This window comes from Acinetobacter sp. YH01020 (assembly GCF_013420275.1).
GTDB classification, from domain to species: Bacteria; Pseudomonadota; Gammaproteobacteria; order Pseudomonadales; family Moraxellaceae; genus Acinetobacter; species Acinetobacter amyesii.
This window is the reverse complement of sequence record NZ_VOYN01000007.1, coordinates 1-105377: the sequence shown is the minus strand read 5'-3', so window position 1 is coordinate 105377 and position 105377 is coordinate 1. Positions and strand designations below refer to the sequence as shown.

Below are 105377 nucleotides of genomic sequence, written 5' to 3'. Positions count from 1 at the left end.
GAATTGCCACAAGATACGATAAGCTAAAACGTAACTATCAAAGCGCTGTTGCTTTAGCTTGTATATTTATATGGTTGCCTCTTTAGCTCAATTTATCGGCTGTAAATGTCAACACACCCTAATCAAAGACTAGGTATTTTTATTTAGATTTGATTGTGCTTAAACATGGCCTTGGAAGCTTTAACTCAACTTCCGTGCGCGGGCGAGCAACATGCGCTGACCAATTTTTGGAATGCCTTCAGCATCAAAATACTGCGTTTCAAAACATTCAAACTGGGCATCTTCAAGCAACTTTTGCATATGACGATCCAAATGACAGCCATCCGCGACTTTCTTTTGAATGGGCGTGAGTAAATGCTGTAACTGCTTAATTTTCCGATTTTCATTGTGTTGTACATGCTCTATTAAATGAAATGTCCCTGTTGGTTTAAGGACACGGTAGATTTCTTCAAGCGCAGTTTCAATATCGGCAATGCTGCATAAGGTCCATGTACTCACGACATGATCTAGACTTTCATCTGCAAAGGGTAATTTTTCAGCACCAGCTAAAATATGCTGTACCTCAAAAGGTGCTGCATGTACACGTTCAGCAGCTAAATGAAAAATATCAGGATTGGGCTCAAGCGCAAAAACCGTATCGACATTTTGATAAAATGCTAAATTCAAACCTGTACCAAAGCCAATTTCGAGCACCTCACCAGACACGGCTAAAAGGAGTTCGCGTCGTTTATCCATCAGGCTTGGCACCTGCATGACTTGATTTAAAAGATGCAGAAAAATGTGTTGTTGATAAAATTTATAAATCATAGCGAGGATTTTTGTTGGCTTTTTTTAAAGTGTAATTCATGTCTTTTTAATTTTAAATCATGTGGTAGGGCGTGGATATGGGCCAATTGACTGAATAACAGCATTTTGTTACCAAGTTCATAAGGTTTATGCAGACTGTGTGCGTAATATAGAGTTACAACTAGTGAAAACGACATTCATCAGGCTCAACCTACGCGATTTTAAGCTCATGTTCAGGTTGGGGCATTATGAATAGATGAAGTCGGCTCAATTGCAGAATTAAAATTGAGTAATGTGAAGTATTACAGGGTAAAGAGGATAACGCGATGATCAAGCGAATTGCATTAAGTACTGTGCTTGCAGGCTTTTTATTGAATGTCGGTGTCCAAGCGTCTTCAGATTATAATATTGCCAAAGGCTTAGCACCTGTTGCCAAAGGCCAGTCAATTTCTACCTTGAAAGAATTTAAAGGTGATTTCCGAATTCTAGGTTCAAAAACCTATCAAACAGATGAACAAGCAAAATTTTCTCCGATCGATTATGCGGTCAGTTGGGGTTTATTTGCAGAGCCAGAAATAGCTCGTACGATTTCAGTCAATCAATATGACCGTTTCTTAAATTGGAAAATGGATCGCGTTCCTGTACCGCAAAAGCAAGCCATGATGATGGTGTCGAATATGCACATCATTCCTGCAAACCCGCAAATTGCGAAACAAATTACTCAAGTGAAACGTGGCGATCTTGTGCGTTTAAAAGGGGATTTGGTTGAGGTGAAAGACAAAGATTTGGTTTGGACTTCATCTTTGACCCCAACAGATACGGGTGATGGGGCTTGTGAGGTTTTTCGTGTAAGTTCGATTCAGTGGATTGAAAAAGTCAAAGGCTAAACTTCGATTGCATCGAGATCGTATTGAAATCGGTGTGCATTAGATTCAAGGTAAAATAATTTGATGATGAAAATGACGATAAAGAAACAGCTTATTTTGAGTCTAATGTTGGCGAGTGGTTTGGCGCTTGGTGGATGTACCAGTATGAGTTCAACTGTAGATGGGAAAACCCATGTATTTACTGAACAGCAAAGTTGTCCGACTTTGCTTGAGATGGATCGTGGACAGACTTTGGAAGTACTGTTAAACGAAAATCCAAGTACCGGATATGTATGGTCTTTGGCTGAGCAACCGAAACTTTTTAAAGTTGAAGAAGTGTTTCAATCAGCTCAACAACAACAACAAGCTGCTGCTGCAGATGCGACACCAGTGCTTGGTGCCGGTGGTCAAAAAACTTATCGTTTTACCGCAACGACTGCGGGTGAAGAATTACTACATTTGAAGCATGCACGAGCTTGGGAAAAAACCGCGATGGCTGAATGGACTTGCAGAGTTCGAGTATCTTGATTTGAACCAATGATGAAAAGATAAAAAAAGCCAGTATTTATACTGGCTTTTTTATTGCAGACGAACTGATTTAGAACGTCTATCTAGGCATTATTTCACGCTGAGCGCTTGACCGTCAAATTGAATACCTTCCCAACCATTTTGCATAAATTGGCGAATGTTTTGGTGGTCAGTTGCGTCTGGTGTCGCCAAAACAGCAGCATAATGTTCAGCAAAAAGACTTAATGTTTCAGCTTGGTTTAGACCATTCAATTGGGCAAAAGAAAATACTTTGGCACTGCCTTGGTTTTCAGTCGCTGCATTGGCTTGTTTGCCATTGGTAAAAGCAGTTGGTGTGTGGTTATAACGCGCTTCAATAAATGCAATCACATCTGAAAATTTCGCAGTCCCTGCTTGAAGTTGATCTAATAATTCCTGAGCCATAATGTCCTCTTTCAATAAAAAATACCGCAAAGTGTTGCAGACTATAGCAAGCTTTGGCCCAAACATTTAACACTATTTGCGTAAATTAAATGCGTGTATATTGAAGGGCGACCTTAGGCAGACTGTTGCCTAAATTGTAGATACCAATGATGTTGAAGTAGGACAACTATGAACTGGCTTTTGGTCGCATGTGGCGGCGCAATTGGGGCAACACTTCGCTATGCAGCAGGACTGTTATTGGCCAAGCCAACAGTACTTTTTCCTTGGGCAACATGGTGGGTGAATATTTTAGGTTGCTTTTGTGCAGGTGTGTTCTTTGCATTTAGCCAAAAATATCCCGTTCTACAAAATGAAGCACGCTTATTGCTTATGGTCGGGATCTTAGGTGGCTTTACCACCTTTTCCAGTTTCGGTTTAGAAACCTTTCAACTGCTTAGACAAGGGCAAAGTGGGCTAGCATTCAGTTATGCCATTTCTAGTGTGGTGATTGGTGTCATTGTATTGGGGCTGGGATTTTACCTATTTCAGTCGATTTTAAAAATAGATGTTTAAAACAACGTTTGAAAACCTCAAAATTTCAGACATAAAAAAGAAGCTCAGGCTGGAGGAGGGGAACCCTGAACTTCTTCAATGCTTTAATTTTAAAAGCAAAAACTTAATCGAAACTGAACTTATTGTGAGCGTTTGAAACGCGCAAAGCGTTTATTAAAGTTCGCAATACGTCCTTCGTTATTCACTTGACGTTGTTCACCTGTATAAAAAGGATGTGATGCACTTGAGATATCGAGCGTCACATATGGATAGGTCTTGCCTTCAAACTCTTTGGTTTGATTGGTGCTTAAGGTACTGCCAATGACAAAAAAGGCATTGGCATTGGTGTCATGAAAGAGCACTTCACGGTATTCGGGATGGATGTTGGCACGCATTCTTCTGTTCCTTAAATTTATTGATTAAAGAAATGTTATAACATAACAATTAAAAATGCAAATATTGCCCGAAATTCATCGGGCAATCATCAGCGCTTTACGCTCCCTTAAGCGCTAGGTGGGAGCAACTCATCAAAAAGATCATTGAGATTGTCATTCACTTTCAAATGAATCAAATTCCAATAATGCCCTGAAACAGTCCGGTTCACCATCAGGGTGTCTGGCGACGGTTTAAACACATCCCAGTATTTAAGAGATGGCTTAATTAATTCTACCCCGTCATGGTGCGCTGAATTTTCAGCAAAGTCGTATTGTGTGGTCAGCGGACGCATCAGTACTTCAAGCCATTGCTCATACAAGTCCACAGGGAATTTACCGAGTTCATTGAGGGAATGTAGGGCATCGAGTTGCTGTTCCATCAGTGGAATATCGTGCTTGCGTGCAGCATTAATCAATTGCTTAAAGTGCGACACGATTTCAGGAGACAGGGTTTTCACACCGCCGTAGTCATATACGATGACTGAACCATCTTCACGAAAGGCGAAGTTGCCCGGATGCGGGTCACAGTGGAAACGTTTAAGGAAGAAAATTTCACGGCCTATGGCACGGAATAAGCGCCTTCCCAAGGTATTTCGTGTTTCTTGTGACCATGTGCTGGCAGTTTCTATACTGTCGCCAAGCTCTAGACTTAGAGTCAAAATATGACGTGAAGAATAATCTTTATAGACCTGTGGAATGATGATTTTGTCATCCAGCGCACTATGAAAAGCACGGGCCACATCTAAGTTTTGTGCTTCAATTTCATAGTTTAGTTCATTATCCAAACTGTCCTGAATTTCACGAAACAGCTTGTCTTGTAACTTCCGATCAATTTTCAATACGCCCATCAGACGAAGTGCAAGCCGAACTTGTTTTAAGTCACTGTCACAGGCTTCTTCGACACCCGGATATTGGACTTTCACTACAACCTGCTGACCATTAGGTAACACGGCTTTATGCACCTGCCCAATGGATGCAGCGGCAAAAGGTTGTTCTTCAAAACTTTTAAAAATTTGCGCGAGGGGTTTGCCGAGTTCTTGTTCTACTTGAGCCTTAATTTCAGCAAAAGGCATGGCTGGCGCTTGGCGTTGTAATTTACTGATCGCTTTTGCGACTTCAGGTGGAAAAATGTCTTTGTACTGCGAGGCAATTTGTCCGACTTTCATCACCGCACCCTTCATTTCACCCAAAGTGTCTGCAATTTGCAGACCGATGTCCTGAAAAAGTTTACTGCGAGATGCATTTTTCTGTTCTTCATCGGCAGTGATATTGCGGATGGAATTGGAAACGGTTTTAGTAGCAATGCTTGCCGTCATACTGGCAAGTTTCATAAAGCGACGACCCGGTGTGCTAGCCGTTTTTGCCATGTGATGTTCCTCAAGATCATCATTTATTATCTAATACCGATCATAGGCGACAAAACACAAACTGCCTACTTTAAATTGTTAAGACTTTATTTCCATTGATAAAATGATGGGCAAAAATGTAAATACTGAAAATAATTCAGGCAAATTTAAGCCACGCGCTGAATGGTTTAAAATATCGCGTCGCTAGAAGAGAACTGAACGATGAAAGTGTATCGCTATTTAACCGGTAAAGATGATGTCAATTTCTGTGCCCGTGTGACCAAAGCTTTAAATGAAGGCTATGAATTGTATGGCTCACCGACTATGAGTTTTAATGGGACAGATGTGATCGTCGGGCAGGCGATCGTGAAAGACGTAGAAGTCGACAGCCAAGTGCCACAAGGTTTAAAAAAGGCCATCGATGCGCTTAATTAGTTGGCTTTGCTGCTTCGCTCGTTTCAGTTTTTTCCAGTTCTAAATGTGGAATGAGATATTTGCTGCATTGGTTATGGTGTAAATTTTCATTCAAGGTGATGAGGTTTTGCGTCACGATAAAATCCTGATCATCCGCAGAGGCAAACTTTTGATTGGCCTTGATGAAGTCCTGATAGGTATACGTCATACCAGATTGCTGACAACTTAATTTTAAACGTGCGGTATATGAGTCTGCTTGTTGTTCATGATAAAAGCGAAAGGCTGTCCAAAGTGCTTGATTGATGTAATCAAATTCGGGTTGTGATTGGACTTTGATGGGTGCGTGATATAAAGGAAATTCATGTCGGTTGATTGACTGTTCAGCCAGTAGTGACATGGAAAAGCCTAAGCTCAGACAGAGACTGATCGAGCGAAATACATAGGACATGTTTATTTTCCTCTTCTTCGTGCTTTTTTATTTATGGCATTGCTATGCAGGGTGCTAATTTGCATTAATCTTCTGCATAGCCTAGCCGCCTTTTTAAAGTAACTTTTTAGATGATTTTTTAGGGCTTATCCCGCATGTGCTAAACGTTTATTCATCATAAATAAACGTGTAAGTAGCAGTATACATGCGACAGTCAGGCCCACAATCAGGCCAATCCAAACGCCTGCAGCACCAGTCGTGGTAAAGCGTGCAAGATAGATCCCGACAGGGAAGGCAATGATCCAATACGCGATCATGGTGATCCACATCGGCCCTTTAGTGTCTTGCATGCCGCGTAAACACCCTGCGGCACTGACTTGCCATGCGTCCATCAACTGATAGGCAATCGCGAACAAGACCAAATACACGGCAAGCTGAGTCACATCATAGTCATTGGTATAGAGTGACACAATTTCATTACGTAAAAGCCAAAGCAGTAGCATGGTAATCAGGGCAAATACCGTCCCTGTCAACATACCGATTTTCTGGACTTTTCGCATAGCCAGCCAGTTCTTTTCCCCATAATAGGTACCAACCCGAATGGTCAGCGCAATCGCCAGTGACATGGGAATCATAAACAATTGCGAGGTAATCGAAATGGCGACTTGATGCGCTGCAATGGTAACTTCGCCTAAGGGACTCAACACAATAGCGGCTGTACTAAAAATACTGACTTCAAAGAAAATGGCTAAGCCAATCGGAAAGCCGAGTTTTAAAATACGTTTGATCCATTCACTGTTCATTTTTTCAAAAGCAGCGAAAGGTTGGGTTTTTTGATAGGCCGATCCTTTGAAAACGTACATCGCCAAAGCAAAGAACATTAACCATTGCAAAATCGCGGTGGCAAAACCACATCCTGCTGAACCCAGTTCAGGGACTGGGCCTAAACCATACATAAAAATAAAGTTCAGTGGAATTAACACCAATAAGGCCAGCAGACTCAGCACAGTGACTGGACGTGGATGCCCCAATGCTTCTGAGTAACCACGTAAAGCTGCGTACATGGTGACAGCAGGCATACCTAAACTAATGGCGTGTAAGAATAAGCTCGCCTTCGGAAGTAATACTTCAGGGACACCCAATAACGGTAAAAGCAGCGGCATAGCTTGTAAGACTAATGCGGCAATGATCCCTAAAAATAATGCGACCCACAAAGACTGACGGGCGATGGTGGCAATTTTTTCAGGCGTGCGAGCACCATTGGCTTCTGCCACTAATGGGGTGGTTGCAATCATAATGCCGCTGAACAGCAGCATGACCGGTATCCATAAACCGACCCCGACCGCAATGGCTGCAAGGTCATTGGCGGACATGTGTCCAGCCATGATGGTATCAATGAGACCAAATCCCGCTTGCGCAAACTGCGTGATCAATATCGGGATCATTAAATGAAACAGTTGTTTTAATTCATACTTGCTGCTTGTTACAGCCGTGACAGTAGACACAGAATGTACTCATTTCTTGTGAGGTGCTTAGGAATGAGGTCTTAGCGTTGGAAAGTGAGAAGCACACCAATAAAAATCACCACGCCACCCAATAAGCGTTGCCAGTTAATCGGGGTTTTTTCAGTGCCGAGCAAGCCAAAATGGTCAAATACCATCGACATTAAGATCTGTCCAAAAATAATCAGACCCGAAAGGGATAAAAAACCCAGTTTCGGCGCGGTATAAATACTGATACTGATGGCATAAACGCCCAGACATCCTCCCAGCCATAAATACCAAGGAATTTGAGCAAAGCTTGCAAAGTCCGGTTTTTCGGCCGATTGAAAAAACACCATAAAGGCGAGGACTATTGTACCAACCAAAAAAGAAAAAAGGGCAGCTTGCAGCGGTGAATATAAATATTCACGCAATTGGCTATTGATCGCTGTTTGAATGGTCATGGCGATGCCAATACCCATCGCGAGCGGCAGTAAGTACAATAAATGGCTGCTTATTTTCATCTTGTTATCAGCAAATTCTTTTTTAATATGATTAGTCTACTGTATTCAATCAGAGTTTTCACAAGCACTCTGATGCAGTCATGTTAAAATACGCAGCATTCTTCAACGCATTTTGAGCAATCTCCTTGGCTGAATTAAATCCTGCACTCGTTCCTTTGTCTTTATACATTCACATGCCGTGGTGTGTGCGTAAATGTCCATACTGTGACTTTAATTCGCATGCGGTGCCGAATGGTGAATTGTCTTTGGACTTAGAACAAGAATATTTACAGGCGTTGGTTGAAGACTTTAAAACCCAAGTCGATTTTGCTCAGGGTCGCCTGATTCATAGTGTATTTATTGGTGGCGGTACACCATCATTGATTTCTGCCCAAGGCTATCAATGGTTATTTACTCAGCTCAAAGCGTTGGTGCCGTTTGAAGAAGGTTGTGAAATTACCTTGGAAGCCAATCCGGGCACCGTTGAGCACGATCCATTTGCCGGTTATTTAGATGCAGGGATCAATCGTTTATCCATCGGTGTGCAGAGTTTTAATACCGAGCAACTGAAAAAACTGGGTCGGATTCACTCGAATGACGATGCCATTTCTGCCATTCAGCATGCACGGGAAGCAGGTTTTGAACGGGTGAATGTCGATTTGATGCATGGCCTGCCTGAACAAACCATTGAGCAAGCGCTTTTGGATTTGAAATTGGCTGTGGAAAATGGCGCAACGCATGTGTCGTGGTATCAGTTGACGATTGAGCCGAATACGGTCTTTTTCCGCACCCAGCCGATTCTGCCTGTCGATGATGTGCTTGAAGAGATTCAAGCACAGGGCGAAGCCTATTTAACAGCACAAGGCTTTATCAATTATGAAGTGTCGGCATGGCGTAAAGAAAAGCCGTCTGCACATAATTTAAATTATTGGCAGTTTGGCGATTATTTGGCGATTGGTGCAGGCGCACATGGCAAAGTGACCCAGCCTGATGGGGTGTATCGTTTCCAAAAAACCCGCCTGCCAAAAGACTATTTAGCCAAAGTCCCAGCGGAGAATCTTCAGTTTAAACGCATTGAGTCAGAAGATATGCCTTTTGAATTTATGATGAATGCTTTACGGCTAAATCATGGTGTAGATGCAAGTTTGTATACGCAGAGAACGGGTGAGAGTTTAGCGCCAATCTCTGAATTATTGGCTTCATTACGTCAGCGTCAATTGATGGTGAATGATCCTGAGCGTTTGTCTTGTACTGAACAGGGGCATATCTTTTTAAACTCAGTGTTGGAAGAGTTTTTGTAATGAATGCTATTGAAAAATTGTTTTTTTAATTTAAAAAGCACGTAAATTTTTATATTTCTAATGTAGTTTGCGTCCAATTTGTAAAATTAGACCTGTAATAATCCAATACATATTACAAGAAGGACTATCCTAAAAATGAAATATATTTTAAGTGCTGCAGTATTCAGTTTAGCTTTGATTGGTTGTGCAGATAAAAAGGCTACAGTAGAAAACACGGTATCAACTGAACCAACGTCAGCAACTACTCCGTCGAATGACATTGCTATTGCTCAGGACGAGCAAGTTATTCATTTTACTGGGCCGCAAGATCTGACGATTGAGCTAAAAACCAAAGATAATTTTGAAACTGCACAATTGACGGATAATTCTGATCGGGTTTATGAGTTGAAACGAGCGGTTTCTGGAAGTGGTGTACGACTTGCCAATGAACAAGGCGTTTCTATTCATTTTAAAAACTTTAATGGTGTGAATGAAGGGACAGTTGAGTTGGTGAAAGATAAACCCATAGAGATCAAAGAATTTATTGCTGATAAAGCAAAGTAAAGATTAAAAAAGACCGCATTCGCGGTCTTTTTTTGAGTTTAACTTAACGATGTTTCGGTGGCATAGGGGGTAATTTATGCTGCGGTACAGGTTTGTGTTGATTGGCTTTAAATGCTGTGGCCTTATGGTTTTGTTTGGCAAATTTCGCATGAGCTTGTTGATGTTCTTTGTTCACCATGTGGGGCCCAGCAGATTTGTGATGTGTTGCTTTAGGTGGCACAGGTTTTTTATCAAAGTGTGCAGCAGGTGGTGGATTTTTATGATCGAATGCAGGCGCTGCCATTGCAGACATTGTCGCAGTTGTTGCAATCAGACCAATCATCAATGAAGACATCAATTTTTTCATGGTTACGCTCTCTATGAATCAATGAAGTCATCATAGGGGGAGGCAGTGGAGAAGATATGAAGTTGTATGAGATACAAATGTAAAGCTAAAATTATGGAGTAAAATTTACTTTAAGTATTTAATATTTATTAAATAAAATTATATTTTGGCGATAAAGTATTCTATTTTGGTTGAAAAATACAACAATATTTCTCCATATAAAGTCCATCGTTATACATTGTTGTTACCTCATGAAGAAATTAAGAATGCTATTCGTTATCCCGATGGATCAAACTTAAAAGAGTAGATATAAAAAAAGACCACCGAAGCGGTCTTTTTATCTTTCAGCGATTGAAAAACTTAGTAATCGAAACTGAAATGTTCAGGAGCCAAAGAAGTCATGGTCTTCGATGGGTTAACCATTGCTTCAGCGTGACCTTGTGAGCGTGGTAATAGACGTTCAAAGTAGAAGTCAGCCACTTTGATTTTTGCTTTATAGAACTCAGGAACTTCTGCACCATTGCCTTCTGCTAATTTTTCAGAAGCTACGGCAGCTTGTTTTGCCCAGAAATAAGCCATCATCACGTAGCCAGAGAACATTAAGAAATCGACAGAAGCAGAAGATACGATGTCACGGTCTTTACGTGCTGCAAGCATGATACGAACCGTTAATGCATTCCACTGTGCGCAAAGCTTCGTTAAGTCCCACGCAAAACGACGCATGTATTTGTTACGTGCATGTTGACCACAGAACTTCAAGATTTCAGCTGTGTAGTCACGAATCACTTTACCTTTAGAAGTCAACAGAACTTTACGACCAATCAAGTCTAGTGCTTGAACGCCTGTTGTGCCTTCGTAGAGAGTAGAGATACGTGAGTCACGAACAATTTGTTCCATGCCCCATTCTTTAATATAACCATGACCGCCGTATACTTGCATACCATGGTTTGCAGCTTCATAACCCATTTCGGTTAGGAAACCTTTGAGAATCGGTGTGTAGAAGCCTAAGTGGTCATCATGTGCTTCAAACGCTGCTGTATCACCGCGGGTTAAAGCATCAGTCATTTTGTCCGCAATTTGAGCTGCATAGTAAATCATTGAACGGCCGCCTTCAGCGATCGCTTTTTGAGTTAAAAGCATACGACGTACGTCTGCATGGTGAATAATCGCATCGGCTACCTTTTCAGGATCTTTTTTACCTGAAAGTGCGCGCATAGACATACGTTCTTTGGCATATGGAAGAGCGCCTTGGAATGCCAATTCAGCATGTGCAATGCCTTGGATCGCTGTACCAATACGTGCAGTGTTCATAAAGGTGAACATTGCGTGTAGGCCTTTGTGTTTTTCACCGATTAAGTAACCAATCGCATTGTCAAAGTTCAACACAGCTGTTGCTGAAGCACGGATCCCCATTTTGTGTTCAATCGAACCACAAGTTACAGGGTTGCGTTCGCCCACTGAACCGTCTGCATTCACAAGGAATTTTGGAACGATGAACAATGAAATCCCTTTGGTGCCCGCAGGTGCATCTGGAAGACGAGCAAGTACGATATGCACGATGTTGTCGGTTAAATCATGCTCACCCGCAGAGATAAAGATTTTTGTACCTGAAATCGCATAGCTACCGTCAGCTTGAGGTTCTGCTTTTGATTTTACCTGACCTAAGTCGGTACCACATTGTGGTTCAGTTAAGCACATGGTGCCTGACCAAGTTCCAGCAACAAGGTTCGGTAAATATTGGTTTTTCTGTTCTTCTGAACCAAATTGAAGAATAGTGTTGATACAACCCACGCTGAGGCCTGGATACATTTGGAATGACCAGTTCGCTGTACCCATCATTTCAGATTTGATTAGGTTCAACGACTGTGGCAAGTTTTGACCGCCAAATTCTTCAGGGAAAGACAGACCTTGCCAGCCACCTTGTACAAATTGGTCATAGGCTTCTTTAAAACCTTTTGGTGTTTTCACATCGCCATTTTCAAAATGACAGCCTTCTTCATCACCCTTTTGGTTCAAAGGCGAAAGGATATTTTCACAAAAATCCGCTGCACCTTCTAAAATCATGTCGACAGTGTCTGCATCAGCAGCTTCACCATTAGACAAAGTTTTGTAATGTGCTGGGTAATCGAGTACTTCATTCATTAAGAAACGAATATCGTGTAAAGGCGCTTTATATGCAGGCATAGTCTTAATCCTAATATCTAAATTTTTTTGGATTATCTGTATTGATGATTTGATTATTCATAATTTCATCTAAAAAACATTGATGAATACGCCCTTAAAAAATGTCAGAAAGGCGAATTGTAATATTTAACCAACATGTGAAAAATAAACTTCTGATAGACTAGGTGTTGATCTTTTGATCATTTTTTTCTTTTAATAAATCATAAAGAACTTAGGTCTTTCGTACAATTATGCGATTAAAATATATAACACTTTGTTTACTGGGTTTGAGTATTACTGGGTGTGCTCAACATGTCATTAAAACCAATCAGTCAGATCAGACCTTAGGGCAACAAGCCACTCAAGGCTTAAACGCAATGTTTGAAAATGCCAGTTATGACATGAAAGGGCAATTTTCAATTCAGACTGATATTCAGTTCGATGAAAAAAAGCCTGAGACCAAGTCAAAACCTGCAGTAAGCACACAGCCAGAGCTGGATCCTAAACTTAAAAAACAACTGGATCAGTTGATTAAAACCCAAAATATTCCGTTTAGCCAAAAAGAAAAGAAACAGCTCTATCAAGCCATTGCCAATGAATCGATCCCACCATCAGCGCGCTATAGCGATGAAGAGGATGGTGTTTCTCCGCAATCTAAAATTGCTCAATCACTGCTGAATGTGTTGAATGATTTACAGTTTAGCTATAGCGGTTCAGTACATTTTAGAGAAAAACTTGCTGCCTTAACCTTGCAATTGAGTTATCAAAAACCGACCTTGCAGGTGAATGCGCAGTTGCCGATGATCATTGATTTTAATCAACATAAATTTTATACCAACTACTTTGCGTTCATGCCGTTTATGGTGAATCGCGAAAGCCAAAGCAGCTTGGCTTATGTGGATTTTTCAAAACATAAAGAGACGATTGCTCAGTACGATTTGAAAAAATTTGCTGACTATTTAAAACAAATGAATGCTTTGCCCTATGTCTTAGCAGAGCCGAATCAAGTGCAAAATATTGCTTTAACACGTGATGAAAAAAATGCAGGGCTGACTAAAAAAATCCGCTATGTGGGTGATCTCGATGCGCTTTACACCCAGCTTGAACTTTTTGATTTTGTGAACGCCAACTATTACACCACGCAAATCAAAGGTCAGCGCAATAGTGACGCTGAGCAAGATGAATCTGTGGACGCTGCTGCGCATCTCAGTGCTTCCGAAGAGGCGATGGCTGCGGCTGAAGCGGCGGGATGGACTGAAGTAGCGGCAGCAGCTGAGGATGAAGACTATGATGCGGCTTATGCATCTGTAGAACGTGTGAATGAGCTGCTCAATGCGAAAATGCATGGCCTGATGTATCACCAACATGAAACGGAAGAAGAACAAACGTCTTCTGCAGCTGAATCTGCTGAATACGCGATCGATACTGCAAGTGCATATGCGGAGGCGACCGCGGGTGATGATGAAGAAGCCTATAGTTCAGATACTGAAGTAACCGAAGCTTATGCGGCTTCCGAAGAAGATGACGAAACCGCGAACTTATCTGAGGAAGTCTGTCAGGCCTTGATGAACACCAAACAGGTGCCGATTGGTAAAGTCACGCTTTGTCATGATTATCAAGATGTTCGGGTGATACCGCTGCAAGCAGATTCTGTACCATCGGCTTCTGCTGCGGACGCATCCAATACAGATTCAGAGATTTCGGATGCTGTTGAGCAATTAAAACCAGTATTCCAGCAATATCAAAGTGAACAACTTATCGATGTAAAACAATTCCAGCAATTATGGCAAAAGCATCAAGCTGAAATTGCACAGGTGCTGAATACACAGGATAAATCATCTTCGAATGTCGTGATGGATGTAGGCTTAGATCATAAAGGCCGAGTCAAAGTAATGGACTATCAATTGGCCTTTAATGAGCCACGTTTAGGTCAATTAAAGCTGAAAAGTAGCAACCAAATTTTGAATTATGGCAATGCGACTAAAATTGATCGTCAAGCCATGAAACAGGCAAAATCCATTGAGGAAGTCAGTAAAGATTCACTCTTTGAAAATATGTTGAAAGGCCTGCTTGCGCCGATCACGGGAAATGATCCTCTGCTTGCTGAAGCAGAAACTGCATCGGTCGATGATGTCCGTGCTGCAAATGAAGAAATCGAACTACCTGAATATCTAAGTAATGTGGCTTTGCAAAGTTATAAGCGCCATCAATCTGAAGTGAAAGCCTATCAAGCGGCATTTGTCGTGGCATTTGCTAACTATCGCGCTCAGTATGTGCGTTATTACTCAGCCAATGATTTGAATGAAATTGCAGAAGTTTATGCATATCGATTTGTTGATGGCTTAAAAGAGCCAACAGGCAATGCGCTGAAACGTTTAAATCAATTGCGTGATAAGCATGCTTTACATCGCTATCAAGACTTTGATGACTTAGGTTCTTCGGTCAATCATTATGTGCAGTCGGGGATTGGTGAGTACAAAGCTCAGGTTGAGTGGAAACAATTGCAAAAAACTTATAAGACTGATCAGGCGATTTTTGCACATTTATATCAACAAAACTTTTTAGCTAGCTATGAACTGGAAGGAACTGAAAAAGCGCATTTGGTGAAAGCATCAAAAATCTATGCGCAAGCCTTTGCTGATGATATCAAAGGAAAATTATCAGAAGCGTCATTGCAAGGCCTAGCAGCAGAACACGAAGAGTTGTTCAGCCAATCGGCTTATTATGAGACCTATAAGGCGATACAAAAACACAAGAACTAAGTTGGATCAAAAAAAGAACCTCAATTGAGGTTCTTTTTTTAGGTGTTTAGACTGCTCAGAAAGTGAATTGAGCAAATCATTTTGAATTATAGAAAGTCTTTTAGATCAGGTTTGACGCCATTCCAAATGGAAAAAGATTCAATCGCTTGACCAACCAACATGCCAAAACCTTCTGAGGTTGGAACATGGCGTGCTTTGGCTTGATCCAAAAATGTCGATGGTTTGCCATAGGCCATTTCATAGGCGTGGGTGAATTGTAAAGCTTCAGGCAAAATTAGCGGATCACCCGTTAAGCTTGCCGATGTGGCATTAATCACCAGATCAAATTGACCTGCTAAGTCGGCGAGGGCAATGGCTACAAGTTCGGCATTGGGGACAGCAGTTTTTAAGTCAGCGACCAATTGTTCAGCACGCGCTAAAGTCCGGTTGGCAATCACGATTTTTTTGGCCCCAGCTTGTACCAGCGGGTAAATCACGCCACGTGTTGCACCACCTGCACCAATAATTAAAATATCCGTCTGTTCTAAACTCCAATCTAAGGCACGTATGGCATCGACCAGACCTTGTCCATCGGTATTATCGCCATGAAGTACGCCATCTTGCATCCAAAGTGTATTGACCGCACCTGCAATTTTGGCACGTTCAGTAAGCACGGTACATTGTGCATACGCTTGTTCTTTAAACGGAACAGTGACATTCATACCGATACCACCTTCGGCAAAGAAGGATTCGACACTGTGCTGAAAACCATCGAGTGGCGCAAGTCGTTTGCTGTACTGAATGTCGAGGCCTGTTTTTTCAGCGAAGGCATGATGAAGTTCAGGTGAGCGTGATTGTTCAATCGGGTTGCCAATCACGGCAAATTGTTTGCTCATTGCACAGCGTCCATGTAGATGTGAAAGAGCAGACAATATACGCCAAAACCGAAGATGGCTAAAGTTCGGGCAGTCTTAAAATCGTGAAATAAAGGCGGAAAATTAAGGATTACAAATATCTAAGACGCTTTGAATCAAGATGCTCGCAGCACTGATGACTAGACCAATGAGGGCAACGACCATGAAGCCAATGGCCAAATTGTCATTCAAAGACGTTTCGGAAAAAATATTAGTACTGATAGCGCTGATCAGCACAACAGCAAAGCTCCAAAACACCAAGGCAGTAAGACTGACTGCTTTTTTATTGAGTGTTTGATGTGTCATGTGCGTTGTACTCCGTACAAGAAAGTTACAGCCATGAGTTTATTGACACATTGTGCAATGACATAGCGTAAAGCTGTTTAAAAGATGTGTCATTGTTGAGCAATATGATTACAAAGTAAATGCTTAAAAAATTTATTTATGCATCAAGATATTACATACAAATGAATACTCTATTCATCAGGCAATAAAAAGCCCCTGACGGACAGGGGCAAATACACGTTTATCCGTTTTATTTCAGCGTATTCAGCCAATCATGCGGTTTTAAATAAAAGTCGGTGAGCCTTTTCTCGGCAGAATGTTCTTCCCATTCAGGACGATACGACCAGCCTGCCAAGGGTGGCATACTCACTAAAATCGACTCAATACGCCCACCAGTTTGTAAACCAAATAAGGTGCCACGGTCATACACTAGGTTATATTCAACGTAACGACCACGACGGTAAAGTTGGAAGTCTCGTTGTGCTTCGGTATAGGCTTTGTCTTGGTTTCTTTGGAAGATCGGTAAAATCGCCTCTAAATAACCATTACCGACGGCCTGCATATATTTGAAACAGGTTTTAAAGTCCCATTGGTTGAGATCATCAAAGAATAAACCGCCCACCCCACGTTGTTCATCACGGTGTTTTAGATAAAAATAGTCATCACACCATTTTTTATGTTCATCATAGAGCGTATCGCTAAATGGGGCACAAAGATCATGGGCAGTTTGATGCCAAGACAAGACATCTTCATCATTTGGATAAAAGGGAGTGAGGTCAAAACCACCGCCAAACCACCAAATCGGATCTTGTCCTTCTTTTTCCGCGACAAATAAACGCACATTGGCATGTGAGGTTGGGACGTTGGGGTTTTTCGGGTGAATTACCAACGACACGCCCATGGCTTGCGCTTTTGCACCTGCAATAGCGGGATGGCGTTCAGTCGCAGAGGCGGGTAATTTTGAAATATTGATGTGCGAGAACATCACACCGCCTTTTTCAATCACCGTTCCATTTTGAAGAACACGTGAGCGACCACCACCACCTTCAGGGCGTTCCCAGTCATCGATCGCAAATTCGGCACTTCCGCCACCAGCACGTTCTTGCTGTTCCAATGCGGCACAAATCCGTGCCTGTAAATCGCGAAGGAATTCATCTACACGTTGAATATCGGCTGAAGTTGGATTCTGCATGGTGACCTTTATTAAAATAATTTAAAGATAAGTGTCATCAAAGCATAAATTACGTGAAAACTTAAGGCATTTTTCCCGATACTCAGCATCGGATCTTTGCTTTAAATCTAGATATCTAGTGATTAAACCAAAAGATCATGCAAAGTTAGCAGCAATTGCTCAGACTGAAATTAGGGCTATTCCGACAAATTTGCTAGGTTGAATTCACATCTGAAGCTCAGCACAATAATCATCAGGTAAATTTAAATTGAATCTCATTGATTGAAATGGTGCATCGATGTCTCAGCAGGCGAGTTCTTTAATTCAAAAATATAATGTACCAGGTCCACGCTATACCAGTTATCCAACCGTGCCGTATTGGGAGGAAGCTGAGTTTTCATTGCAACAGTGGAAACAGGGATTGAAGCGATCTTTTGACGAGACCAATCACAGCGAAGGCATCAGTCTGTACATTCATCTGCCATTTTGTGAAAGCTTATGTACGTTTTGTGGTTGCCATAAAAAAGTCACGAAAAAACATGAGATGGAGCTGCCTTATATTCAGGCGGTGCTGAAAGAATGGGACTTATATTGTCAGCTCTTGGTCGACCGGCCAATAATTAAAGAAATTCATTTGGGTGGGGGAACGCCTACTTTCTTTTCTCCTGAGCATCTCACCCAGTTGATTCAAGGTATTCTAGTGCATGCTGATATTGCCGATACACATGAATTTAGCTTTGAAGGGCATCCGAACAATACCACACGTGAGCATTTACAAGCTTTGTATGATGTTGGTTTTCGACGCGTAAGTTATGGAGTGCAGGATTATAATGAGAAGGTGCAAAAAGCCATCCACCGTATTCAGCCCTTTGCACATGTTGAACAAGTGACACAGTGGGCACGTGATATTGGCTATACCTCTATTTCGCATGACTTGGTTTTTGGTTTGCCATTTCAGGATTTAAACGACGTGTTGCATACCATTGAACAGACCAATCGTTTGATGCCAGATCGTTTAGCCTTTTATAGCTATGCGCATGTGCCGTGGATTAAGGGCAATGGGCAACGTGGTTTTAAAGATGCCGATGTGCCGAAAGATGATTTAAAACGTCAATGCTATGAAGAGGGTAAAAAAAAGTTACTAGCGCAGGGCTATCATGAAATTGGAATGGATCATTTTGCATTAATCCAAGATCCAATGTATCAAGCTTTTCAGCAGGGCAGTTTGCACCGAAATTTTATGGGCTATACCGCATCGAAAACCCAAGTAATGATTGGACTCGGCTTATCCTCGATCAGTGATAGTTGGTACAGCTTTGCACAAAATGAAAAGAAAATTGAAGACTATTATGCACGTTTAGAAGCGAATGAAATTCCAGTCTATCGGGGGCATGTGCTGACAGATGAGGACTTAATCATTCGTAAACATATTCTCAATTTGATGTGTAGTTTCCAAACCTCTTGGGCAGGTCCAGAAATGCAATTTCCTGAGCTTGATGACGTATTAGCGCAATTGGCTGAAATGCAAGAAGATGGCTTGCTCGAGATTTTTGATCAGCACATTCAGGTGAGTGATGCAGGCAAGCCTTTTGTCCGTAATATCTGCATGGCTTTTGATTTACGATTAAAACGTCGTGTTCCTGAAAATCGTATTTTTTCGATGACGATTTGAATCTCCCCTAACCCCTCTTTAATAAAGAGGGGGAAGCCTCCCTTTTGTAAAGGGAGGTTTGGAGGGATTTATAGATGGAGAATTTAAAGGACTTTTAAAAATCGTCCTTTTGATACATATGCGACATACGATCATGTTTGGTTTTTAAATATTGTTCGTTAAAGGGATTTAAACCCACAGTCAGCGGAACACGATCAACGACATTCACGCCTTGCTCTTGGAGCGCTTCAATTTTTAAAGGGTTGTTGGTAATGAGACGCACCGCAGTAATGTTGAGATGATTCAACATGATAGGACACATATCATAACGACGTGCATCAGCAGGAAGATCCAATAATAAATTGGCATCCACGGTGTCATGGCCTTGGTCTTGTAGGGCGTAAGCACGGATTTTATTGGTTAAACCAATACCGCGACCTTCTTGGCGTAAATATAAAATCACCCCTTGACCCGCTTCATTAATTAATTTTTGGGTGGCTTGAAGTTGTGGGCCGCAGTCACATTTGAGTGAAGCAAAGGCATCACCAGTCAGGCATTCGGAGTGGATACGTACTAAAACAGGTTCAGTGGGAGCTTGTTCTAGTCCTTTAGAGAGTGCGACATGTTCTTCACCGGTTTCAGGATCCTGAAAAACCGTAATATTGAATTCACCAAAAGCGGTCGGTAATCTTGACGTTGCGACAAATTCTATAGGCACTGCTTAACCCGTTTATTCGATTATAAATTGGCTAAAGTATAGCGTAATGCTTGGACATTGGTAGAATTGCAACGACGAATTTATGCAGAACATTTTCTTTTTTGTATAAAGCGAACGATAATAGTTGATAAATAGGAAGATTATTCAGGATAATCTGACTCATTCAAAATCTCCCCAACGAGATCATTGCTAAAAATTACATCGCTACAAGTTTGGCTGATTGTAAGGTGATACAATTCGACGATATGATCGAGTTACCCATTTAGACCGAGCTTAGGAATTTGCCAGGCTTTAGAAGGCTTTGCCACATTATGCTGTATAAAGAAATACCATCTCAACGCCCTGTAACACCGTTGCTGGATACGATTAACCATCCTCAACAACTTCGTTTACTCGAGCGCAGCCAATTAGAGCAAGTGGCGGATGAGTTACGTCAATTTATTTTGTATGCGGCCGGACAAAGTGGTGGGCATTTTGGTGCCAATCTTGGGGTGATCGAATTAACCGTGGCATTACATTACTGTTTTGAAACGCCACGTGATCGTCTGATTTGGGATGTGGGTCATCAAGCCTATCCGCATAAAGCCTTAACTGGTCGTCGTGAACAATTAGTGACGATTCGTGCCAAAGATGGTTTGGCTGCGTTTCCTGCCCGTGAAGAATCTGAATTTGACACCTTTGGTGTAGGCCATTCATCAACAGCGATTTCTGCTGGTCTTGGGATGTCATTGGCACGTCGCTTCAAGCAAGATCCCTGTCATGTGGTTGCAATCGTGGGTGATGGCGCGATGACAGCGGGCATGGCTTTTGAAGCCATGAACGATGCGGTGGCACACAATGCTGACCTCATGGTGGTATTGAACGACAACGATATGTCGATCTCATGCAGTACTGGTGGTTTTGCTAAGCATTTGGCTGCGATTTGGGAAAGTGGTCAATCGGTGAATATTTCTGAAAATGGCGAAGCCTATATTCAACCTCATCCTGAATGGGCGTATAACTCACGCCTACATTGTGCTGCGACCGATGCTGCAGACAACCTATTTAAAGCCATTGGCTTTGACTACTTTGGTCCTTTTGATGGGCACGATGTTGAACAATTGACACATGTGTTTGAAGCCTTAAAAAAACGCAGAGGCCCACGTTTAGTGCATGTCTATACCAAAAAAGGTAAAGGCTTTGCACCTGCCGAAGCAGATCAAATCAAATACCATGCCATCAGTAAAGTGAATGCACCTGCTGCAGTGGCAACTGCACCGAAATATTCAGATGTTTTTGGTCAGTGGTTATGTGATGAAGCTGCACAGGATGATCGTTTATTGGCGATTACTCCTGCGATGTGTGAAGGCTCAGGCATGGTGCAATTTGCCAAGCAGTTCCCCGAGCGTTTCTTTGATGTTGCCATTGCAGAACAACATGCGGTGACTTTGGCTGCGGGGATGGCCTGTGAAGGGGTAAAACCGGTTGTTGCAATCTATTCAACCTTCTTACAACGTGGTTATGACCAGCTGATTCATGACGTCGCTTTGCAAAATCTTGATGTGACATTTGGTATCGACCGTGCAGGTTTGGTTGGTGAAGATGGCCCAACGCATGCCGGTGCATATGATTATGCCTTTATGCGTACCGTGCCAAACATGGTGATCATGGCGCCGAAAGACGAAAATGAATGTCGTCAAATGTTGCATACGGCTTATTTGTATAAAGGCCCAGCGGCGGTACGTTACCCACGTGGTAATGGACTGGGTGTTGAGATTCAGCAAGAGATGATTGAGCTTGAAATTGGCCGTGGTGAAATTGTTGCAAACTTCAATGATCAGCAAGATGACACCATTTCTATACTGGCTTTTGGTAGTCGTGTTCAAGCGGCACTAGAGGCAGGGCAGGCTTTAGCGACAAAGCTAGATGTGGCTGTACGTCTGATTAATATGCGCTTCGTGAAGCCATTAGATACACAGTTGATCGATCAAATCGCAGCAAGTACGCAACTATTTGTGACAGTTGAAGAGCATGCAGTCATGGCGGGTGCGGGCAGTGCAGTAAATGAATATTTAGCCCAAGCAGGCGTGGTTAAGCCTGTGCTGAATTTAGGTTTGGCTGACGAGTTCATGCATCAAGCAACACATGCTCAAATGTTGCATCAGGCTGGACTGGATGCTGAAGGCATTGGCGCTTCAGTGACACAGAGCTGGCTAAAACATAAGCAAACAGTGGTTTGTTGAATTTCTAATTTTTAGAAACATTTTTTCCCTAAAAGCCCTTATATTTGATAAGATATAAGGGCTTTTATGCATTATTCTTTATCAGTATCTTCAAATTTGTAGTGGGTGTTCAATGGAACCTATGGTGGTTATGGCTGCGCGTGCGGCTCAATTAGTTGGTCAAGAGCTTTTAAAAGCGCATCAAAATCGTCATAAACTCGATCTACAAGTCGAAGAAAAAGGAATTGATGGTCCAGTAACGCGTGTAGACCGTTATTTGGAACAATTGACTATCGATACCCTACGTAAAAGCTATAAAAATCACAGTTTCCTAGGCGAAGAGTTTGGTCTTCAAGAAGGCAAAGGTCACGACGCTGATTGGTGTTGGATCATCGACCCACTTGATGGCACATTAAACTTCGTTAATGGTGTTCCACATTTCTGTATCTCTATTGCAGTTCAACATAAAGGTGTAACTCAACACGGTGTTATTTATGACCCTGTGAAAGATGAGTTGTTCTCTGCAAGCCGTGGTCGCGGTGCGATGATGAATCAACGCCGTATTCGTGTAAATGTAAAAGACAGCTTAGAAAACACTTTCCTTTCAGTGGGTCATGCGTATCGTAAAATTCGTAATGGCGAAGTGGTTTCTTATGCGAAAAACCATTTCAACTCATTGTTAAATGTGACTGAAGCCGGTGCTCAATACCGTCGTTCAGGTTCTGCTGCTCTTGATCTAGCATATGTTGCTGCCGGTCGTTTCGATGGTTATTTCGAACTTGGTTTGAAACCTTGGGACATCGCTGCGGGTGAACTTATTGTGAAAGAAGCGGGTGGTACTGTGGTTGATGCTCGTGGTGGTAACGACTCAATGGACAATGGTCAAGTACTTGCATGTTCTATGAAAATGCTTAAACCGCTTATGCAAGCTGTTGTTCCAGCTTGGGGTGAAGCTGCTAAATAATAGAACGCTTAGTTCGAGTTTATTGACAGAATAATGAAATAAAGCCCTCTTTATGAGGGCTTTATTTTTGTCTAATCGGTCAAAAATAATGGCTTAAACACCTATAATTTAAAGCTTCTTACAAAAAATATTCTGAAGTTGACTAAAACAGGTGACATTTAAAAACTTTCTGCTATAATCCCCGCACGCACTAAATTTCGTTCATTACCTGAACATTCTCTTCTATCATTGTGTATGCGCGTTCCGGTCCAAAGAGAGGACGATATTTCGCGCCCCACCCAATCGCTAAGCGATTCCTTCAGGTTGCGGCTGTAATCATGTGTGCGTTATACGCATCGTCGTTCTCGGATCGCCGCTGATTCTATATTTTCAGCGTCTTTTGCTGTGCCGCTTTTTGCCGATGTCCATCTGAATTTATATTTTTAATGGAGCACCCATTTTTGGGGTGAAATACTCTATGAGCAAAACTTTTGCTGATTTTCCTTTACATGAGTCGTTACAACTAGCATTACAAGGTCTAGGTTTTACTACTCCGACTCCAGTGCAAGAACAATCAATTCCAGCTGCATTAGAAGGTCAAGACCTTCTTGTATCAAGCCAAACTGGTTCTGGTAAAACTGCTGCATTCTTACTCCCAACTGTGAATGCTTTGGCTGGTCAAGACACATTGATGTCTTTTAAAGAGCGCATGAAAGCGGTAACTGCACCGTCTATTCTTGTACTTTGCCCTACACGTGAATTGGCTCAACAGGTTAGCCAAGACGCAATTGCTTTAGTACGTCACATGAAAGGTGTTCGTATTGCTGCAATTATGGGTGGTATGCCTTTCGGTAAACAAATCCAACAGCTTAAAGGTGCACAAGTTGTCGTAGCGACTCCAGGTCGTTTACTTGACTTGGTGAACCGTCGTCAAATTAAATTAGACAACGTTGATGCGTTAATCGTTGACGAAGCTGACCGTATGCTTGATTTAGGTTTCTCTGAAGACCTAGAAGCGATCAGCGACTTGGCTGCTAACCGTAAACAAACATTAATGTTCTCTGCAACATTTGCGCCGCGTATCATTACACTTGCAGAACGCATGATGAATGATCCACAGCGTATTGCGATTGAAACTGGTCACTCTACAAATACTGACATTACTCAGACTCTTCACTGGACTGACGGTTTCGAACACAAGAAAAAACTTTTGACTCACTGGTTATCTGATGAGTCTGTAGATCAAGCAGTTGTATTCGCATCTACTCAAGAAGATACAGATATGTTGGCTGAAGAACTTGCAGAAGCAGGTCACTCAGTTGTCGCTCTTCACGGTGCAATGCCACAAACTGTACGTAACCGTCGTTTACGTAGCATTCGTGAAGGTCGTGCAAAAATCTTAGTTGCGACTGACGTTGCTGCACGTGGTCTAGACGTACCAACTATTTCTCACGTAATTAACTTCGGTCTTCCAATGAAGAACGAAGACTATGTACACCGTATCGGTCGTACAGGTCGTGCGGGCCGTACTGGTAACGCGATTACTTTGGCGACTTACCGTGAACGCGGTAAAATCCGTGCTTTAGAAGACTTCTTAGATGCACGTTTAAATGTATCTGAAATTGAAGGTCTTGAGCCATCTCCACCTCCTGCACGCGGTAGCCGTGATGGCGGTCGTGGTCGTCGTGATGGCGGTCGAGGTGGTCGTGGTGGTTTCGGTGGCGGTCGTCGTTTTGAAGGTGAATCAAACTTCAAACGTCGCGAATACAACAACGATCGTCCACGTCGTGAAGGCGGTTTCGAAGATCGTCCACGTCGCGAATACAACAACGATCGTCCACGTCGTGAAGGCGGTTTCGAAGATCGTCCACGTCGCGAATTTAACAACGATCGTCCACGTCGTGAAGGCGGTTTCGAAGATCGTCCACGTCGCGAATTTAACAACGATCGTCCACGTCGTGAAGGCGGTTTTGAAGATCGTCCACGTCGCGAATTTAACAGCGATCGTCCACGTCGTGAAGGTGGTTTTGACCGTCGTTCTAACGATGACAACCGTGGTAACCGTGTAGATTATAAACCAGCTCGTGAAGGTTATGGCGATCGTCCAAAACGTTCATTTGGTGAAGATCGTCCACGTCGTGAATTCAACGGTGACCGTCCTCAACGTTCATTTGGTGAAGATCGTCCAAAACGTTTCGGCGATGACCGTCCAAAACGTTTCGGTGATGATAAACCACGTGGCGAACGCACTTTCGGTGAAGATCGTCCACGTCGTAAATTCAATGACTAATTGAATTTCGAAAGAAATATCGAAAAAACCGGTGGAAACACCGGTTTTTTTTATGGATTTAAATTAGCTTTTTAATCAGAAAAATGTATACTTGATCAAACTTTATGTGTTTAATGATAATTAATATGAACGGAAACGCGTTGGCAAATATGCGTACAGTGATGATCGAGGTACTTATGCCTTATATCGGTTTGACACTCTTATTGTGTAATATCGTTTACTATATATACAATTATTTTAACTAAATTCTTCTATTGGGTTGAAAACACCCTTTATAAAATCGCATTAATAATAAAAAACAATTTACCTGATGGAATGCAGGGATATGCGCTCATGCAATGGTAACATTTTAAACTTCAATCCTTTATAGTATGCATGCTGAAAAAAATGCAGGAAAATCCTCAGCTATGAATAATCAAACGTCTTCTCAGACTCAGGCACTGATCGAAGTGAAAAACCTGAGTTTTAAGCGAGGAGAGCGCGTCATTTATGACAATGTCAGTTTAAAAATTCGTCGTGGTCAGATCACTGCAATTATGGGTCCATCTGGTACAGGTAAAACGACTTTACTCCGTTTAATTGGTGGTCAATTGACTCCCGATAATGGAGAAGTGTTGCTTGATGGGCAGGACATTGCACAGATGTCACGTCAGGAGCTCTTCGCTGCGCGTGCGCGTATGGGGATGTTGTTTCAGAGCGGCGCATTATTTACCGATATGTCGGTATACGAAAACGTAGCCTTTCCAATTCGTGCGCATACCAAGTTGCCAGAGCATTTGATCGCTGAAATTGTTGCGTTGAAATTAGAGTCTGTTGGTTTACGTGGTGCAGAACAAATGATGCCCTCTGAACTTTCAGGTGGTATGAATCGTCGTGTGGCTTTGGCCCGTGCAATTGCACTCGATCCTGAGCTGATCATGTATGACGAACCCTTTGCAGGGCAAGACCCGATTGTGATGGGGGTTTTAACCCGCTTGATTCGTTCGCTACGTGAAGCTTTAGATTTAACCACCATTATTGTTTCGCATGATGTGGCTGAAACTTTATCAATTGCAGATTACATCTATGTGGTGGCTGAAGGGAAAGTGCAGGGCGAGGGAACACCTGAGCAATTAAAAGCACATGCTTCGCCTTTTGTGAAGCAGTTCTTGACGGGTTCGGTAGAAGGTCCGGTCGATTATCAATTCAGTCATCAGCCCTATTTAAATCATGAGGTTCGTTCATGAATGCTATTGCCGCATTAGGTAGACGCGTCATTGAACGTGTTCGAGGAATCGGCGTAGCAACCATTATGTTGCTGCAGATTCTTTTTTCCATGCCGACTTTACTTGGCGTGAAATTGTTTATTTATCAGATGTACCGTGTTGGTGTGCTTTCATTACTAATTATTGTGGTATCTGGGTTATTTATTGGCTCGGTACTGGGTTTGCAGATGTATAGCATTCTGTCAACCTTTGGTAGTGAAGCGATGCTCGGCACAGCCGTTGCACTGACTTTACTGCGTGAACTTGCACCTGTGGTTGCGGCTTTACTCTTTGCAGGTCGTGCAGGTTCTGCTTTAACGGCTGAAATTGGTTTGATGAAAGCCACTGAGCAGTTGTCGAGTATGGAAATGATCGGGGTGGATCCATTAAAACGTGTGATCTCGCCTCGACTTTGGGCTGGTATTTTTAGCTTGCCAATGTTGTCGGTGATTTTCGCTGCGGTCGGTATCATGGGCGGTAAATTGGTGGGTGTTGATTTTCTGGGTGCAGATGAAGGCTCTTATTGGAGTGGCATCGAGAACAGTGTGCAATTCTTTAAAGACGTCTTTAATGGCACCATCATCAAAAGTTTTGTTTTTGCATTAATTTGTACATGGATTGCGGTCTATCAGGGTTATGCCTGTATCCCAACTTCAGAAGGTATTGCAACGTCGACCACACGTACTGTCGTGTATTCTTCGTTGTGTGTTTTAGGATCAGATTTCGTGTTGACTGCGGTCATGTTCGGAGGTATTTAATGAAATCACGTACGAGTGAACTGGCCGTCGGTTTTTTTGTCATTCTTTTTGCTATCGCTATTTTCTTCTTGGCGATGCGTGTGAGTGGTTTGGTCGGCAATAACATCGAAGACAGTTATGAATTAACCGCGACATTTGAAAATGTAAACGGGATTAAACCCCGTGCCAAAGTCACCTTAAGCGGTGTCAAAGTAGGTCAAGTGGAATCGTTGAAACTCGATCCTGTGACGCGCTTAGTGACAGCACATCTGATTATGGATGGCTCATTAACCTCTTATAACGCAGAACAATTAAAAGAAGTACAAAAGAATGCACTCGAAGAACTGCGTTACACATCAGACTATGAAGCAGCAACACCTGCGAAACAAAAAGAAATGGAACAGCAACTGATTGCTAACATGAAATCCATCACCAATATCGATGAAGATGCTTACATTATGGTGGCAACCAATGGTTTATTGGGCGAGAAATATTTGAAAATTGTACCGGGTGGTGGTGTCAACTTCTTAAAACGTGGTGACCAAATTGGTAATACCCAAGGTACGATGGAAATCGAAGATTTGGTGTCTAAATTTGTGACCGGTGGTGCAGGGAACAAATCTGACAGCACAGCAGAAGCTGAACAAAAAACAGAAGCTGCTGACACAACAACGGCAGAAGAACCTGCATTTGTTGAATAATTTTTAGGAGAAATTAAGTGAACACATTGTTAAAACATACGCTTACAGCAAGTATCTTATCAACTATGATGGCAGGTACAGCTTTTGCTGCTCCAAGCGAAGCACCACCTGCATTTGTAAAAAAAGTCGCTGATGGCCTCATTACACGTTTAAAAGCAGACCACGCAAAACTACAAAATAACCCTGCGGCTGTGAAAACGATTGTTCGTCAAAACTTAGACCCGTATATCGATTCACAAGCGTTCACACGTATCGTGATGGGTACGTATGCAACGAATCAATACAGCTCAGCGGCTCAACGTGCGCAGTTTGAACGTAACTTCCGTGCAACACTGATCGAAAACTATGGTTCAGCTTTTGCCAAGTTTAGTAACCAAACGTATAGCATGCGTCCATATAAAGTATCGAACAGTAAGAACCCTGTTGTAACGATTGATTTCCATAACAACGGTGAAAAAATTCCAGTCTCTTTCCAGTTGGCGGATAAAGGTTCTCAATGGAAAATCCGTAATATTAACGTTTCGGGTATCGACCTAGGCTTACAATTCCGTAATCAGTTTGCGGCAACTGTAAAACGTAATGGCGGTAACATTGATAAAGCAATTGCGAACTTCAAACCTGATGCTGACGCAGCATTGGACAAGAAAAAATAAGATAGGTGATGTGTGATTAAACTTCATCAACAAGAATTGATGGTTTCAGGCAAAATCGATTACAACAATGCCGAATTGTACTTTCAAGACGGCTTGAAATTGATTCAACAACAGCAAGCTTTTCCCTTAGTGGTCAATCTTGCTGAGCTTGAGCATGGCAGTACTTTGGCTTTAGCTGTTTTGGTCCGTTGGTTACGTCAAACGCCAAAAGCGCAAGGTTTGCAGTTTAAAGCAGTCCCTGAAAAAATGATGAAGATTATTCAAGCCTGTCATCTTGAGCATGACTTGCAATTGATCTAAATAAAAAAAGCACCATAAGGTGCTTTTTTTATTTCAGCGGGATAAGAAGCTCTCGCAAGTCTACGCAATAGGAACGGATTAAATCCATTTCTTCCAGCGGAAGTACATCAATGGGCCAATAAAGAATGCCACGATGATTAAGCTGACCACGATAAAACTGGTTGTACCATGCGCGAAGGGCAGTACATCGGTGTTCATCCCATAGACGCTAGCCACTAACATCGGTGGCGCAAGCATACTTGGTAAAATCGAGAAGCGACGAATCGTATCATTCTGTTCGGTGTTAATGAATCCAGAGGTGGTATCCAGTAAGAATCGAACCTTTTGGAACAAGAAGGCATCATGCTCAACAAGTGAGCGTACGTCTTCACTGAGTTCTCGGATGTCGGCATCATAAATATGACTACCCAAGGCCCGAGGACGTGACAGGAAGGTGAGAACACGACGTAAGTCGATCAGACACAGCTGAGCTTTCCCGAGCATATCTTCTAAATGCGCAAGTCGGGTAATCATGTCATCCAAGTCTAAAATCATCTCACGATGACGGTTATTCAGCACTTCTGTGGAATACTTTTCTAAGTCCTTGTGGATATCTTCCAAGATATCCGCAAGCTCATCGAGTTTGGCTTCTAAAAGACCCAATAAAATCCAAGTTGGATCTTTATAGTCAATTTCATAATCATTGCGACGCGCGCGGGCACGAAAGGCACGGAAAGCCACCAGCTTTTCACCCCGTAAAGTGAATAAGCGCTCTTTATGCAAAATAAAGGCAACCGTTTGTACGGTAGCTAAGGTGCTGGCATTTTCTTCGGGTTCGCCATCGACCTGAAAATTTTTATTTTTCGTTAAAAAATAGGTGCTGATGTGCAAAATACCGTCGTCATCACGGTAGAATCGTGCACTCGACGAAATATCTTCTAATGATTTTAATGTGGGTAAATTTTGATCATAGGCATCCATAATCCATTGCTGTTCTTCCTGGGATGGGGCAATGAGATCGAGCCAGACTAAATCCTGATGTAAATCGAAGTCACCATTGATGGTGACATCTTCTAAGCTACCGCGCTCTGTCGCGTAAAAGGCTTCAAGCATGTTGTCTTTTCCCCTTACGCAGTAAGTTAAAAATGAATGGGTGTATTTTAGACAAGGATTTGCTGAAAAACACTGTTCTAATGCTTAATTTATGAAAAAATCTGTTTAAAGTTGATTTTTCCAGCATAGCGTTCCTGATCTGATGGTGATTATAAATGAAATCTATCGCAATTTTCTGTGGTTCCGCCCTTGGTAACAATCCTGCCTATTTACAGGTGGCTGAAAAAGTCGGTCGTCATTTAGCGGCCCAAGGTATTACACTAGTCTATGGTGGTGGCCGTTCAGGTTTGATGGGTGTCGTGGCAGATAGTGCTTTGCGTGCAGGTGGGCAAGTCATTGGGGTGATTCCAAAAGTCTTGGTCGATAAAGAATTGGCACATCCAGATTTAACCGAATTGCATGTGGTAGAAAATATGCAACAACGGAAAACCAAAATGTCTGAACTCTCGGATGGATTTGTAGCGATTCCAGGTGGAGCAGGGACTTTAGAGGAAATTTTTGAGCAGTGGACGTGGGCTCAATTGGGCATTCATTTAAAGCCATGTGCCTTTCTCAATGTAGATGGTTTTTATGACGATTTATTGAATTTTCTAAAAACAACTGCAGAAAAAGGCTTTACCCATCCGCGTTTTATCGAAGGCTTAATTGCAGAAGATAATATTGAAACGATTGTTGAGCAGTTTCAACATTTCACTGCGCCAGAGCCGAAATGGGGCATGGTTGAACGTACAGCCTTTATCGCCGATTTGGAACAAGATAGATGAAAATTATCACTGTTGCCGCAGCCATTATTTTAAATGAACAGCATGAACTTTTAGTGGTTCGTAAAAAACACACGGCATTCTTTATGCAAGTAGGTGGCAAGTTAGAACCCCATGAAGCTCCTGAAATCACCATGCTGCGTGAAATTCAGGAAGAAATTGGCTGCGCTGCGCAGATTGAACAATTCATTGGCCGTTTTGAAACGGCCGCTGCGAACGAAGCAGATCATCTACTGGTGAGTTATGTCTATCTGGTCCAGTTGCAAGGTGAACCGAAAATTGATGCGGAAATTGCAGCGATGCAATGGGTCAGCTTGGATGATACACAAACAAAACTTGCACCTTTAACACGTGAGGTGGTGATTCCTTGGGTGAAGCAGCAGACTCGATCTCTTGCTGAAAGCTAAACCGCTTCGCTTGTTCATTTTCTTTAGAGGTTGATGTTTGAAACTAAGGCTGTGCCGCAGCAATGCATGCGGCATATACCTGCGTGCAATGTAGCTGATGTAACAGCTTGCTTAATGCATGGATTGAACTTCCCGTGGTCACCACATCATCAATGATGAGGACTTTACGGAAACGGTGTTTTTCAGTTGGGTTGATAATAAATTGTTGTTCGATATTTTCTAGGCGTTCTAGCCGACTCAAGCCTTTTTGAGCGTGCTGTGCTTGACGAATCACGGGTTGCCAAACAGGGATGCGCAATTGCTTTGCCATCATGTGTGCAACGAGTAGCATTTGGTTGTACCCACGGTCTTTGAGGCGTTCTACTGAAATAGGCATGGGGACGATGGCTTGAGCCCTAGCTAAGCGCAAGCTTAAAAGGCTTTGTGCCAGTAAATTTTGATAGTGCAATTGTTGCTCATACTTATAGCTTTGGATGATGCGATCTATTGGAAAATCATAGTGAAAGGCACAATATATGCTGTGTTCATGGCGATTAACCATTTGTTTAAACCAAGGCAGTTGTGCCCAGCAGTCGGTACAAAGCGAATGATGTTGTTGTCGATCGATACCGCAGAGCAGGCAAGGGGAAACGCTCTGTATTCCTTTTTGGATGAAGTGTTGGATAGATTGGAGCATGTTTTTATTCTAATCATTCTTTTTTGAGTATTTTGCACAGTTTGTGGTGAAGTGCAATCACAACACCACAGCAACCTGTTCGACAAGCTTATTGGTTCAAGCCAATCTGTATTTTAGGATGATCGATCTGTCATCCTAATAATTATTATACATAGGCGTATCGAGGAGCTTCCGGCAGCCAGCGTTTTAAAAGCGCTTGAGCCTGTGCTGGATAATCATTTAGGACTTGTTGAGCCACATAGTGTGCCTGATTGAGTAAATGGTCATCTCGCTCTAATTTGGCTACACGAAAGCCCATATCGCCAGTTTGTTTGGTGCCGAGGAGTTCACCGGGACCACGAATTTCCAAATCTTTTTCAGCAATAATAAAGCCGTCATTGGTCTCACGCATAATGCGTAAACGCTCTTGCCCATTTTGCGATAAGGGATTTTTATACAGCAAGGCACAGAAACTGGCTTTTGCACCACGTCCTACACGACCACGTAGCTGATGTAGTTGTGAAAGCCCTAAGCGTTCTGCATTTTCAATCACCATGATCGAGGCATTCGGGACGTCAACACCGACTTCAATGACGGTGGTTGCAATTAGTAATTGCAATTCATTATTTTTAAATTGCTGCATCACTGCTTGCTTTTCATCGGCCTTCATTTTGCCGTGAACCAGACCAATATTGAGGTCTGGGAAGCGTTCTTTAATTTCATTAAAAGTTGCTTCAGCGGCTTGAGCATCTAAGGTTTCGGATTGTTCCACTAGGGTACAGACCCAATAGGCTTGTTTGCCTTCAGCACAATTGCTGGCAATCCGCTGTAGCACTTCTTCACGACGATCCAGTGGAATAGTGACTGTTTGAATCGGTGTACGACCGGGTGGCAGTTCATCAATGACGGAGGTATCTAAATCGCCATAAGCCGACATAGCCAAGGTACGAGGAATAGGGGTTGCTGTCATCACCAGTTGATGCGGTGTCATGCCATTGAGACCTTTGTTTCGTAGCGCCAAACGCTGATCGACGCCAAAACGGTGTTGTTCATCAATAATCACTAAACCCAATTTGGCAAATTGTACATTGTCTTGAAATAAAGCATGTGTGCCGACCACTAAGTTAGCGGAACCATCTTGAATACTTTGTTCTGCTGCAGCTCGAGCTTTACCTTTTTGCTTGCCTGAAAGCCAGGACACGGTTAGACCCATAGGCTCAAACCATTTTTTGAAATTTAGATAATGCTGTTCGGCCAAAATTTCTGTCGGCGCCATCATGGCCACTTGCCAACCTTCCTCGAGCGCATGACAGGCTGCAACGCCTGCGACTAGGGTTTTACCTGCACCTACATCACCTTGTACGAGTCGCAGCATAGGTTTGTTCTTTTTCAGATCGACCGCAATTTCTTTGGACACGCGTTTTTGTGCGCCGGTCATTTCAAATGGCAGCGTACTTAAAAGTTGTTTGGTGAAGTTCTTACTTGTAGAGAATGACGGTGCTTCGATTTGTTGAATATAAGCACGGCGGCTGAGCAAACTGACCTGATGGGCAACCAATTCTTCGAAAATTAAACGTTGCTGTGCAGGATGAGAACCTTGGCTCAGTTGCAACATATTGGCATCGACAGGGGGATGATGAATATAGTCCAAAGCCTGTTTTAGTGCATAGCCATTGGTGAATTTTTCTGGCAGTAATTCAGGTAAGTCATCACTATATAACTGTAGTGCTTGTTTGACGTATTCACGTAGTTTGGGCTGTGTTAAGCCTTCGGTTGCAGGGTAAATCGCAGTGAGTTGGGTTTGTGGTAAAGGCGTGTGTTCAGTAATCACCTGTAGTTCAGGATGATACATTTCTAAGCCACGAGCACCAACACGGACTTCACCAAAAATCCGTAAACGATTGCCCGGTTTTACCCGATCAGTAATGCCTTTGTAGATATGGTAAAAACGTAAAGTAACTTTGCCACAGTCGTCATCCAGTAGGGCGGCCATCGATTTACGCTTTCCGGGTGGAAAGTCGATACTTTTGACTGTACCTTCCAGTAAATAACTTCGACCCACGGTCAATTGGTTCATGGGGATGATCGTGCTACGATCTTCATAGTCGCGTGGCAGATGAAACAAAAGATCATCTGTCGTGAAAATATTTAGTTTTTCAAGTAAAGCAGCGGCGGCATTGCCAACCCCTTGCAATTGATGGACGGCAGCCATGTCCCCTCAACTTCGGTTTATATGATCTAAATGGATCAGTTCTGAGAATAGGTCGTTTGATGCATATTCTATTTATCGGTTATGGTAAAACATCGCAACGTGTTGCTAAACAATTATTTCAGCAAGGTCACCAAATTACCACAGTGAGTCGTAGTGCGAAAGAGGATGATTTTGCAGAACATTTAATCCAAGATATTCACCAACTGGATTTGTCGCAGGTTCAACCGATTGATGCTGTCTATGTTCTTTTGGCTCCTGCACGCCATGCTCAATTCAATGCTGTGGATGTTTACCGACACACTTATGTCGATTCTGTACAGCCAATTGTTCAAGCATTAGCACATCATCCAATACAACGTTTAATCGTGGTGTCGTCCACTCGTGTCTATGGTGAGCATGCGGGGGAGCGCATTGATGATGACACTGTGCCACAACCGATCGATGAGCAGGGGATGTTGTTACGCGAAATGGAGCATCGCTACTCACAAGCATTTCCTACCGAATGCGTGATTGTACGTCCATCTGGGATTTATGGCACATCGACAAAACGAATGCAGAAACTGGCCGAAACGACTCATCGCTATCCCAATATCCATTGGTCAAATCGAATACATATCGATGATTTGGCAAAATTTCTGTGTCATCTACTTCACGTGGAACATCATGAAAAATCATATATTTGTACTAATAATCAACCTCAACCCTTGCATGAGCGAATCTTGGAATTGCAAAGAGCTATGCATTTACCCGAATTGGTTTTAGAGAGCGAAGCAGAAACAGGGAAAAAGCTTTATGCAACGCGGATGATGGAGAGTGGTTTTAAGTTGGCGCACGATTGATTGTGATGTGTAGTGTAAAATTGGTGTGACGTATAAATTTCAGTGCAGCTTTGTGAGTATTAAAAAAAATTCTATAAATGAATAAGATAGGTATTTTACAACATGGATTGTTCAAATTTTCGAATGGATCTCAAAGGCTAAAAATTAAATAATGACAAAATCATTTGCTGAACTTACTCAGAATCTACCCCATAGACCGATTTTGGAAAAAGCTTTGAGTTATTTTGAGAATTTACCAAAGATCGCGATTGATTGTGGTTGTGGTGCAGGAAATGAATCATCATTTCTACTCCGTCATAATTTTAAAGTATATGCATTTGATCCATCTGTTGACGCTAAAAATATCTGTCTAAGTAAATTTAAAGACAATAAGAATTTTTTATTTTCTAATCAGGCCTTTGAAGACTATAGCTTTCCTAAAGCTAGTTTAATTATTGCTTTATTCAGTTTATTTTTTTGTTCTACGGATTCGCTTGAAAGTGTTTTAAAGAAAATGCAGGAATCCTTAAGTGAGCAAGGCATCTTACTCATACAACTGTTAGGGAAAGATGATGATTGGGTAAATAATTTTTCTGAAAAATTTATAGGTTTTGAACAGGAAGAACTTAAACAATTGTTTGATGCGGACTTTGATATTATTTATATCGATGAATTTAAAGGCAATAAACCACTAGCCAATGGAACTCCAAAATTTTGGAATATACATACTTTAATTTTAAAAAAGAAAATATTAAATACTTTTGTATAGTCCAAAAAAAAGAGACAAGCTTTTTACAACTTGTCCCTGATTTTGCTCATCTTCTTCCGCTTTTATGGCGAAAAAATCAGAACGGTTTATTTCTTCTTACGTTTCAAGCGTTTTTTGGCTTGTTCAGCAGCCACTTTATCAAGTGCTTCTTTTAACTCTTCATCACTAAAGGTCGTAATGTGTTGCAACATTTGCAGTGTCACATCATCCAAAACGAGGTTGGCATATTGCGCAACATTTTGGAAATTTTCATCAAACACAATGGCGTTGTTTTCATTGGTACTGATATAACCTTGTTGGGTTAAGACTTTAATAAAGCTTTGGAACAATGCCTTATCAAAGAACTCTGGCGAGTTAAATTCATACAACACAGACAGACGTTGACCAACCAAGTGGCTGAGTTCTTCAACCTGACGGGTTGAGATGTTGCCTGAACCACGTTGTGTGATTAAAGCCAAAGTCATGTAGTAACGCTCTAGACTTTGCATCACAGGTGCAGCCAAGACCACTAACTGATTGTGCTGCTCTGAGTTAGGCGCAGGGGAGATCAGGTTGCCTTCTGCATCTTCAGAAATTAGCTTGGCTTTGATCAGTACTTCAGCATACGCACAGATTTGATCTTTAAGTTCTTCATCATTCCATTTAAGGAATAACTCAGCTTTTAAGAACGGATACAGTGTACGAATGACATTAATTAAATCACCACGGCGAATAGAACCATTATGTTCAACCAAAGCGGCAATGAGTGATGGCAAAATAAATGCGTGCAGGATGTTGTTACGGAAGTAGGTTAACAGCACCGCTTGATTATCAGCAATGGCAATAATATCGCCAAGGACATGATTAACACGTTTAATCAGCTTGAGTTTTAAACCATAAGCAATGATTTCTTTACCTGACAGCGGTGTTACTTGCATGCGCTCATCGTAAGGTAAGGCAGTTAAAAGATCGCGATAGGTATCTAACTGCTTAATGCAAATCTCTTCATCTAAAGTATGTTTAGATGTAGCCAATAAAATCAGTGAAAGCAATGAAACTGGGTTCACCACTGCTGCACGGTTAATATTTTCTAAAATCATGTGTGCAGAGCTGTTAATGGCATCCGAAACCTCTGGTGGAATTGGATCGTCATTTTTCTCGATTTTGATGTTGCTTGCATTATGCTGTTTCAATATATCATCAAGGAAAACCGGCTCACCAAAGTTCAAATGAACTTTACCGAAAATACGTTCGATTTTACGCAGAGTTTTCATAATCCCAATGATCGATTCGCCTTCTTTTGGCTTACCATTCATTTCACCAACGTAGGTCGCACCTTCCATTAAACGCTCATAGCCAATATAGGTTGGTAAGAACACGATCGGTTTGGCTGGATTACGTAAATGACCATGGACAGTCATGGCGAGCATGCCGGTCTTCGGTGGTAATAAACGACCAGTACGTGAACGGCCACCTTCGATGAAGTATTCAAGCGGTGTATTACGCGCCAAAATATTGTAGAGGTATTCTTTAAATACGGTGGTGTAGAGACCATTGCCACGGAATGAACGACGAATAAAGAACGCACCGCCGCCACGTAAAATTTGCCCGACAAATGGCATGTTTAAGTTATCGCCCGCAGCAATGTACGGCACCATTAAGCCACGTTTATAGATCACATATGACAATAATAAATAGTCGATATGGCTACGATGACATGGGGTGTAAATGATCTCGTAGTCTTTGGCTAGTTCACGAACGGTACTGAAGTTATGCACTTCGACGCCATCATAAAGCTGTGTCCACAGACGAGTCAGGGCTAAGTCAGCAAAACGTACTGTTGATGCAGAATAGTCAGAAACGATTTCATTTAAATAACCAATCGCACGACGTTCAGCTTCAACCATACTGATTTTACTGCGAATGCTTTCACGACGAATCGCATCTTGCACATCCGTAGATTTGATCAGTCCGTGCATCACATTACGACGGTCGGATAAATCCGGACCCAAAACCACTTCACGCTGCGCATCTAAATAATCATTCAGTGTGCTGACAATATAAGTCGCAGGTGACAAGTTTGGATGTGTAGTTTTGGCATATTCAACCAAACGACGCAAAGACTGTGGCTCATGGAATTCGAGGTACGATTGACGACCGTGCAAACCAATATTGACCAACTGCTTCACTTTGCTTGGTGTAGACCATGTATCGGTAAATAATAATTTAAACCAAGAATCTTCTTTATCGGGTTCACGACCCCACAGCACGGTTACAGGAACGAGCTCAACATCCGCATCAGGATTTTTTTCCAAAACCTCAATTAAACGCAATAAACGAGGTGGAAAGGCATGTGGCGGTGGATTGAGTAAGTTGTCTTCATCATGATGTTGTAAAAACACCACAGAGGCTTTTTCTGTTTGTGTACCCACAGTCATTGGGTCGAGTGCAGGGTGTAGCTTTAAACGACGGGTTTCACCATCGACAATTAAAGCATTACTCCGTGAATGATTTTGCAGAACGTAGCAGGTAGTTTTCGTTGTCTGTACGCCGGTATCTGTATCGGTTTCAGTCACTACAGGTTCTACAGGGACTTCACCTAAAACATGCGGTGTTACCACAAGGTCAAGCAGTTTACTCGAAAGCTTTCGATACATCTGACCAAAGCCGCTCTTGGACATACAAACTCCTACTTTTCATGACCAAACCACAGAGATTCTGAGGGGAATCTATTCTGCGTAATTGTACTTAAAAACTGTATGTCATTTTCTGACAAATTGCATAGATATTGTAAGATTTTATCGTTAAAAAACGTATTTTTAGCAGTTATATTGCATCAGCAAGGTGACAGATCAGTCAGCGAATCTTTAGGGTTTTAGTCTGGATTTATGGCAAAATGGAAAATATATTTAAACATCTGTTGATGTTGCCTGCGTTAGCTTAATCCCGAATGATAGATAGGTTTGTTATGAATGCCTTAACACAAGAGTTGGTTGATTTACTCAGCCTTGAAAAATTAGAAGAAAATATTTTTCGTGGGCAAAGCCGAAATTTGGTCGGGAAACGTGTCTTTGGTGGACAGGTTTTAGGTCAGGCGCTCCGTGCGGCATCTTATACGACAGATCGACCAGCTCATTCCTTACATGCCTATTTCTTATTCGGCGGTGATATCAATGCACCGATCATTTATGAAGTGGATCGTATTCGCGATGGACGCAGTTTTGTGAGTCGTCAGGTGCGTGCGATTCAACATGGTAAAACGATTTTTATGTGTATGGTGTCATTTGCAGAGCAAGAAGACGGGTTGAACTATCAAGTTGCAGAGCCAGAATATCCAGCCGTGGAAGATTTAAAATCTGAAGCTGAGCTGAAACGAATGATGGTGGAATTTGTCCCTGAAAACGTCCGTGCATCTTTTATGCGCGACCGTCATGTGGAAATTCGCCCGATTGATCCGCAAAACCCGTACCAACCGCAGCCTGCTGCGCCATCGTATGCACACTATATTCGTACCCATGACACGATTGCTGCCGATGTTGATGACATCTCTTTACATCAGGCCATTGCAGCATTCTATTCAGACTTTACATTGATGACGACTGCACTACGTCCACATGGTTTAAGTTATTTATCACCAAGTTTACAGTGTGCGAGTATTGATCATGCCATGTATTTCCATAAGCCATTCCGTGTAGATGAATGGATGCTTTATGACATGGATGCCACCGTCAGTGCCAGTTCACGTGGTCTAAATTTTGGTCGCATGTGGCAAAACGGTGAGTTGGTCTGTAGTACGACACAAGAAGGCTTGATCCGTTTACGCGAAATTGAAACCCAATAAGTTTTGAGCACTATGTGTTAAGTCGTAAAAGCTGAATACTGGAAAAAACCGAATCTTCTGATTCGGTTTTTTATTAGCTTTATTTATCTGTATGAGCCTACTCGTAGATTTGATCTATCTCGTTAGTGTCTTTCGGCATAGGTTAAATTAAGCTGAATTCGGGCTTTGCAGAAATGCAGCAGTACATGTGACAAAAAATTCCTCGATTCCCAATGGGTCGCATGGCATAGTGCCTGAATAAAGGATGATAAATGCAAGGCACAATGAGCTTAAATACGCAGATTTTAATTGCCGCAATATTGGGTGTGGCATTTGGGTTTTTATTAATTCAGTTTCCAGAGACGCAGTTTTTATCCGCCAGCCTGTATGGCTTGGGGATTGCCAGTAGTATTTTTATTGGCTTGCTGAAAATGATCTTGGTTCCGCTGATCTTTAGTTCGATTGTGGTGGGGGTATCGAATTTACAAGCGGGTGGTCAGCTGAGTCGAACGTGGAAAATTACCTTAGCGTGCTGTGTCACCACCACGACTTTGGCACTGATCTTAGGTCTAGCATGTGCGCATATTTTTAAAGTTGGGCAGGGCGTGGACATCATCATGTTCCAAGATGCAATGCAACAGCATCAGAGTCCTGACACCCTCACAGCAGGTTCATTCTTTACCAATTTTATTCAAAATACACTGATCAATCCGTTTAAAGCCTTTAGTGATGGCAATGTACTCGCTGTCGTGGTGTTTTCACTATTTCTCGGTGTGGCCTTGGTCAAAGGCGGTGAAAAGTTCCGAAGTGTGAGAAAGCTCAGTCAGCAATTTTTCGACATCATGATGATGATCATTGGTTGGGTGATGAAGCTTGCACCGATTGGTATTTTTGCATTATTGGCTAAATTGATTGCTACAGAAGATATTTCGGTGTTGAGTCGCCTCGCGGAGTTTGCTGCCGTAGTCACAGGGACCACGATTTTCCATGGGGCAGTGGTGTTACCTCTGTTGCTTTGGATTTTTGGGAAAATGAGTCCACTGACATTTTTTAGAGGAACACGAGCTGCCTTAATCACTGCTTTTGCAACCAGTTCAAGTTCAGCAACGATGCCACTGTCGATGAAATGTGCGCAGGAAAATTTAGGCGTACGTCCTCAAACAGCAGGTTTTGTGATTCCATTGGGCACACAGTTAAATATGGATGGTACAGCGTTGTATGAAGCTGCTGCTGCGTTATTTATTGCTAACTTGATGGGCTTAGATTTAACCTTGGGTCAGCAGTTAATTGTCTGTGCAACCGCCATGATTGCGTCACTCGGCGCACCGGGCATTCCAAGTGCTGGAATGGTGACAATGATTATGGTTTTACAATCGGTTGGGCTTCCTGCAGAAGCCATTGCGATATTGCTGCCGATCGATCGTCTATTGGATACGGTACGGACTGTGGTGAACGTACAGGGTGATATGATGATTAGTGTGGTGGTGGATCGTCATACGCGAGATGTAGATGAACCAGCGTTGTCGAATTAAGCAGATAAAGAGCTAAAATGTGGGTTGTAGACGATCTCCCACAGATGCCCATCTAAGTCTTGAAAATAGCCTGCATAACCACCGTAAAACGTGGGCTGTGCGGGCTTAATTGTTTTTGCACCAGCGCGTTGGGCTTGTTGCATGATTTGATCGACGGCTGCGGGACTGTTGACGTTATGTCCAAGAGACATTTGCGTTGGACAAAACGCTGATGCACTAATTCTGGTGTCATGACTCAGGCTATCTTGTGGCCAGAGTGCGAGCTTTAAACCGTGTTGTAAATCAAAAAATGCCACAGCGCCATGTTCAAATTCAGTCCCAATAATCCCTGCGCTATTAAGGCCTAAACCGTCCTGATAAAACGCGAATGCAGCGTGTAAATCTTTCACGGCCAGTGTAATGACGGAGATGTGAGCGTGCATGGAGATGCTCCTGAACGATGTATTTTTATTTTAGGATGAGACTGAGTATAAATACATTTTAAAGAGAATAGGGAACTTGGAATAAATGTACTTTAAACCTCGAACTTATGACCTTTTCCATCTTGAGTGTGTTGATTGCGCAATAAAAAACGGAGCGTAATGGATGTGAGCACAAAAAAAGCAGGGCGAACCCTGCTTAATACAGATTTTAAATGGTGTTTATGCAACTTTCAGTGCGGCACGTTTTGCAGCAGGAGAGTTGTCGAGGTATGCAATCGCATCTTCCGTTTTTGCTTCATGCACAGGATCGTACCAAGGCATTAAATACCCCAATTGCTGCGACACTAACCAAAGTGGATGTGGCAATAAGCGATTGTCTTTTTGCGCGATACGCGCCCATTCACGCCAAATCCACGGTTTATATACGGCAGGTTTAATCGATGCATAGCGCGAGTCTTGCTGCATGATATGTGCTGCACCATCGACCCATAGACCAAGTACGGCAGCAATCACGATCACACTTTGATAATAGCGAGAAATATAGCCCCCACCGAGATGACGATACAAATCAAAAGCCACGGTACGATGTTCTATCTCTTCTGCACCATGCCATTTTACTAGATCGAGCATATTCGGATCGGCACCGAGGCGTTCCCACTCTTTGTTATATAAAGCATATTTGCCTAGTACGCAGGTCATGTGCTCAACTGTTGCAATCACCCCTAAACGAAAGAGATCCCATTGATGATCCAAAGCTTTAGGTACGTTGAGCCCTAAAGGTTGGTCCGCAAGCAGTTTGCCAAAGAGGAAGTCCATGATTTCAAGGTTGCGTTGAATACTGATATTGCGCTGAGACAGATATTCTTTATTGGCAGAGTTATGCGCCTGAGCATGCATGGCTTCTTGGCGGATAAATGCTTTAACGTCCTCTGCTAGTTTTTCATCTCTAATTTGTGGCAATACTTTGTTATACAGACGGCAAAACCAAAACTCACCAGCCGGTAAGATCATATTAATTTCATTAATAAAATAGCTGACAAATGGTTGGTTGGGCACCCAGTCAACTTGAGTATCTTGCCACTCAAATTTCACTTTGCGTGGCTTAATTTTATATTCGATTGATGATCCAAGTTTTGTGTTTCTCAAGCGGGAGAGTAATTTCATGACCTATCCTTGTTTTTATGTGATCGAGTACACATCTGATGTATTCAGTATCCAAAAAAATCCTGCATTGTGATTAGCAATACAGGACATTTCATTATCTTCAGATGATACTTTTTGTCAGACAATCATCCTTGCGCTGACTTTAAAATTACTGGATTAGTGGTCTGAATTTTTGCCTTCAGCTTGGGGTAAATCTTCAGATGTAGTGTCGACGTCATCGAATGCTTCCGCATCTGCATCGATTTCAATATCATCTTCCGATGCTTCAGGAATGCTATCAAGATCAAACTCTGTCGATTGTTCTAGAGTGAAGTTAAGACGACCCGCCATGACACTCGCTAACTCTTCTAAACCTTGTTTATTCAATGATGAGAACAATTGGATAGAGAAGTTCAGCTTCATTTTTTTCAATGCTGCTTTCACTTCTTGTAGTGCTTTAGAGGCTGGGCCACGGTTTAATTTATCTGATTTGGTGAGCAGTACGTGCACGAACAATTTACGAGAATGTGCCCATTCCAACATCATGACGTCAAAGTGTTGTAGTGGATGACGGATATCCATCAACAGCACAAGACCTTGTAAACTTTCACGGTGTATCAGATAGTTTTCTAACTCTTTTTGCCAAACGATTTTCATCGCTTCAGGTACAGCGGCATAGCCATAACCCGGTAAGTCGACCAAACGTTGATCAGGATTTCCTAGACTGAAAAAGTTGATCATTTGGGTACGACCCGGTTTTTTCGACGCACGTGCCAATTGTTTTTGGTTGGTGAGCGCATTAATGGCACTCGACTTACCCGCATTAGAGCGGCCAGCAAAGGCAATTTCATAGCCGGTATCTTCAACGCAGAGGTTGAGTTTAGGCGCACTCATTAAGAACTCAGCTTTGCGTAGCCAGTTGAGTGAGCGCACAGCATATTCAGTAATTGCAGAGTCTACTTTTTTCTCATAAGTAATCTTTTGCTTCGGCGCATTGGCCGCTTTACTGTTTCGTGATTTTCCTCTGTGCTGATGCATAACCCAACTTCAATAACTGATTTAACAACACGCATTATAAAGGAAGTCGGGCAGGCAAGCGAATTTTGTCGCAGGCAAAGTGAAATTAGAGATTGATCATTTGAATTGGAGATTGTGTTGTAAATTTAGATGCGCTGCTTGGTTGCAAGACATCGGCAAGTTTGTACTGATCGAGACTTTGATAAAACTGTTCTAAAGCTTGGTCTAAGATGTTTTTTAAACCACACTGACTGCGCAGTACGCAGGGTGGGTCGTTGCATTCAACAATCTGGTGATTACCTTGCAAAATCCGTACGATTTGACCGAGCTGAGCCTCAAGTGCTTCAGGGTTTAGACGAATACCGCCACCTTTGCCGCGGCTGGTGATTAACCAGTTTTGCTTTGCCATAAAATGCACAATTTTCACCAAGTGATTACGCGAAACGTGCAGGTCTTCTGCAATTTCAGCAATGTTATAAGGCACATCACGAGGGCGTGCTATATAGAGCAAAATGCGTAATGCATAATCGGTGAATTTATTGAGTTGCATGATAATACTGTGAGTCTGAGAGAAATAAATAAGGGCTAGTCTAGCATAACTAAACTAACCCTTTGTATTTCAGGTGAATAGCTTAGTTAGTGTTTTACACCACCAGTGCCGAAAGCTTCGCTGTGAATATTGCTAGCAGGAATACCACGAGCAATTAAAGCTTTCTGTTGTTCAGCCATAAATGGCATTGGACCGCAAAGGTAATAATCCGCATTGATCGGTAACAGTGCAGTATCCATGCTGCCTAAGTCTAGACGACCAGCAGCATCATAATCTTCACCTAACTTATCATTAGCATGAGGGAACTCATACGCTGTAAAGGTGCTAAGACGTGGGTATTTTGCTTCTAAATCCTGAATGTGTTTATGCATTGCATGCACTTGTTTGCTACGGCAGGCATGGATAAATGTTACAGGTTGTGGCATGTCTAAAGTCACCAACTGATTTAGCATCGCAATCATTGGTGTTAGACCTACACCACCACTGATAAAGACATTGCGTTTTTGGGAATCAATCAGGAAGAAATTACCTGTTGGTGCAGACACTTCGATTTCTGAACCGATCTCCAAGCCATGCAGTGTATTTGATACCCAACCTGGAACCAAGTCACCTTTCTGATCTTCACGTTTTACAGAGATACGTAAGTAGTTGTCTTGTGGGCTGGTAGACAGTGTATATTGACGTGGTTGTTTTAGACCCAGCTCATCGACCAATACACGTACAGAGATGTACTGACCTGCTTCATATTTTGGTAAATCACCACCATCAGAAGGCTCAAGGTAGAATGAGGTGATTTCATCACTTTCAGCCACTTTTTTCGCGATTTTGAAATTACGCCAACCTAACCAACTGCCTTTAGTTTGCTGATGTTGCTCATAAATCGCTTTTTCAGTGCTGATAAACAAGTCTGCCAATTGTCCATATGCTGCTGCCCAAGCTGCAATCAGTGGATCTTCCATTGAAATGCTTAATACTTCACTGATCGAGTGCAGCAAATTTTCGCCGACAATATTATAGTCTGGCGCTTGAATGTTAAGACTCACATGTTTATGCGCAATTAATTCTACAACTGGTAAAAGTACAGATGGGTCCTCAATATTTTCAGCATAAGCCAATACAGCACCCGCCAAGGCTTGTGCCTGAGCACCGCTGCGCTGATGTCCCATGTTAAAGGTTTCTTTGAGGTCAGGGTTATTGCCCAACATACGATTATAGAAGTAACCAGTCAGCGCGACACCATTTTCACGTAGAACAGGAACAGTAGCTTTTACTAGGTCAATTTGCTGCGGAGTCATAGCTGATCTCTCATGGCTGTTATTTATAAGATGTATTTAAAATACATTTTTAAATACATCCGCGCAATACATGTTTTAGTAAAAACCATAAAAAAATTATGGAATATAAAAAGATTCCATAAATTTGTACTTTTTAATTGGGCTTTTAGATTATTTCTTGCCGAAGATAGAACCTAAGAGGCCACGGATAATTTTCTGACCTGTCGACCCGCCCAAGCTGCGTGCAGCACTTTTTGCAAAAGTTCCTACCGTGTCTTGAATCAGTTTTTCACGTTGTTTGGCTGAACGCTCTGCTTCTTTTTGTTGTTCGCGCGCAAGGCGTTCTTGTTCACGTGCTTGCTGTTTGGCGAGTGCATCTGCTTCTTTGGCTTGTTGTTTGGCCAACGCTTCTTGTTCTTTGGCTTCTATTTTATCTTGTTCCGCTTGGACGGCTTGTTGTTGGCGCTCCGCCACTTTATTTTGCAAAAGTTCATAGGCACTTTCACGGTCTGCTTCGGTGTCATACACACCTGCAACAACGCTATTTGCCATGAGTGCTTTGCGTTCTTCTACAGCAATTGGACTAAATGAAGAATAGGGTGGCATCACCCAAGCACGCTCAACGATTTGGGGTGTGCCTTGTTCATCTAGACAACTAATCAGTGCTTCACCGACAGCCAGTTCCGTAATCACTTGATCGACTTTAAACGCAGGATTGGCTCGAAAAGTATCTGCTGCCGTCTTAACAGCTTTCTGATCTTTCGGGGTAAATGCACGTAGCGCATGCTGAACGCGGTTACCCAGTTGTCCTAAAACACTCTCAGGTAGGTCAAGTGGATTTTGCGTTACAAAGTAAATCCCGACGCCTTTAGAGCGAATTAGACGAACCACTTGTTCAATCTTTTCTTGTAAAGCAGGGCTGGCATTATCAAACAATAAATGCGCTTCATCAAAGAAGAACACCAGTTTGGGTTTATCCATATCTCCAACTTCGGGTAATTGTTCAAACAGTTCTGACAGCATCCAAAGTAAGAAAGTCGCATAGAGCTTAGGGGTATTCATTAACTTGTCGGCGGCGAGCAGGTTGATGTTGCCACGACCTTGTGCATCCGTTTGAATGAAATCCATGATATTGAGCGCAGGCTCACCAAAAAACTTGTCACCACCTTGATCGGCCAATGCGAGCAAATTACGTTGAATTGCACCTAAGCTTGCAGGTGATAAATTGCCATATTCATTTTTAAATTCTGCTGCATGTTCACTGACGTAGCTGATCATGGCTTTTAAGTCTTTAAAGTCGATGAGCAATAAGCCCTGATCATCAGCAATACGAAAGACCGCAGATAACACGCCTTCTTGCGTGTCGTTTAAATTCAGAATTCGGGCAAGGAGAAGTGGACCAATTTCAGAAATGGTGGTGCGAATGGGATGTCCTTGTTCACCAAACAAATCCCAAAACACCACAGGGGAGGCAGCAAAAGGAATGCTCTCGATATTTAAACTTTTAATTCGTTCGTCAAACTTAGGATTGCTTTCACCTGCTTTGGCAAGGCTAGAAACATCCCCTTTGGCATCGGCTAAAAATACAGGTACACCCAGCCGAGAAAAACTTTCTGCCAACACCTTCAACGTCACTGTCTTACCAGTACCTGTGGCGCCAGCAATCAAACCATGGCGGTTTGCAAATTGTGAATGAAGCACCACATCTTGTGTGGTGTCTTGTGTTTTTTTGCCAATAATAATTGGTGTACCCATAGATGCTCCTGTATTTATTCGAGTTGCTGTTTATTTAAATGTTGTAGTGCGTTTTCTATATCTTGTATTAAATCTGCAGGATGTTCTAGTCCTATACAGAAGCGAACCAGTAAGCCGGCTTGAATATGTGAATGTTCGAGTACACGCATATCTTTTAAGTTATATAGCATGACTAAACTGACTGGGCCACCCCAGCTAAAACCGAGCTTAAATAGTTTAAGTGCATCACAAAAGCGGCGTACATCTTGCAGGCTATATTTTTCATTAAATACCACGCTGACCAAGCCGGCACTGTGTTGTTCTGTACAAATTTCTTTCCAATACTGATGTCCTGCGGAAGCTTCATCAGCAGGATGTAAAACCTGTACAAAGGCTGGTTGCTGTTTTAGCCAATTTAATAAAGTTAAAGCACTTTGTGACTGGTGTTCATAGCGAAGGCGCATAGAAGCCAGACTGCGTTGTACTTGCGCGGCGTCATCACCAGAGATACTAATGCCTTGAATGGCGTGCGCACGAAACAGTTTGTGATGAAGCTTTTTATCTCGTGTAATTACCGAACCCATCAAAATATCCCCGCCGCCACTTGGGTATTTGGTCAAGGCATGTACACTGATATCGACACTCAGATGCTCAGCACTGAAATCAAAAGCATTAAAGGCAAGTCCTGCTCCCCAAGTATTGTCCAGTGCAGTGAGAATGTTGTGGGCTTGGGCTTTTTTGACCAAGCCGACTAAATCTGGAAACTCTAAAGTGACAGATCCAGCAGCTTCTAACCAAATAAGCTTGGCTTGCGCTGAAGGTGTGAATGAGTTGACATCAATCGGGTTATAAACCTTGACCACGATACTGTAGCGGGTTTCTAGGTTGCGTAGATGTTCCATATTTGGGCCATAGATATTATCTGCGACCCACACTTCATCCCCTTGACTTAAAAAACATGAATTGACCAAATTAATTGCAGATAAACCGCTTGGTGTGAGTAAGTGATACAAGCCACCTTCAATCTGAGCAATCTGATCGCCTAGGGTAAATGTCGTGGGGGTACCATGCGTGCCATAGCTATAGTCATAATCATCGGTCCAATGGCGATTAAATAGCGCATCTGTATTTTCGAAAATTATAGTGGATGCACGAAACAGGGGAGGTTGAACACTATTGATGTATTGCGGTGCCTTTCTTGGTGCATGAATGAGTTCGGTTTGAGGATTCTTTTTCACGTGGCGCTCTGAAATGATCAAAATAATAATGAATGTTCAAAAGAATACGACTAAAACGCATGGATTTACGATGCTTTTGTATAGAAAATTAAGTGAAAAGCAAAGTTGGCTTCATTCTTGCAAAACCGATATCAGAGCAACAACAATAGGTTTAGCGCATGAAGTCGCATTTAAAAGTACATTATTTTCAGCATATTGCTGGCGAAGGGTTCGGCAGTTGTTATGAATTTTTAAAACAGCATCAGGCCAAAATTACGGCCACAGAATTCTTTGCATTACCGGTCGATCAAGCCTTGGATCTCGAGGCTTTGCCGCATGTTGAAGATGTCGATTTACTTATCATTATGGGTGGGACCATGAGTGTAAATGATGAGGCAAATTTCCCATGGTTAAAAATAGAAAAACGGTGGCTGCGACGCTATTTAGCACTCGGTAAACCCGCAATTGGGCTTTGTTTAGGTGGGCAATTGATTGCCAATGCCTTGGGTGGTGCGGTGAGTCGAAATGCACAACAAGAATTGGGTTGGACGACCATCCGTAAGGTCGCTAACGTACCGCATGACTGTTTCAAACTACCTGAAGAGTTTAAAGTCATGCAGTGGCACAGTGAAACATTTGAAATTCCGAAAGGAGCGGTATTACTGGCAGAAAATGATGCATGTCGTAATCAAATGTATCAAATCGGGCAAAATGTTTTGGGCTTCCAATTTCATCCTGAAATTACCCCGGAAGTACTCGATTTATTTTTGGAAAATGATGAAGAAGTGGCATTTTTTTCAGGAACACATGTACAGCCAGTACATGATCTACGGAAAAGCGCAAAAAACAAATTTATTGAGGGAAATCAAATACTAAACCAAGCAATAGAGTATGTATTAAGAAAAAATGCCTATTGATTAAAAGTTAAGCAATTGATCTTGCATAAAAAATGAAAAATATAAGAAAAACAGCAAAAGACATTTGCTTATGCATTAAACAATAGCTATAATGGGCGACCCTTTGATGAAGGGGGTTAGCTACGAATAAAGTAGTTAACATCGTGACAGTCGCGGCATCGATCGTGACCTTAGTGATATTTCACTGCTCTTGACACTTGCCTCTTTTAAAGTGGGGTGAGATGCGTCAAGGGTGATTCTTTATATATTTGGCTTGGAGTTAACTGGTATGTCTAACCAGAGAATTCGTATCCGTCTTAAGTCTTTTGATCACCGTCTAATTGATCAATCAGCTCAAGAAATCGTAGAAACAGCAAAACGTACTGGCGCACAAGTTTGTGGTCCAATCCCGATGCCTACACGTATCGAACGTTTTAACGTTTTAACATCACCACACGTTAACAAAGATGCGCGTGACCAATACGAGATCCGCACTTACAAACGTTTGATCGACATCGTTCAACCTACAGATAAAACTGTTGATGCATTGATGAAGTTGGATCTTGCAGCTGGTGTTGATGTTCAGATCGCTTTGGGTTAAGGCTTTCGGTTAATTAACGCTCTAAGTTAATTAGGCCGCTTTTTTAGAGGTTTATGCACATGGCTATTGGTTTAGTCGGTCGCAAGTGCGGTATGACACGTATCTTTACAGATGCTGGTGTTTCTGTACCTGTAACAGTGATTGAGGTTGATCCTAACCGCATCACACAAATCAAAACGCTTGAAACTGATGGTTATCAAGCGATTCAAATCACTACTGGTGAACGTCGCGAATCTCGCGTAACTAATGCTCAGAAAGGTCACTTTGCGAAAGCTGGTGTTGCTGCTGGTCGTCTAGTTCAAGAATTCCGCGCTACAGAAGCTGATCTTGAAGGTCGTGAAGTTGGCGGAACTATCGGTGTAGATGTGTTCACAGTGGGTCAAATCGTTGACGTTACTGGTACATCTAAAGGTAAAGGTTTTCAAGGTGGTGTTAAGCGTTGGAACTTCCGTACTCAAGACGCTACACATGGTAACTCTGTATCTCACCGTGTTATCGGTTCTACAGGTCAAAACCAGACTCCTGGTCGCGTGTTCAAAGGCAAAAAAATGCCTGGTCACTTAGGTGCTGAACGTGTAACTACACAGGGTCTTGAAATCGTTGCTATCGACGCAGAACGTTCAGTTCTAGTTGTTAAAGGCGCGGTTCCTGGTGCTACTGGTGGCGACGTTACTGTTCGTCCTACTATCAAGGCCTGAGGGGAAATAACGTGAATTTAAATACTGTTTCCGGCTCTGCTGTTGAGTTATCTGAAGTTGCGTTTGGTCGTGATTTTAACGAAGCTCTTGTACACCAAGTTGTTACAGCTTACTTAGCTGGTGGTCGTCAAGGTTCTAAAGCGCAAAAATCACGTGCTGACGTTTCTGGCGGTGGTAAAAAACCTTTCCGTCAAAAAGGTACTGGCCGCGCTCGTGCTGGTTCTATTCGTAGCCCAATCTGGGTTGGTGGTGGTAAAACTTTTGCTGCTCGTCCACAAGACTGGTCTCAAAAAGTAAACCGTAAAATGTATCGCGGTGCTATGCAATGCATCCTGGCTGAGCTTGTTCGTCAAGATCGCCTTGTTTTAGTTGAAGAGATTGCTGTTGCAGCTCCAAAAACTAAAGAATTGCTTGCAAAACTTAACGACTTGAATGCACCTCGTGCATTAATCGTTACAGATGCTGTTGATGAGAACTTGTATCTTGCTGCTCGCAACATTCCATACGTTGATGTGGTTGATGCTGCTGCAATCGATCCTGTTAGCTTGATCGCGTTCGATAAAGTTGTTATGTCTGTTGCTGCTGCTAAGAAAATTGAGGTAGAACTCGGATGAACAACGAACGTATCTATCAAGTCCTACAAGGACCTGTATTCTCAGAAAAAGCACAAGTTTTAGGCGAAACTGCTGGTGTTCAAGTGTTCAAAGTTGCACTAGATGCAAACAAACTTGAAATCAAAAAAGCCGTTGAGCAACTATTTGGTGTTCAAGTTGTTAAAGTTAACACAACGATCACTAAAGGTAAGACTAAACGCTTTGGTAAAACATTAGGACGTCGTTCTGATGTTAAAAAAGCATACGTCACCCTGAAAGCTGGCCAAGATGTTGAAATGGCTGACTTGGGCGATACCGCTGAAAACGCAGCGGAATAAGGACGAAAATTATGCCGATTCAAAAATGTAAGCCAACGTCTCCAGGACGTCGCTTTGTAGAGAAAGTGGTTCATAACCACCTTCACAAAGGCGCGCCATATGCTCCGTTGGTTGAAGCTAAAAAACGTACTGGCGGTCGTAATAACAACGGTCACATTACAACTCGTCACGTTGGTGGTGGTCATAAACAGCACTACCGTATCGTAGACTTCAAACGTAACAAAGACAGCATCCCAGCTGTAGTTGAGCGTATTGAATACGATCCAAACCGTACAGCTCATATTGCTTTATTGAAATATGCTGACGGTGAACGTCGCTATATTATTGCACCTAAAGGCCTTCGCGCTGGTGATCAAGTTCAGTCTGGTAACGATGCTCCAATCCGTCCAGGTAACTGCTTGCCACTTCGCAACATGCCTATCGGTTCTACTCTTCACAACATCGAGCTTAAAATCGGTAAAGGCGCACAATTAGTACGTTCTGCTGGTACATCTGCTCAATTGTTGGGTCGTGACGGTTCTTACGCTATCATTCGTCTTCGTTCAGGCGAAATGCGTAAAGTACACGTTGAATGCCGTGCTGTGTTAGGTGAAGTTTCTAACTCAGAAAGCAACCTTCGTTCACTTGGTAAAGCAGGTGCATCACGCTGGCGTGGCGTTCGTCCTACCGTACGTGGTATGGCGATGAACCCAGTAGACCATCCACATGGTGGTGGTGAAGGACGTAACAAAGGTATTCAACCTGTAAGTCCATGGGGTCAAAAAGCTAAAGGGTACAAAACACGTACCAACAAGCGTACGACTAAGATGATCATTCGCGACCGTCGCGTTAAGTAACAAGTAAAGGAATCTGACAATGCCTCGTTCTCTGAAAAAAGGCCCATTCGTCGATGCGCACTTGTTCGCTAAGGTTGAAGCGGCTATCGCGGCTAATAACCGTAAGCCGATCAAAACTTGGTCGCGTCGTTCGATGATCTTACCGGATTTTGTTGGTCTAACAATTTCTGTACACAATGGCCGTAACCATGTTCCAGTGATTGTATCTGAGCATATGGTTGGTCATAAATTAGGTGAATTCGCGCCAACTCGTACCTATCGTGGTCACGGTGTTGACAAGAAGTCTAAACGTTAATAGGTGCTATGATGGAAGTAACTGCTAAATTACGCGGTGCCGCTATCTCGGCACAAAAAGCACGTTTGGTTGCAGACCTAATTCGCGGCAAATCTGTTGCGCATGCTTTGAATATCTTAAACTTCAGCAACAAAAAAGCTGCAGTTTTAGTTAAAAAAGCATTGGAATCTGCGATTGCAAACGCTGAACACAATAACAGTTTAGATGTAGACGACCTTAAAGTTTCTACGATCTACGTTGATGAAGGCATGAGCCTGAAACGTATTTTGCCACGTGCTAAAGGCCGTGCAGATCGTATTACTAAGCGTACTTGTCACATTACCGTTAAGGTAGGGGTTTGATATGGGTCAGAAGGTTCATCCAATCGGTATCCGCCTAGGTGTTGTGAAACGTCATAACGCTAACTGGTATGCGAATCCGAAACAATATGCTGAATATTTGCTAAAAGATCTTCAAGTTCGTGAGTTTTTAACTAAAAAACTTAAGAATGCGATGGTAAGCAATATTCTTATCGAACGCCCTACAGGCGCAGCTAAAGTAACTATTAGCACTGCACGTCCTGGTATCGTGATCGGTAAAAAAGGCGAAGACATTGAGAAATTACAACGCGAATTAACAGCCATTATGGGTGTTCCTGCGCAAGTAAGTATCAACGAAATCGATCGCCCAGATTTAGACGCTCGTTTAGTTGCTGAAGCAATCGCTTCTCAATTAGAAAAACGTGTAATGTTCCGTCGTGCTATGAAGCGTGCGGTTCAAAACTCTATGCGTGCTGGTGCTAAAGGTATCAAAGTAGAAGTTTCAGGCCGTCTAGGTGGTGCTGAGATTGCTCGTACTGAATGGTATCGTGAAGGTCGTGTACCTCTTCATACTCTTCGTGCTGACATCGACTATGCTACTATGCGTGCTGAGACTACTTACGGTACGATCGGCGTTAAAGTATGGATCTTCCGTGGTGAGATCTTGGGCGGCATGAAACAAGTCATGAACCCAGCTCCAGCTGAAGAACGTCCAGCTAAACGTGGCCGTGGTCGTGGTGAAGGTCAAGAGCGTCGTGGTCGTCGCAATGATCGTTCTGCTGAAAAAGGAGAATAATCCATGTTACAACCTAAACGTACTAAATTCCGTAAAGTGCAAAAAGGCCGTAACACTGGTCTAGCACATCGCGGTAGCTCAGTATCTTTTGGTACTATTGCACTTAAATCAGTTGAACGTGGTCAAATGACAGCACGTCAAATTGAAGCAGCGCGTCGTACAATCAGCCGTCGTATTAAACGTGGTGGTAAGATCTTTATCCGTGTTTTCCCAGACAAACCAATTACTGAAAAACCATTAGAAGTTCGTATGGGTAAAGGTAAAGGTTCTGTGGAATACTGGGTTTGCCAAATCAAACCAGGTAAAGTCTTGTACGAAATTGATGGTGTTAACGAAGAACTTGCTCGCGAAGCGTTTACGCTTGCTGCTGCAAAACTTCCGTTTAAAACCACTATCGTGACTCGGACGGTAATGTAATGAAAACTAATGATCTACGTGAAAAGTCGGTAGAAGAGTTGACAGCTTTGCTTGATGAGCAACAGCTTAACCAATTCCGTCTTCGTATGGCGAAAGCAACTGGTCAATTGGGTAAATCGCACGAAGTTGCGCTTACTCGTAAGACAATTGCTCGTATTAAGACCCTCCTTACCGAAAAACAGGGGAACGGACAATGAGTGAACAAACAGTTCGCACGTTAACCGGTAAAGTAGTTAGCGACAAGATGGACAAGTCTATCGTTGTTCTTATCGAACGCCGCGTTCAACACCCGTTGTATGGCAAATCAATCCGCCGTTCAACTAAATTACACGCTCATGATGAAAACAATGTTGCTAAAGTTGGTGACGTAGTAAGCATCAAAGAAAGCCGCCCAATTTCTAAAACTAAGTCTTGGACTTTAGTTGAAGTTGTTGAAGCTGCTGCTGAGTAATTAAACGTTCTTGCATCATCGGTCAATTTCGAGTACTCTTTGAGCCTTTCGAAATTGCGACCGGTGATGCTCGGTTTTGGAGTAGGGCAATGATTCAAACCGAAAGTATGCTAGACGTAGCAGACAACAGTGGTGCTCGCCGCGTACAATGTATTAAAGTACTTGGTGGTTCACATCGTCGTTATGCTTCTGTTGGCGACATTATTAAAGTTACTGTAAAAGAAGCTATTCCACGCGCACGTGTTAAAAAAGGTGACGTGATGAATGCTGTAGTTGTACGTACAAAATTCGGCATCCGTCGTGCAGATGGTTCAGTTATTCGTTTCGACGATAACGCAGCTGTTATTTTGAACAACAACAAAGCGCCGATTGCAACTCGTATTTTCGGACCAGTGACTCGTGAACTTCGTACTGAACAGTTCATGAAAATTATTTCATTGGCTCCTGAAGTTCTATAAGAGGCACTCATGGCTAAGATTAAAAAGGGCGATCAAGTAATTGTGATCGCAGGTAAAGAAAAAGGCAAACAAGGTACTGTTTTGTCTGTTTCAAATGACCGTGTTAAGGTTGAAGGCCTTAACTTGGTAACGAAGCATCAAAAGCCTAACCGAGCTACTGGCGCTGAAGGCGGCATCGTAACTCAAGAAGCTGAGCTTCATATCTCTAACGTGGCAATTTTTAATGCTACAACCCAAAAGGCTGACCGTGTTGGTTACCAAGTGATTGAAGGCGTGAAAACTCGCGTATTCAAATCTAATGGTGAATCAGTGGCGGTAGCGAAGTAATAGGTTGACTAGGCAATGGCCAGACTTAAAACGCGTTACAACGACGAACTTAAGGCTCAATTAAAAGAAACATTGGGCGTTAAGAATGTGATGGATATTCCTCGCATTACAAAAATCACCATCAACATGGGTGTTGGTGCTGCATCAGCTGACAAGAAATTGTTAGATGGCGCTCTTTCTGATATGCAAGCAATTGCTGGTCAAAAACCAGTACTTACTTTAGCTCGTAAATCTATCGCTGGTTTCAAAATCCGTGATGGTTGGCCGATCGGCTGTAAAGTTACTTTACGCGGCGAACGTATGTACGAATTCTTAGACCGTTTGATCTCTATCGCGATCCCTCGTATCCGTGACTTCCGTGGTTTCTCTGCGAAATCATTCGATGGTCGTGGTAACTACTCAATGGGTCTTAAGGAACAAATCATGTTCCCTGAAATCGATTTTGATAAGATTGATCGTATTCGTGGTATGGACATTACCATCACTACGACTGCTCGCACCGATGACGAAGGCCGTGCGCTTATGCGTGCATTCGGCTTCCCGTTCAAATAAGAGGTCGATATGGCTAAGAAAGGTATGATTAATCGCGAATTGAAACGCGAAGCTACTGTTGCTAAATACGCTGCGAAACGTGCTGAATTAAAAGCAATTATCGCAAACGTTAATGCATCAGACGAAGAACGTTTCGAAGCGATGATGAAATTTCAAGCATTACCACGTAATGCGTCTCCAGTACGTCTACGTAACCGTTGTGGTTTAACTGGTCGTCCTCATGGTTACTTCCGTAAGTTCGGCTTAAGCCGTAACAAATTACGTGAAACAGTAATGCAAGGTGATGTACCGGGCGTTGTTAAGGCAAGCTGGTAAGGAGCACTATAAATGAGTATGCAAGATACCGTTGCCGACATGCTAACACGTGTTCGTAACGCACAAATGGCAAAGAAACAAACTGTTTCTATGCCAAACTCAAAGTTGAAAGTTGCGATTGCTAACGTACTTCAACAAGAAGGTTATATCGCTGATGTAGCTGTTGCTGACAATGAAGGCAAAGCGACTTTAACGATTACTTTAAAATATTTCGAAGGCAAACCAGTTATTGATACTGTGAAACGCGTAAGCCGTCCTGGTCTACGTCAATATCGCGGTAAAGATGCACTTCCTAGCGTTAAGCAAGGTTTAGGTATTGCAATTGTTTCTACAAGCAAAGGCATCATGACTGATCGCGCTGCACGTGCTGCAGGTATCGGTGGTGAAGTTATTGCTTTTGTTTCTTAATAGGTGATTCCTCATGTCTCGTGTGGCTAAAGCCCCAGTAACTGTACCTAACGGTGTTACAGTTACTCAGAACGGCCGGCAGGTCGAAGTGAAAGGCAGCAAAGGTACATTGTCTTTCAACCTGCATGCGCTGGTCGAGCTAAAACAGGAAGACGGTACTCTAGTTATTGCTCCTAAAGCTGAATCTAAAGATGCTTGGATGCAAGCTGGTACTGCTCGCGCTGTGCTTAACAACCTTGTAAAAGGTGTTAACGAAGGTTTCGAACGTAAGTTACAGCTTATCGGTGTTGGTTATAAAGCTGCGGTTAAAGGTAACATTGTTAACCTTAACCTTGGTTTCTCTCACCCGATCGACTACAACCTTCCTGAAGGTGTAACTGCAGAAACTCCTACTGCAACTGAAATTGTACTTAAATCAGCTGATAAAGCTAAATTAGGTCAAGTTGCTGCAGAAATCCGTGGTTACCGTCCGCCAGAGCCTTATAAAGGTAAAGGTGTTCGTTATTCTGACGAAGTTGTACTTCGTAAAGAAGCTAAGAAGAAATAAGGCGCGAGGTTCTTATGAACGAAAAGAAACAATCCCGTTTGCGTCGTGCGAAAAGCACACGCTTGCACATCCGTGCATTGGGTGCGACTCGTTTGTGTGTAAACCGCACTCCGCGTCACATCTATGCTCAAGTTATCTCTGCAGATGGTGGCAAAGTATTAGCGCAAGCTTCTACTTTAGACGCTACTCTACGTGCTGGTACTACTGGTAACGTTGAATCGGCTCAGAAAGTTGGTGCTTTAATTGCAGAACGTGCTAAAGCGGCTGGTGTAACTAAAGTTGCATTTGACCGTTCTGGTTTCAAATATCATGGTCGTATCAAAGCCTTGGCTGATGCTGCTCGTGAAAACGGCTTGGAGTTCTAATCATGGCTAAAGTTGAACAAAACGAAGGTCTTGTTGAAAAGCTGGTTGCCGTTGATCGTGTAGCCAAAGTTGTTAAGGGTGGTCGTATCTTCTCTTTCACAGCATTAACTGTTGTGGGTGATGGTAATGGTCGCGTAGGTTTTGGTCGTGGTAAAGCACGTGAAGTTCCAGCTGCTATTTCTAAAGCACTTGAAGCTGCTCGTCGCAACATGATTACTGTTGACCTTGTTGACGGTACTGTTCAGCACCCTATCAATGCTCGTCACGGTGCAAGCCGCGTTTACATGCAACCTGCTTCTGAAGGTACTGGTGTAATTGCTGGTGGCGCTATGCGTGCAGTTTTAGAAGCTGTAGGTGTACGTAACGTATTAACTAAGTGTTATGGTTCTACTAACGCTGCTAACGTAGTAAACGCAACTTTTAACGGTTTGCGTGATATGACTTCTCCTGAGAAAGTTGCTGCGAAACGTGGTTTATCAGTAGCACAAATTCAAGGGTAATCAATCATGAAAACGATTAAAGTTACCCAGACTAAATCTTCATCGCATCGCTTGAAAAATCACAAGCTTAGCCTTAAAGGTTTAGGTCTGCGTCGTATTGGTCATACAGTTGAAGTGCAAGATACGCCTTCTAACCGTGGTATGATCAACCAAGTTTACTATATGGTTAGTGTAGAGGAATAAGCCATGACTCTGCGTTTAAATACAATTGCACCTGCAGAAGGTGCTAAGCGTGACAACCTTCGTTTAGGCCGTGGTATCGGTTCTGGCGTTGGTAAGACTGGTGGCCGTGGTGTCAAAGGTCAAAACTCACGTAAGAGCGGTGGTACACGTCCTGGTTTCGAAGGTGGTCAAACTGCGTTATATCGTCGTTTACCTAAATTCGGTTTCACTAGCCAAATGGCTTTGAAAACTGCTGAAGTACGTTTATCAGAACTTGCTAAAGTTGAAGGCGACATCGTGTCTCTTGAAACTTTAAAAGCTGCTAACGTTGTACGTAAAGATATGTTGCGTGCACGCATCGTACTTTCTGGTGAAATTACTCGTGCATTCACTGTTCAAGGTGTTGCATTGACTAAAGGCGCTAAAGCTGCTGTTGAAGCTGCTGGCGGTAAAGTCGAGGAGTAATCCCCAGTGTCTATGACTCCTAGTTCGACAGGTCATGTTAACATGATGAAAGGCCAACCTTTTCATGTGAAATATCGTGAAATTATTCGCCGTATGATGTTCCTCATCGGGGCGTTGTTGGTTTTTCGACTGGGAGCACATATTCCAGTACCGGGCATTAACAATGCCGCACTAGAGAATCTGTTTAATGCAAACCAAGGTACGATCCTTGGTTTGTTTAACATGTTCTCAGGTGGTGCATTAGAGCGTATGTCAATTCTTGCTCTTGGGATTATGCCGTATATCTCTGCATCGATTATCGTGCAGTTAATGTCTACGGTTGTTCCTTCGCTGGAAGCTTTAAAGAAAGAAGGCGAACAAGGTAAGCGTAAGATCAATCAATATACGCGACAAGGCACATTGTTTCTTGCACTTGTGCAAGCTGTTGGGATGTGTGCAGGTCTGATTAGTCAAAATATTACTTTGACTAGTGGACTTGCTTTTTACGTTCCTGCTGTAACTTCTTTGGTTGCAGGTACAATGTTCCTGATGTGGTTAGGTGAGCAAATTACTGAGCGTGGAGTAGGGAATGGTATTTCCATGATCATCTTCGCTGGTATCGTTGCTGGTTTGCCGAACTTGGTTCTGCAATCTTTAACCTCAGTAGATAATGGGCAATCAAGTTTAATTGGTCTTGCAATCTTTGCATTGCTATCTGTTGCAGTGTTAGCAGCAATTGTGTTTATTGAGAAGGCGCAGCGTCGCATTCCAGTAAACTATGCTCAAAAACAACAAGGTCGTCGTGTATTTACTGCTCAGCAAACACATTTGCCATTAAAAATTAATATGGCGGGTGTGATTCCTGCAATTTTTGCGAGTTCATTGCTATTGTTCCCAGCGAGCTTAGGGCAATGGGTTGGCAGTGCAGACCCAAATGCTGGTGTGATTAAACGTGGCCTACAAGATTTGGCACTCGTATTGTCGCCGGGTCAACCGATGTATTTGGTGCTATTTGGTGCATTAATTATCTTCTTCTGTTACTTCTATACTGCGCTAGTATTTAGCCCGAAAGAAGTGTCAGAGAATTTAAAACGTAGTGGTGCTTATGTACCGGGTATTCGTCCTGGTGAGCAAACTGCACGCTATTTAGATCATATTTTGAATCGTTTGACTTTTATTGGCGCGGTTTATATCACAATCATCTGTTTAATGCCGATGATTCTACAAAGCTCATTTGGTATTCCATTTAGCTTAGGTGGTACGTCTTTACTGATCGTAGTGGTGGTGGTGATGGACTTTATGGCTCAGCTCCAAGCTCATCTCACATCGCATCAATATGACAATCAATCGTTAATGCGTAAAACGACTGCTCATCCGAAAGGATAAGCGCACTTAGAGGTTTCATTATGAAAGTTCAAGCTTCTGTAAAGAAAATTTGTGGTAGCTGTAAAGTTATCCGTCGTAATGGGGTTATTCGCGTAATTTGCAGCGCAGAACCTCGTCATAAGCAGCGTCAAGGTTAATCTGATCAAGACCTGTTGATTTCAGTAGGCTAATTAGGTTATTATCCGCCCCTCAAAGATTTTGTCGGGCGGTTGATTATCTTAACTGCCTTTTTGGAGAAAATTGAATGGCTCGTATTGCCGGTGTAAACATTCCGGATAACAAGCATGCTGTTATCTCTCTAACGTACATTTTTGGTATTGGTCGCCACACTGCAAAAGCTATCTTAGCTGCTGCTGGTATTGCACCAACAACTAAAATTCGTGAATTAGATGACGCTCAGCTTGATGCGATTCGTGCAGAAGTTACTAAGGTTCCTACCGAAGGTGATTTACGTCGCGAAATTTCCATGAACATTAAACGTTTAATGGATTTAGGCTGCTACCGCGGTCTTCGTCATCGTCGCAGCTTGCCTGTCCGTGGTCAACGCACCAAAACTAACGCACGTACCCGTAAAGGTCCGCGCAAACCTATTAAGAAATAAGATTTCTGGAAGCTAAAAGATGGCTAAAGATACTCGCACACGCAAGAAGGTCACTCGTACCGTCTCTGAAGGTGTTGCACACATTCACGCTTCTTTTAATAACACCATTGTGACTATTACCGATCGTCAAGGTAATGCACTGGCTTGGGCTACCTCTGGTGGACAAGGCTTCCGTGGATCACGTAAATCAACTCCGTTTGCTGCTCAGGTAGCTGCTGAAGTTGCTGGTAAAGCTGCTTTAGATTACGGTTTGAAAAACTTGGACGTCCTTGTAAAAGGTCCTGGTCCAGGTCGTGAATCTGCGGTTCGTGCTTTAGGTGCAGTGGGTTATAAAATTAACAGCATTACCGATGTGACGCCAATCCCGCACAACGGTTGCCGTCCACCTAAAAAACGTCGCGTGTAAGGAGAAACATTCATGGCTCGTTATATTGGTCCAAAATGCAAACTCTCTCGCCGCGAAGGGACAGACCTGCAATTAAAATCTGGCGTTAAACCATTTGACGTCAAAACAAAAAAAGCTGCTAAAGCACCTGGCCAACATGGTGGCGCTCGTGGCGGCAAACAATCTGAGTACTCACTACAATTACGTGAAAAACAAAAAGTACGTCGTATGTACGGTGTTTTAGAGCGTCAATTTAGTAACTACTACAAAGAAGCTGCTCGTGTTAAAGGCGCAACAGGTGAAAACTTGTTGAAACTTCTTGAAAGCCGTCTAGATAACGTTGTTTATCGCATGGGTTTTGGTTCTACACGTGCAGAAGCTCGTCAGCTTGTATCTCACCGTTCAATCACTTTAAATGGTCGTCGTGTTAACATCGCGTCTATCCAAGTTAAAGCTGGTGACGTTGTTGCAGTTCACGAAGGTGCTAAACAACAATTGCGTATCAAAAACGCAGTTGAGTTAGCGACTCAACGTGGCATTCCAGCTTGGATTGAAATTGATCATTCTAAATTGGAAGGTACGTTCAAAGCTGCACCAGATCGTTCTGATTTACCTGCTGAAATCAACGAAAGCTTGATTGTAGAATTGTATTCTAAATAATCCTTGAGGTAGCAATAATGACGCGTACTGCAAATGAGTTTCTAACTCCGCAAGCGATCAAGGTCGAAGCGGCAAGCGGGACCTCGGCAAAAGTTATTCTAGAACCATTAGAGCGTGGCTTTGGTCATACTCTTGGTAATGCTTTACGTCGTATCCTTTTGTCTTCTTTACCTGGCGCAGCCGTGGTTGAAGTAGAGATTGAAGGTGTCGAGCACGAGTACAGTACTTTGGAAGGCTTGCAGCAGGACATCGTCGAGCTCTTGCTGAACCTAAAAGGATTGTCTATTAAGCTGTTCGATCAAAATGAAGCTTATCTGACATTGGAAAAACAAGGTCCTGGCGACGTTACAGCCGCTGACCTTCGTTTACCACACAATGTTGAAGTGGTTAACCCTGAACACTTGATCGGTACTTTAAGTGCTTCTGGCTCATTAAAAATGCGCCTGAAAGTTTCTCAAGGTCGTGGTTATGAGACTTCTGATTCACGCTTCCCTGAAGGCGAAACTCGCCCAGTGGGTCGTTTACAATTAGATGCTTCTTACAGCCCAATCAAACGTGTGTCTTACACAGTGGAAAACGCTCGTGTAGAACAACGTACTGACCTTGATAAATTGATCATTGATCTTGAAACCAACGGTACTGTTGATCCTGAAGAAGCAATCCGCAAAGCGGCAACAATCTTGCAACAACAAATTGCAATTTTTGTTGATCTTCAGAAAGATCAAGCACCAGTTGCTCAAGAGCCTCGTGAAGAAGTTGATCCGATTTTGCTTCGTCCAGTAGATGATCTAGAGCTTACTGTTCGTTCTGCTAACTGTTTGAAAGCAGAAAATATTTACTACATTGGCGATCTTGTTCAACGTACTGAAGTTGAGTTGCTTAAAACTCCTAACTTAGGTAAAAAATCGTTGACTGAGATTAAAGATGTTCTGGCATCGAAAGGCTTGCAATTGGGTATGCGTTTAGAGAACTGGCCACCGGCTAGCCTCCGCATGGACGATCGCTTTGCTTATCGTAGCCGTTAATTAAGTAGGACTATCACCATGCGTCATCGTAATAGTGGTGTGAAATTAGGCCGTACAAGCAGTCATCGTAAAGCGATGTTCCAAAACATGGCTAATTCTTTGTTCGAACACGAGTTAATTAAAACTACTGTTCCTAAAGCAAAAGAATTACGTCGTGTTGCTGAGCCTTTAATCACTTTAGCTAAAGTCGATTCTGTAGCAAACCGTCGTTTAGCGTTTGCTCGTACTCGTTCAGCTGCAACTGTTGGTAAATTATTTACCGTTCTTGGCCCTCGTTACAAAGAACGTAACGGCGGTTATCTACGTGTTCTTAAAGCGGGCTTCCGTGCAGGTGATGCTGCACCGATGGCTTACGTTGAGCTAGTAGATCGCGAAGTTAACTAATTTCGTGAAGAGCAGCGTACGTTGTTCTAAAAAAGGTCGGTTTTTAACCGACCTTTTTTAATGCCTGCAGTTTTGTATTGGCTGTATATTGTTAGACAATAATTCAATTTGTCCTTAAAAGATAAAAATAAATCGCCTTTTGCTTAAACTTGACATTGTGCATTGTCAAAAATGTGATTTAATAAATATAAATCTAAGATAGGTTAAAAGAACAACATGGAAAAACAAGTTGATATTCTCATTGTAGGTGCAGGGATCTCTGGTGTAGGTTTGGCTGCTCATCTTTCAAAAAATTGTCCAAATCGTTCATTTGAAATTATTGAACGTCGTGAAAGTTTCGGTGGTACATGGGATCTTTTTAAATATCCGGGTATTCGTTCTGATTCGGACATGTCAACTTTTGGCTTTAATTTTAAGCCGTGGAAAAAATCTAGTGTGCTTGCTGATGGGTCTTCGATTAAAGGCTACCTTTCTGAAGTGATTGACGAATATAAGATCAAAGAAAAAATTCATTTTCAGCACCGTGTTATGAGTGCGAACTACGATTCACAAACTCGTAAATGGTCTGTTGTTATTGAAGATGCGAAGAAGAAACAACAAACCTGGGTTGCAAATTTCGTCTTTGGCTGTACGGGTTATTATAATTATGACCAAGGTTTCCAACCTGAGTTTAAAGGGCAGGAAAACTTTAAAGGTACCTTCATTCATCCACAACATTGGCCTGAAAATTTTAATTATGCAGGCAAAAAAGTTGTGATTATTGGTAGTGGCGCAACAGCAATTACCCTTGTGCCAGCAATGGCAAAAGGCGGTGCAGGGCATGTGACTATGCTACAGCGCTCTCCGACCTATATTGCCTCAGTACCTTCTATTGACATCATTTACGACAAAATGCGTAAAGTATTACCTGAAGATGTTGCTTATAAACTGACCCGAGCACGAAATATCGGTGTCCAACGGGCTGTTTATGCTGTTGCACAAAAGCAACCTAAATTACTCCGTAAATTTTTATTAAAATCAATTGAGTTGCAGTTGAAAGGTAAAGTGGATATGAAGCACTTTACCCCAGATTACAATCCTTGGGATCAGCGCCTTTGTGTGGTGCCAGATGGTGATTTGTTTAAAATTTTACGCGAAGGCCGTGCATCTGTTGAAACCGATCAAATTGAAAGTTTTACTGAAAATGGCATTCAATTGAAATCAGGTAAACATCTTGATGCAGATGTGGTGATTTCAGCTACAGGTCTCAACATTCAAATTTTAGGTGGCATTAGTGCCACAATCGATGGTCAGCCACTGAATACCTCAAAACATATGTTGTACCGTGGTGTTATGGTCAGTGATGTACCCAATATGGCGATGATTATTGGCTATATTAATGCTTCATGGACTTTAAAAGTCGATATTGCTTCTGAATACATCTGTAAATTGATTAACTATATGGATCAAAATGGTTATAACCAAGTGATTCCACAAGGCGATGCGACCGAGTTGTTAGAAGATACCGTAATGGGAAGTTTGACTTCAGGCTATATTGCACGTGCAGCAGATGTGATGCCAAAACAGGGTAAACATGCACCGTGGAAAGTCAGCAATAACTATTTGGCAGATCGTAAAGAATTAAAGCATGCTTCATTTGAAGATGGAGTGCTGAAATTTGAAAAAAAGTCTGATCAAGTGGCTGCTAAACCCAGATTAGTTTCTTAAGTCTATTACATAAAAAAGGAGCATGATGCTCCTTTTTTTTACTTTAGATGTGTGACTTTAGGGTTTTATTTGATGCGTATTATTTGTTGAAAAATATATCATGTTGAAAATAAGGAAATGTACACAGGGTTAATGTGAATATTCAACAACATTCAGAATTTATAAAATTAAATGATTATGAGCTATATATTAAAGCTTGGCAGCCTGAAACAGCAGATAATGATGCAACTTTGGCTCCGATTATATTGATGCATGATTCTCTAGGCAGTGTGGATTTGTGGCGTGATTTTCCTGCGCAATTGGCTGCTGAGTCTGGCAGAACGGTGATTGCCTATGATCGGTTGGGCTTCGGGAAATCATCAGCGAACCCTGATCTATTAAGTACTGATTTTGTCTATGCTGAAGCACAGCGGAGCTTTAGGGCGCTTCTTCAACATTATTCCATTCAACAGTTTATTGTGATGGGGCATAGTGTCGGTGGGGGAATGGCAGTCGTCATTGCCAGTGAATATACTGAACAATGTCGAGGTCTGATTACCATAGCAGCACAGTATGAAGTGGAAGAACTCACATTATCGGGTATACGTGAAGCTAAAACAGGGTTTGCGCAGCCGGGACAGCTTGAACGCTTGGCTAAATACCATGGGGATAAAGCCCAATGGGTTTTGGATGCTTGGACGGAAACTTGGCTTTCACCGAGTTTTCGTCAATGGAACCTTGAGCATTATGTTGGAAAAGTACAGTGTCCAAGCTTGGTCATACATGGAGAACTGGATGAATACGGGACGACAGCACAAGCTCAGAAACTTTTTTCGGGTATACAAGGTGATGCTGAGCTAGAGATTTTGGAAGGGCTTCATCACATGCCGCACAAAGAGCAACCCGCATTGGTCGCTGCACTCATCTGTGATTTTGTGAATGATTTAAGTTGATATCGAAAGAATATAAAAGCCCATCCGATGATGGGCTTTGTTGTTATAAAGAGCGGGAAATCAGCTCTTTCATAATTTCATTGGTACCGGCATAGATACGATTGGCACGGTTGTCGATATAAGCCCGTGCAATTGGATATTCAAGCATATAGCCATAGCCGCCATGCAACTGCAGACATTCATCCACGACTTTGGAGAACATTTCTGAAATTTTGTATTTAGCAGCTGCGGCTGCGTCAATACCGAGCTGTTCCTCAAGTTGCAGCTCCATACAACGGTCTAGATAAGTTCGACAAAAATCGATTTCAGTGCGTAGCTCTGCCAATTTAAAACGGGTGTTTTGGAAACTAGATACGGTCTTGCCAAATGCCTTACGCTCTTTGGTGTATTGAACAGTGTGAGCAAAGGCTGCTTCTGCACCGGCTTGGCAAATAATCGCGACCAACATACGTTCCCAAGCCAATTCCTTCATCAGCATCATAAAGCCCATACCTTGCATGCCAAGTAAGTTGCTTTTAGGGACGCGGACATTGTCAAAAAACAGTTCACAGGTATCCTGACCTTTCATGCCAATTTTATTTAAAGGTTTGCCTTTGCTAAAACCGACGCGATCTGCCTCGACGATAATTAGCGATAAATTAGCTGAACCTTTTTCACTATTACCTGTCTTGCAGACCACAATTGCCATGTCACATAAATAGCCATTGGTGATAAAGATTTTTGACCCATTAATAATATAGTCATCGCCATCTTCTGTAGCGGTTGTGCGTACCGCTTGTAGGTCTGAACCTGTGCCCGGTTCGGTCATTGCAATGGCAGTCACGGTTTCGCCAGAAGCCATTTTCGGCAGCCAATGCAGCTTTTGTTCTTCATTGCCAAAGTTATGAATATAATTGGCCACAATGTCGGAATGCAGTGAAAAGCCAGTAGAGGAGTCCATAGCATAGGCCTGCTCTTCAATCAGAATCATGCTATAGAGTCGGTCTACACCATAGCCGCCATAAGCTTCGGGCATGGTCGGGCAAAGCAAGCCCATGGCACCGGCTTTATTCCATAAGTCACGGTCAACATGTTGTTGTTTTTCATATTTTTCGATATTGGGCACAACTTCTTTTTCATAAAATTTTCGTACTGTTTCACGAAATGCATCATGTTCTGCATTAAATAATTGACGTGGCAGCATGTTATTGAGTGGGCGAATCGCTCCAGATTGCATTTTGAATATCCTATTCATTTTTATGGCTTTGTCTCAACTTATAAGATGCAGCGTGTGACTTCAATGTGCAGAACATTCAAAAGCAGGAAATGCGATGAAGCATTCGGTCAATCTGTGAAAACACTCCACTTCAATGGGGTGGATGAGTTACACTAGACGGGTTCAACGATTGGGGAAGACAATGACTGATGAAATCAGCTTAGAAGAGCGTAAAGTGATCTACCGTGCACGTCGTGGTTTAAAAGAGATTGATGTTTATTTTGATCCCTACGTCAAAAATTACTATTTACAAGCCGATGCAGCTGAAAAAGACATGTTTGCAGAACTCGTTGCTGCAGAAGATCCAGATTTGTTGGATTGGTTTATGGAAGTTAGTGAACCGCCACGTCCTGAATTAAAAACGTTTATTCAAAAATTAAAACATTACGTTCATGGATAATCGGCAATTCAAACTGAAACGCAGTTTTTTATCGCATGCGTTTCAGTTTTTTATTTTTGCGGTATTGATGACGCTGCTTTATCAGTTACTAACACCCATGCTTTGGGGGATATTTTTCCTCATTGGACTGGTGGTTTATGTATTGTTTTTCCGTAAGCATTTACACGTCACCAGTCTAGATTATTTGGATGGAACTGATTGGTCTTTGCAACGGCTCAACCGTCCAGTGCAACGCGTTCAAATTAGCCATATTTTGGATCATCAAATGTATATCGTGGTGTATTTTATGCATGCGCGTGCAAAACCAGTGATTATTTGGCGCGATCAATTGTCATTGAAACAGTGGAAATCACTCAAAGTATTGGCCAAAATGATCTAATTGTTAGACAGCCTTAATTTTTAAAATTCAATAAAATGAAAATATTTCATTATCTTATATTGCAGGTAAAATAATCTTGTCTGACAGGATTGGATTTTATTGGCAAAATATTTAAATTGTCTGACAATTTTAAGCTGTGCGGTGATTCTCTGCCTATATATTAGCCTTACCAACAGCCGTTAAAGGAAATCATCATGATGATGCCAACTTGGATGTTTCTGGTAATAGCGATTGTGTTAGCAATTGTTATAGGACGACTAGGAACAGTGCTGAAGGAACAGTTAACTCAAAAATAAGCAGTCAAACGCTTTCACAGTTAATAAGTAGCATGTGCCGAACCGTCGCTATGCTACTTTTTTTTTGCCTAAAATTTAGTCTTTCTAAAAAATCAGTCAATTGCATCCAGCGTGATTCATGGCACAGTGTGTCGTTCAAATTAGAGCAAATACTCTTTTATTCATTTTTTGCTTCTGATATGTTTGTCGTGATGGACATAAACACAATTATAGAGGACAGGAAAATGTCGAGCGTCCAAAAAATATGCCAGGGTGTGGCAGTTGTAGCAATAACAAGTACATTATTCGCGGGTTGTTCACAGGTTGTAAAAACCGGTGCTAATGTTGCACTCGGATTTACCGAAAAACATATTGTGCCACCCATTTTAGCCATGGAAGATGCTGAAATGGTGTGTAATTCAGGTAATTCATTAACCCCAGCCATTATGGCCACCAAAGATATGGGCGCAGACCCAACACGTGTGGCTGTGTTGATGTATTCAGCAGCAGGGATTTGTGCAGAACAAAAAGCCTTGGACGCAGAGTTACGCTATTTACGTGCATCTAAAGCCAACCAAGTGACCGAAGCACAGGATGCCCGTGTTGAGCAAAAGCGTTGGGCGGCACTTGCGGCACAGCGTCAATATACCGGCTATCAATTATTTCAAGATCGTTTTGAAAAGAAGTATAAGAAAAGTCTAGGTGAAGGCTGTCCAAAAATGAACAGCGACATTGACCAAACAGTGTATATGTTGGGAATGTTAAGTGGCTTACAGGCCATGACCAATGATATTAATTCAGGTGGGGCGGTAAACGTTCCTAAAGACATTGCTGCGATTGTTGAACGCGGTATGGTGTGTCTGAATAATGAAAAATTCTGGGGCGCACCAAATGCAACCCGCGCTGTGATCTGGACCTTATTACCGGGTGCTGGAGATGGAAAACCTGATCCATACCAAACCTTAAAACAATCCGCGCAAATTGGTGAGCAAAAAGGCGTGAGACTATCTCATGCGTTATATGCCGTTGCTGCACAGGCCAGTGGCGATGATGCGAAAATCCGTGATGCCTTACGTACCTTTGCACAAGCGCGTAGTGATGAAAAACCTGTTAACCCACAATTTAAACTCATCGATAGTATGGCTGAAAGCATGGTGAAAGGGATTTCAGATCGTTATTGGACTGAACATACAGGCGTTCGTACGGCTGATGATGGTATGGAACATTTCTGGGATGAAAGTGCCAATAGTTCTGAACTCGATGATTTGTTTAGTGGTGATATTGAAACCAGTGGCACAGCTGCAAATTAATCTTTGCAATAGCGTTTAAAAGTGAGGTACAGGAGGAGCGAAAATGAAACTACAATTTTTAATACCGAAAATTGTCTTTCTTGCCGTATTCGTTTCGATCTGTGCCTCGCTACAGGTATTTAAAGATTATTTTATCTATTGGCAAGATGACTTATTTCATGATTTTTGGCGCTTATGGACCGCACATTGGGTTCACGTCGGTTGGATTCATTTTGTTTTAAATATATTGGCCTTTATTTGCTTACCGTTTATTTTCCCACGAGTTTCGACATGGCATTTTGTTGCCATTTTATTGATTTTATCTCCTTTAATCAGTCTAAGTTTCTATTTTTTCTTACCCGATATTGAAGCCTATGCCGGATTATCTGGTGTCTTACATGGTGCCTATGTCGCGGTCGCTTGTGTACATTTGATGTATCGACGGGAACGAAATTTTGCAGCCTTTGTATTGTTGCTGATTTTGGCAAAATTGGTGTGGGAAAATACCGTGGGCAATACGGGAACGGCTGAATTAATTGGAAGCCCCATTTTAGTCGAAGCACATTTATTGGGGGTGATTTGGGGCATTATCATCGCCTTGTTCTATCTTGTTGGCAATTATTTCTGGGATCGTTAGCTCACTTTAGGTGATTGGGTTGACAAAAAAAACCGAAAAGAAAATACATATTGTCATTTTAATGTTTTGAATATTGATGCAAATTTAAACGTAATAATAAAACAGTTAGGTCAGGGAAAGGAACTTCTCGAACCGATAAGGAAGAGGATGCTTAGTCCAGCTAGGCTCCAAAATAAAAATAGGAAGACTCATGCAAAATGATGCACAAAACAGATCCAGCATCGTTGGTCTGTTACGTTATGTCTGGACAGAATGGATTTCGACTCTAGTCGTATTGATCTTGCTTCTGCTTACACTAATTATCGGTACAGGGGAGATGATCCATGGGCAGTTGCTCCGTATGGGAGAGCGACTGTATGGTGACCCTGCAACAGGTATGCAGTACTCTTTTTTAAGGGCTGAGCCTGCCAAGCCTGAATGTGACCGTAACCCGAATGTCGATGCGTTGGTGAAAACTCAAATGCAAGCCAATGCAGCAGATGAGTTTGCTGATTTTTTTGGTACGGCATCTGAAAATGACGTTCGTTCGTCTATTTTAGCGGGTGTGCAGCAGTGTGAAGAAAAGTATCAATTTTATGATAAAGCCATGCAACATATGGAGAAGCATCCGAGTATTCGCGCCTATCGTAATTTTGAAACAAGCTTCTTCGGTATCTTTAAATTTGGTACTGAAAATCGCGCCATTTTGTTGATTTTTATGGTGGTTATAGCTGCGATTAGTGCGACGTTGAAAATTCATCATATTGGTCTACGCGGTCCTGCAACCAAGAAGGATTATCGTGTTTATAGCCTGATGATGAGCTTCGGTAATGGACTGTTAACCTACTCAAGTATCAGCCAATTCAATTCAGTGAAAAATTCGGGAGTTCCAATGACCACCGAAACTGAACTGATTTATTGGATGTGGATGACGCTGTTCTCAATCCTGACATTGATCAGTGTTTTGCAATTGTTTAGTCCGCCAAAAGATGCCAAAGAGGGCGGTAGTCTTAGTTTCGCGTTCCTAAGCGTGCCTTTATATGCGTATATGGCGTTGATTACAGGTATCGCCTTTATCTTCTTTATGGACTACCCGATGGGTCAAGGTATCTATTTAGGGCAATTGGTCGAGTTTTCAAGTATTTTCCTGAATCTAGCGTTATTCATTTGGGCGGGTATGTTGTTGAAGCAAACCCGTGTCGTAGATTTATTCTTGAATATTTTACGCCCATGGAACTTAGCTCCTGAGACTTTAACATGGCTGATTTTAATCGCAGCAGCATTGCCTACAGCCTATACTGGCGCATCGGGGATCTTTGTCATTGCGGCAGGCGCGATTATTTATAAGGAAGTGTGGAACGCTGGCGGACGCCGTCAATTTGCCTTGGCTGCAACAGCAATGTCCGGTTCGCTTGGGGTGGTTTTACGTCCATGCTTATTGATTGTGGTTGTTGCATCGCTAAATAAAGAAGTGACCACGGATCTGCTTTATCAATATGGTATTTATACGTTCTTGCTGACATCTACGATGTTTTTAATTGTGTCGTTATTTTTTGCAGAACATAAGTTCCGTATTGCTCAAGCCAATGTGGCAGCGCCGCAGTCAGGACGTGCCTTCTTAGCCGTTATTCCTTATATTGTGATTTTCGTGCTGATCTGGATGTTCTATAAATATTTATTGAATACAGATTTAAATGAATTTACTGCACCAGTCATGATGCCTGTTATTCTGCTGATGATCGTTTTAGTGGATAAATTACGTCATCAGCCAGCACCATTGTCAGCAGTTGGGCATTGGGATGAAACACTAACAGCAAATTATAGTGCGAATGCTGAACCTGCTTTAGCCGGCGCACAGGTTGCACATGCAGAATACCGTGAAGGATTACATGGCAATAGCGCAGATGATGGGCAGGCTGCGAATCATACAGTGGCTCAATCCAGCTCTATGCAGATTCTACGTCAAGTTGGTTTTTGGAAGTCGATGCATATTTCGACCAGTGAAACCGTTGGACATATCGGTGCTTTGGTTATTTTGATGGCGCTTTCGGTAAGCGTTGGTGGATTGCTAGAGCGTACTGAAGTCATGAGTTTATTCCCAACTGATATCAGCAGTACTTTTTTGGTTATCACATTGATTGTCGGATTGATGGTCTTTGTGGGTATGATTATGGATCCGTTTGGCGCAGTCATTTTAATTTCTGCAACTGTTGCTCCTGTAGCCTATCAATACGGTATTCATCCTGTGCATTTTTGGATGATTACACTCATTGGTTTTGAGCTAGGTTATGTTACGCCTCCAGTTGCATTGAACCACCTCTTGGCCCGACAGTCGATAGGGGATGCTGAAGTCAATGAAGCGGATGCTGAAGTTCGTCACTTGTCGTTTTATTACCGTTATGAACGTTGGATTTTGCCGCTGATTGTGCTGTTCCCTGCAATGTTGATTATTGCTTATCTGCCGTATTTCTTTAAGCTGTTCGGTTGGTATCAATAAATTAATTTTGAAGCATTAAAAAAGCACCTTTGGGTGCTTTTTTAATGAATAAGGGGCTGTGCATTTGATGGTAAATGGTTTGAATCTTTATGACTTTTTAAACTTATTTTGTAGGATTGGACTACAGAGCAAAATCGCTAAAAATATAAAAGCAAAGCCGAATAGGCTGTAAATGTCTGGCAGTTCCTGCCAAAGAACAAAGCCCCAAATACCTGCAAAAATAATCGCGATATAGTTTACGGGGCCAATTTGACCTGCGGGTGCGAGCTTATAGGCATTGGACATAAAAATTTGACTGATATTGGCCAATAGTCCTGCTGTAATCAGGAAAGCTAATTCTCTCCAGCTATAAGGACGCCAGAGCCAGAACATCGGAATCATGGAAATGAGCGTGCCAAAAAAGCAGAAATAAAACACAATGCGTTCAGGTGGTTCTGTTGCCGTGAGGGCGCGGACAGTGACAAATGCCATGGCTGCCAAGAAGCTTGCGGTCAGTCCGATCAGTGATAACTGATTAAACATGCCTGCATCGGGCTTTGCGACGAAGAGGACGCCGATCAAACCAATGACCGCGGCAATGAGCATACTCAGGGGCATTTTTTCTTTTAAAAATAACCATGCAATTAAGGGAATGAAGATTGGTGAGGAATAGGTGAAGACCATGGCATTGGAGAGTTTTAAGTGTGCAATGGCATAAAAAAAGCCATACATTGCCACCAAGCCCACGATTGAACGCCAGGTATGCATCCATAGTTTTTCAGTTCTAAAAAATGTGCTCCCTTTTTGCAGGATCAAAGGGAGAAAGATCAATAAGCCAACCGCATTTCGAAAAAATACGATGGTGGCATTATCTACCGTGTGAGATGCGTAGCGTATACAAACCCCCATGATGGAAAAAAGCAGCGCTGACAGCATGAGAAAGCCAATTGCTTTGGGAATATTTTGTGGTGTAGTAGTGGACATAACAAAAAGGCTAGAAAATCTGATGATATTCTAGCCTATAAGTACGCATGGTGTAGCAGAAGTCGGTTATTTTGCTTGTTGTGCTAACTGTGCTTCGAGTAATTTAATTTGTTCTTCTTTCAGTTTAATCAGCTCATCTGCATCTGAATGTTGCTGTTTTAAGCTTTGCTCCTGATCATTCAATTGTTGTTGAATGTCATCTAATTTGGCAATTTCCTCTTTGGCTAAAGAGGCATTTTCAGGCACAGCTGCATCTAAAATGTCTTCTTCGACCAATTTAATGGTTTCAGTCTCTGCGGTAGGGACTGATGCTTCAGTCTCAGATTGGACAGGGGTTGCAACAGGCGGTTTAGCCGGTGCAGCGACCAGTTCTTCTTGAAGTGCAGATTTATCTGCTGTACTGCTGCTTAACCATTGATATGCAAAAAAGATAGCAATCAATAACGTTAAGCCCCCAATGATTCCAACTAACAATTTTGGATTATGTCTTTGATCTTCTGTCATTGCTTGACCTTAATTTTTATTTAGGCTGACGTGGCTTAAATTGGATCACACCGATATCGTCTGGCACGGCAGGTTGTTCAGGTTGATCGACATGAGTCGGTCGATTTTCACTGTAACCACAATCAATGCATTCGATCCATTCGTCTTCGCCAGAGGTCAGCATGACAACCCGGTCCATCGCTTGGCATTTTGGACATTTTGCACCTGCAATGAAGCGTCGTTTAATGGTCATCATACTTACCTTGAATCTAACTAAGGTCCCTAGTTTAAGCGTTTTTAGATGCGTTCGTCCAACCTTGATGACGCAGCAAAGCATCTATTTTTGGCTCGCGTCCGCGGAAATTGATAAATGCGTCAAGTGCCGTATCTTTTCCGCCAACTGCTAGAATAAATTGTCTAAACGACTTGCCAGTCGAAGTATTAAAAATTCCTTCATTTTCGAATCGGTCGAAGGCATCACTTGCCAAAACCTCTGCCCATTTGTATGAATAATAACCAGCAGCGTAACCACCTGCAAAGATATGACTGAAACCATGTTGGAAACGGTTGTACGAAGTAGTGGGTGCAACTGCATATTTTTGACGAATATCATCTAAGGTTTGTTGGATGCCTGCAGCGTCCAAAGCTGGGTTGGCCTTATGGATATTTAAGTCAAACATGGCAAATTCAATTTGACGTAAAGTTTGCATCCCAGACTGGAAGAAACGTGCATCTTGCAGTGCTTTTAGCAGATCGGCTGGTAAAGTTTGTTTTGATTCGATATGTTCACTGAGTAAATCTAAACTTTCTTGATCCCAAGTCCAAAATTCCATGAATTGACTTGGTAGCTCTACTGCATCCCACGCCACGCCATGGGTACCAGCCACAGCAATATTATCGACTTCAGTGAGCATGTGATGTAAGCCATGACCAAATTCGTGGAACAACGTCGTTACTTCATCATGGGTAAGTAAAGCAGCTTGCTCACCGACAGGTGGGGTAAAGTTGCAGACCATGTAGCAAATTGGTTTTTGCAGACCATTTTCAGTTTGCATGCGTGACCGGAAGCCGCTCATCCATGCGCCGCCACGTTTGCCACTTCGTGCATACAGGTCAAAGTAGAAACCGCCAATCACGTTGCCTTGATCTTCAAGTTCAAAATAACGTGCATCGGGATGCCAAACAGGCGCTTCACGCTCGATCACATTGATACCATAAAGGCGATTTACAATGCTGAACAAGCCTTGAATAATTTTAGGTGCAGGGAAGTAGGGCTTCAGGTCTTCTTGTGACAAATTAAACTGTTTAACTTTGAGTTTTTCTGAATAGAAAGTGGCATCCCACGGTTGCAACTCAGTGATACCGTCTTGCGCTGCAATGGCTTTCAGTTCAGCGATTTCTTTCTCTGCTGGCGCACGCGCATGTTCTGCCAGTTCAATCAAGAACTGATCTACAGTTGCCACATCGGGTGCCATTTTGCTTGCTAAAGACAAATCGGCGTAGTTATTAAAACCAAGCAGGCTAGCCATTTCCTGACGTAGTTTCAAGATTTCTTCCATGACCGCTGTATTATCAAATTCAGCAGAGTCTGCCTGATCAGAAGCACGTGTGGTATAGGCTTTATAGAGTGCTTCACGCACTTCGCGGTCTTCTGCATAGGTCATAATGGCAATATAAGACGGGAAGTCGAGTGTGGCTACAGCCTGTTCGAGTTCGCGTTGCTGACCATATTGTTTCAGAAGTTCAATACTGCCTTGAGGTAGTCCTTTGAGCTGCGCTTCAGTTAAAGGTTTGAAGTAGGCTTGGGTGGCATCCAATACGTGATTGGAAAAGTCTGATGATAACTGTGAAAGTCGTGCAGATATTTCTGCATAGCGTTTTTTCGCTTCACCTTCTAAGGCTACGCCTGAAAGTTTAAAATCTCGTAACGCAAGTTTAATCGCGCTTTGCTGTGCTGGAGGAAGCGTGTCGAATAAACTGTTGTCATGTACATGCTGATAGGTTTGATACAACGCTGTATGTTGACCTAGCTGTGTATAGTACTCACTCAGGCTGGGTAATAAAGCCTGATACAGCTCACGGGTTTCCGCGTTGTTCATCACAGCATTTAAGTGTGACAACACGCCCCAAGCTTCGCTCATGTTATTTTCAAGGGTATCGACGTGTTCGAGTACTTGTAGTTGTGCTTGTACGGATTCGGGTACATCCGTTAATTCTTTTAAAAATGCCTGACCTTGGGCAATGCTCTGTTCAATCTTTTGTTTTAAGTCTGCAAGGGTAATTTGGTCAAATTGTGGAACAGGCAAAGTTGCCTTTTCTAATGTCATGTCGGTCTGCCGATTTATTTCCTGTGTTATTTGTAGAAGTAAGGCTTCTAGAAGGATAAATCAAGCCTTGGGTGCTATTTATTCGCTCTTGTTTCACCGTGGATAGATTGAATATCTTGGATGTAGGTGCCAAAGCGCCCCTCAATGACCGATAATTTTATGAATAGATTTTGATTTTTGTAGTGTTCATATTCATCTACATTGATTCGAAACATACCAGTAGAGTCATACGGTGTTTCAATAGAATAGTAGACACTTTCTTTTTTACCATGTTTTTTAACAGCGCTTGCTTCCAATGTCACCACAGTAGGTGTACCCAAAACTAGGGTATGAAGCAGAGGAGGATAGACAACTAGATTTAAGTAAAGAAACAGAATTACAAAAATAGGGAAGAGGAGTAAAAAATAGAATTTTGGCTTTTTTTGTACATTTGTCCATGTACGTGGAATGATCCATTGTCCGTATCTATGCAGAACATAAAAGTAGATCAAAACAGCCAAATAAATCAACGTTGCAACAATGAAGGCTGTGATTTTGACTTGATTTGTTGGGGTGAAGTCTATAAAAAAGAGAGCAATCAGTGCTGAAATACTAAGTACAAAGACTAAGCATATTACATATTCATGGTAATAGTATTTAGTAATTTTCTGTGATGTCATGATTTTTAAGTGGTTTATTTTTATAGAGATATATTAAATGAAAAAGAGCGCCGTAGCACTCTTTTTTATTTAGTAAAATTTACTCACCCTTTGCTTTGGCATTGGATTTTTTCTTTTTTACTTTTAACTTTTTCTTCACTTTATCTTTAGCCTTCGCTTCAGACTTTGTTGCAGATTTTTTAGCAGGTTTTTGGCTGTAGGAGCTGGGTTTTCCTTTGTCTTTTTTGCGTCGTATGGGCTGTTCTCCATCTTCAGCAACGTTGGTTTTACGCTCTGAAAAGACTTCTTCTTTGGCTGTGGGTTTTGCAACACGAGGGGCACGCGCGCGAATAGCACGGCCTGCATGGCTCAATTGTTGAATCAATTCAAAGTCGATTTTGCGCTCTTCTAGATTTACACCAGCAACTTTAATTTTCACTTCATCGCCGAGACTGAAAACTTGACCGCGAGATTGACCAATTAAGCTCTGACTTGGTTGGTCATAGACAAAGAAGTCATCACCCAATTGGCTGACGTGGATCATGCCATCAACATATAAGTCTTTGAGCGTTACAAACAGGCCAAATTCAGCAGTCGCACTGATGGTGCCGACAAACTCTTCACCCAAATGTTGCTGCATGTAATGGCACTTCAACCACGTAGTGACAGAACGTGAAGCTTCATCTGCACGGCGCTCGGTTGCAGAGAAGTGTTCACCTGCATCATCTAGCGAAGCACCAGAAATTGGGTAAGGTTTTTTCTTCAATTGTGCTTTGATGGCACGGTGCAGTAACAAGTCTGGATAACGACGGATTGGAGATGTGAAATGCGTATACGCTTCATAAGCCAAGCCAAAGTGACCTGCATTGTTCGCGCCATAATAAGCTTGCATCATTGAGCGGAGTAAAACGGCATGAATGCTTGGAGCATCAATACGGTCTTTGGTGGCATCAATCACGGCTTGATAGTCAGCTTGAGTCGGCTGTTCAGGGAATGGCAGCCCCAATAACTTCACAAAATCACGAACCTTTTGAATACGTGAGAACTCAGGTGGTTCATGCACACGGTACAGCATCGGAATTTCATTTTTTAATGCATATTCTGCCGCTGCAACGTTTGCCAGCAACATACATTCTTCAATCAGTTTGTGTGCATCATTACGGCTACGCGGTAGTATTTCATTAATACCGCCAAGCTCGTCAAAGGTCATATAAGTTTCAACGGTTTCAAATTCCATCGCGTGGCGTTCAGCACGTAAGCCTTTCAACACTTGATACAATTGGAATAGGGTATTGACCGATTTACGCACATCACGGTTTTCAGGAATGGCTTGACTATTACCCTCAAAATATTCGGCAACTTGGGTATAGGTCAAACGAGCTTTTGAATGCATCACACCCGGATAGAATTCAAACTTAGTGACACGACCCGCGCGAGATAAGTTTAAATCACAGACCATACATAAACGGTCTACGTGTGGGTTCAAAGAACATAAACCATTCGACAGCGCCTCAGGCAACATCGGCAATACAAAATGAGGGAAGTACACCGATGTACCGCGCTCTTGAGCTTCGTCATCGAGCGGTTTACCCGGACGTACATAATGACTGACATCGGCAATTGCCACGACAACACGATAACCACCACCCGGACGTTTTTCCGCATACACGGCATCATCGAAGTCGCGGGCATCTTCACCATCAATGGTGACAAGCGCTAAATCACGTAAGTCGACACGATCTTCACGATCTTGTTCTGATGGCTCTTTAAAGCTGTTGGCTTCTTGTTGTACCGCTTCAGGGAATTCGTAAGGTAAACCAAATTCTAAAATGGTTTGTGGAATAATAATTTCAGTGTCTGCTTTATCTGCCATCGACTGAACAATATGACCTGTCGCAAATTCTTCTTTGGTTGGGTAGCTGTCAATCGCAATACGCACAGAGTCGCCGAGTTTGACTTTGGCATGCTCGATTAATTCTTTTTCTAAAGTAATCGGTTGGTGTGCATTGGGATTTGCCGGTTGAATAAAATATTCACCTTCATATTCAGACACTTTACCAATAATTTCTTTGACACGATGCTGTAGAACTTCAGTAATAAAGCCCCATGCCTTGCCTTTACGGTCTACCGATGTTTGGCGGACTTTAACACGGTCACCATTAAACACCTGACGCAACTCACGTTCAGGAAGTAAAAGGTCATCTTCACCGCTAATATTGGCTGTGCCTAAACCTTTTGAGTTGATATAAACCGTTGCTTCATGAGTCGGTTGCTCAGCTGCAAGCTGGAACTTAAATCCATCTTTCATCAACTGACCATCTCGAACCATCGCAATCAGACGATGACTCAGCGCATCAATACTTTTTTGATCGGCAATTTCAAAATGTTCTACAAGATCGGCATGCGACATTGCAGTTTTCAGTTGTTCAATCGTCTCTTGAATTAGAGTACGGCTTGGAATTGGATTGTCATAACGTTCGGCTTCAGCTTTTGCTTCAGGGTCGACCCAGTTTTTCATATGTATTTGGCTTCAAATCAGAAGATTAGGATTAGCATAAGTCATGCAAGCAGATACTGCACGCAATTGATTGCAATAAAGTGTTTTATGCCGATATTTTATAAGGTTTAAAGCTGAAAAGTAGGGGACAGCAGTGCGTGCTGAACTAATTTTGCACTAATTTTTTGAAAATCGTTTAAAAAATATCTAATTGAGTAAAAAAATGAAAAAAATATAACGACTGTGCTTGCAGTCGTATCATGATCTTTGTATTATGGCGGCACGTTACGGTGAGATGGGTGAGTGGCTGAAACCACATCCCTGCTAAGGATGCATACGGGCAACTGTATCGAGGGTTCGAATCCCTCTCTCACCGCCACGATTTACTTATGTCGCGCTCATAGCTCAGCTGGATAGAGCACTTGGCTACGAACTAAGGGGTCGGGAGTTCGAATCTCTCTGAGCGCACCAATAAGTAAATCTGAAAACGTAGTCTTTTAAGACGACACAAGTTACGCGCTCATAGCTCAGCTGGATAGAGCACTTGGCTACGAACTAAGGGGTCGGGAGTTCGAATCTCTCTGAGCGCACCAACTTGAACAAATTACCGCGCATGTTGCGGTTTTTTTGTGCCTGTGATTTATCGTTTTGATGCAGCCTGTCTTTTGTCTTTTGTCTTTTGTCTTTTGTCTTTTGTCTTTTGTCTTTTGTCTTTTGTCTTTTGTCTTTTGTCTTTTGTCTTTTGTCTTTTATAAAGCGTTCTATTCCATTTGCTTTCTTCAACAGATTAACGCTTATTTCAGATGTTCATGGTGATGCATTTTTTTAAAGCTAAGATAAAGAAAAGTTGGGTGAGTTAAAGCCGTGATTCAATGAGGGCAATATATTTGTTATCCATTTTGAGCATTTATACGTGAGTATTGCTAAGTTTAAATTCCAAACTTGTGATGCAAAAGCCATTAAAAAAGTAAATCTAGCTGATTTTTAGCGTGTTTAAAGGGTAATTGTTTATTTGCTGTGCGTTTGGTTAAATTTATATGAAAAAGCTCTTAACAAAAAATAAAAATCACGTATAATGAGCCTCATCAAGACGTCGCGCTCATAGCTCAGCTGGATAGAGCACTTGGCTACGAACTAAGGGGTCGGGAGTTCGAATCTCTCTGAGCGCACCAACTTGATCAAGATTGAAAAAACCGCACATGTGCGGTTTTTTTGTGTCTGAAATATAGCTAAAACCAATAAATTCAGCTTATCAATTAAGGTTCTAATTTAACTTCTGTTTAACTTTGAGTGCAAAGACTGTATTGCCGCCTAAAGCCGGCAGCATGTCGTGATACGGCATACTGCGCATGGCGCGAAGTAAAAACGGTGCTTTGTCATCAATCTTCACCGCACTGGTCAATTGTAATAACGACCCTTGTTGTAAGGGGCGAATATGCATAGCACCTCGGACAAACTTTAAGTCCCCACCTGTTGCGGTGTATTGATTTTGCAATAAATCGGGATAGTTAAAACGCATTTTAAAATCGAAGGGAATATTGATCACACCTAAACCCACCGAAATTTTATAGTCGGCATCCATGAGGTGCGGATTAATTTTCTGCACTTGCATATGTTTGACTTGTCTTGGAAATAAATGCTTGAACGAAGACACATTAATCCAGCGCTGTAAGCTCGAAGGCTCTTGTGCATAATATTGAAAACTGGTGCTAAAGCGCATCAATTCATAATTTTGCCCAAAGGGAACGCGCTGCGCTGTCAAAATAAAGGACACAGGTTCTTTCGAGCTTTGACTTAATTGAGTGACCTTGTCGATTTGAGAGGCATTTAATTTGAGTTCAGGCAATTGATTTGCAGCGAGAGTTTCACTGCTAAAGGTTTTAAATCGGCGCTGTAACGATTCGAGTAAAAAACCATTGGTTCCCGCAGGAATCCCTAATTTGGCATCGGGTAAGGCATTTAATATTTTGCTAAACAAAAAACCTTTGGGCTGATTTAAATCGCCCCATTGGGTCACACTAATCAAGGTGTGTTGTGCGTCAATCTCAAACCACTCAATTTTTCCTGCACCAAAGGGCACCGGTGCCTGTAGAATCAAACTATTAATGCTGTTTTGCTGAATTTGGTGCTGCATCACCACGGTTTCTTTAAAGTTTAAAACCGGAATCGGTGTCGGGATATGGATACGATATTCAACTTGGCTGGTTGAACCTTGTTGTTGCAAAACCTCAGCAGATTTTAGCGTGGGAAATAAGCCTGCATAGTTTGGATAATTACTGAGTAATCTCGCCACATTTTTGCTGTTGGTTGGGACAACCACGGCGGCACTTTGAAATTTACCAATGACTTTTTGGCCTCCTTTCATCGTGGGCAGACTAATCTGCTGTGAGGGATGTGCAAAAATCACGATGTGATCACCGGCAAGATTGGCCAAGGCTTTGGCATTGCCATTAAACAAGTCTAAACTACTAGGGATCTGGGGTTGCCATTGAACGAATTTGGCCCAACTGGTCGATATGCTCAGTCCACTCAGAAACACCAGTATCATGATTATTTTTGTTATCTGCATGTCACATCCTGCGTATGCAATCTTTTATTTGTTGCTGTTTTTAACGTATTTCTAGGTGGAAGGGAAGTAGTGAAGTGTTACAACCGACCATTAAAAAGCATGAAGCAAGTTTGAATTGTGGTGTAGTATTTAGCGCAATTCATTTTTAAATATTCATACGCTTATGTCTGAGAATCTACCTGCATTATCGCTGCGCTATTTTTTAAATCTAGAAGAATCACAGGATGGTTTTGCACTAGCAACTTTTGGCAAAAAGCAATTTACGCGTTTTTTAACGCCAGCGATTAGCCTTGGGATTATCATCTGGGGTTTTTACTTGGGTGTAGATGGCGTCGGTGCATACTATGTTGGGCTGGGTGCTTTCTTTTTACTTCTTCAAGGCATCATGCGTTATTGGTTTTTACCGATGATGTTTAAACGCCAGTTTGTAAAATACCAATTAGGAAAAAGTGAACAAGGTATTGATTTATTTCAAGACTATGCAGAAATTCATGCCAATGGTCGTAAGAATATCTTCCATTATGCTGAAGTGGCCAATTTTGCTGAAGGCAAATTGACCTATATGCTTGAGCTGAAAAATAAAACCGTGATTATTGTGCCGAAAAGTGCATTTAAAGATACTGCGGACCAAGCGATTTTTAGCAATACTTTTCAGCACTAAGACAATCTATTCATAACAAAAGAGGGAGTAGTATGCAGTCACGTCCATCTAAAATTGTTTGCGTCGGTCGTAGTTATGCAGATCATGCCAAAGAATTAGGCAATGCAATTCCTGACCGTCCTGTGCTTTTTATGAAGCCGCCAAGTGCATTAACCGCATTAGAGCAAGGCATCACATGGAATCCTGCATGGGGCAGTTGCCACTATGAATGCGAATTAAGTTTACGTATTGATCGTCCTTTATCGGCTGAAACTGATCCTCTCAAAGCCTTAGAAGCAGTTGGAGCTGTGACTTTGGGCCTAGATCTGACTTTGCGTGATCTACAAGATGACTTAAAGAAAAAAGGTCAGCCTTGGGAGCGTGCCAAAGCTTATGATGGTTCTTGCATCCTTGCGGATTGGGTCGATGTCCAAGAGGTGGTTCAAGATTGGAAAGATGTGCATTATACCTTGCATGTCAATGATGAATTGCGTCAGAACGGTGATACTGCATTGCTGATTTTTGATGTGGGTACTTTGTTGGCCGATATTAGCCAAGTGTTTAGTCTTGAGGCGGGTGATGTGGTCATGACGGGTACGCCTGCAGGTGTCGCGGCACTACAGTCAGGTGAGCAGTTGAAAATGACCCTAAAAGGCAAAAATCAGGACTATGTCTGGACAACCTTTGTCAAATAATCTGTGAACGACATACAAAAAGGCTGCTTAATGCAGCCTTTTTTTGATTGATCTATTCAGTACTGCTTGATTACGGTGGCTCATTCGGTTGTAAAGGGCCGGTGTCTTTCCATGTTTCATAGGTGTCGGCCATATGCTGTGAGTCGGTGTCTCCCAATGCACCTGCTTTGGCATACCATTGTCGTGCTTTTTCACCATCACGAATGTCATAATGATAATAATGTGCCATTTTCATTGCGGAGTCGGCATCTTGCCCTTGTTCTGCAGCATAGCTTAAATATTCGGCAGCTTTGTCGGGTGTAGACGAAGGATGTTCAGAAAAATAGTGTTGATTTCCCAAGATTTTGATCGCCTCGACATTCTTTTGTTTGGCGGCTTTTTCATACCAAATTTGCGCTTGGTGTTTATCTTGAATTAAGCCTTTTCCAGTGTCGTACATCCACCCAACGGTATATTCAGCAGCAGGATCATGAGTCTTTTTTGCAAGGTCTAGCACCCAGTGTGCAAGGAAAATATTGCCATCTTGCTGCATCTTTCGAATCACTTGATCTGCATGCGGGTTTCCTTGGTAGGCTTGAGTCATCAACCATGCGAATGCGTCCGTAGTGCCTTGATCCGCAGCAGCTTTGTACCAATGTACACTTTGTTCGATATTTTGTTCTGTGCCCGTTCCACTGAGGTATAAATCACCCACTTTCATTTGTGCAGTCGCATCGCCCGTTTGAGCGGTTTTGAGTGCAGAATTAAATTCACGCTGTTCTTTGGAACTACAAGCCGTTAAAAATACGGCAGATAAACACAGCGCTAAAATGGTTTTTTTATTCATTCGAAATGGAGTCTTTATCATTCTTCGTGGATTTTTTGATCTTAGCGGATTGTTGAATCACTTTATAGAGACCCTTATAGCTAAATTTAAACAAATTTAGGGCTTTAAGGCAGATTTTCTAAACTGATCTGGGGTACAAAGCATCCATTTTTTAAACATATTTATAAACGCCGAGGCATTGGCATAACCGAGTTCTAAAGCAATATTTTCGACAGTTTGGCCTGCGTTGAGCATCGACATGGCTTTCATGACTTTGAGGCGTTGTCGCCATTCATGCAGGGACATCCCAAGTTCTTTTTGACAATAGCGCGCCAGAGTACGTTCCGTCATGTTTATCCGCTGTGCCAATTGCTCAAGCGAGCTTTGATCCGCAGAATGTTGGTGTAAATAATCAAGCAATTGTTTGAGGGCAGGATGTTCCGAATGCGGTAAATAGCTACTGACCAGTTTAGCTTGATGCAGTTGATCTAAGATCACATGAAGCAAGCGTTGATATTCGGCCGTATTTTCCATGAGGTCGGCTTGTTGGTGTAAGAGACGCAAATGGCTGAAGATCGCGGTGACTAAGGGCGAGCTGAGTAAAATCCCAGGTTGTTTCGGTAAGTGAGTACATAGCGATTCATGTACATATAAGGTGCCATGTGAAACCGCGGTACGATTTAAACCACTGTGTTCTAAGTGTGGGGGAAGCCAAATGCCATAAGGCGGTGGGGTAATATAGTCTATCTGATTGATGTTCACTTCCATCACGCCATTAAAGGCATAGACAAACTCGCCCCAAGCATGCCCATGAACGGAATAAACAGACAGTGCAGGATCGTCACGAAAACTGATCCACAGCGCTGCTTGAATTTCATCGTTAGTGGGAAGTTGTTGCAACTGCGTATGATCTGCACGAGCTTTATGACGCATGAGAAATTTTGCCTGAATAAGAAGATCACTTGTCTATTTTGAAGTATATATTTTATTTCTGACAGTTCTATAGTGTTGCTTGTCGTATTGTCGAGTAAAAAGTGTGGAACAGCGCAAGGCGCTAGATGCAAAAGCTTCTGGTCTGATGATTATTTTGTGCATGATTTTAGGGATTCAGCAGGTCATTTTGAAATTGGCCGCGGATGATATTGCGCCGATCATGCAAATTGCCATTCGATCGGGTTTGGCTGCGCTGTTGGTCTTTCCACTCATTCGTCTCAAGCCGGGAACACATTTTTATACACGCGAATACTTGCTGCCGGGTATTTGGTTGGCGTTTTTATTTTCAGCCGAATTTATTTTAGTAGCAGAATCCTTGCGCTATACCTCTGCATCACATAGCGTTGTCTTGCTCTATACCGCACCGATATTCGTGGCATTAGGTTTACATTGGAAGTTGCCTGAAGAAAAGCTTACAGCGATCCAGTGGGTCGGTATTTTTATTGCCTTTTCAGGTATTGTCCTGTCGTTTATGGGACGTGAAAGTAGCACTACAGTCAACACTCAAGCCCTGTTGGGTGATGCGATGGCATTACTTGCAGGGGTGATGTGGGCCTTGACCACCATTTCATTAAGACTCACCAAACTCTCTAATGCACCTCCGACTCAGACCTTGTTTTATCAGTTAGTTGGTGGTTGTGTGTTTTTATTACCTGTGGCGTGGCTGACAGGACAAATGACTATACATTGGACCGTATTGTCCATCAGCAGCATGATTTTTCATGTGCTCATTATTTCATTTTTCAGCCTCATGTTGTGGTTTTGGCTGTTAAGTAAATATCTGGCCAATGGTCTGGGCGTATTTTCATTCCTTACCCCAATCTTTGGTCTGGTCTTTGGCGTATTGATCTTAAATGAAACGATTGAACTGAACTTTATCTTGGGGACGGCCTTAGTAATGGTCGGGGTGATGACGGTAACCTTGCATCGATGGTTAGCTAAATTGATGGGACGTCAGCGCACAGCGATCTAATATCATGTATAAATAAAAAAAGGAGAGCTCTACGGCTCTCCTTTTTTTATTTACGCTTATTTTTCTTCAAAAATAGTCGCAAGCGGAATCGAGAGTTTGGCCGCAAGATAATCATCCGATTCGACCAGTTGCGGCCCAATTTTTTCCATCCAAATATCATCTGGATCGACGCGACCTAGGTCTTGGCGTTTAGGGAGGGGATAGGGAAGCTTACTGTAAAAACTCCAAAAGTCCACTTGGGTTAAATTGCGAACCAAAACATAATGATCATCGTCAGTACGTTTAATCAGGTGTTGCTTTTCAAATAATAAAATATAGCTCGGCAGGCGACCGATTTCATCACGCCCTAAAACCTCAAGCGCTTCTTTTTCTGTCACGCTCTGACCGAGTTTTTGCTTTTTATAAAATAATTCAAGCAAATCCATCAACATAATAACAGGATGACGTTTTTGGTCGTTGCCCGAATTGAAAGCTGTCAGTGCATAACTAATTTCTACCCCAATCAGTACGATATTCCATGAAAGGAATATCCAAAGCAGGAAAATTGGCACTGCAGCAAAAGCACCGTAAACGATTTGATAACTGGTGAAATTTGACATGACAAAACCAAAGAGGTTTTTGAGCAATTCAAATACCACGGCACTAAAGACACCCGCGATCAGCGCCGCCTTAATCGGCACACTGCGGTTGGGAATCGTCCAATACAGAATGAAAAAACCTAAAATGGTCAATGAAAAAGACAAGATCCACAGCAGAAAAGCCCCATCCAGTTCATAGCCGGCAAAATTATTGCTGAGGACATTCATAGAGGCCAAGGTAGATGACACAACAAATGCGCTACCCAGTAAGATTGGGCCTAATGAGATAATAGTCCAATAGCGCATAAAGCCAATAATGCCGCCACGTGTCTCACGCACCCGCCAAATTCGGTTAAATACTGTCTCAATGCTGGTCAGCATCATAACTGTGGTAATGAATAAAAACAGTACACCAATAACAGTCAGGTTACTGGATTTATCGGTGAATGCATTCAGTGCTTTATCAAAAGCAATTGTCGTTTTCGGTAGGAAATTACTATAAATCAATTGTTGAAGCTGTTGACGAGCAGGTTCTAAAGCTTTAATTGAGGAGATGATGACCAAGAATACGGTCAACATGGGTACCACTGCAAACAAGGTGGTATAGGTTAATGATCCTGCTTGTTCACGGCAGCGATCGGCTTCAAAACGTCGAATGACAAATAAAACAAACTGAAACCATTTCTTGTCGTAAAAGGGAAGTTTTTTTAAAAATGCTTCGATCATTCGTTCAAGTCTCGAGTTATTTTAGTCATGTTTATGCAATTTTCATCACTTAGCTTAACCAAAAAATAGGAAAAATACCGTATAGTTTTCTTTTTTCATTGAATTTATAAAAATGACGCAAGCTTATGTACTAGTGCTGTATTACAGCAAATATGGTTCAACACGTGAGATGGCACATTTGATTGCCAATGGAATTGAAGCGTCTGGAATGGCGGTAAAAATACGAACCGTTCCAAATTTATCTACTGTGGTGACTGATGTGCAGCCCAGTATTCCTGCCGAAGGCGATATTTACTGTAGCTTAGATGACTTAGCGCATTGCTCAGGTTTAGCCCTTGGTTCGCCAACACGTTTTGGTAATATGGCGTCGGAAATGAAATATTTCTGGGATCAAACCACAGCGCTTTGGCTCAATGGCGCATTACATGGCAAACCTGCCTGTGTGTTTACCAGTTCAGGTTCAATGCATGGGGGACAGGAAAGTACTTTGCTGACCATGCTGCCGCCTTTGTTTCATCACGGAATGATGGTTATGGGTTTAAGTAATGCCCATCCGGCATTATCGAATACCAAAACGGGTGGTACACCTTATGGTGCAAGCCATGTCAGTGGTCCACGCCATGATCAGTCATTGAGTCAAGATGAGCGTAATTTGTGTGAAGAGCAGGGTAAACGCCTAGGCGAAGTGGTCAAAAAGTTGATTTGATACTTACTTGTTCTAGGACGTTGCGCTAACTTTGTAGCGAACGGGCAAGAAAAGGCTTAAATATTGCACTTTTCTTGCTTTTTTTTACGTGTGACTTCTCTTTATTTATGACGTTGTATTGCCGCCAAAAATATAAAAATAAATCTGTCGAACTATTCTTAAAATACCCAAAATAAGTGATATCAATAACATATTGAAAGTTTTTAAATACAGCCTGCTCAGTGATGGCCTTGAGTCAATTATTACTGTCTCTTTAGGCGCGTTATTTTTATTTTTTGATTACATGATTTGTATTTAAATTTCTTCTTTGGGGTGTGTGATGTCTATTATTAATTTTCGAATGATTTTCCTATGTTCCGCATTGGCTGCGTCTACTTTGTGTACGGCAATGCCAGTTTTACACAGTATGGATTTTCCGCAAGAGAAAAAAGCTGAAGAAAAAGAATTTTTGGCGAAACAAGATCAAGTCAAAGCAGAATCAAAATCTTTAACCGATGCTTCAAAATAATTGATTCGCCATGGTTTCGAATAGCATTTCAATAGGCTAGAAATACATGCTAGAAAAACAATAACCCATTAAAAAAGAGCGCTGATGCGCTCTTTTTTTACATCGAATTTAGTCTTGATCCGAAGTCTTTGCAGCGTCTTCAGGCTGTTGCTCAACTTCAAATCGCTGTTTGCAGTCTAAACATTGGTAGTCGAGAAAAATATTTTGATCGACGATCACGCCGGCTTTTTTACCAAAACGGTGTCCTAGAAAACCGCCGGTAATACCGACGCTAATCGCACCGACAAAAGTCCCGATGGTTCCGCCCATAATCACGCCAAGTGGGCCTGCAGTCACACCACCAATCGCAGCACCAATAGATGCGCCAGATGCCGCACCACCAACAGTCCCTGCAGCAGTTCCTGCACCACTGAGTAAGACCCCACCAATTTTTTGTAAGTTTTGTTCATGGTTACGCTTTTCAATATGGGTTGATCCACATTTTGGACATTTAACTGTCGGTTCCATGTTTTGATCTTCTGTATTCATAACTTTCCGTAGCCTTAAAAAAAATAAAGTGGCCGAATTTATGGTGCAGCATAAAGTAATTTGACAGATGAGTAGTTGACCCATTTGATCAAATGTGACGATTTTCCTGAATTTTATCGAGTTTTGCGCACAGATGTTTTGTCTGCTTGTAACCAAGGCGTTAAAAAGTGCGCTCTACGTCACCTTAATCGTAAGTTTTTAGCAAAAAAAAGAACACCTGATGTGTTCTTTTTTTCTTTTGAACGCAAACTTAGTCACGAACAAATTCAACAGTACCATTCGCCAGTGATTTCACACGTGCCAATGATTCAACGCGATAGCCTTTTTCAAGCAAAATATCACGACCAGGTTGGAATGATTTTTCAATCACGATACCGATACCCAATACTTCAGCACTTGCTTGATGAATAAGATCTGCAAGACCTAAAGCCGCTTGACCATTGGCCAAAAAATCGTCAATCACTAAAACTTTATCTTCAGCATTGATGTGCTTTTTAGAAATCGCGATAGTGCTTTCAGTTTGTTTTGTAAAAGAAAACACTTTTGAGCGATACAAATCATCTTTTAAGGTTAAAGATTGATATTTACGTGCAAAAATCACAGGAACACCAAGTTCAAGACCAGCCATTACTGCAGGTGCAATACCTGATGCTTCAATCGTAATGATTTTTGTGATGCCAGCATCTTTAAAAAGACGGGCAAATTCTTGACCAATTTGCTGCATCATCACAGGGTCAATTTGGTGGTTCAGGAAAGAATCGACTTTCAGAACTTCTTCAGAGAGAACGATACCTTCAGCTAAGATTTTCTGTTCCAGAGCGTGCACGGGAGAATCCTCGAGGGGCAGGTGCTTTTTAAAGCAAAAGCGTATTTTAAAAAGCACCGTGAAAAATGCAAGCGAAATTGATCAAATCAATTAATTTGTTGCACCTTTATAGCCCGTTAACAATAAACCGTAAGAGGTTTTATTGTCTTGGTGGGAAACTTTGACAGGTAGATAATCTAGTTTTGGTGCTAACCAGAAAGTCGTTTGACGGCCTGGTTTGTCATGACGCATCACGACTTTAACGGTGTCAAAAGTTCCATAAGTGGTTTTCACTTTTTCAGTGCCTTGTTTCACGAACTTACGAGCTTCAACCTCTTTGGCATCGGCAATGTAGTAATTCGATTTCAAACCACCATTTTTTAAATCTTCACGAATTTGCAATTCAGCATTGAGTTCATCTAACACACCTGATTTCCACGCAAATGAACGCGCTTTATCATCTTTTTTGGTATTAATGGTTTTTGCGCCAGCATTGAAATTGATGTTCATGGTGTTGTTGTGCACCAAAATTTTGCTGCTGCGGCTAAAGCTGTTCGAGTGAATTTGGCTGCCATTTAAACTAAAACGACTGGTTTCAGTTGCAGAGGCCATCGCACCAGCTTTTGCTGCAAAAACATACGTCCAGTTATTCCCAGATTGTTTTAGGGTACGTGTTGCAGAACCCAAGTTTTTGCCGTTGTAATTAAACTGGTAGCTTGCTTGGAATGGACTCATGGCAAATGACTGACTTGAGAAACCAGTCAAAAGCAGTGTAGTCGATACCCCAGCAACAAGACCTAAATTTTTCAAAACTGAATGTGCCATAAGTATGGTTTTCCTATTCAATAGAAGTGCGGTGGGCTAAACCACCTGATATATTTATTATGCGGCTGGATTGTGGAGAATCACGTCACAAATCCGTGCCTAATGTATATATTGTGTAGCGTTTTTATAGGTTCAAGATGCCTAAGTACAGGATAAGTCTAGCTTTCCTTTTGCTTTATAGGCGTGACTTCATCGTCTTTTAAATTTGAATCATCCCAGTCTTCCATCCGTTCTTGCGACATTTTGGTGAACAATGCGGTTAAATTAACATTACCAATCACCACCAATTCGGCCTCACGTAAAACAGCATGGTTGACATGGACTTTGCCCAGTGTGTCGATAATCGATCGACTTTTACCGAGCCAGCGATTCAGGTCTAAATACAGTAAATCATCTTTAACTTTGATCACATTGAGCTTTTCCAAAATCATACCCAATGGATCTTGGTTGAGTACTTTTTGATAGAACCATAACGCCATGCGCACGCCCATCTTATACAGAACATTTGGATACTTTGCTTCAATCACTTGTGTATCACTAATTTGTTCAAATACGATCAATTGGGTTTGTTTGTTGAGTTCCATCTGTACCAGTTTTAAATCAACAGAGAGTGTTATGATCAGCCCGTTATAATCCAATGTGGCATACAGTCGAAGCCAGTCATCATGCAGGTCAGCATGCAAGTCTTTGAGCATTTTCACATTATCGGTGACAAAGCGCTGAAATGTCGCATTTAAAAACACTTGAGACATTGGGAATTCACGCTCATCTTCAATAAATCCTTCAGCTTTTTGGTACACTTGGCGTATACGTTTAGCGATATTGGAAACTAGCGTTTGCATAAGAAGTGCATCCTGACAAATTATGTTTTTTGACGATGTTTATCTTGTCGATTTCTATAAAAACACAAGGTTTTGATCTTGCAGTTTAGCAAAATAAATTGCACCATTTTCATGATTTTAATTGTGCATTATCTATGTGTTGATGGATTTCTCGTTTTCATCAAAAAATGAATACGAGTTTTATTTTATACTGTTTTAAGCAGTTTGGGGAATGCGGCAAATAGTCGGTTTAATGTGATGCTGAAAAAAATAACGTTCATGCCCTTGATGAAAGAGTGGTGGAAAGATCCCATATTTGCAACTGCGTTGGTGTTTGCTGCTGTGTTGCATTTGGCATTTTTAACCATGCAATTTACCATGCCCCAAGAGGCTGACTATAACACCAAAGAAATTGCAGTTTCTTTACGTCCTACGACGGAAAAAATTGAACATGCAGACTTTTTAGCGCAAGCCGATCAGCAGGGCTCGGGGACATTCCGTGAGTCGCATCGGATGTCGAGTGACATGCCTGCACCGATGATCGAACAAAAAGCCGGTGAGCAAAAAAGTGAAGCTTTAGAACAACTGCAACAAAAGAAAGAGCTCAGCTTTGAAGATAAAGTGTTGATGACAACTTTGAGTTGGCAAAAGCAAGCGGAAGAAAACAGTCGCAAAAAAGCCGTTGAGGAGTTGAATAGTCAGTTTCAGGCCAAGGCTGCGATGGTAGCGAGTATCGAAGCTCAATATTTACAACGTCAGCAAAACTTTAGCCGTCAGCAAAAAATTAAAACCATTGATGGTATTCAAGCCAAGCAAGATGTTTCTGCGGCCTATATGGAAAAATTTCGCGAAAAAGTCGAGTTTTATGGTAACCGTTATTATCCTGAAGCGGCAAAACAGCAGCAGCTCCGCGGTGAAGTCCGCTTAATGGTTATTTTGAACAGTAATGGCGGGATTCGTGCCATTCGTTTGATTGAAAGTTCAGGTTCGAGCTTATTGGACGAAGCTGCGAAAACCTCTGTGCGTAAGGCGGCACCTTTTGGTTTGTTTGATGCCAAAATGAAAGACATCTCAGAACTTCGTATTGTGCGTACTTGGCGCTTCGATCCTGCAGAAGCAGAGTTTGAGGTGCGTTAATCAGTTGTGATAGCGTCGCAAAACTTCGCAGATTTCGACGCTAAAACTCGCATACCATTGGTTTTTCCCCAATTGTTGCGCCACCAGATGTTGTGCATCTTGTTGCCAAGCTCGAATGTCTTCTAATGTATTCCAGTAGGAAAGGGCAATTTCATGCTCACCCTCTGTCAGCGCTTCAAAATGTTGACAGTTAAAGTGTGTCAAGGCTTTGTCTCTAAGCTGCTGTGCAGTCGAAAAATACAGCTCATCAAGCGTACGAATGCGTGCTTTAAAAATCACGACATATTGCATATCTTTCCTTCCTTGGTTTTTATGACGATAAAAAAAGCGAGCCGTAGCTCGCTTTTTTTGTTCTTAATCTCTTTCCAGATAAGGGTTATCAAACCCTAATTTGGCTAAAATCTCGATTTCCAACGCTTCCATTTCTTCAGCATCTTCATCAGAGGTTTCATGGTCATAGCCCATGAGGTGCAAGGTACCGTGTACCAGCATATGCGTAAAGTGGGTCAGGGGTGCTTTGCTTTGTTCTTGTGCTTCTCGAAGAACTACAGGAATACAAATCACCAAGTCGCCAATCGGAAATGAGTCTAAAACTGCTGCCATTTCATCGGGGAGATCGCTCGGAAAAGACAACACATTAGTCGGTTTGTCTTTACCACGATATTCCAAGTTCAATTTGTGGCTTTCGTCATTGTCCACACATGCAATACCGATCTCACAATCACTTTGTGTATCGATATGACGTAAAGCCGTTTCCACGACTTTTTTGATATGCGCACGTTTCACCACCAATTCAGGTGACTGAAAATTTTGCTGCAAGGAGAGATTAAGTTTCAAAATGAATCCTTAAATGTTTTCGTCTTGATGCTGCCCATCAGCTTTAGCATCATTGTCCGCCACCAAGGCTTCCTGACGTGCTTTACGTTCTGCACGTTGTTCAGCCGTGAGGCGATGTTGTTCGCTGTCCCATCCCTCATAGGCTTCAACAATTTTTTGAACCAATTGATGACGTACCACGTCACGAGAGTGGAAGCGAGTAATATGAATTTCTTTGATTTTTTCAATCACACGTAAGGCATGTGCCAAACCAGATTGTTGACCACGAGGTAAATCGACCTGTGTAATGTCGCCCGTGATTACTGCACGAGAACCAAAACCTAAACGGGTGAGGAACATTTTCATTTGTTCAGGGGTGGTGTTTTGTGCTTCATCTAAAATCACAAAAGAATGATTTAAGGTACGACCACGCATGTAGGCCAGTGGTGCAACTTCAATCACTTGACGTTCAATTAGTTTAGCGACTTTTTCAAAACCGAGCATTTCATACAAAGCGTCGTATAGCGGACGTAAGTAAGGGTCAATTTTTTGGCTCAAATCACCGGGTAAAAAACCCAGTTTTTCACCTGCTTCAACCGCAGGGCGAACCAATAAAATACGCTGAATTTCATTACGTTCTAGCATATCTACAGCAGCGGCGACCGCGAGATAAGTTTTACCTGTACCCGCTGGGCCGATACCAAATGAAATATCGCTTTGTAAAATACGCTGTACATAGCGTTTTTGATTGGCACCACGTGGATTGATCCGACCTTTACGGGTTTGTAGATAAACATTGTCTAAACCGGTATGCTCATTTTCAGAAAAATCTTCCTGAATTTCGCGGTCAGTCTGACTGCCTTGAATCATCATGTGTAAAATGTCCGCACTAATCTGTGGATTGGTTTCGGACTCTTCATAAAGACGGTGAAGGAGACTTTCGGCTCTCTCTACCGCATCGATTTCCCCATCGACAAAAAAAGCATCTGCACGATGAGAAATTTTGACATCTAAACGTTGTTCAATTTGTTTGAGATGACCGTTATAGGCACCGAGCATGCTTTGTAAACGGTCAAGTGGAATACCAGCAAAAGTTACAGTACGTCGAATCGCTGCAGTCAAGAGAATTCCTTTAAATTGGTCTGACGATTAAGCTTACATTACGCCACGTCAGGCTCAAGATTCAAGAGTTCACCGTAAACAAACTTCAAAGTTTTAATATCGGTCACTTCAATCTCTGCAAAACGCCCAACCCATGCAGGATCACCGATAAAGCTAACCAAACGTGTATTGTCTGCAGTACCAATCAGCAAGTTCGGATCTTTGTCTGAAACAGACTCAATCAAGACACGTTGAATGGTCCCTAGCATTGCATCAGTTTTATCAATACTAGATTGTTTAATCCATTGTTGAACTTTTGCAAGACGTTCTTTTTTCACATCTTCAGGGGTGGTGTCTTCAAGTTCTGAGGCAGGAGTACCCGGACGTTTTGAGTAGATGAAACTGTATGAATGATCGAAGTCCATATCTTGGATAAATTGATAAGTTTCTTCGAAGTTTTCGTCAGTCTCACCCGGGAAGCCAATAATAAAGTCACTAGATAAATGCATATCAGGGCGAACTTGACGTAATTTAGCAATTTTATCGATATATACATCAATCGTGTGGTTACGTTTCATGGCTTGTAGCACGTCATTCGAACCACTTTGAACTGGTAGATGCAAGTGAGAAACCATTTGCGGTAAGTCACGGTAGCATTGAATCAAGTCATCATTAAATTCAAGCGGGTGCGATGTGGTGTAACGAATACGTCCAATGCCCGGAATTTCGGCCACTAAACGCAGTAACTCTGCAAAGGTGCAAATATTACCTTCGAAGGTTTCACCACGGTAGCCATTCACGTTTTGGCCGAGTAATGAAATTTCACGTACGCCTTTTTCAGCTAAAGTGGCAATTTCAGCCAATACGTCATCGAGTGGGCGAGAAACCTCTTCACCACGGGTATAAGGAACTACGCAGAATGAACAGTATTTAGAACAGCCTTCCATGATAGAAACAAAGGCTTTAAACCCTTCTACACGCGGTTCAGGTAAAAAGTCGAATTTTTCAATATCAGGGAATGAAATATCCACCAACTGAATTTTTTCTTTTTTCGGTTTGACCACTTGCTCAGTATGTTGATCAAGCATTTGCGGTAAACGGTGTAAGGTTTGTGGACCAAACACCATATCTACATACGGTGCGCGTTTTTGAATGTTGTCACCTTCCTGAGAGGCAACACAGCCACCAACACCAATCACCAAGTCAGGATTTTTTTCTTTCAGCTTGCGCCAGCGGCCTAACTCAGAAAATACTTTTTCTTGGGCTTTTTCACGGATAGAGCAGGTATTCATCAGGAGAATATCCGCTTCTTTTGGATCGTTTGTCAGCACATAGCCGTGAGAATCACCTAAAAGGTCGCCCATACGTTGACTGTCATACTCATTCATCTGACACCCTTGCGTTTCGATGTACAGTTTTTTCACTGCTCCATCTTGAGCTGGGGTGTGCTGTGGCTGGGTAACAGTGTTATCTGGGGCAGCTTGGGCACTATTGGGGATGAAGGTTTGAACCGTCATGTAGGCTCCTAAAGGAATTTTATGAAAATCAATAACCATACGTGGCTGACAGACAATTCAATCAATTGAATTGTGCAGCTGCGGAGGTCAAAAAGGGGATTTTAAGAATGGGCAATATTTTAGCAGTAATTTACTAGAAACTTACAGCCTAAAATTACAACTCTGCCATATTGATTTATGAAGCAAAAATGTTTGAAAATTAATATTGGCTAATCATAAGGTTACATAACAGAACACAATGCAGAGTTTAGAATTATTAAACTAATTCCTAAACAAAGTTCGATGTGCTGTAACTGAGCAGAATGACATGAAAGAAGGCAAGTGGATGTTAAAACATAATTTTAAACAGAAAAATTACGCTAAATTACTTGCTTTGAGTGTCGGGCTCTCCGGAATTTCTGCGTTTGCCCAAGCCGCAGATGAGCAGTTTAACGATGCTTTACGTGCTGCGAATGCAGGCAATATTAGTTTATTACAACAATACCAATCATCCATGCAAAATGATGTTTTGGGCTATTATCCAGAATATTGGTTACTGAATAATAATTTGGCTTCACAACCTGCAAGTGCCATTATTAATTTTGCACAGCGTTATCCAAACTCGGCAATGGCAGAAAAATTAGCCGCAGATTATGTTGAAGAAAAAGTCAAACAAGCTGATTTCGCTACAGCACAGCCTGTCTTACAATATGTGACTAATGCTGACCGTGCTGAAACCTGTGCCATGGCTCAAGTCCGCGCCAAGTCGGGCGATCCACTGGTTTATGCAGAATTTAAAGATGTATGGTTGACCACAAACTCACAACCTGATTCGTGTACTGGCTTGGGCCGTATGATGTTATCAAGTCCTTTAATGACTCAAGATGACCGCCATCAACGGATGTGGGGGCAGTTAAGAGCCGGACAGTCAGGGCAAGCGATTGCGACTGCGCAAACCATTGGCGTGAATATTAATTTATCGCAACTCAACACGATTCAAGCCAATCCACTGAATTATTTATGGTCTGCACCCAAAGCCACAGCTGAAGATCATGCATACCTGATTTATGCGATGGGTCGCTTGGCCGATAGCGACTTAAATGGCGCGATTTCTTCGGTGAAACGTGCAGCAGAAGGCACACCAGCCGATGTACAAAAAGCCCTATACCGTAGTGTCGGGTATATCGGTGGTACAACGGTGATGAAAAACAATTTCAACCGTGAAGTTCTAAATTATCTTGATTTGAGTTATGGACTGCCTTTTAGTGCAGAAGAAGCCGAGATTTATGCGCGACAAGCCATTCGTTTTGGCGCATGGGAAAGTGTCATTCGTGCAATTGATGCGATGAGCGTTTCGCAAAAGCAAGAAGACCGTTGGCAATATTGGTTAGCACGAGCATCTGACCAACGTGGAGATGCCTCATCTAAACGTGCGGCAAAAGAAATTTATCGCAAGCTTGCCGTTGGCGATGATTACCATAATTTGTTAGCACGTGACAAAATTGGTCAGTCTTATAACAATATTCCGTCAAATGTGCAGCCTTCGTCACAAGATGCGCAGCGTCTCAGTCAGGATATTCACTTCCGTCGTGCCTTTGCATTGCGCAATATTAATGCATCTGACAGCTATATTAACCGTGAATGGAACTGGGCAGTGCGTCAAGCCTATTTAAAGCATGATGATGGCATGATTCTTGCCGCAGCTAAACGTGCAACCGATATGGGTTGGTATGATCGGGCGATTTATGCGGCAGATCGAACCACTAAACAGCACAATTATGCTTTACGTTATGCTATGCCGCATCAAAATTATGTGGTGAGTCATAGTCGTAATGCCGGCATTGACCCTGCATGGGCTTATGGTTTGATGCGTCAAGAAAGTCGGTTTGTCACTAGCGCACGTTCACATGTCGGTGCCGGTGGTTTAATGCAAATTATGCCAGACACCGCAAAATTGGTGGCTCGTCAGATGGGGGAGAGTTATAACCCCGCTGCATTAACGGATATGAATACCAATATTCGTTATGGCACTTTCTATTTATCGATGATTCAACGTCAATTGAGTAATAGTCCAGTCTTAGCGACCGCAGGTTACAATGCGGGTCCAAATCGTGCTCGACGCTGGCAGCCTGAATATCAAGCAATTGCAGCGGATCAATATACGGAATCGATTCCATTAACGGAAACTCGAGACTATGTAAAACATGTGATGACCAATGCAACCCATTACGGCCTTTTATTAGGTCAGGGGCCACAATCGATTGAAAAAAGAATGCAAATGATTCCATTACGGAATGCGCAATAAATTTTAAAGCAAGATGCGCCTGTTTTTAGGCGCAATATGGGTAAATGATGAATGCCGAAAATGGACATTAGACCTGCTTATCGAATACTGACATCACTGCTCATCGGCAGTGGTGCAGGCTTTGGTATGTCTATGCTTTCGGCTGCACCGGTTGTAAAAGGGTATGTGATGGATGTGCAAATGGTGCCTGCTGTTTGCGCCTATGACCCATTAAAAAGTAAAAAACGTAAATGTTTAGAAGGGTATTCACTCAATATCACGGGTCTATATCCAGAAACCTCTACACGTGATTGCACGACCAATAGTTCAGCTAAACTTTCTCCGTTGCAAGCGAAAGTGGTTGCACGGATTATGCCTGATGAAAATGCTCGCGTGGCGCTTTGGCACACTACCGGCGGCTGTGTCCCAATGAATGCTAGCCAGTATTTCAGAACCATTATTAATCATGCAGATAAGCTAAAAATTCCAGATGAATTGACCAGTCAAGAAACCCAATCCATTCAAGCCAATGTCTTGCGTAATAAAATGTTGCGTATGAACAGCGGATTGGTATCACAAAGTATTGAATTTAACTGTATGCAAACCCGTGGTGGTAGTCTGCTGACTGAGATTAAAATTTGCTATAAAAACAATGGTCAGTACAAAAGTTGCCCTGCGACTATCGTCGGAAATTGTCCTGCAACTTTCATAATTAAAGGTTCTTTCTAAGCTTTTTTCGGCATTTTATTTATATTTCCTATCATACTTTTGTTGAAAAGCATTCTCTTTTACATGCAAGCGTCAAAAGATTGGAGTACAATCTTTGCCGTTTATGATTATTAAGATTAGATAGAACAGCTATTTAATCATTATGACCTTCCTCAATTGGAGATAATTACATGAAGCAAGCAGTTCGTGTTGCCGTTACTGGCGCAGCTGGTCAAATCGGTTATAGCTTATTATTCCGTATCGCAAGCGGTGAAATGTTGGGTAAAGACCAACCAGTTATCCTTCAATTATTAGAAATTCCAGTTGAGAAAGCTCAACAAGCGCTTAAAGGCGTAATGATGGAACTTGATGACTGCGCATTCCCTCTTTTAGAAGGTATGATCGGTACTGATGATCCTAAAGTTGCATTCAAAGATGCTGACTACGCTCTTCTTGTAGGTTCACGTCCACGTGGTCCTGGTATGGAACGTGCTGACCTTCTTAAAGTAAACGGTGAAATCTTCATCGGTCAAGGCCAAGCGCTTAACGAAGTTGCTAGCCGTGACGTTAAAGTTCTTGTTGTAGGTAACCCTGCAAACACTAACGCTTACATCGCAATGAAATCTGCTCCAGATCTTCCAGCGAAAAACTTCACAGCAATGTTACGTCTTGACCACAACCGTGCGTTAACTCAACTTGCTCAAAAAGCAGGTGTTGCAGTTTCTGACATCGAAAACATGACAGTTTGGGGTAACCACTCTCCAACGATGTATGCTGACTACCGTTTTGCAAATGTAAACGGCGAAAGCTTAAAAGACAAAATCAACGATGCTGCTTGGAACAAAGACGTATTCCTTCCAACTGTTGGTAAACGTGGTGCTGCGATCATCGAAGCACGTGGTCTTTCTTCTGCTGCTTCTGCTGCAAACGCTGCAATCGACCATATGCGCGATTGGGCTCTTGGCACAAACGGCAAATGGGTAACTATGGGTATTCCTTCTGACGGTTCTTATGGTATTCCTGAAGGCGTAATGTTCGGTTTCCCTGTAACAACTGAAAACGGCGAATACAAAATCGTTCAAGGTCTTGAAATCGACGAATTCAGCCGTGAACGTATCAACTTCACTCTAAACGAGCTTGAAGAAGAACGTGCAGCAGTTGCTGACATGGTTAAATAATTTAATTTTTTAAATTAAATTATAAAAAGGCACTCCATTTGGGGTGCTTTTTTTATGGCCTGCGAAAAATACCACGCTTAATTTTTGAACAAAAAATAACACGTTGAGATGCTGTTGCAACTGACAAAGTCAAATAAACAGATAACTATAAAGATGAGAGAAATGTTATAGGCTTGAGGAGAACGGCAATGTTTGATCAACAACCGACGTTGGAACTATTTTTTGAACAATTGGGGTTGGATGCAAGTCCGGAAGGCATCGATCAATTTATCGAAACGCATCAAATCACCATGGATGTTCCATTGCATGAAGCGCCATTTTGGACGAAGTCACAGCGCGACTTTATTATTAGTCATTGGAAAAAAGATGATGACTGGGCCATGGTGGTCGATATTTTAAATGAACAATTGCATACAGAACATAAGCTTTCAGGATCATGCAAAATCTAAATACAATTTGAAACAACAAACCTAGTTTTATCGCTAGGTTTTTTTATCAGCATCATATAAGTTAATTAAATAATAAATGACAGATTAGTTGATAAGGAGGGCGAGATGCTCAATCAAAATAAACCATCCTTAGCTTTATTGTTTTCTCAATTGGGGTTAGCCAGCAGTCCAGCTGCGATCGAGTTATACGTACGTACGCATCAGCTTGCCGCAAGTGAAAATTTACATGATGCGCCGTTTTGGAATAAAGCACAGCGCGACTTTCTAATCAGCCATTTAGTACAAGATGATGATTGGGCCATTTGGATTGATGAGCTGAATCAACAGTTGCATATGGATGCATATAAGCTACAACCAGCATAGATTTCACTTCTCCATAAATAAAAAACACCTCTTCGGAGGTGTTTTTTATTTAGTGCAGTTTACTTTGGCGTAATTCTAAAAACCAAGTTTCTTGGCGATAAGGATTAAATGCAGGATGCTCAAGTAATGTGGTGAGTTTGAATTCTTGAGATTTGCTGTATTTATATAACCAGTGGCGGGTTAACGCAGGTTCTTGTTTTACTGCAGAGGCATAGGCCAAATAGAAGTAGATGTCGCCATGTTCAGCTTTGGACATCGGTTTCATAATCTGCTGGGTAATCAGGGCATAGCGCTGCTCTTTGGTGATTTCAAAAAATACCATATAGGCTTTGGCTAAATGCACAGACAAATTGATGTATAGCTCAATCGGCATTTCTTCAAATTCAATCCGGCTTTGCTCAAGTAGAACAATGGCTTCTTGCAGAAAATACACTTGTTCTTGATGGTTCTTACTTAAATTAACCAATTGCAGGCGTAAGTCTGCACGCTCAAGGGCAAGTTCAGGGCTGTTGCCTTGTAGAAATAATTGATCGGTTTCGCCAATACGCTGAATAATTTTATGACTGTTTTGACGCATCGGGTACATCCTCATCTATGAATGACTCATATATGAGGATAGTTTAAGGGATTTAAAGGAGGAATCTCGAATTACCACATCGAGTTGTCATTACGTAGCCAAGCCGTAATCGATAAACGTTGATGTTTAGCTTCGAGTACCTCGTGTAATAGGTCACTTTGGAATAACGCAATGCGATTCGGTTTAGGTTCTAAAATATGCCAAACATCATTCTTATCTTGTAAGCGCAATTCACCGCCCCAGTCGGCTTGCCAATATTCATGCAAATAATAAACCGCTGAAATGACACGTCCATTTTTGCCTTGAGGATTATCTTTGTGTAGTGCATAAAATTCACCTGCGTTATAACAAGCAAAATGTGCTTCGACTTCGTGAATGTTAGAAAAAAATGCGCGATTAAATTGTTCTGATAAAAGTTCTAAGGCTTGAACGTGTTCTTGTGCGACATCTAATGTGTCGTTAATCCATAAAATATGATCACTTCTAATTTTACTGATGACCCCATTTTGTACGGCTGCATCCCTAAATTTATTTAAATTTGACATACATTCTTCAACAAGTGCATGTATATATTCAGCAGGATAAGCGTCATCAATAATGCTAAACCCGTGTTGATCTAAATCATCGAGGATTTGATCAACCGGCCAAGACTTTGGGAGAAAGGCTGTTTCCATATGCGATCCAAAAAGTAGAGGAAAAAAGGTGACGTATTCTAGAGCAAGAATAGCATCGGAATGAAACTATTTTTCATGCTAAAATGTCCGTTGATATTAGGAATTAAAGAAACATGAATTACCGTCACCATTTCCATGCAGGCAACTTTGCCGACGTGATGAAGCACGTTTTGCTGCTTCAGTTATTAAGTCGACTGAATGCAAAAGATAAACCTTATCGCTATGTAGATACACATGGTGGTGCAGGTAAATATGATCTTTCGACCTCTGAAGCACAGAAATCAGGTGAGTTTTTAAATGGTATTCATCGTTTAGTTAAGCTCGATGATTCAATTAAACGCAATGCGCCTAAAGGTGTTCAACAATATTTAAAAGTTGTTGAAAAAATGCGTGAAAACTTTGGTAAAGGCGCTTATCCAGGTTCTCCGTGGTTTGCACTTGAAGGCATGCGTGAAACTGATAAAGCTACGATTTTTGAAATGCAGCGCGATGTATTTCAGCAATTGCGCCACAATATTTTTGATAAACGTGCAGGCTTGCATGAACGTGATGCTTACGAAGGTTTATTGGGCGTAATTCCACCAAAAGAAAAACGTGGTTTGGTCATGATTGACCCGCCTTACGAATTAGAACGTAAAGATTTTCCACAGCTTGTAGAATTATTGGTGGCTGCTTATAAAAAATGGCCGACAGGCGTTTTTGCGGTATGGTATCCAATTAAAGACCGCGCGATGATCGAACGTTTTGAAAAGAAAATGTACAAAACTGGCATTCGTCGTCAGTTGGTTTGTGAAATTTGCGTATGGCCAGATGACACTCCAGTCGGTCTAAATGGTTGCGGTTTATTGGTGATTAATCCACCTTGGAAATTCTCTGAAGATGCGGACGAAGCATTACAATGGTTGTTCCCACATCTTCGTATGAATGAAAATGGTGGTCATGCAGCCGTACGTTGGTTAGTTGGCGAATAATTTTAAACTTGAAAAAGAAAGGTCACAGTTAGGATCGAACAATGACAAATACAAATAAACCTGAGCGGGAAATTTCTTCAAAGGATGAAAATGCATTTGATGGCATTACATTTGAAGTTGAAGAAGAGGAGCACACCCATGAAGGGCATAAAGTGAAACGTCGTGGGATCTATCTGTGGCCAAACTTGATTACAACCGCAGCGTTGTTATCCGGCTTTTATTCAATAATTGCCAGTATGAATGGTGAATTTCAACAAGCCATTTATGCTATTTTTCTTGCAGCATTATTTGATGGTTTGGATGGACGTGTCGCACGTGCTATCGGCGCACAAAGTCCATTTGGTGAACAGTTTGACTCCTTATCAGACTTGCTAGCATTTGGTGTTGCACCTGCCATTTTAATGTATAGCTGGAGTCTAAATGACTTAGGCCGTATTGGCCTGGCAGCATGTTTTGTTTATACCGCATGTGCAGCCTTCCGTTTGGCACGTTTTAACGTACAAATCGGGGTCGTCGATAAACGTTACTTTATTGGTGTTGCAAGTCCACTCGCAGCCGTTATGATTATTTCATTGGTATGGGTAGGTATCGATATCCCTGCGGTCTTCGACTTACGCGAAACAGGTATTCAGATTTTTAATGCGGTAGTGATTATTGCAGTGGGTCTATTGATGATCTCAAATGTAAAATACTATTCATTTAAAACTGTGGATCGTCGCCGTGTTCCATTTGCGGTGTTACCAATAATCGTCTTTGTTTTAGCTGCTGTAACTTATAATATTCCAATGGGTATTTTAATTATTTCAGTAATTTATGCATTATCTGGCTTTGTCACAACCTTAATGGCAAAAAAGGCAGAAGCATGAGTTAAAGCATGAAATAAAAAATGAAAAGGAGCTTGATATGAAGATATTTCAAGATTTCTTGGATCAATCAAGACGACTGAATCAAGCTCCAGATTTACAACATAAAAAAATAAATTTACATGCACCGAATACGCCATATCCTTCAGTCCATTATGGACTTTGTCTACCGAATCTTCCTGCGCCCTTACATTATCTTAACTTTATGAGTTGGCTCGGACAGCCTCAGATTCCCGCTTTTCAAAATCCTGCGTCCATTCAACAAGACGAACTCAATACAGCCACAGTAATGACCAGTGTGAGCGGTCATATGGTTGGTCAATTACAATCATATTCCATTAAAGATGACTGTAGTCTGAGTGATACCGTCTTTAAATTTAGAGATAAAGAGCAGATCGGTTGGGATGGTGCAGTATTTCAAATCCATCGAGAAGATACTGAACTCAGTTTAGATTTGTCCGTGCAAACTACCGATATTTCTTCGTGTTTAATTAAATTAAGATTGGGTCTTGCTGAATATTGGTCAGTGATGTGCCAATGTGAAGGGCAAATCAAATTTCAGGGCCAGATGTATGATGTAAATCAGTTGGCGGTATTATCTTATGCACAAATACGCAAGTTTCCATATTTACCTTTAGCGTTTTATACCCATCAGGTAATCAACCTTAGCCGACAGCGTCAAATTATCTTTATGCAAACGCGAGATCGTTATAACAATATTTTGAGTTCGCGTTTATATCTAAGAGATTTAAATCAGCAGCAAGTGTTCATGGCAGACCAAGGTGTGTTCTTTAAAGTCATGCGCGTTTATCCCGTTGTTAAAACCCCAAATTTGCAAAAAATGTATTTGCCACGTGAATTTGAATGGATTTACCAAAATGACAAAATGAAAATACATGTACAAGCGCAGAGTCGTGGAGATTTTAAATTTGGACTAGGGGCGGGCTATGCAGGAAGCTTTAACTATCAAATCAAAATCAACGACGAAATCGAGTGTGGGGAAGGTGGTTACTGTGAATATGTCGATTGTCGAGCTTTAAAATGGCAAGAAAAGAATGAAAAAGATAAATTAACGGACAAATATGGAAATATCGTCCCTTTTATGCTCAAAAAATAGTAAAAAAACTCAATTTAGTAGAATAAATAAACAAACGTAATGAAAAACTAAAAATAAATGGAAAAGGGTGTTGCGTTGAATCAGAAATGCTGTAGAATGCACATCCATCGGCGGTGATGAAGATTAAAACTTCTGATAAAACAATGACTTGGTTGAATTGATTAAGTTTGGTTTTATTTGATAAGTTTAAAAATAATTTGAATTACCAGTTGACTCTTTAGAAATAAAGAGTAATATAGCCGACCTAGCTTGCTGGTGACGAACCAACAAGAAGATCATTAAGAGATTATGAAGAACAACTTGTGTGGATTTTTACTGATTGATCGATCGAAATTATTTTCATTGATTGATGGTAGAAATTACTCGAAGTTTATTTGAGCAAATTTTTGTCAGTAATTGATGAGCCAAGATTGGTACACTATATGTACTATTGATTTTAAACTGAAGAGTTT

At 42.0% G+C, this 105377-nt stretch carries 117 protein-coding genes, 4 tRNA genes and 1 pseudogene; 77 read left to right on the top strand and 45 right to left on the bottom strand.

The window, feature by feature from the left end:
- A pseudogene (locus FTT85_RS04875) lies at positions 1-86 on the top strand (IS5/IS1182 family transposase); the annotation flags it as partial.
- A 94-nt stretch (positions 87-180) separates the two neighbouring features.
- On the opposite strand, the gene FTT85_RS04870 reads toward FTT85_RS04875, so the two are convergent.
- Positions 181-807, bottom strand: coding sequence for a class I SAM-dependent methyltransferase (locus FTT85_RS04870; RefSeq protein WP_180183007.1), 627 nt, complete (start codon positions 805-807; stop codon positions 181-183).
- Positions 808-1112: 305 nt separating this feature from the next.
- On the opposite strand from FTT85_RS04870, the gene FTT85_RS04865 reads away from it, so the two are divergent.
- Together FTT85_RS04865 and FTT85_RS04860 are read left to right on the top strand one after the other, a co-directional pair.
- The gene (locus FTT85_RS04865) at positions 1113-1673 is read left to right on the top strand and encodes a hypothetical protein (RefSeq protein ID WP_111884184.1); all 561 of its coding nucleotides are present in this window, start codon (positions 1113-1115) and stop codon (positions 1671-1673) included.
- A gap of 72 nt (positions 1674-1745) precedes the next feature.
- The gene (locus tag FTT85_RS04860; protein WP_257230094.1) at positions 1746-2180 is read left to right on the top strand and encodes a protease inhibitor I42 family protein; all 435 of its coding nucleotides are present in this window, start codon (positions 1746-1748) and stop codon (positions 2178-2180) included.
- Between the two features lie 90 nt (positions 2181-2270).
- On the opposite strand, the gene FTT85_RS04855 is transcribed toward FTT85_RS04860, so the two are convergent.
- Positions 2271-2603: a HopJ type III effector protein gene (locus tag FTT85_RS04855; protein WP_180177044.1), complete on the bottom strand. Its 333-nt coding sequence runs from the start codon at positions 2601-2603 to the stop codon at positions 2271-2273.
- Between the two features lie 168 nt (positions 2604-2771).
- Between FTT85_RS04855 and crcB the strand changes: the two genes are divergently transcribed.
- Positions 2772-3155, top strand: coding sequence for a fluoride efflux transporter CrcB (gene crcB / locus FTT85_RS04850; RefSeq protein ID WP_180177045.1), 384 nt, complete (start codon positions 2772-2774; stop codon positions 3153-3155).
- A 119-nt stretch (positions 3156-3274) separates the two neighbouring features.
- Here crcB and FTT85_RS04845 read toward each other — a convergent pair whose 3' ends face one another.
- Positions 3275-3529, bottom strand: a complete 255-nt coding sequence (locus FTT85_RS04845) for a type B 50S ribosomal protein L31 (protein ID WP_078189321.1) — start codon at positions 3527-3529, stop codon at positions 3275-3277.
- 107 nt (positions 3530-3636) lie between these two features.
- Positions 3637-4935: an AarF/ABC1/UbiB kinase family protein gene (locus FTT85_RS04840; protein WP_180183006.1), complete on the bottom strand. Its 1299-nt coding sequence runs from the start codon at positions 4933-4935 to the stop codon at positions 3637-3639.
- 201 nt (positions 4936-5136) lie between these two features.
- On the opposite strand from FTT85_RS04840, the gene FTT85_RS04835 reads away from it, so the two are divergent.
- Positions 5137-5349 (top strand): DUF1737 domain-containing protein, encoded by a 213-nt coding sequence (locus FTT85_RS04835; protein WP_180003407.1) that lies wholly within the window; start codon positions 5137-5139, stop codon positions 5347-5349.
- Here the strand turns inward: FTT85_RS04835 and FTT85_RS04830 are convergent.
- From FTT85_RS04830 to FTT85_RS04820, 3 genes are all read right to left on the bottom strand, one after another.
- Positions 5342-5776, bottom strand: coding sequence for a hypothetical protein (locus tag FTT85_RS04830; protein WP_180003409.1), 435 nt, complete (start codon positions 5774-5776; stop codon positions 5342-5344). The genes FTT85_RS04835 and FTT85_RS04830 overlap by 8 nt on opposite strands.
- 125 nt (positions 5777-5901) lie before the next feature.
- Positions 5902-7260: an MATE family efflux transporter gene (locus FTT85_RS04825; protein WP_373886879.1), complete on the bottom strand. Its 1359-nt coding sequence runs from the start codon at positions 7258-7260 to the stop codon at positions 5902-5904.
- A 41-nt stretch (positions 7261-7301) separates the two neighbouring features.
- Positions 7302-7760 (bottom strand): DMT family transporter, encoded by a 459-nt coding sequence (locus FTT85_RS04820; protein ID WP_180010501.1) that lies wholly within the window; start codon positions 7758-7760, stop codon positions 7302-7304.
- A gap of 125 nt (positions 7761-7885) precedes the next feature.
- Here FTT85_RS04820 and hemW point away from each other — a divergent pair, with 125 nt between their 5' ends.
- Positions 7886-9040, top strand: coding sequence for a radical SAM family heme chaperone HemW (hemW, locus tag FTT85_RS04815; RefSeq protein ID WP_180183005.1), 1155 nt, complete (start codon positions 7886-7888; stop codon positions 9038-9040).
- Between the two features lie 135 nt (positions 9041-9175).
- A complete protein-coding gene (locus FTT85_RS04810; protein ID WP_180183004.1) occupies positions 9176-9583 on the top strand; it encodes a hypothetical protein in 408 nt (135 codons plus the stop codon).
- Between the two features lie 43 nt (positions 9584-9626).
- On the opposite strand, the gene FTT85_RS04805 is transcribed toward FTT85_RS04810, so the two are convergent.
- Positions 9627-9929, bottom strand: a complete 303-nt coding sequence (locus FTT85_RS04805) for a hypothetical protein (RefSeq protein ID WP_180039449.1) — start codon at positions 9927-9929, stop codon at positions 9627-9629.
- A 339-nt stretch (positions 9930-10268) separates the two neighbouring features.
- Positions 10269-12092, bottom strand: coding sequence for an acyl-CoA dehydrogenase C-terminal domain-containing protein (locus tag FTT85_RS04800; protein ID WP_180183003.1), 1824 nt, complete (start codon positions 12090-12092; stop codon positions 10269-10271).
- Between the two features lie 266 nt (positions 12093-12358).
- On the opposite strand from FTT85_RS04800, the gene FTT85_RS04795 reads away from it, so the two are divergent.
- Positions 12359-14833: a hypothetical protein gene (locus FTT85_RS04795; RefSeq protein ID WP_257232078.1), complete on the top strand. Its 2475-nt coding sequence runs from the start codon at positions 12359-12361 to the stop codon at positions 14831-14833.
- Positions 14834-14919: 86 nt separating this feature from the next.
- Here the strand turns inward: FTT85_RS04795 and aroE are convergent, their stop codons facing one another.
- The 3 genes from aroE to hemF form a co-directional block, all read right to left on the bottom strand.
- The gene (aroE, locus tag FTT85_RS04790) at positions 14920-15708 is read right to left on the bottom strand and encodes a shikimate dehydrogenase (protein WP_180183001.1); all 789 of its coding nucleotides are present in this window, start codon (positions 15706-15708) and stop codon (positions 14920-14922) included.
- 102 nt (positions 15709-15810) lie between these two features.
- Positions 15811-16032, bottom strand: coding sequence for a hypothetical protein (locus FTT85_RS04785; protein WP_078189308.1), 222 nt, complete (start codon positions 16030-16032; stop codon positions 15811-15813).
- Between the two features lie 229 nt (positions 16033-16261).
- Positions 16262-17203 carry an oxygen-dependent coproporphyrinogen oxidase gene (gene hemF, locus FTT85_RS04780; RefSeq protein WP_180183000.1) on the bottom strand — a complete coding sequence of 314 codons (942 nt, stop codon included), beginning with the start codon at positions 17201-17203 and terminating at the stop codon, positions 16262-16264.
- Positions 17204-17480: 277 nt separating this feature from the next.
- Here hemF and hemN point away from each other — a divergent pair, with 277 nt between their 5' ends.
- Entirely contained in the window at positions 17481-18854 is a 1374-nt protein-coding gene (gene hemN, locus FTT85_RS04775; RefSeq protein ID WP_180182999.1) for an oxygen-independent coproporphyrinogen III oxidase, read from the top strand.
- A 94-nt stretch (positions 18855-18948) separates the two neighbouring features.
- Here hemN and ribA read toward each other — a convergent pair whose 3' ends face one another.
- A complete protein-coding gene (ribA, locus tag FTT85_RS04770) occupies positions 18949-19551 on the bottom strand; it encodes a GTP cyclohydrolase II (protein WP_168379100.1) in 603 nt (200 codons plus the stop codon).
- A 311-nt stretch (positions 19552-19862) separates the two neighbouring features.
- Between ribA and dxs the strand changes: the two genes are divergently transcribed.
- The 8 genes from dxs to FTT85_RS04730 all read left to right on the top strand — a co-directional run bounded on the left by dxs (position 19863) and on the right by FTT85_RS04730 (position 28620).
- A complete protein-coding gene (dxs, locus tag FTT85_RS04765) occupies positions 19863-21773 on the top strand; it encodes a 1-deoxy-D-xylulose-5-phosphate synthase (protein WP_180182998.1) in 1911 nt (636 codons plus the stop codon).
- A gap of 112 nt (positions 21774-21885) precedes the next feature.
- Positions 21886-22716 carry an inositol monophosphatase family protein gene (locus FTT85_RS04760; RefSeq protein ID WP_078189303.1) on the top strand — a complete coding sequence of 277 codons (831 nt, stop codon included), beginning with the start codon at positions 21886-21888 and terminating at the stop codon, positions 22714-22716.
- Positions 22717-23173: 457 nt separating this feature from the next.
- Positions 23174-24985: a DEAD/DEAH box helicase gene (locus tag FTT85_RS04755; protein ID WP_180182997.1), complete on the top strand. Its 1812-nt coding sequence runs from the start codon at positions 23174-23176 to the stop codon at positions 24983-24985.
- A 407-nt stretch (positions 24986-25392) separates the two neighbouring features.
- Positions 25393-26211, top strand: a complete 819-nt coding sequence (locus tag FTT85_RS04750) for an ABC transporter ATP-binding protein (RefSeq protein ID WP_111885426.1) — start codon at positions 25393-25395, stop codon at positions 26209-26211.
- Positions 26208-26987 (top strand): lipid asymmetry maintenance ABC transporter permease subunit MlaE, encoded by a 780-nt coding sequence (gene mlaE, locus FTT85_RS04745; protein ID WP_180182996.1) that lies wholly within the window; start codon positions 26208-26210, stop codon positions 26985-26987. The genes FTT85_RS04750 and mlaE overlap by 4 nt, the downstream gene beginning before the upstream one ends.
- On the top strand, positions 26987-27667 hold the full coding sequence (locus FTT85_RS04740) for an outer membrane lipid asymmetry maintenance protein MlaD (protein WP_078189300.1): 681 nt from the start codon (positions 26987-26989) through the stop codon (positions 27665-27667). The genes mlaE and FTT85_RS04740 overlap by 1 nt, the downstream gene beginning before the upstream one ends.
- A 17-nt stretch (positions 27668-27684) precedes the next feature.
- On the top strand, positions 27685-28320 hold the full coding sequence (locus tag FTT85_RS04735; RefSeq protein ID WP_180182995.1) for an ABC transporter substrate-binding protein: 636 nt from the start codon (positions 27685-27687) through the stop codon (positions 28318-28320).
- Positions 28321-28359: 39 nt separating this feature from the next.
- The gene (locus tag FTT85_RS04730) at positions 28360-28620 is read left to right on the top strand and encodes a lipid asymmetry maintenance protein MlaB (protein ID WP_218951593.1); all 261 of its coding nucleotides are present in this window, start codon (positions 28360-28362) and stop codon (positions 28618-28620) included.
- Between the two features lie 78 nt (positions 28621-28698).
- Here FTT85_RS04730 and FTT85_RS04725 read toward each other — a convergent pair whose 3' ends face one another.
- On the bottom strand, positions 28699-29712 hold the full coding sequence (locus FTT85_RS04725) for a CorA family divalent cation transporter (protein ID WP_078189297.1): 1014 nt from the start codon (positions 29710-29712) through the stop codon (positions 28699-28701).
- A gap of 155 nt (positions 29713-29867) precedes the next feature.
- On the opposite strand from FTT85_RS04725, the gene FTT85_RS04720 reads away from it, so the two are divergent.
- A complete protein-coding gene (locus tag FTT85_RS04720) occupies positions 29868-30476 on the top strand; it encodes a TIGR00730 family Rossman fold protein (protein ID WP_180024338.1) in 609 nt (202 codons plus the stop codon).
- Positions 30473-30880: an NUDIX domain-containing protein gene (locus FTT85_RS04715; RefSeq protein ID WP_180173244.1), complete on the top strand. Its 408-nt coding sequence runs from the start codon at positions 30473-30475 to the stop codon at positions 30878-30880. Before FTT85_RS04720 ends, FTT85_RS04715 begins: the two co-directional genes overlap by 4 nt.
- 43 nt (positions 30881-30923) lie before the next feature.
- Here FTT85_RS04715 and FTT85_RS04710 read toward each other — a convergent pair whose 3' ends face one another.
- Positions 30924-31556, bottom strand: coding sequence for a ComF family protein (locus tag FTT85_RS04710; RefSeq protein WP_180182994.1), 633 nt, complete (start codon positions 31554-31556; stop codon positions 30924-30926).
- A gap of 145 nt (positions 31557-31701) precedes the next feature.
- On the bottom strand, positions 31702-33747 hold the full coding sequence (recG, locus tag FTT85_RS04705) for an ATP-dependent DNA helicase RecG (RefSeq protein WP_180093004.1): 2046 nt from the start codon (positions 33745-33747) through the stop codon (positions 31702-31704).
- Positions 33748-33806: 59 nt separating this feature from the next.
- Here recG and FTT85_RS04700 point away from each other — a divergent pair, with 59 nt between their 5' ends.
- Both FTT85_RS04700 and FTT85_RS04695 read left to right on the top strand, forming a co-directional pair.
- Positions 33807-34586, top strand: coding sequence for an NAD-dependent epimerase/dehydratase family protein (locus FTT85_RS04700; protein WP_180135128.1), 780 nt, complete (start codon positions 33807-33809; stop codon positions 34584-34586).
- 151 nt (positions 34587-34737) lie between these two features.
- Entirely contained in the window at positions 34738-35334 is a 597-nt protein-coding gene (locus FTT85_RS04695; protein WP_180182993.1) for a methyltransferase domain-containing protein, read from the top strand.
- An 86-nt stretch (positions 35335-35420) separates the two neighbouring features.
- Here FTT85_RS04695 and plsB read toward each other — a convergent pair whose 3' ends face one another.
- Positions 35421-37994, bottom strand: a complete 2574-nt coding sequence (gene plsB / locus FTT85_RS04690) for a glycerol-3-phosphate 1-O-acyltransferase PlsB (protein ID WP_180182992.1) — start codon at positions 37992-37994, stop codon at positions 35421-35423.
- Positions 37995-38281: 287 nt separating this feature from the next.
- Here plsB and FTT85_RS04685 point away from each other — a divergent pair, with 287 nt between their 5' ends.
- Together FTT85_RS04685 and FTT85_RS04680 are read left to right on the top strand one after the other, a co-directional pair.
- Positions 38282-39154, top strand: a complete 873-nt coding sequence (locus FTT85_RS04685) for an acyl-CoA thioesterase II (RefSeq protein ID WP_180010518.1) — start codon at positions 38282-38284, stop codon at positions 39152-39154.
- A gap of 251 nt (positions 39155-39405) precedes the next feature.
- Positions 39406-40665, top strand: coding sequence for a dicarboxylate/amino acid:cation symporter (locus tag FTT85_RS04680; RefSeq protein ID WP_180173249.1), 1260 nt, complete (start codon positions 39406-39408; stop codon positions 40663-40665).
- Here FTT85_RS04680 and FTT85_RS04675 read toward each other — a convergent pair.
- The 7 genes from FTT85_RS04675 to FTT85_RS04645 all read right to left on the bottom strand — a co-directional run bounded on the left by FTT85_RS04675 (position 40662) and on the right by FTT85_RS04645 (position 48043).
- The gene (locus tag FTT85_RS04675) at positions 40662-41087 is read right to left on the bottom strand and encodes a VOC family protein (RefSeq protein ID WP_180182991.1); all 426 of its coding nucleotides are present in this window, start codon (positions 41085-41087) and stop codon (positions 40662-40664) included. The genes FTT85_RS04680 and FTT85_RS04675 overlap by 4 nt on opposite strands.
- Before the next feature lie 219 nt (positions 41088-41306).
- On the bottom strand, positions 41307-42251 hold the full coding sequence (locus FTT85_RS04670) for a metal-dependent hydrolase (protein ID WP_078189287.1): 945 nt from the start codon (positions 42249-42251) through the stop codon (positions 41307-41309).
- Positions 42252-42407: 156 nt separating this feature from the next.
- Complete coding sequence (yihA, locus tag FTT85_RS04665; protein ID WP_180010522.1) at positions 42408-43268, bottom strand: ribosome biogenesis GTP-binding protein YihA/YsxC; 861 nt, start codon at positions 43266-43268, stop codon at positions 42408-42410.
- A gap of 85 nt (positions 43269-43353) precedes the next feature.
- The gene (locus FTT85_RS04660) at positions 43354-43797 is read right to left on the bottom strand and encodes an Rrf2 family transcriptional regulator (protein WP_180182990.1); all 444 of its coding nucleotides are present in this window, start codon (positions 43795-43797) and stop codon (positions 43354-43356) included.
- A gap of 86 nt (positions 43798-43883) precedes the next feature.
- Positions 43884-45092: an NO-inducible flavohemoprotein gene (hmpA, locus tag FTT85_RS04655; RefSeq protein WP_078192460.1), complete on the bottom strand. Its 1209-nt coding sequence runs from the start codon at positions 45090-45092 to the stop codon at positions 43884-43886.
- Between the two features lie 150 nt (positions 45093-45242).
- The gene (locus FTT85_RS04650) at positions 45243-46826 is read right to left on the bottom strand and encodes a helicase HerA-like domain-containing protein (RefSeq protein WP_180010523.1); all 1584 of its coding nucleotides are present in this window, start codon (positions 46824-46826) and stop codon (positions 45243-45245) included.
- A gap of 14 nt (positions 46827-46840) precedes the next feature.
- Positions 46841-48043, bottom strand: a complete 1203-nt coding sequence (locus FTT85_RS04645) for a PLP-dependent transferase (RefSeq protein ID WP_180182989.1) — start codon at positions 48041-48043, stop codon at positions 46841-46843.
- Between the two features lie 158 nt (positions 48044-48201).
- On the opposite strand from FTT85_RS04645, the gene FTT85_RS04640 reads away from it, so the two are divergent.
- The 31 genes from FTT85_RS04640 to FTT85_RS04490 all read left to right on the top strand — a co-directional run bounded on the left by FTT85_RS04640 (position 48202) and on the right by FTT85_RS04490 (position 65400).
- Positions 48202-48939, top strand: a complete 738-nt coding sequence (locus FTT85_RS04640) for a type 1 glutamine amidotransferase (protein WP_078189281.1) — start codon at positions 48202-48204, stop codon at positions 48937-48939.
- A gap of 268 nt (positions 48940-49207) precedes the next feature.
- The gene (rpsJ, locus tag FTT85_RS04635; RefSeq protein ID WP_000070912.1) at positions 49208-49519 is read left to right on the top strand and encodes a 30S ribosomal protein S10; all 312 of its coding nucleotides are present in this window, start codon (positions 49208-49210) and stop codon (positions 49517-49519) included.
- A gap of 59 nt (positions 49520-49578) precedes the next feature.
- Positions 49579-50217 carry a 50S ribosomal protein L3 gene (rplC, locus tag FTT85_RS04630; protein WP_078189280.1) on the top strand — a complete coding sequence of 213 codons (639 nt, stop codon included), beginning with the start codon at positions 49579-49581 and terminating at the stop codon, positions 50215-50217.
- 11 nt (positions 50218-50228) lie between these two features.
- Complete coding sequence (rplD, locus tag FTT85_RS04625; RefSeq protein WP_180182988.1) at positions 50229-50831, top strand: 50S ribosomal protein L4; 603 nt, start codon at positions 50229-50231, stop codon at positions 50829-50831.
- Positions 50828-51148, top strand: a complete 321-nt coding sequence (gene rplW, locus FTT85_RS04620; protein ID WP_005012992.1) for a 50S ribosomal protein L23 — start codon at positions 50828-50830, stop codon at positions 51146-51148. Before rplD ends, rplW begins: the two co-directional genes overlap by 4 nt.
- An 11-nt stretch (positions 51149-51159) precedes the next feature.
- Positions 51160-51984: a 50S ribosomal protein L2 gene (gene rplB, locus FTT85_RS04615; RefSeq protein WP_078189278.1), complete on the top strand. Its 825-nt coding sequence runs from the start codon at positions 51160-51162 to the stop codon at positions 51982-51984.
- Between the two features lie 19 nt (positions 51985-52003).
- Positions 52004-52279, top strand: coding sequence for a 30S ribosomal protein S19 (rpsS, locus tag FTT85_RS04610; protein ID WP_004281508.1), 276 nt, complete (start codon positions 52004-52006; stop codon positions 52277-52279).
- An 11-nt stretch (positions 52280-52290) separates the two neighbouring features.
- Positions 52291-52620, top strand: a complete 330-nt coding sequence (rplV, locus tag FTT85_RS04605; RefSeq protein WP_035265103.1) for a 50S ribosomal protein L22 — start codon at positions 52291-52293, stop codon at positions 52618-52620.
- Position 52621: 1 nt separating this feature from the next.
- Positions 52622-53374 (top strand): 30S ribosomal protein S3, encoded by a 753-nt coding sequence (gene rpsC / locus FTT85_RS04600; protein ID WP_078189277.1) that lies wholly within the window; start codon positions 52622-52624, stop codon positions 53372-53374.
- A 3-nt stretch (positions 53375-53377) separates the two neighbouring features.
- Positions 53378-53791, top strand: a complete 414-nt coding sequence (rplP, locus tag FTT85_RS04595) for a 50S ribosomal protein L16 (protein ID WP_068909575.1) — start codon at positions 53378-53380, stop codon at positions 53789-53791.
- Positions 53791-53988, top strand: coding sequence for a 50S ribosomal protein L29 (rpmC, locus tag FTT85_RS04590; RefSeq protein ID WP_005012982.1), 198 nt, complete (start codon positions 53791-53793; stop codon positions 53986-53988). The genes rplP and rpmC overlap by 1 nt, the downstream gene beginning before the upstream one ends.
- Positions 53985-54242: a 30S ribosomal protein S17 gene (rpsQ, locus tag FTT85_RS04585; protein ID WP_078189275.1), complete on the top strand. Its 258-nt coding sequence runs from the start codon at positions 53985-53987 to the stop codon at positions 54240-54242. Before rpmC ends, rpsQ begins: the two co-directional genes overlap by 4 nt.
- Positions 54243-54331: 89 nt before the next feature.
- Complete coding sequence (gene rplN / locus FTT85_RS04580) at positions 54332-54700, top strand: 50S ribosomal protein L14 (RefSeq protein ID WP_005012978.1); 369 nt, start codon at positions 54332-54334, stop codon at positions 54698-54700.
- A 9-nt stretch (positions 54701-54709) separates the two neighbouring features.
- Complete coding sequence (gene rplX / locus FTT85_RS04575) at positions 54710-55027, top strand: 50S ribosomal protein L24 (protein ID WP_078189274.1); 318 nt, start codon at positions 54710-54712, stop codon at positions 55025-55027.
- Positions 55028-55042: 15 nt separating this feature from the next.
- A complete protein-coding gene (gene rplE / locus FTT85_RS04570; protein ID WP_067762907.1) occupies positions 55043-55579 on the top strand; it encodes a 50S ribosomal protein L5 in 537 nt (178 codons plus the stop codon).
- Between the two features lie 9 nt (positions 55580-55588).
- The gene (gene rpsN, locus FTT85_RS04565; RefSeq protein ID WP_067762906.1) at positions 55589-55894 is read left to right on the top strand and encodes a 30S ribosomal protein S14; all 306 of its coding nucleotides are present in this window, start codon (positions 55589-55591) and stop codon (positions 55892-55894) included.
- 12 nt (positions 55895-55906) lie between these two features.
- Positions 55907-56302, top strand: a complete 396-nt coding sequence (gene rpsH / locus FTT85_RS04560) for a 30S ribosomal protein S8 (protein ID WP_078189273.1) — start codon at positions 55907-55909, stop codon at positions 56300-56302.
- 13 nt (positions 56303-56315) lie between these two features.
- A complete protein-coding gene (gene rplF / locus FTT85_RS04555) occupies positions 56316-56849 on the top strand; it encodes a 50S ribosomal protein L6 (RefSeq protein ID WP_078189272.1) in 534 nt (177 codons plus the stop codon).
- A gap of 14 nt (positions 56850-56863) precedes the next feature.
- Positions 56864-57214, top strand: coding sequence for a 50S ribosomal protein L18 (rplR, locus tag FTT85_RS04550; RefSeq protein WP_067762903.1), 351 nt, complete (start codon positions 56864-56866; stop codon positions 57212-57214).
- A 2-nt stretch (positions 57215-57216) separates the two neighbouring features.
- A complete protein-coding gene (gene rpsE, locus FTT85_RS04545) occupies positions 57217-57714 on the top strand; it encodes a 30S ribosomal protein S5 (protein ID WP_067762902.1) in 498 nt (165 codons plus the stop codon).
- Positions 57715-57720: 6 nt separating this feature from the next.
- On the top strand, positions 57721-57897 hold the full coding sequence (gene rpmD, locus FTT85_RS04540) for a 50S ribosomal protein L30 (protein WP_005012961.1): 177 nt from the start codon (positions 57721-57723) through the stop codon (positions 57895-57897).
- Positions 57898-57900: 3 nt separating this feature from the next.
- Entirely contained in the window at positions 57901-58341 is a 441-nt protein-coding gene (rplO, locus tag FTT85_RS04535) for a 50S ribosomal protein L15 (RefSeq protein WP_078189271.1), read from the top strand.
- Positions 58342-58386: 45 nt separating this feature from the next.
- Positions 58387-59706, top strand: a complete 1320-nt coding sequence (gene secY, locus FTT85_RS04530) for a preprotein translocase subunit SecY (protein ID WP_171263746.1) — start codon at positions 58387-58389, stop codon at positions 59704-59706.
- Positions 59707-59726: 20 nt separating this feature from the next.
- Positions 59727-59843 (top strand): 50S ribosomal protein L36, encoded by a 117-nt coding sequence (gene rpmJ, locus FTT85_RS04525; protein ID WP_000867907.1) that lies wholly within the window; start codon positions 59727-59729, stop codon positions 59841-59843.
- Positions 59844-59950: 107 nt separating this feature from the next.
- Complete coding sequence (gene rpsM, locus FTT85_RS04520) at positions 59951-60307, top strand: 30S ribosomal protein S13 (protein WP_078189269.1); 357 nt, start codon at positions 59951-59953, stop codon at positions 60305-60307.
- A gap of 19 nt (positions 60308-60326) precedes the next feature.
- The gene (rpsK, locus tag FTT85_RS04515) at positions 60327-60713 is read left to right on the top strand and encodes a 30S ribosomal protein S11 (RefSeq protein WP_001040166.1); all 387 of its coding nucleotides are present in this window, start codon (positions 60327-60329) and stop codon (positions 60711-60713) included.
- Positions 60714-60725: 12 nt separating this feature from the next.
- Positions 60726-61352, top strand: coding sequence for a 30S ribosomal protein S4 (gene rpsD / locus FTT85_RS04510; protein ID WP_078189268.1), 627 nt, complete (start codon positions 60726-60728; stop codon positions 61350-61352).
- A 17-nt stretch (positions 61353-61369) separates the two neighbouring features.
- Entirely contained in the window at positions 61370-62377 is a 1008-nt protein-coding gene (locus FTT85_RS04505) for a DNA-directed RNA polymerase subunit alpha (RefSeq protein WP_004650465.1), read from the top strand.
- 18 nt (positions 62378-62395) lie between these two features.
- Complete coding sequence (rplQ, locus tag FTT85_RS04500) at positions 62396-62761, top strand: 50S ribosomal protein L17 (protein WP_005012953.1); 366 nt, start codon at positions 62396-62398, stop codon at positions 62759-62761.
- A 216-nt stretch (positions 62762-62977) separates the two neighbouring features.
- Complete coding sequence (locus tag FTT85_RS04495; RefSeq protein ID WP_180182987.1) at positions 62978-64468, top strand: NAD(P)/FAD-dependent oxidoreductase; 1491 nt, start codon at positions 62978-62980, stop codon at positions 64466-64468.
- Positions 64469-64602: 134 nt separating this feature from the next.
- On the top strand, positions 64603-65400 hold the full coding sequence (locus FTT85_RS04490; protein ID WP_373886878.1) for an alpha/beta fold hydrolase: 798 nt from the start codon (positions 64603-64605) through the stop codon (positions 65398-65400).
- 43 nt (positions 65401-65443) lie between these two features.
- On the opposite strand, the gene FTT85_RS04485 is transcribed toward FTT85_RS04490, so the two are convergent.
- The gene (locus FTT85_RS04485; RefSeq protein ID WP_180055988.1) at positions 65444-66616 is read right to left on the bottom strand and encodes an acyl-CoA dehydrogenase family protein; all 1173 of its coding nucleotides are present in this window, start codon (positions 66614-66616) and stop codon (positions 65444-65446) included.
- A gap of 181 nt (positions 66617-66797) precedes the next feature.
- On the opposite strand from FTT85_RS04485, the gene FTT85_RS04480 reads away from it, so the two are divergent.
- From FTT85_RS04480 to FTT85_RS04460, 5 genes are all read left to right on the top strand, one after another.
- Entirely contained in the window at positions 66798-67055 is a 258-nt protein-coding gene (locus FTT85_RS04480; RefSeq protein ID WP_078189264.1) for a succinate dehydrogenase assembly factor 2, read from the top strand.
- Entirely contained in the window at positions 67048-67434 is a 387-nt protein-coding gene (locus FTT85_RS04475) for a hypothetical protein (RefSeq protein WP_078189263.1), read from the top strand. The genes FTT85_RS04480 and FTT85_RS04475 overlap by 8 nt, the downstream gene beginning before the upstream one ends.
- A gap of 520 nt (positions 67435-67954) precedes the next feature.
- On the top strand, positions 67955-69019 hold the full coding sequence (locus FTT85_RS04470) for a hypothetical protein (RefSeq protein WP_168379121.1): 1065 nt from the start codon (positions 67955-67957) through the stop codon (positions 69017-69019).
- Between the two features lie 43 nt (positions 69020-69062).
- Positions 69063-69635, top strand: coding sequence for a rhombosortase (gene rrtA / locus FTT85_RS04465; RefSeq protein ID WP_168379122.1), 573 nt, complete (start codon positions 69063-69065; stop codon positions 69633-69635).
- Between the two features lie 190 nt (positions 69636-69825).
- Positions 69826-72111 carry a TRAP transporter large permease subunit gene (locus tag FTT85_RS04460; protein ID WP_180182986.1) on the top strand — a complete coding sequence of 762 codons (2286 nt, stop codon included), beginning with the start codon at positions 69826-69828 and terminating at the stop codon, positions 72109-72111.
- 87 nt (positions 72112-72198) lie between these two features.
- On the opposite strand, the gene FTT85_RS04455 is transcribed toward FTT85_RS04460, so the two are convergent.
- The 6 genes from FTT85_RS04455 to rnr form a co-directional block, all read right to left on the bottom strand.
- Positions 72199-73074, bottom strand: coding sequence for a DMT family transporter (locus tag FTT85_RS04455; protein ID WP_180182985.1), 876 nt, complete (start codon positions 73072-73074; stop codon positions 72199-72201).
- 66 nt (positions 73075-73140) lie between these two features.
- Complete coding sequence (locus tag FTT85_RS04450) at positions 73141-73578, bottom strand: hypothetical protein (protein ID WP_180010531.1); 438 nt, start codon at positions 73576-73578, stop codon at positions 73141-73143.
- A gap of 16 nt (positions 73579-73594) precedes the next feature.
- The gene (locus tag FTT85_RS04445) at positions 73595-73804 is read right to left on the bottom strand and encodes a YheV family putative zinc ribbon protein (RefSeq protein WP_171256675.1); all 210 of its coding nucleotides are present in this window, start codon (positions 73802-73804) and stop codon (positions 73595-73597) included.
- 40 nt (positions 73805-73844) lie between these two features.
- Complete coding sequence (locus FTT85_RS04440) at positions 73845-75884, bottom strand: M3 family metallopeptidase (RefSeq protein WP_180182984.1); 2040 nt, start codon at positions 75882-75884, stop codon at positions 73845-73847.
- A gap of 74 nt (positions 75885-75958) precedes the next feature.
- Positions 75959-76543 carry a hypothetical protein gene (locus tag FTT85_RS04435; protein WP_180182983.1) on the bottom strand — a complete coding sequence of 195 codons (585 nt, stop codon included), beginning with the start codon at positions 76541-76543 and terminating at the stop codon, positions 75959-75961.
- Between the two features lie 79 nt (positions 76544-76622).
- Entirely contained in the window at positions 76623-79040 is a 2418-nt protein-coding gene (gene rnr / locus FTT85_RS04430) for a ribonuclease R (protein ID WP_180182982.1), read from the bottom strand.
- Positions 79041-79308: 268 nt separating this feature from the next.
- On the opposite strand from rnr, the gene FTT85_RS04425 reads away from it, so the two are divergent.
- The 4 genes from FTT85_RS04425 to FTT85_RS04410 all read left to right on the top strand — a co-directional run bounded on the left by FTT85_RS04425 (position 79309) and on the right by FTT85_RS04410 (position 80191).
- Positions 79309-79398: transfer RNA gene (locus tag FTT85_RS04425), tRNA-Ser, on the top strand.
- Between the two features lie 15 nt (positions 79399-79413).
- A tRNA-Arg gene (locus FTT85_RS04420) sits at positions 79414-79490 on the top strand.
- Between the two features lie 45 nt (positions 79491-79535).
- Positions 79536-79612 (top strand) — tRNA-Arg (locus FTT85_RS04415).
- Between the two features lie 502 nt (positions 79613-80114).
- Positions 80115-80191, top strand: a tRNA-Arg gene (locus tag FTT85_RS04410).
- Positions 80192-80283: 92 nt separating this feature from the next.
- Here FTT85_RS04410 and FTT85_RS04405 read toward each other — a convergent pair.
- A complete protein-coding gene (locus tag FTT85_RS04405; RefSeq protein WP_257232077.1) occupies positions 80284-81567 on the bottom strand; it encodes an SRPBCC family protein in 1284 nt (427 codons plus the stop codon).
- A gap of 184 nt (positions 81568-81751) precedes the next feature.
- On the opposite strand from FTT85_RS04405, the gene FTT85_RS04400 reads away from it, so the two are divergent.
- Positions 81752-82249: a YcxB family protein gene (locus tag FTT85_RS04400; protein WP_180182980.1), complete on the top strand. Its 498-nt coding sequence runs from the start codon at positions 81752-81754 to the stop codon at positions 82247-82249.
- A 32-nt stretch (positions 82250-82281) separates the two neighbouring features.
- Entirely contained in the window at positions 82282-82923 is a 642-nt protein-coding gene (locus FTT85_RS04395; RefSeq protein ID WP_180008422.1) for a fumarylacetoacetate hydrolase family protein, read from the top strand.
- A 70-nt stretch (positions 82924-82993) separates the two neighbouring features.
- On the opposite strand, the gene FTT85_RS04390 is transcribed toward FTT85_RS04395, so the two are convergent.
- Entirely contained in the window at positions 82994-83749 is a 756-nt protein-coding gene (locus FTT85_RS04390) for a tetratricopeptide repeat protein (protein ID WP_180182979.1), read from the bottom strand.
- 96 nt (positions 83750-83845) lie between these two features.
- On the bottom strand, positions 83846-84661 hold the full coding sequence (locus FTT85_RS04385; protein WP_180182978.1) for a helix-turn-helix domain-containing protein: 816 nt from the start codon (positions 84659-84661) through the stop codon (positions 83846-83848).
- A 103-nt stretch (positions 84662-84764) separates the two neighbouring features.
- Between FTT85_RS04385 and FTT85_RS04380 the strand changes: the two genes are divergently transcribed.
- Entirely contained in the window at positions 84765-85694 is a 930-nt protein-coding gene (locus FTT85_RS04380; protein WP_180182977.1) for a DMT family transporter, read from the top strand.
- 56 nt (positions 85695-85750) lie between these two features.
- On the opposite strand, the gene FTT85_RS04375 is transcribed toward FTT85_RS04380, so the two are convergent.
- Entirely contained in the window at positions 85751-86998 is a 1248-nt protein-coding gene (locus FTT85_RS04375) for a YihY family inner membrane protein (protein WP_180182976.1), read from the bottom strand.
- A gap of 112 nt (positions 86999-87110) precedes the next feature.
- Between FTT85_RS04375 and wrbA the strand changes: the two genes are divergently transcribed.
- Together wrbA and FTT85_RS04365 are read left to right on the top strand one after the other, a co-directional pair.
- Positions 87111-87704, top strand: coding sequence for an NAD(P)H:quinone oxidoreductase (gene wrbA, locus FTT85_RS04370; protein ID WP_078192437.1), 594 nt, complete (start codon positions 87111-87113; stop codon positions 87702-87704).
- Between the two features lie 319 nt (positions 87705-88023).
- The gene (locus FTT85_RS04365) at positions 88024-88212 is read left to right on the top strand and encodes a hypothetical protein (protein WP_180135523.1); all 189 of its coding nucleotides are present in this window, start codon (positions 88024-88026) and stop codon (positions 88210-88212) included.
- Positions 88213-88320: 108 nt separating this feature from the next.
- Here the strand turns inward: FTT85_RS04365 and FTT85_RS04360 are convergent, their stop codons facing one another.
- The 4 genes from FTT85_RS04360 to FTT85_RS04345 all read right to left on the bottom strand — a co-directional run bounded on the left by FTT85_RS04360 (position 88321) and on the right by FTT85_RS04345 (position 91212).
- On the bottom strand, positions 88321-88719 hold the full coding sequence (locus tag FTT85_RS04360; protein ID WP_143221573.1) for a hypothetical protein: 399 nt from the start codon (positions 88717-88719) through the stop codon (positions 88321-88323).
- Between the two features lie 271 nt (positions 88720-88990).
- Positions 88991-89566: a xanthine phosphoribosyltransferase gene (locus FTT85_RS04355; protein WP_078189246.1), complete on the bottom strand. Its 576-nt coding sequence runs from the start codon at positions 89564-89566 to the stop codon at positions 88991-88993.
- 90 nt (positions 89567-89656) lie between these two features.
- A complete protein-coding gene (locus tag FTT85_RS04350) occupies positions 89657-90370 on the bottom strand; it encodes a DUF3108 domain-containing protein (RefSeq protein ID WP_180010540.1) in 714 nt (237 codons plus the stop codon).
- A 158-nt stretch (positions 90371-90528) separates the two neighbouring features.
- Entirely contained in the window at positions 90529-91212 is a 684-nt protein-coding gene (locus FTT85_RS04345; RefSeq protein ID WP_111885941.1) for a hypothetical protein, read from the bottom strand.
- 258 nt (positions 91213-91470) lie between these two features.
- On the opposite strand from FTT85_RS04345, the gene FTT85_RS04340 reads away from it, so the two are divergent.
- Entirely contained in the window at positions 91471-92328 is an 858-nt protein-coding gene (locus FTT85_RS04340) for an energy transducer TonB (RefSeq protein ID WP_218949928.1), read from the top strand.
- Here FTT85_RS04340 and FTT85_RS04335 read toward each other — a convergent pair whose 3' ends face one another.
- From FTT85_RS04335 to miaB, 4 genes are all read right to left on the bottom strand, one after another.
- Positions 92329-92619, bottom strand: coding sequence for an antibiotic biosynthesis monooxygenase (locus FTT85_RS04335; protein ID WP_078189242.1), 291 nt, complete (start codon positions 92617-92619; stop codon positions 92329-92331).
- A gap of 63 nt (positions 92620-92682) precedes the next feature.
- Positions 92683-93165 (bottom strand): rRNA maturation RNase YbeY, encoded by a 483-nt coding sequence (ybeY, locus tag FTT85_RS04330; RefSeq protein WP_078192431.1) that lies wholly within the window; start codon positions 93163-93165, stop codon positions 92683-92685.
- A gap of 9 nt (positions 93166-93174) precedes the next feature.
- On the bottom strand, positions 93175-94266 hold the full coding sequence (locus FTT85_RS04325; protein WP_111885944.1) for a PhoH family protein: 1092 nt from the start codon (positions 94264-94266) through the stop codon (positions 93175-93177).
- Positions 94267-94304: 38 nt separating this feature from the next.
- Positions 94305-95762, bottom strand: coding sequence for a tRNA (N6-isopentenyl adenosine(37)-C2)-methylthiotransferase MiaB (gene miaB / locus FTT85_RS04320; protein ID WP_180035682.1), 1458 nt, complete (start codon positions 95760-95762; stop codon positions 94305-94307).
- Between the two features lie 307 nt (positions 95763-96069).
- On the opposite strand from miaB, the gene FTT85_RS04315 reads away from it, so the two are divergent.
- The 5 genes from FTT85_RS04315 to FTT85_RS04295 all read left to right on the top strand — a co-directional run bounded on the left by FTT85_RS04315 (position 96070) and on the right by FTT85_RS04295 (position 100723).
- Positions 96070-98046 carry a lytic transglycosylase domain-containing protein gene (locus FTT85_RS04315; protein WP_180182975.1) on the top strand — a complete coding sequence of 659 codons (1977 nt, stop codon included), beginning with the start codon at positions 96070-96072 and terminating at the stop codon, positions 98044-98046.
- 126 nt (positions 98047-98172) lie between these two features.
- Positions 98173-98754, top strand: a complete 582-nt coding sequence (locus tag FTT85_RS04310; protein WP_257220819.1) for a ribonuclease I — start codon at positions 98173-98175, stop codon at positions 98752-98754.
- A 170-nt stretch (positions 98755-98924) separates the two neighbouring features.
- On the top strand, positions 98925-99911 hold the full coding sequence (locus tag FTT85_RS04305; RefSeq protein WP_078189236.1) for a malate dehydrogenase: 987 nt from the start codon (positions 98925-98927) through the stop codon (positions 99909-99911).
- Positions 99912-100099: 188 nt separating this feature from the next.
- Positions 100100-100360: a DUF2789 family protein gene (locus FTT85_RS04300; protein ID WP_078189235.1), complete on the top strand. Its 261-nt coding sequence runs from the start codon at positions 100100-100102 to the stop codon at positions 100358-100360.
- Positions 100361-100465: 105 nt separating this feature from the next.
- The gene (locus FTT85_RS04295; protein ID WP_078189234.1) at positions 100466-100723 is read left to right on the top strand and encodes a DUF2789 family protein; all 258 of its coding nucleotides are present in this window, start codon (positions 100466-100468) and stop codon (positions 100721-100723) included.
- A gap of 49 nt (positions 100724-100772) precedes the next feature.
- Here FTT85_RS04295 and FTT85_RS04290 read toward each other — a convergent pair whose 3' ends face one another.
- Together FTT85_RS04290 and FTT85_RS04285 are read right to left on the bottom strand one after the other, a co-directional pair.
- Positions 100773-101300, bottom strand: a complete 528-nt coding sequence (locus FTT85_RS04290) for a hypothetical protein (protein ID WP_180055998.1) — start codon at positions 101298-101300, stop codon at positions 100773-100775.
- 71 nt (positions 101301-101371) lie between these two features.
- Positions 101372-101974 (bottom strand): 2OG-Fe(II) oxygenase, encoded by a 603-nt coding sequence (locus tag FTT85_RS04285; RefSeq protein ID WP_180062876.1) that lies wholly within the window; start codon positions 101972-101974, stop codon positions 101372-101374.
- Between the two features lie 113 nt (positions 101975-102087).
- Here FTT85_RS04285 and FTT85_RS04280 point away from each other — a divergent pair, with 113 nt between their 5' ends.
- From FTT85_RS04280 to FTT85_RS04270, 3 genes are read left to right on the top strand one after another with little or no spacing between them, the layout of a single operon-like run.
- Positions 102088-102945, top strand: a complete 858-nt coding sequence (locus FTT85_RS04280) for a 23S rRNA (adenine(2030)-N(6))-methyltransferase RlmJ (protein WP_180182974.1) — start codon at positions 102088-102090, stop codon at positions 102943-102945.
- Between the two features lie 41 nt (positions 102946-102986).
- Positions 102987-103811 (top strand): CDP-diacylglycerol--serine O-phosphatidyltransferase, encoded by an 825-nt coding sequence (pssA, locus tag FTT85_RS04275; RefSeq protein WP_180182973.1) that lies wholly within the window; start codon positions 102987-102989, stop codon positions 103809-103811.
- 37 nt (positions 103812-103848) lie between these two features.
- Positions 103849-104925, top strand: coding sequence for a DUF6670 family protein (locus tag FTT85_RS04270; protein ID WP_180182972.1), 1077 nt, complete (start codon positions 103849-103851; stop codon positions 104923-104925).
- Positions 104926-105377 lie beyond the last annotated feature (452 nt).

Bases quoted from the DNA above. Each gene is read 5' to 3' on its own strand.
- FTT85_RS04870 (WP_180183007.1), bottom strand. From the start codon at position 807: ATGATTTATAAATTTTATCAACAACACATTTTTCTGCATCTTTTAAAT.
- FTT85_RS04865 (WP_111884184.1), top strand. From the start codon at position 1,113: ATGATCAAGCGAATTGCATTAAGTACTGTGCTTGCAGGCTTTTTATTG.
- FTT85_RS04860 (WP_257230094.1), top strand. From the start codon at position 1,746: ATGACGATAAAGAAACAGCTTATTTTGAGTCTAATGTTGGCGAGTGGT.
- FTT85_RS04855 (WP_180177044.1), bottom strand. From the start codon at position 2,603: ATGGCTCAGGAATTATTAGATCAACTTCAAGCAGGGACTGCGAAATTT.
- crcB (WP_180177045.1), top strand. From the start codon at position 2,772: ATGAACTGGCTTTTGGTCGCATGTGGCGGCGCAATTGGGGCAACACTT.
- FTT85_RS04845 (WP_078189321.1), bottom strand. From the start codon at position 3,529: ATGCGTGCCAACATCCATCCCGAATACCGTGAAGTGCTCTTTCATGAC.
- FTT85_RS04840 (WP_180183006.1), bottom strand. From the start codon at position 4,935: ATGGCAAAAACGGCTAGCACACCGGGTCGTCGCTTTATGAAACTTGCC.
- FTT85_RS04835 (WP_180003407.1), top strand. From the start codon at position 5,137: ATGAAAGTGTATCGCTATTTAACCGGTAAAGATGATGTCAATTTCTGT.
- FTT85_RS04830 (WP_180003409.1), bottom strand. From the start codon at position 5,776: ATGTCCTATGTATTTCGCTCGATCAGTCTCTGTCTGAGCTTAGGCTTT.
- FTT85_RS04820 (WP_180010501.1), bottom strand. From the start codon at position 7,760: ATGAAAATAAGCAGCCATTTATTGTACTTACTGCCGCTCGCGATGGGT.
- FTT85_RS04810 (WP_180183004.1), top strand. From the start codon at position 9,176: ATGAAATATATTTTAAGTGCTGCAGTATTCAGTTTAGCTTTGATTGGT.
- FTT85_RS04805 (WP_180039449.1), bottom strand. From the start codon at position 9,929: ATGAAAAAATTGATGTCTTCATTGATGATTGGTCTGATTGCAACAACT.
- FTT85_RS04800 (WP_180183003.1), bottom strand. From the start codon at position 12,092: ATGCCTGCATATAAAGCGCCTTTACACGATATTCGTTTCTTAATGAAT.
- aroE (WP_180183001.1), bottom strand. From the start codon at position 15,708: ATGAGCAAACAATTTGCCGTGATTGGCAACCCGATTGAACAATCACGC.
- FTT85_RS04785 (WP_078189308.1), bottom strand. From the start codon at position 16,032: ATGACACATCAAACACTCAATAAAAAAGCAGTCAGTCTTACTGCCTTG.
- hemF (WP_180183000.1), bottom strand. From the start codon at position 17,203: ATGCAGAATCCAACTTCAGCCGATATTCAACGTGTAGATGAATTCCTT.
- hemN (WP_180182999.1), top strand. From the start codon at position 17,481: ATGTCTCAGCAGGCGAGTTCTTTAATTCAAAAATATAATGTACCAGGT.
- dxs (WP_180182998.1), top strand. From the start codon at position 19,863: ATGCTGTATAAAGAAATACCATCTCAACGCCCTGTAACACCGTTGCTG.
- FTT85_RS04760 (WP_078189303.1), top strand. From the start codon at position 21,886: ATGGAACCTATGGTGGTTATGGCTGCGCGTGCGGCTCAATTAGTTGGT.
- FTT85_RS04755 (WP_180182997.1), top strand. From the start codon at position 23,174: ATGAGCAAAACTTTTGCTGATTTTCCTTTACATGAGTCGTTACAACTA.
- FTT85_RS04750 (WP_111885426.1), top strand. From the start codon at position 25,393: ATGAATAATCAAACGTCTTCTCAGACTCAGGCACTGATCGAAGTGAAA.
- mlaE (WP_180182996.1), top strand. From the start codon at position 26,208: ATGAATGCTATTGCCGCATTAGGTAGACGCGTCATTGAACGTGTTCGA.
- FTT85_RS04740 (WP_078189300.1), top strand. From the start codon at position 26,987: ATGAAATCACGTACGAGTGAACTGGCCGTCGGTTTTTTTGTCATTCTT.
- FTT85_RS04730 (WP_218951593.1), top strand. From the start codon at position 28,360: ATGGTTTCAGGCAAAATCGATTACAACAATGCCGAATTGTACTTTCAA.
- FTT85_RS04725 (WP_078189297.1), bottom strand. From the start codon at position 29,712: ATGCTTGAAGCCTTTTACGCGACAGAGCGCGGTAGCTTAGAAGATGTC.
- FTT85_RS04720 (WP_180024338.1), top strand. From the start codon at position 29,868: ATGAAATCTATCGCAATTTTCTGTGGTTCCGCCCTTGGTAACAATCCT.
- FTT85_RS04715 (WP_180173244.1), top strand. From the start codon at position 30,473: ATGAAAATTATCACTGTTGCCGCAGCCATTATTTTAAATGAACAGCAT.
- FTT85_RS04710 (WP_180182994.1), bottom strand. From the start codon at position 31,556: ATGCTCCAATCTATCCAACACTTCATCCAAAAAGGAATACAGAGCGTT.
- recG (WP_180093004.1), bottom strand. From the start codon at position 33,747: ATGGCTGCCGTCCATCAATTGCAAGGGGTTGGCAATGCCGCCGCTGCT.
- FTT85_RS04700 (WP_180135128.1), top strand. From the start codon at position 33,807: ATGCATATTCTATTTATCGGTTATGGTAAAACATCGCAACGTGTTGCT.
- FTT85_RS04695 (WP_180182993.1), top strand. From the start codon at position 34,738: ATGACAAAATCATTTGCTGAACTTACTCAGAATCTACCCCATAGACCG.
- plsB (WP_180182992.1), bottom strand. From the start codon at position 37,994: ATGTCCAAGAGCGGCTTTGGTCAGATGTATCGAAAGCTTTCGAGTAAA.
- FTT85_RS04685 (WP_180010518.1), top strand. From the start codon at position 38,282: ATGAATGCCTTAACACAAGAGTTGGTTGATTTACTCAGCCTTGAAAAA.
- FTT85_RS04680 (WP_180173249.1), top strand. From the start codon at position 39,406: ATGCAAGGCACAATGAGCTTAAATACGCAGATTTTAATTGCCGCAATA.
- FTT85_RS04675 (WP_180182991.1), bottom strand. From the start codon at position 41,087: ATGCACGCTCACATCTCCGTCATTACACTGGCCGTGAAAGATTTACAC.
- FTT85_RS04670 (WP_078189287.1), bottom strand. From the start codon at position 42,251: ATGAAATTACTCTCCCGCTTGAGAAACACAAAACTTGGATCATCAATC.
- yihA (WP_180010522.1), bottom strand. From the start codon at position 43,268: ATGCATCAGCACAGAGGAAAATCACGAAACAGTAAAGCGGCCAATGCG.
- FTT85_RS04660 (WP_180182990.1), bottom strand. From the start codon at position 43,797: ATGCAACTCAATAAATTCACCGATTATGCATTACGCATTTTGCTCTAT.
- hmpA (WP_078192460.1), bottom strand. From the start codon at position 45,092: ATGACTCCGCAGCAAATTGACCTAGTAAAAGCTACTGTTCCTGTTCTA.
- FTT85_RS04650 (WP_180010523.1), bottom strand. From the start codon at position 46,826: ATGGGTACACCAATTATTATTGGCAAAAAAACACAAGACACCACACAA.
- FTT85_RS04640 (WP_078189281.1), top strand. From the start codon at position 48,202: ATGAAGTCGCATTTAAAAGTACATTATTTTCAGCATATTGCTGGCGAA.
- rpsJ (WP_000070912.1), top strand. From the start codon at position 49,208: ATGTCTAACCAGAGAATTCGTATCCGTCTTAAGTCTTTTGATCACCGT.
- rplC (WP_078189280.1), top strand. From the start codon at position 49,579: ATGGCTATTGGTTTAGTCGGTCGCAAGTGCGGTATGACACGTATCTTT.
- rplW (WP_005012992.1), top strand. From the start codon at position 50,828: ATGAACAACGAACGTATCTATCAAGTCCTACAAGGACCTGTATTCTCA.
- rplB (WP_078189278.1), top strand. From the start codon at position 51,160: ATGCCGATTCAAAAATGTAAGCCAACGTCTCCAGGACGTCGCTTTGTA.
- rpsS (WP_004281508.1), top strand. From the start codon at position 52,004: ATGCCTCGTTCTCTGAAAAAAGGCCCATTCGTCGATGCGCACTTGTTC.
- rplV (WP_035265103.1), top strand. From the start codon at position 52,291: ATGGAAGTAACTGCTAAATTACGCGGTGCCGCTATCTCGGCACAAAAA.
- rpsC (WP_078189277.1), top strand. From the start codon at position 52,622: ATGGGTCAGAAGGTTCATCCAATCGGTATCCGCCTAGGTGTTGTGAAA.
- rplP (WP_068909575.1), top strand. From the start codon at position 53,378: ATGTTACAACCTAAACGTACTAAATTCCGTAAAGTGCAAAAAGGCCGT.
- rpmC (WP_005012982.1), top strand. From the start codon at position 53,791: ATGAAAACTAATGATCTACGTGAAAAGTCGGTAGAAGAGTTGACAGCT.
- rpsQ (WP_078189275.1), top strand. From the start codon at position 53,985: ATGAGTGAACAAACAGTTCGCACGTTAACCGGTAAAGTAGTTAGCGAC.
- rplN (WP_005012978.1), top strand. From the start codon at position 54,332: ATGATTCAAACCGAAAGTATGCTAGACGTAGCAGACAACAGTGGTGCT.
- rplX (WP_078189274.1), top strand. From the start codon at position 54,710: ATGGCTAAGATTAAAAAGGGCGATCAAGTAATTGTGATCGCAGGTAAA.
- rplE (WP_067762907.1), top strand. From the start codon at position 55,043: ATGGCCAGACTTAAAACGCGTTACAACGACGAACTTAAGGCTCAATTA.
- rpsN (WP_067762906.1), top strand. From the start codon at position 55,589: ATGGCTAAGAAAGGTATGATTAATCGCGAATTGAAACGCGAAGCTACT.
- rpsH (WP_078189273.1), top strand. From the start codon at position 55,907: ATGAGTATGCAAGATACCGTTGCCGACATGCTAACACGTGTTCGTAAC.
- rplF (WP_078189272.1), top strand. From the start codon at position 56,316: ATGTCTCGTGTGGCTAAAGCCCCAGTAACTGTACCTAACGGTGTTACA.
- rplR (WP_067762903.1), top strand. From the start codon at position 56,864: ATGAACGAAAAGAAACAATCCCGTTTGCGTCGTGCGAAAAGCACACGC.
- rpsE (WP_067762902.1), top strand. From the start codon at position 57,217: ATGGCTAAAGTTGAACAAAACGAAGGTCTTGTTGAAAAGCTGGTTGCC.
- rpmD (WP_005012961.1), top strand. From the start codon at position 57,721: ATGAAAACGATTAAAGTTACCCAGACTAAATCTTCATCGCATCGCTTG.
- rplO (WP_078189271.1), top strand. From the start codon at position 57,901: ATGACTCTGCGTTTAAATACAATTGCACCTGCAGAAGGTGCTAAGCGT.
- secY (WP_171263746.1), top strand. From the start codon at position 58,387: ATGAAAGGCCAACCTTTTCATGTGAAATATCGTGAAATTATTCGCCGT.
- rpmJ (WP_000867907.1), top strand. From the start codon at position 59,727: ATGAAAGTTCAAGCTTCTGTAAAGAAAATTTGTGGTAGCTGTAAAGTT.
- rpsM (WP_078189269.1), top strand. From the start codon at position 59,951: ATGGCTCGTATTGCCGGTGTAAACATTCCGGATAACAAGCATGCTGTT.
- rpsK (WP_001040166.1), top strand. From the start codon at position 60,327: ATGGCTAAAGATACTCGCACACGCAAGAAGGTCACTCGTACCGTCTCT.
- rpsD (WP_078189268.1), top strand. From the start codon at position 60,726: ATGGCTCGTTATATTGGTCCAAAATGCAAACTCTCTCGCCGCGAAGGG.
- FTT85_RS04505 (WP_004650465.1), top strand. From the start codon at position 61,370: ATGACGCGTACTGCAAATGAGTTTCTAACTCCGCAAGCGATCAAGGTC.
- rplQ (WP_005012953.1), top strand. From the start codon at position 62,396: ATGCGTCATCGTAATAGTGGTGTGAAATTAGGCCGTACAAGCAGTCAT.
- FTT85_RS04495 (WP_180182987.1), top strand. From the start codon at position 62,978: ATGGAAAAACAAGTTGATATTCTCATTGTAGGTGCAGGGATCTCTGGT.
- FTT85_RS04485 (WP_180055988.1), bottom strand. From the start codon at position 66,616: ATGCAATCTGGAGCGATTCGCCCACTCAATAACATGCTGCCACGTCAA.
- FTT85_RS04480 (WP_078189264.1), top strand. From the start codon at position 66,798: ATGACTGATGAAATCAGCTTAGAAGAGCGTAAAGTGATCTACCGTGCA.
- FTT85_RS04475 (WP_078189263.1), top strand. From the start codon at position 67,048: ATGGATAATCGGCAATTCAAACTGAAACGCAGTTTTTTATCGCATGCG.
- FTT85_RS04470 (WP_168379121.1), top strand. From the start codon at position 67,955: ATGTCGAGCGTCCAAAAAATATGCCAGGGTGTGGCAGTTGTAGCAATA.
- rrtA (WP_168379122.1), top strand. From the start codon at position 69,063: ATGAAACTACAATTTTTAATACCGAAAATTGTCTTTCTTGCCGTATTC.
- FTT85_RS04460 (WP_180182986.1), top strand. From the start codon at position 69,826: ATGCAAAATGATGCACAAAACAGATCCAGCATCGTTGGTCTGTTACGT.
- FTT85_RS04455 (WP_180182985.1), bottom strand. From the start codon at position 73,074: ATGTCCACTACTACACCACAAAATATTCCCAAAGCAATTGGCTTTCTC.
- FTT85_RS04450 (WP_180010531.1), bottom strand. From the start codon at position 73,578: ATGACAGAAGATCAAAGACATAATCCAAAATTGTTAGTTGGAATCATT.
- FTT85_RS04440 (WP_180182984.1), bottom strand. From the start codon at position 75,884: ATGACATTAGAAAAGGCAACTTTGCCTGTTCCACAATTTGACCAAATT.
- FTT85_RS04435 (WP_180182983.1), bottom strand. From the start codon at position 76,543: ATGACATCACAGAAAATTACTAAATACTATTACCATGAATATGTAATA.
- rnr (WP_180182982.1), bottom strand. From the start codon at position 79,040: ATGAAAAACTGGGTCGACCCTGAAGCAAAAGCTGAAGCCGAACGTTAT.
- FTT85_RS04405 (WP_257232077.1), bottom strand. From the start codon at position 81,567: ATGATACTGGTGTTTCTGAGTGGACTGAGCATATCGACCAGTTGGGCC.
- FTT85_RS04400 (WP_180182980.1), top strand. From the start codon at position 81,752: ATGTCTGAGAATCTACCTGCATTATCGCTGCGCTATTTTTTAAATCTA.
- FTT85_RS04395 (WP_180008422.1), top strand. From the start codon at position 82,282: ATGCAGTCACGTCCATCTAAAATTGTTTGCGTCGGTCGTAGTTATGCA.
- FTT85_RS04390 (WP_180182979.1), bottom strand. From the start codon at position 83,749: ATGAATAAAAAAACCATTTTAGCGCTGTGTTTATCTGCCGTATTTTTA.
- FTT85_RS04385 (WP_180182978.1), bottom strand. From the start codon at position 84,661: ATGCGTCATAAAGCTCGTGCAGATCATACGCAGTTGCAACAACTTCCC.
- FTT85_RS04375 (WP_180182976.1), bottom strand. From the start codon at position 86,998: ATGATCGAAGCATTTTTAAAAAAACTTCCCTTTTACGACAAGAAATGG.
- wrbA (WP_078192437.1), top strand. From the start codon at position 87,111: ATGACGCAAGCTTATGTACTAGTGCTGTATTACAGCAAATATGGTTCA.
- FTT85_RS04365 (WP_180135523.1), top strand. From the start codon at position 88,024: ATGTCTATTATTAATTTTCGAATGATTTTCCTATGTTCCGCATTGGCT.
- FTT85_RS04360 (WP_143221573.1), bottom strand. From the start codon at position 88,719: ATGGAACCGACAGTTAAATGTCCAAAATGTGGATCAACCCATATTGAA.
- FTT85_RS04350 (WP_180010540.1), bottom strand. From the start codon at position 90,370: ATGGCACATTCAGTTTTGAAAAATTTAGGTCTTGTTGCTGGGGTATCG.
- FTT85_RS04345 (WP_111885941.1), bottom strand. From the start codon at position 91,212: ATGCAAACGCTAGTTTCCAATATCGCTAAACGTATACGCCAAGTGTAC.
- FTT85_RS04340 (WP_218949928.1), top strand. From the start codon at position 91,471: ATGCCCTTGATGAAAGAGTGGTGGAAAGATCCCATATTTGCAACTGCG.
- FTT85_RS04335 (WP_078189242.1), bottom strand. From the start codon at position 92,619: ATGCAATATGTCGTGATTTTTAAAGCACGCATTCGTACGCTTGATGAG.
- miaB (WP_180035682.1), bottom strand. From the start codon at position 95,762: ATGACGGTTCAAACCTTCATCCCCAATAGTGCCCAAGCTGCCCCAGAT.
- FTT85_RS04315 (WP_180182975.1), top strand. From the start codon at position 96,070: ATGAAAGAAGGCAAGTGGATGTTAAAACATAATTTTAAACAGAAAAAT.
- FTT85_RS04310 (WP_257220819.1), top strand. From the start codon at position 98,173: ATGTCTATGCTTTCGGCTGCACCGGTTGTAAAAGGGTATGTGATGGAT.
- FTT85_RS04305 (WP_078189236.1), top strand. From the start codon at position 98,925: ATGAAGCAAGCAGTTCGTGTTGCCGTTACTGGCGCAGCTGGTCAAATC.
- FTT85_RS04300 (WP_078189235.1), top strand. From the start codon at position 100,100: ATGTTTGATCAACAACCGACGTTGGAACTATTTTTTGAACAATTGGGG.
- FTT85_RS04295 (WP_078189234.1), top strand. From the start codon at position 100,466: ATGCTCAATCAAAATAAACCATCCTTAGCTTTATTGTTTTCTCAATTG.
- FTT85_RS04290 (WP_180055998.1), bottom strand. From the start codon at position 101,300: ATGCGTCAAAACAGTCATAAAATTATTCAGCGTATTGGCGAAACCGAT.
- FTT85_RS04285 (WP_180062876.1), bottom strand. From the start codon at position 101,974: ATGGAAACAGCCTTTCTCCCAAAGTCTTGGCCGGTTGATCAAATCCTC.
- FTT85_RS04280 (WP_180182974.1), top strand. From the start codon at position 102,088: ATGAATTACCGTCACCATTTCCATGCAGGCAACTTTGCCGACGTGATG.
- pssA (WP_180182973.1), top strand. From the start codon at position 102,987: ATGACAAATACAAATAAACCTGAGCGGGAAATTTCTTCAAAGGATGAA.
- FTT85_RS04270 (WP_180182972.1), top strand. From the start codon at position 103,849: ATGAAGATATTTCAAGATTTCTTGGATCAATCAAGACGACTGAATCAA.